The following is a 115,343-nucleotide window of genomic DNA, read 5'->3' on the forward strand; positions in this document are numbered from 1 at the left end:
CCGTCAACCGTTTATTTCGGTGTATTGGAATAATAACGGTTGTAGCCGGGCTGAGGCGGGCACCTGCACGCCGTCACCCACCCCTGCCCCGCCCCCGCACAACCCGAGGCAGAACCCTGGAAACCACAGGAACCCTCAATACCATCAGCAAGGCGCCCACACATGCATAGATCGCCCACTCCCTCAGGTCCGAACGCACGATCCACAAATAGTGCAGCAGCCCCAGGCCGAGTATCACATAGACCGAGCGGTGCAGCCTTTTCCAGCGGGCGCCCAGCCGGCGTTGGCTGTAACGGTTCGAGGTAACCGCTAGCGCCAGCAGCCCAATGAACCCGAGCGTACCCACAATAATGTAGGGCCGTTTGCGCAGCTCAACTGCCAGCTGCCCCCAGTCCAGCCCCAAGATGAAGAACAGGTAAGCCAGCATGTGCATCACGATGTAGGCAAATGCCCACAACCCCAACTGCCGCCGGATCACCACCCAGCCCGCCCAGCCGGTGATTTTCTGCAGGGGCGTCATGCTCAGCGTCACCAGCAGGAATGTCAGCGCACCAAGCCCAAGACGGTCCATCAAGATCTTGCCTGGGTCAGGGCCCAGCAGGTTCATCGCTGCCTCATACAGCCACCAACCCGGGAACAGGCAACCCACCGCGAAAATGGCCAGGCGTAACCAGGGGTAGCGCATCAGTAGTTCTTCCGCAGGTCGAGCCCGGCATACAACGACGCCACTTCATCGGCATAACCATTGAACATCTGTGTCTGCCGTACATTCGGGCTGAACAACCCGCTGGGCAGCCGCCGTTCACGCGCCTGGCTCCAGCGAGGATGATCCACGGTGGGGTTCACGTTGGCGTAGAAGCCATATTCATCGGGTGCGAGCCCTTCCCAGGTGGTGCCCGGCTGTTCGGCTACCAGGCTGATACGCACGATCGACTTGATGCTCTTGAAACCGTACTTCCACGGCACGACCAGGCGCAGAGGCGCACCGTTCTGGTTGGGCAGCTCACGGCCGTACATGCCGACCGCAAGAATCGCCAGCGGGTGCATTGCCTCATCCAGGCGCAGCCCTTCCCTGTAAGGCCAGTCGATCAGGGCGAAGCCGGACCGCTGCCCAGGCATGTGCTCCGGGTCTTTGAGTGTTTCGAAGCGCACGAAACGCGCTTTGGACGTTGGCTGCACCTGCTTGAGTATCTGGGCCAGCGGAAAGCCCAGCCAGGGTATGACCATCGACCATGCCTCCACGCAGCGCAACCGATAGATACGTTCCTCGAGCTGGTAGGGTTTGACGAAGTCTTCCAGTGCATAGCGCCCAGGCTTGGCCACCTCGCCATCGACCACGATGCTCCAGGGCTCGGTTTGCAGGCTGTCGCCATTGGCCGCCGGGTCACCCTTGTCAGGGCCGAACTCATAGAAGTTGTTGTAATGGGTGGCGTCCTTGTAAGGCGTGATCGCCTCTGCGTCAGCCGTTACTGCCTGCCAGCGGGTATCGGGCAGTTTGTCGGTGAACCACCCTGGCGCGCTTCCGGCCTGGACATCGGCATAGCGCGAGGCTTCGGCCGCGCTCGCGCCGCGCGGCAAAGCGCCCAGGGCCAAGCCAGCCAGCGAACCGCCAACAAGCGCACGACGAGAAAGGTAGATGCCTTCGGGTGTGATCTCCGATGCCTTGCACTCGGAAGACCTGGGAAGCTTGATAAGCATGAGCGGCTCCACAGCACTGGATTACGGATATACCAGTAGGACTATGGAGCCGGAGGGTTATTCCATCATTAAATGTTTGTCACGCCTTTCGCCGGCGTGCCCGCAGCAGGAACTGGATCGGCCCCGAGGCGGCATAGGCGAGGAAGATCAGCAACAGAATGCGCGGCGGGTCACTGAATACCACGGCAAACACCAGCACCACGGCAAGGATGGCCACGAATGGCACACGACCTTTCAGGTCCAGTTCCTTGAAGCTGTTGTACTTGATGTTGCTCACCATCAGCATGCCAGCAGCAGCCACCAGCAGCGCCACCAGGAACGAGAGCTTGGAGCCCTGGATACCATAGTCGCTGAAAGCCCAGACGGTACCGGCAACCACACCTGCAGCCGCCGGGCTGGCCAGGCCGATGAAGTAACGCTTGTCGGCCGTGCCCACCTGTGTATTGAAGCGCGCCAGGCGCAGCGCAGCGCCGGCCACATAGATGAAGGCGACCATCCAGCCGACCTTGCCCATGTCACCCAGTGCCCAGCCGAAGGCGAGCAGTGCCGGGGCCACGCCGAAGGCGACCATGTCGGACAGCGAGTCATACTCGGCGCCAAAGGCGCTTTGTGTGTTGGTCATGCGGGCCACGCGGCCATCGAGGCCGTCAAGCACCATGGCGACGAAAATCGCGATGGCGGCGAATGCGAAATACTTGCTCGCTTCGCGCGGGTCACCGGCACTGAGCGCGCTCTGGGCGCTCATCGAGCTGATGATGGAGTAGAAACCGGCAAACAGGTTGGCGGTGGTGAACAGGTTGGGCAGCAGGTAGATGCCACGGTGGCGCACCTTGCGCCCTTCGGCGTCATGCCCTTCTTCAACGTGCTCATCGACAGGTAGCAGGCTTTCGGCGTCGGAGGGCTTGTTCGGCTCTTCGGGACGTTCGCTCATGGAGGGTACCTTGCAACAGGGTGGAAAAGGTTCGACACGGGCCTGCTAAACAGGTTCTGACGGCAGGCCACTGGTCTGCTTTATACCAGAAGCTGGCTGCCAGAACGAAAAAACGCGGCCGAGGCCGCGTTTTTTAATCATTCGACAAACCTTAGTTCTTGGTCTTGTCGACGATTTTGTTAGCCGAGATCCACGGCATCATCGAACGCAGTTGCTCGCCGATGATTTCGATGCCGTGAGCGGCGTTGTTGCGGCGCTTGGCGGTCATCGATGGGTAGTTGGTAGCACCTTCGGAGATGAACATCTTCGCGTATTCGCCGTCCTGGATGCGCTTGAGTGCATTGCGCATGGCCTTGCGGGATTCTTCGTTGATGACTTCCGGGCCGGTGACGTACTCACCGTATTCGGCGTTGTTGGAGATCGAGTAGTTCATGTTGGCGATGCCGCCTTCGTACATGAGGTCAACGATCAGCTTCAGTTCGTGCAGGCACTCGAAGTAGGCCATTTCAGGCGCGTAGCCTGCTTCGACCAGGGTTTCGAAACCGGCTTTGACCAGCTCGACGGTACCGCCGCACAAAACAGCCTGCTCGCCGAACAGGTCGGTTTCGGTCTCGTCCTTGAAGGTGGTTTCGATGATGCCGGTACGGCCACCACCTACGCCCGAAGCGTAGGACAGGGCAACGTTCTTGGCATTGCCGGAGGCGTCCTGGTAGATGGCGATCAGGTCAGGGATACCGCCGCCCTTGACGAACTCGGAACGCACGGTGTGGCCTGGTGCCTTCGGCGCGATCATGATCACGTCGAGGTCTGCACGCGGAACAACCTGGTTGTAGTGGATCGAGAAGCCGTGGGAGAAGGCCAGGGTAGCGCCCTTCTTGATGTTCGGCTCGATTTCGTTCTTGTACAGCGCGCCCTGGAACTCGTCCGGGGTCAGGATCATGACCAGGTCAGCCGCAGCGACAGCGGTGGCAACGTCGGCAACTTTCAGGCCGTGGGCTTCAGCCTTGGCAACGGTAGCCGAACCTTTACGCAGACCGACGGTAACGTCTACACCGGAGTCCTTCAGGTTGCACGCTTGTGCGTGGCCCTGGGAACCGTAGCCGATGATGGCGACTTTCTTGCCCTGGATGATGGAAAGGTCGCAGTCTTTATCGTAGAAAACTTTCATGAAATACCCCTGGTTATATCTCGGCCCCTGCGGAGCCATCGCTAATTTGTTGTTGAATTCAGATGCTGAGCACTTTGTCGCCACGGGCGATGCCGGTAACGCCGCTGCGCACGGTTTCGAGAATCGATGCGGTGCCGATGGCCTGGATGAAGCTGTCCAGTTTGTCGCTGGTCCCACTCAGTTGCACGGTGTACACACTGGCAGTGACATCGACGATCTGGCCACGGAAGATATCCGTGGTGCGCTTGATCTCGGCACGCTGGGCACCGGTGGCCTTGACCTTGACCAGCATCAGTTCGCGCTCGATATGGGCGCTTTCCGACAGGTCGACCAGCTTGACCACCTCGACCAGCTTGTTCAGGTTCTTGGTGATCTGTTCGATCACTTCATCATGGCCAACGGTGGTCAGCGTCAGACGCGACAATGTCGGGTCTTCGGTCGGCGCCACGGTCAGGCTTTCGATGTTGTAGTTGCGCTGGGAGAACAGGCCGACCACTCGGGACAAGGCACCGGGTTCGTTTTCCAGCAGCAGGGAAATGATATGCCGCATATCAGGTACGCTCCGTCTTGCTCAGCCACATGTCACGCATCGAGCCATCCTTGATCTGCATCGGATAGACGTGCTCGCTGCGGTCGATCGCGATGTCGATGAACACCAGGCGATCCTTCATCGCGAAGGCTTCCTCGAGCTTGGGCTTGAGGTCCTTCAGGCTGGTGATGCGGATACCCACGTGGCCATAGGCCTCGGCCAGCTTGATGAAGTCAGGCAGCGACTCGACATACGAGTGGGAGTGACGACCGTTGTAGGCCATGTCCTGCCACTGGCGCACCATGCCCAGCACGCCGTTGTTCATGTTCACGATCTTGACCGGCAGGCCATACTGCATGCAGGTGGACAGCTCCTGGATATTCATCTGGATGCTGCCTTCACCGGTAACGCAAGCCACGTCCTGGTCGGGGAAGTTGAGCTTGATCCCCATCGCCGCCGGGAAGCCAAAGCCCATGGTGCCCAGGCCACCGGAGTTGATCCAGCGGTTAGGCTTGTTGAAGCGATAGTACTGGGCAGCGAACATCTGGTGCTGGCCCACGTCAGACGTCACGAAAGCATCGCCGTTGGTCACTTCGCACAGGGTCTGGATGACCTTCTGCGGCTTGATGACGTTGCCATCGCCCTTGTCGTACGGGAACAGTTCGCCATCACCGCGCCATTCGTCGATCTGCTTCCACCAGGCATCCAGCGAGGCCTTGTCGGGCTGCTCGCCGATTTCCTTGAGGATACCGAGCATTTCGCCCAGCACGCTGTCGACCGGGCCTACGATAGGCACATCGGCCTTGATCATCTTGGAGATCGAGGCAGGGTCGATGTCGATGTGGATGATCTTGGCGTTCGGGCAGAACTTGGCCGGGCCGTTGACCACACGGTCGTCGAACCGCGCACCGACTGCAAAGATGACGTCGGCATTGTGCATGGCCATGTTGGCCGTGAAGCTGCCGTGCATACCGAGCATGCCGAGGAACTGGCGGTCGGTACCCGGGAAGCCGCCCAAGCCCATCAGGGTGTTGGTGACCGGCAGGTTCAACGACTTGGCGATTTCCGTCAGGGCCTCAGAGCCACCACCCAGAATCACACCGCCACCGGCATAGACGATCGGGCGCTTGGCCGCCAGCAGCATTTCTGCAGCCTTGCGGATCTGCCCGGAGTGCCCACGGACGGCCGGGCTGTAGGAGCGCAGCTTGACCTTCTTCGGGTAGACGTACTCGAACTTTTCAGCCGGGTTGGTCATGTCTTTTGGAATGTCGACCACGACCGGGCCTGGGCGACCGGATTGCGCCAGGTAGAACGCCTTTTTCAGAATCTCCGGGATCTCGGTGGGGTTCTTGATCATGAAGCTGTGCTTCACGATAGGCCGCGAGATACCGATCATGTCGGTTTCCTGGAAGGCATCGGTACCGACCATGGTGCTGGGCACCTGGCCAGACAGGATGACCATCGGGATCGAGTCCATGTAGGCCGTGGCGATGCCGGTGATGGCATTGGTCGCCCCCGGGCCGGACGTTACCAGCACCACGCCGGCCTTGCCGGTGGCGCGGGCGTAGCCGTCCGCCATATGGGTTGCCGCCTGCTCGTGACGAACCAGGATGTGCTCGACTTCCGGTTCTTTGAACAGCGCGTCATAGACATGCAGGAGAGCACCACCAGGGTACCCGTAGATGTGCTTAACGCCTTCGTCACGCAAGAAGCGGACGACCATCTCAGCGCCAGATAAAAGCTCCACGTTGTTCACCTCTAAAACGCCAGAATACCGCCCCAACCGGGCGGGTCTTAATAGGTTTACTGCCAAGCAGAGCATGAGCGAACGTCAGCACTGACTGAGCAAGTATTGGGAGCCCCCAGAGTGTTGCGGGGTTTTCCCACCCAGCGCGAGGTAACGCGTTGCGGGGTGTAACAGGTCGGCGCGGGTGTGCGCCTCATGATCTGCTTAGCGGGTCTGCTTCTGGCAGTCCCTCTAAAGCGGAGATTGGATTCTTGTGATTAAGCGCCTACAAGTCAAGAAAAATTATTGCCAATTTTTCCTCAAGATGAATTCCTGCCACCACTAAAAATCTCTTAAGCAGCAGAAACAATAAGATTTCCATAAAAAAGGGCCACAATCTGCGGCCCTTGAAGGAAAATTGGAAGAAATCAGGCTTTAGCAGCGATCAATTGGTCAAACACTGCCAGCAGCCGGCGCAGCTCCCGGCTTTGCTCGGGCCGGTCGGCAAACACGGTTTCGGCCATTACCAGAATGCCCGAGGCGTTGGGCAGCGGGTGGCCCAGCTCGATGATGATCTTCATGCGAGGCAGGAAAATCCATTGCATCCACTGCTCGAAGCTCAGGGTATCGACGGCGAACGGTACCGTGCTCTCCAGTGCCTCGTCACTCGGCGCTTCATCGCCCCACCAGCCCTGCACCTGCATTTCGCGCTCGATCAGCATCAGGTGATCAGCGATGTCGAGCACCCGCTGCTCGACTGTCACGAACTCACCCGCGCTTTCTGCCGCGCCAATGCAGCACCGGCACTGTCACCCTGCTTGTCGCGGGCCTGGGCAATGGTGTTCCACAACTCGGCCTGCAGGCTGGGGCGGCCATTGGCGTACGTCAGGGCGCGACGGGCCAGCTGCTCGGCTTGCGCCGCATCCCCCTGCGACAGACGCACCTGCGCCAGGCGGTAGAGCACCTGCGGCTCGCGCGGTGCAATGCGCTGCGCCCGCTCCAGGCTCGAGGCGGCGCCGTTGAAGTCGCCGCTGCCCTGCTGCGACTGGGCGGTGGTCAGCAAGGCCAGTACGGGGCCGTCCAACTGCTCGTCAGCCGAAAGCCCGCCACTGGTACTGCTGCGCGGGATGCCGGTCGGCGCGCTGCTGGCCCTGGGGGCGCTCATCGACGCGATGTCGAACGGCTCGTCGGCGATCGGGTTGGGGTCGGTGGCCACGGGCGCCGAGGCAGCCGGCTCCGAAGTGATCGGCCCTGCCGAAACAGGCCCGGTGCTGATGGGCGCTGCACCGTTGGAGGCCGGGAAGGTCTGGATGCCAGAGGCACCCGCGCCCTGCGGGATCATCACGGTGACCCCGGAGTCTTCAGGCAGGGTTTGCGCTTGCGCGGTGCCCGCGTTGTAGCCGCCGGTCGGGCGTTTGGCCGTGACGCGTTCGCTATTGGATACGCGGGTACTGGAATCGACCACCGGGATATTGCCACGCGGGACGCTGGCGCACCCCTGGAGCACTGCCAGCGCCGTCACGGCAGGAAACAGCCACTTGTTCACGTCACACCTCTTCAATGCAGCCTGTGCTTAATTCATCCAGCCCTTGACCCAGTCCATGACCGACTCAGCCGGATTCTGCTCGCCGCCACAGGCCGCGCCGGCGGGCGGTTCGCTCCCGCGAATATACGGCATCTGCACCGCTCCCGGACAGCTGCTATCCGACCCCTGGCCGCTGTTGGGGTCGATCCACGCCTGCACCACGTTGTCGGGTTGGGGCATGTCCAGAGGCAGCGGGTCCGCCTTCTTCATGAAGCTGGTCCACACCTGCAGCGCACCCGTGGCACCTGTGAACGGGGTCTTGCCATTGTCGTCACGGCCCATCCATACCACCGCCAGCAGGTCCTGGCTGAAACCGGAGAACCAGCTGTCACGGGAATCGTTACTGGTACCGGTCTTGCCGGCCAGGGTCAGCGTACGCGGCAGGGTGTTGTACACCGAGCGGCCAGTACCTTCGCGCATCACCCGCTGCATGGCGTTCTGCACCAGGTAGATGGCCGCCGGGTCGAAGGTTTGCTGGATCTGGAACGGGTAGCGCTTGAGCGGTTCGCCCTCAGCCGTGAGCACGCTGCGGATACCGCGCATTGGCGTGTTGAAGCCACCGTTGGCAATGGTCTGGTACATGGTCGCCACCTGCACCGGCGACATGCCGCCAGCGCCCAGCAGCATCGCGGGGAATGCCGGCCAGTCAACATCCACCCCGAGGCGACCGATGGTCTTGATCACGTTTGGCACGCCTACTTCCAGGCCAAGCTTGGCGGTGGACAGGTTGTAGGAGTTGGCCAGGCCCTGGTACAGGTAGATGGTGCCGTGCGGACGCCGGTCGTAGTTTTGTGGGCGCCATACCTGGCCGTTGGCGGCTTTGACCGAGAACGGCTCGTCCTGCACCCAGCTGGTGAGCGTGTACTTGCTGGGCTGCTCCAGCGCGGTGAGGTACACCGCCGGCTTGACCAGTGAGCCGATCGGGCGCACCGCATCGATCGCCCGGTTGAAGCCGGCGAAGCCCGCCTGGCGGCTGCCGATCATCGCCTGCACCTCACCGGTTTCCGGGTTGGTGACCACCATCGCCGACTCCACCTCATCGGCACCCTTGCGCCCGGCCAGGCGCTTGAAGGTCTCGTTCATCGAGGTTTCGGCCTTCATCTGCAGGATGGGGTCGAAGCTGGTGAAGATCCGCAGGCCTTCTTCGGTCAAGTCCTCATCGCGGTAATCCTGGCGCAGCTGGCGCTTGACCAGGTCCAGGAAGGCCGGGAACGAGCTGTCGGCCAGGCTGCCGCGTGCGGTCACACCCAATGGCATCTTTTTCGCGGCATCCACTTCGGCCTGGCTGGCTACACCCTGTTCGGCAACCAGGTCGAGTACCAGGTTACGCCGGGCCAGTGCGCGGTCCGGGTAACGGCGCGGGTTGTAGTAGGACGGCCCCTTGACCATGCCAACCAGCAGCGCGATCTGGTGCAGCTTGAGCTCCGACAGCGGCTGGCTGAAGAAGAACTGGCTGGCCAGGCCAAACCCATGCACCGCACGCTGGCCGTCCTGGCCGACGAACACCTCGTTGAGGTAGGCCTCGAGGATTTCACGCTTGTCATAGTGCAGCTCAAGCAGCATGGCCATCATGGCTTCGGTGAGCTTGCGGCTCAGGCTGCGCTCGCTGGTGAGGTAGAAGTTTTTCACCAACTGCTGGGTGAGGGTACTGCCGCCCTGGCGCATCGAGCCGGACGAAGTATTGACCCACATGGCCCGGGCGATGGACTTGGGCGACACACCGAAGTGGCTGTAGAAGTCGCGGTCCTCGGTGGCCACCAGGGTTTCGACCAGGTACTTGGGCACCTGGTCGATCTTGATCAGAATGCGGTCTTCGAGGTTTTTCGGGTAGATACCACCGATCATAAGCGGCTCCAGGCGCACCACGTCAACGGCCTTGCCGTTGGCGCCGGACAGCCCCGCCACATAGTCGCCGGAGAACCGCACCCGTACGAACTGTGCAGGCTCCATCCCCTCATAGAACTGGAAGCCACGGGTATTGAGGTCGACGGTGTTGCCGTTGACCGCTGCCGCGCCGGGGCCATTGGCGGCACTTTCACGACGGTAGCCCAGTGCATCGAGCTCGGTCAGGAAGTCGTCCTTGCTCAGCTTCTGCCCGGTGAACAGCTCCAGTGGCCGGGCATACACCTTGGCCGGGATCGTCCAGCGCTTGCCAGAAAACTTTTCCTGGACGACAGCATCGAGGTAAACCGCGAAGCCGGCGACGATCACCAGGGCCACCAGGCTGAGCTTCAAGGCCCAGCCCAGCCAGGCACGGGAGCGGCCGGTCGGGCGTTTTTGAGGGGTACGGGGATTTCGGGTTCGAGTCATGGCGGCGGATTATACGCACTTTACGGAGGCTGGGCAGACGGCCCGGCGGTAGGCAGGGACGGCACCATTGACCATAATGGCGCATTCGAATTCCCTGCCCCCGGAAGGATTGCCCGTGAGCCAAGCCCTGATCAATGCGCTGCAGAACCCCGCCCTGTACCCCCACCCCGTGGAGGGGTTCCAACTCATCGAGACGCATATCTCCTGGGTGCTGCTCACCGGCGAGTTCGCCTACAAGATCAAGAAGCCGATGAACTTCGGCTTTCTCGATTTCACCGGCCTGGACCAGCGCCAGCATTTTTGTAACGAAGAATTGCGCCTGAACCAGCGCCTGACCGAAGGCCTGTACCTGGACGTGCTGCCCATCACCGGCTCTGCCGAGGCGCCCCACCTGGGCGGGGAAGGCCAGGCTATCGAATATGCGCTGAAAATGCGCCAGTTCCCCCAAGGCCAGATGTTGTCCACCCTGCAAGCCAATGGCGAACTGACCGCCGAGCACATCGACCAGATGGCCCGTCAAATCGCTGAATTCCACCTGCAAGCCCCACGGGTACCGGTTGATCACCCACTGGGCACCCCAGACAGCGTCATGGCGCCCGTGGAACAGAACTTCGAGCAGATTCGCCCGTTCCTGAGTGAAGCGGCCGACCTGCAGCAGCTAGACGCCCTGCAAGCCTGGGCGCGCAGCAGCTTCGATCGCTTGCACGGCCTGCTGGAGAAGCGCAAGGCCAATGGCTTCATCCGTGAGTGCCACGGCGATATCCACCTGGGCAATGCCACCTTGATCGACGGCAAGGTGGTGATTTTCGACTGCATCGAGTTCAACGAGCCTTTCCGCCTGACCGACGTCTATGCCGACACCGGTTTCCTGGCCATGGACCTTGAGGACCGTGGGCTCAAGAGCCTGGCACGGCGCTTCATCAGCCAGTACCTGGAGCTGACTGGCGATTACGAAGGCCTGGAACTGCTCAATTTCTATAAAGCCTACCGTGCGCTGGTAAGGGCCAAGGTCGCCTTGTTCAGCATGCCTGCCGATGCCACCGGCGTGCAGCGCGCAACCACCCTGCGCACCTACCGCAATTACGCCAACCTGGCCGAAAGCTACAGCGCCATCCCTTCGCGCATGCTGGCCATCACCCACGGTGTATCGGCGGTGGGCAAAAGCCACGTCGCCATGCGCATGGTCGAAGCCCTCGGTGCCGTGCGTGTTCGTTCGGACGTAGAACGCAAGCGCCTGTTCGGTGAACAGCAGCAGGCGTCTACCGGCCAACTGAGCGCCGGCATCTATGATCAAGAGGCCAGTGCAGCCACCTATCAGCGCCTTCACCAGCTGGCCGCCACCATTCTGCGCGCAGGCTTCCCGGTGGTACTGGACGCCACCTACCTCAAGCGCGAACAACGCCAGGCTGCGGCGGAGGTGGCCAGCCAGACCGGCGTGCCGTTGCTGATCCTGGATTGCCAGGCGCCGGAGGCGGTGATCGCCAGTTGGTTGCAACAGCGCCAGGCCGATGCCAGCGACCCGTCGGACGCCACCCTGGAGGTGATCAAGGCCCAGCAGGCCAGCCGCGAGCCGCTGGACGCCCAGGAAGCCGGGCACAGCATGCCCGTCGATACACAGGTTGGCAGCAGCATGGACCAGGTGATCGAGCAGATCCGCCAGCGCCTGCCAGGGCTCTAACCGCCCAATGCCCCTCGCCGGTACCGATGCCGGCGAGGCATCCCACGCAGCCTTGGCAAAAGGCCGCGCATTTTTCATCCCCCGCTACACTGCTCATTGACCTGCTCGCGATTTATCCACAGGACCCGTTCAGCCATCGCAAGGAGGCTTGATGAACGATGAGTTGCAGCACCTGAAAAACCTTGGCAAAACCTCTGCCCAATGGCTGCATGCAGTCGGCATCCACAGCGTATCCGACCTGCGCAGGCTCGGTGCAGTTGGCGCATATCAAGCGGTAAAGACACGAGGTTTTCGTGCATCCAAGGTGCTGCTGTACGCCATCGAGGGGGCTTTGCTGGACATGCACTGGAACGACCTGCCCCCTGAACGCAAGGAAGCCCTCAACCGCCAACTGGATGCCAAGGCCCCCGCACAAAAAAAAGCAAAATAATCGCAGAAAGGGGATTGACGCTGTAATGAGAATCGTTATGATTATCACAACTGGTCGCGAGACTGGTTGGATAACCTCAGAGCCCCTGGTTCGGACTCTCAGATTATCTCCTCATCAGGCTAATCACGGTTATTGACCCGGCACTTTGCCGGGTCTTTTTTTGCCCAGGATTTTTCAAAGCTGCCTACCCGGCAACGGATCAATCACCTACCGGGCAATGATCAGGGGATGCCCCCGCTCAGGATGCGCCTGCACCAGCACGTCGATCCCATATACCGCCTTCAATGCGGCCGGTGTCAGTACGGCCTGCGGCGTGGAGAATGCATGGCAGCGCCCCTGCTCCAACAACAGGATGCGGTCGCAGTAGCGCGCCGCCAGGTTGAGGTCGTGCAGAATCACCAGCACCGCCGCCCCTTGGTCGGCGAAGCGGCGCACCGCATCCAGCGTGGTGTGCTGGTGCAAGGGATCGAGCATCGATGTGGGTTCATCGAGCAACAGGGTGGCGCCCTCCTGCCCCGGCCATAATTGCGCCAGCACGCGAGCAAGGTGCACCCGCTGGCGCTCGCCGCCCGACAGCGCCAGGTAGCTGCGATCGAGCAGGTGCAAGGCATCTGCAGCCTGCAGCGCTGCCTCGACGATCTGCGCGTCTTGGCGTTGCCCGGTAGCATGGGGCAGGCGCCCCATGGCCACCACTTCGTCCACCCTGAAGGCAAAGCCCAGGCTGGCGACCTGGGGCAACACGGCCAGCCGTTGTGCGCGAGCCTGCCCAGGCCAGTCGCGCAGCGCCCTTCCCTGCAAGGTCACGTGGCCACGGTCAGGCTGAAGCTCGCCGCACAGCACGCTCAGCAGGCTGCTCTTGCCCGCACCGTTGGGGCCGAGTACACCGACCACTTGCCCAGGCAGCAACTGCAGGTCAATGCCGTGCAACACCGGCTGGTCGCCCCGGCGCAGGTACAGGCCCTCGACTTGCAGCATCAGGTGCGCCCCCTAATCAGCAGAACCAGAAAAAACGGCGCACCAATAAAGGCGGTGACGATGCCGATGGGCAGTTCCGCTGGGGCGAGCAACAGTCGCGCAACAAGGTCGGCCAGCAACATCAGCACACCGCCTGCCAGCAGTGAAGCGGGCAACACCACGCGGTGATCCGGCCCTGCCAGCAGCCGCACCAGGTGCGGCACAACCAACCCAACGAACCCGATCAGCCCCGCCGCAGCCACGGCTGCCCCGACGCCCAGCGCCGTACAGAACACCAGCTCGCGCTTCAGCCGCTCCACATCGATACCCAAATGGCGAGCCTCCGACTCACCCAGCAGCAATGCGTTGAGCGCCCCGGCCCGGCGCGGCAACCACACCGCCACGGCGACAGCCACCAGCAGCAACGGCCATACCCGCTCGTAGCTGGCGCCATTGAGGCTACCGAGGTTCCAGAACGTCAGGGTGCGCAGGGTGGCGTCGTCTGCCAGGTAGCTGAACAGCCCCACGGCAGCCCCCCCGAGCGCCGTCATCGCGACGCCGGCCAGCAACATCGTGGCCACGCTGGTCTGACCGTCGCGTCGCCCCAGGCGATATACCAGTGCAGTGACGGCCAGCCCTCCCAGAAACGCACAGAGCGACAGCAGGTATGGGGCCAGCGCCTCTGGCATGCCCCCCAACCAACTGCCACCAACGATGGCCACCGCCGCACCTACCGCAGCCCCCGCCGCCACACCCACCAGCCCCGGGTCCGCCAACGGGTTGCGGAAAAGCCCCTGCATGGCGACCCCCGACAATGCCAGCACTGCACCCACTGCCAGGCCGAGCAGGGTACGCGGCACACGGATTTGCCCAAGGATCATCTGTGCTTGCTGCAGACCGTCCTCGGCGATGGGCAAACCCAGCAGGCGCAGGCCCGCGCGCAGGGTGTCCAGCAGGGGCAGGCTGACAGGCCCCAGCGCCAGGGACAGCCACACCGAGAGCAGGCACAGCACGCCCAGGCAGACGAACAGGGTGCGGGGCCGAACACGCGGCCTCATGGGTTGGAGGGGGTTGGAGTTGCCGGGTAGAACGCGGTAGCCAATGCCTGCAGCGTGCTTGGCAGCCGCGGCCCCAACCCTCCCACGAGCAAGGTCGGGTCCAATGACACCAGGCGTTTCTCACGCACAGCGCGTGAAGCGGCCAGTGCCGGGTTTTCTTTCAGCAGGGCTTGCAGAGCCTGCTCATCGGCAAGCGCGCGGTCGGAGAACACGATCACATCCGGGTCCAGGGCTGCCAACGTTTCGTTGGAAAAGTTCTTGTAACCCTGGTGTTCTGCCAGGTTGCGCCCGCCCGCCTGAGTCAGTACCCAGTCCCCCGCAGTGCCTTGCCCTGCAACAAGCGGCTTGGCCCCGGCATGCCCGACCAACAGCAACACACCCGGTGCCGGCCGCCCGGCCTGGGCGTCACGCACCCGCGCGTGAAGTGCCTCGAGCTGCTGACGGTAGTTTGCCGCCAAGGCCTGCGCCTGTGCCTGCGCACCCAGTAACTGGCCGAGCCGCGCGAGGTTCTGGTCCACCGCCTGTACCTCAGCCTTGCTTGAAAACAGCTCAACCTGCACACCCGCCTTGCGGATTTGCGTCAGCACCGGCGGCGGGCCCATTTCTTCGGTGCCTACCAGTACATCCGGGCGCAGGCTCAGGATGCCTTCAGCAGACAACTGCCGCTGATACCCTACACTCCGTAGCGCCTTCAACGACGCCGGGTGCTGGCTGGTGGTATCCACACCCACCAGGTGTGCCTCTGCGCCCAGTGCGCTGATCCACTCGCTCAAGGCCCCACCAGCGCTCACCCAGCGTTGGGGCAATTCAGCCGCCAGCCCATGGCCAGAAAACACAAGGCCAGCGCACAGGGCGAGCGGAGCAAATAGAAAGCGCATCATCGGTTTCCTTTCAAAGGCTGGCCACACGCCTTGTAGCGCGGGGCATTACTGCGCACCATAGGCGGCCGGACGCAGCGACAACTGGCCATTTGATAATGGTTCGCATTGAAGCGTCAAGCCACCTTCTGTATCACGAGCTTTTCGCCATGCATTACCTTTGCCCCTCCCAAGGACTGGCCGAAGGCCAAAGCCGCGCTTTCAGCGTAGACGACCTGCTGTTGCTGGGTGTGCGACGACAAGGCCAGGTCTACCTGTACCGCAACAACTGCCCGCACCGGGGCATACCGCTCAACAGCCTCAAGGAGACCTTCCTCGATGACAGTGCCAGCCTTATCTATTGCACGCACCATGGCGCACTGTTTCTGATCGAAACCGGCGAATGCGTGGCCGGGCCCTGCGAGGGCGAGCAATTGCAGGCCCTGGGCTGCGTGGAAAACAGCCAGGGCATCTGGCTCAAGGTGTGAGCAGCACCGGCAGGGGGCGGTCGATGACAATGCCTTCGGCGTCCAGGCGCGTGCCATAGGCCAGCACCTCCACCCCGCCGGCTACCGCCGCCTGCAGCGCTTCGGCGTAGGCTGCATCGATTTCCCGAGCCGGGCGCACCGCATCAATGCCGGTCAGGTTGACGCAATAAAGCTGCACCGCCCGAATGCCTTGCCGGGCAAGGGTGGCCAGCTCGCGCAGATGCTTGGCACCCCGCTGGGTCACCGCGTCCGGGAACGCCGCCGTTGTACTGTCGGGATAGCCCAGGGTGACGCTTTTCACTTCGACATAGGCCGGTGCGCCTTCAAACTCCAAGCGAAAGTCGATGCGGCTGCCCTCGTCGCCATAGGCCACTTCCCGGCGCAAGGCGGTGAACCCGGCCAGTTCCACGATGGTGCCTGCACGCAGGGCCTCTTCCACCAGCCCGTTGGCGCGCCCAGTGTTCACGCATGCCAGGCGGCCCTGGGGTGTTTCGCTGATTTCCCAGGTGCCTGGCAACTTGCGCTTGGGGTCGTTGGAGCGGCTGAACCACACCCGCCCACCTTCAACCATGCAATTGAGCATGGAGCCCGTGTTCGGGCAGTGGAGGGTCATCAGCTCGCCACTGGCTGTTTCGATATCCGCCAGAAACCGCTTGTAGCGGCGCAGCAGGCGGCCTTCTTCGAGTGCTGGAGAAAACCGCATCAGCCTTGCCAGCTCTGCAAGCCACGGGCGATGCGGTGCACGGCTTGTTCCAGACGCGCCAGGTTCTGGGTGTAGGCAAAGCGCACGTGATGGCCGGCCAGGTGGCGACCAAAGTCCAGCCCCGGCGTGAAAGCGACGTGCTCGGTTTCCAGAAAATGCCGACAGAAGGCGAATGCATCCCCACCGAACGCGCTGATGTCGGCGTACAGATAGAACGCGCCCTGAGGTTCAACGGCAATGCCGAAGCCCAGTTCACGCAATGCCGGCAGCAGGTAATCCCGCCGCCGGGCAAACTCGGCGCGGCGCGTTTCGAAAATGGCCAGGGCTTCGGGTTCGAAACATGCCAGTGCCGCATGCTGAGCCATGCTGGGCGCACTGATGTAGAGGTTCTGCGCCAGTTTCTCGAGGTCGGCAACGGCCGCCGGCGGCGCAACCAGCCAGCCAAGGCGCCAGCCGGTCATACCGAAATATTTGGAAAAACTGTTCAGCACGAACGCCGAGTCATCCACCTCCAGCACGCTTGCGGCATCCATACCGTAGGTCAGGCCATGGTAAATCTCGTCCACCACCAGGTGCCCATGGCGCTCGCGTGTGGCACTGGCCAGGCTGGCCAGTTCGGCACGGCTCAGTACCGTACCGGTTGGGTTGGCAGGCGACGCCACCAGGGCGCCCACCGTGTTCTCGTCCCAATGCTGGTGCACCAGCCCCGCCGTCAACTGGTAGTTCACCTCTGGCCCCACGGGCACCAGCTGCGCCGCGCCCTCGACCAGGCGCAGAAAGTGGCGATTGCAGGGGTAGCCCGGGTCTGCCAGTAACCAGTGTTTGCCGGGGTCTACCAGCAAGCTGCTGGCCAGCAACAAAGCACCCGAACCGCCTGGGGTGATCAGGATGCGCTCGGGGTCGATGCTCAGGCCGTAACGCTGGCCATAGAAGCCGGCGATGGCCTGTCGCAGTGCGGGCAGGCCACGGGCCGCCGTGTAGCGGGTATGCCCCGCTGCCAGGGCCGCCTGGCCGGCCGCGACGATGGGGGCGGCCGTGGTGAAGTCCGGCTCGCCGATCTCCAGGTGGATCACATCATGGCCCTCTGCCTGCAGCTCGTTGGCCCGAGCCAGCAGCGCCATGACATGGAAGGGTTCGATGGCGCGGCTGCGCGCACTGTAGGGGTGAGCCATGTCCTTCTCTCAATTGCAGACTAAACTGCAGATTCTACCCCTGTGAACGATCGAACGTCCTGCTCGCGCAGCTGTCAGTAAGCAGGATCGGGCGGGGTAGCGCACCCCCGATCTATCTGGTAAGTTCGGCGGCTCGCAGTCGCAGGGCCGGCGGTCGCCGGAGACGGAGCATCCTGCGCATTGGATCAGATGAGTGAGAGGCGGTCTATTCATGTCCACCGTAGAAAAGCAAAAAACCGGTCAAACCATGTACGGTGTCGAGCCCTATAAAGAGACCAAAGGCGAAGAGTACATGGGCGAGCCCATGCGCATGCACTTCACCAAGATTCTCACTGGCTGGAAGCAGGAGCTGATGATCGGCGTCGACAAGACCGTCGACCATATGAAGGAAGAGGCAGCCAACTTCGCGGACCCTGCAGACCGTGCATCCCAGGAAGAGGAATTTGCCCTGGAACTGCGCAACCGCGACCGCGAGCGCAAGCTGATCAAGAAAATCGACAAGACCCTGCAAAAGATTCAGGACGAAGAGTACGGCTGGTGTGAATCCTGCGGCATCGAAATCGGCCTGCGCCGTCTCGAGGCCCGCCCGACCGCCGATCTGTGCTTCGACTGCAAAGAAATTGCCGAGAAGAAGGAAAAGACTGTCGGCAAAGGCTGACCGTCTTTTCATCCGAACAGGGCGCATCATGCGCCCTGTTTCATTTATATGCCCAGCCAGACCATGACCGACTCCCGATACATTGGGCGCTTCGCCCCAACGCCCAGCGGTTTTCTCCATTTCGGCTCGCTGGTGGCTGCCCTCGCCTCCTGGCTCGACGCACGTGCAGTCAACGGCCGCTGGCTGCTGCGCATGGAAGACACCGACCCCCCAAGGGAAATGCCCGGCGCCCGCGATGCCATCCTGCAGACCCTGGAGCGTTACGGCCTGGAGTGGGACGGCGAAGTGGTATTCCAGAGCGAGCGGCATGAGGCTTATGCCAATGTGGTTGACCGCCTGTTCAACATGGGCCTGGCGTATGCATGCACCTGCTCGCGCAAGCAGCTGGAAGGCTACAACGGCATTTACCCGGGCTTTTGCCGTAACGCCGGGCACAGCCGCGAGGGCGCGGCCATCCGGCTGCGCGTACCCGAGCTGATCTACCGCTTCACCGACCGGGTACAAGGGCCGTTCCAGCAGCATCTGGGCCGTGAGGTGGGGGACTTCGTGATCCAGCGCCGTGATGGCTTGTACGCCTATCAACTGGCCGTGGTACTGGACGATGCCTGGCAGGGGGTGACCGACATCGTGCGCGGTGCCGACCTGCTCGACAACACCCCGCGCCAGCTTTACTTGCAAGAGTTGCTGGGCTTTTCGCAACCGCGCTACCTGCACATTCCGCTGATCGTGCAGCCGGATGGGCACAAGCTGGGCAAGTCGTACCGCTCGCCGCCATTGCAGGCCGAGCAGGCCACCCCGCTGTTGCTGCGGGCGCTGCGGGCACTGGGGCAAGAGGCGCCCCCTGAACTGCTGTTGGCCACACCGGCGCAGGTGTTGGCAGTGGCCCGCGAGCAATGGCGGCCGCGGGCAATCGCGCAGCGGACCACGGTGCCCGAAGCGGATTTACACTAGCCGGCCATGTGCTTCCGCGGGGGCGCGTTCGCCCGCGAACGGCCCGCCACACGCAAGCCACACAGAAATCAAAAGCCCAGCAAATTCAAACCCTTGGCTAACTCCATCGATTCCCGCTAGCATCCGCCCAGCCATTTGCGCCAATAATAGGTTCACGCCCTCAGCGCCCAACCCTCGAGGCCAGCATGTACATCTATCGTTTGGTCCTGCTTCTGGTCGTGGGGATCTACCTGTTCTCCCCGGCCATCATGGACTGGTGGATCGAACCGACCGGAGCCTGGTACCGCCCCTACCTGCTCTGGCTGATCCTGATCGTCGTCACCTTCATCCTGCAGAGCCAACGAGATGCCGATGAGCTTTAGCCTCACCCAGATGATCCTGATCAGCGCCGGCTACCTCATGGTGCTGTTCGGCGTGGCCTGGGTCAGCGAGCGGGGGCTGATCCCGCGCTCGATCATCCGCCATCCACTGACCTACACCCTGTCGCTGGGCGTCTACGCCAGCGCCTGGGCGTTCTACGGTTCGGTGGGGCTCGCCTACCAATACGGTTATGGTTTTCTGGCCTGTTACCTGGGGGTTTCGGGGGCATTCCTGCTGGCGCCGGTGCTGCTGTACCCGATTCTGAAGATCACCCGCACCTACCAGCTGTCTTCGCTGGCCGACCTGCTGGCGTTTCGTTTCCGCAGTACCTGGGCGGGCGCCCTCACCACCGTCATCATGCTGATCGGCGTACTGCCATTGCTGGCCCTGCAGATCCAGGCGGTGGCGGACTCCATCAGTATCCTCACGGGTGAACCGGTCAAGGCCAGGGTAGCCCTGGCATTCTGTGCACTGATCACCTTGTTCACCATTTTTTTCGGCTCACGGCACATTGCCACCCGCGAAAAGCACGAAGGCCTGGTGTTCGCCATCGCCTTCGAGTCGGTGATCAAGCTGCTGGCCCTGGGCGGTATCGGCCTGTACGCCCTGTATGGCGTGTTCGGTGGCCCGCACGGGCTGGAAGTGTGGCTGCTGCAGAACCAGACGGCCCTGGCCGCCCTGCATACACCGCTGCAGGAAGGCCCATGGCGCACCCTGCTGCTGGTGTTCTTCGCCTCGGCCATCGTCATGCCGCACATGTACCACATGGCGTTTACTGAAAACCTCAACCCGCGCTCGCTGGTCAGCGCCAGCTGGGGCCTGCCCCTGTTCCTGCTGCTGATGAGCCTGGCGGTGCCACTGGTGCTGTGGGCTGGTCTGCGCCTGGGGGCCAGTACCAACCCGGAATACTTCACCCTGGGGCTGGGCATTGCTGCCAATAACCAGGCCCTGGCGTTGCTGGCCTATGTGGGCGGATTGTCGGCGGCCAGTGGCCTGATCATCGTCACGACCCTGGCGCTGTCGGGTATGGCCCTCAACCACCTCGTATTGCCGCTGTACCAGCCGCCGGCCGAGGGCAACATCTACCGCTGGTTGAAGTGGACTCGCCGGGCGCTGATCGTTGCCATCATCACCGCCGGCTTCATGTTCTACCTCACCCAGAGCAACCACCAGAGCCTGGCCAACCTCGGCATCGTCGCCTTCGTCGCCACCTTGCAGTTCCTGCCAGGCGTGCTCTCGGTGCTGTACTGGCCTACGGCCAACCGTCGCGGGTTCATTGCCGGGCTGCTGGCCGGCACCCTGGTGTGGATGGGCACCATGCTGTTACCGCTGCTGGGTAACCTGCAAGGCTTCTACATCCCGCTGCTGGACATGATCTACGTACTGGATGACACCAGTTGGCACATGGCCGCCATCGCTTCGCTGGCCGCCAACGTGCTGCTGTTCACCTTGATCTCGCTGTTCACCAACGCCAGTAACGAAGAGATGGGCGCGGCCGAAGCCTGCGCCGTGGACAACGTACGCCGCCCTCAGCGCCGCGAGCTGCACGCCGCCTCCCCGCAGGAATTCGCCACCCAGCTGGCCAAACCCCTGGGTGCCAAGGCCGCGCAAAAAGAGGTGGAGCAGGCGTTGCGCGACCTGTACTTGCCGTTCGACGAGCGCCGTCCGTATGCCCTGCGCCGTTTGCGCGATCGCATCGAGGCCAACCTGTCAGGCCTGATGGGGCCGAGCGTGGCCCAGGACATGGTCGAGACGTTCCTGCCCTACAAGTCCGGTAACGATAACTACGTGACCGAGGACATCCACTTCATCGAAAGCCGGCTCGAGGACTACCACTCACGCCTCACCGGCCTTGCCGCCGAACTCGACGCCCTGCGCCGCTACCACCGCCAGACCTTGCAAGAGCTGCCCATGGGCGTCTGCTCGCTGGCCAAGGACCAGGAGATCCTGATGTGGAACAAGGCCATGGAGGAACTGACCGGCATCGCCGCCAAGCACGTGGTGGGCTCGCGGCTGATCACCATCGACGAACCCTGGCGCGGGTTGCTGCTGGGCTTTATCAACGTCCCCGACGAACACCTGCACAAGCAGCGCCTGGCCCTCGATGGCCAACCGCGCTGGCTGAACCTGCACAAAGCTGCCATCGACGAGCCGCTGGCCCCGGGTAACAGCGGCCTGGTGCTGCTGGTGGAAGACCTCACCGAAACCCAGGCGCTGGAGGACAAGCTGGTGCACTCCGAGCGCCTGGCCAGCATCGGCCGCCTGGCGGCGGGTGTGGCGCACGAAATCGGCAACCCGATCACTGGCATTGCCTGCCTCGCCCAGAACCTGCGCGAAGAGCGCGAAGGCGACAGCGAAATCATCGAGTTGTCCAGCCAGATCCTTGAACAGACCAAGCGTGTCTCGCGCATCGTGCAGTCGCTGATGAGCTTTGCCCATGCGGGCGGCAGCCACCAGAACAGCGAGGAGCCCGTGTGCCTGGCGGAGGTGGCGCAGGACGCGATTGGCCTGCTGGCCCTGAACCGGCGCAATTTCGAGGTGCAGTTCTTCAACCTGTGCGACCCGGACCACTGGGCCGAAGGCGACCCACAGCGCCTGGCGCAGGTACTGATCAACCTGCTGTCCAACGCCCGTGATGCTTCGCCGCCCGGCAGCGCCGTGCGGGTGCGCAGTACCGCGTGCGAGCACACCGTTGACCTGATCGTCGAAGACGAAGGCAGCGGTATCCCGAAGAACATCATGGACCGCCTCTTCGAACCGTTCTTCACCACCAAGGACCCGGGCGAGGGAACCGGACTGGGGCTCGCGCTGGTCTATTCCATCGTGGAAGAGCATTATGGACAAATTACCATCGACAGCCCGGCCGACACCGAACGGCAACGTGGCACACGGATCCGCGTGACCCTGCCCCGGCATGTCGTAGCGACGTCCCCTGACATTCGAGACCGTCGAGAGAATTGAATCAATGCCGCATATTCTGATCGTCGAAGACGAAACCATTATCCGCTCGGCCCTGCGTCGCCTGCTTGAGCGGAACCAGTACCAGGTCAGCGAAGCCGGCTCGGTGCAGGAAGCCCAGGAACGCTTCAGCATTGCCACCTTCGACCTGATCGTCAGCGACCTGCGCCTGCCCGGCGCCCCTGGCACCGAGCTGATCAAGCTTGGGCAGGGTACCCCGGTACTGATCATGACCAGCTACGCCAGCCTGCGCTCGGCCGTGGATTCGATGAAGATGGGTGCGGTCGACTATATCGCCAAGCCGTTCGATCACGACGAAATGCTCCAGGCCGTAGCACGCATCCTGCGCGACCGGCAGAACGCCCCGGCACCTGCACCGGTGGCTGAGCCACGGCCCGCGGCCGGCAAGGCGGCGGCCGCAGACAAGAGTGCAGCGGCCTCGGCCAATGGCGAGATCGGCATCATCGGCTCGTGCCCGCCGATGCAGGACATGTTCAGCAAGATCCGCAAGGTGGCACCCACCGATTCCAATGTACTGATCCAAGGTGAATCAGGTACCGGCAAAGAGCTCGTTGCCCGCGCCCTGCACAACCTGTCGCGCCGCGCCAAGGCACCGATGATTTCGGTGAACTGCGCCGCCATCCCCGAGACGTTGATCGAGTCCGAGCTGTTCGGCCACGAAAAAGGCGCGTTCACTGGCGCCAGCGCCGGCAGGGCTGGCCTGGTAGAAGCGGCGGACGGCGGCACACTGTTCCTTGATGAAATCGGCGAACTGCCCCTGGAAGCCCAAGCCCGCCTGCTGCGGGTGCTGCAAGAAGGTGAAATTCGCCGGGTGGGTTCTGTGCAATCGCAGAAGGTGGACGTTCGCCTTATCGCCGCCACGCACCGTGACCTGAAGAACCTGGCCAAGGCCGGCCAGTTCCGTGAAGACCTCTATTACCGCCTGCACGTTATCGCCCTGAAGCTGCCAGCCCTGCGCGAGCGCGGCAGCGATGTGAACGAAATCGCCAGTGCCTTCCTGGCACGGCAAAGTGCCCGTATTGGCCGTGACGACCTGCAGTTCTCGCCAGAGGCCGAGCAAGCCATCCGTCATTACAGCTGGCCGGGCAACGTGCGGGAGCTGGAAAACGCGGTCGAGCGGGCGGTGATCCTCAGCGAGAGCCCGGAGATCTCCGCAGAGCTGCTGGGCATCGACATCGAGTTGAGCGACCTTGAAGAAGATGAACTGCTGGACAACGCACTGGCCGTTGCCAGCGCCGGCAATGCCAGCCATGAGCCTACCGAGGACTTGTCACTGGAAGACTACTTCCAGCATTTCGTGCTGGAGCACCAGGACCACATGACCGAAACCGAGCTGGCACGCAAGCTTGGGGTCAGCCGCAAGTGCCTGTGGGAACGCCGCCAGCGCCTGGGCATTCCGCGGCGCAAGAGCAACGCAACCAGCGAGTGACCCCATCATCGCGGGTGCTTGCCGGGTATGCTCCCCGATAGGCACTCGCGACGTTCGCCCCCTGCGGGCCCTGTCCCCACACTACCCACCGTAAAAATCTGTTACCCACCCCCTGCCGACGTAACAGTAACGAGGCGTTCGGTAACGAAATTTCTACATTTCACCCGCCCCCGCTCCCCGCGAAAAACCCCAACCCCCCGTGTTTACTGGCGCTGCCAAAGTTGGCACGGCTCCTGCTATATGCTTAGTACAAAAACAATAACAAGCACTGCAACCCACAATAAGAACAAGACGAAACGGCTCACGCACAATAAGAACAAGACGGCGGAGGCGCAGCTAACTGATTCTTTTGGAGAGGATGGATGTTTGGGGCTTGCCCCACGATCAGGCAGAGAACAACAAAAACTGCACTAAAAAGCAGCGCCTGAACTGATTGGATCGACAGATCAACATGGCATCAGCGACCAAAGCAATCCGTTTGCTCTTTACCCCTGGTTTAGGGGTAGTCCACAAGCTTCGAGCTTGATGGCAGGGCACTCAACAAAAACAAGAAGCCCGTACAAAAACAATAAGAGCACGCAACGACTTCTTGGGGAGCTTAGGCTCCCCTTGTCGTTTCTACCCTTCTGGCAGGCATTCTGCGACCGCCTACACCATCCCGTCAGTAAATGCTAGAATCCCCGCCCATCATGCGGCCATTCTCTTATCCTTGGCCGAACATTCCTTCAAACAGTGCATCCCATGCTGAAGAAGCTGTTCCAGTCGTTCCGCCCGCCCGTGACGGGCCAGCATCACAGGCGCACCACGCCTGAGGTGATCAACAAGAGCCAGCATTCGCTGCAGCGCCACCAGTTCAGTCGCCACGCGGTCAATATCGTGGAGCGCCTGCAAAGCGCCGGCTACCAGGCTTATCTGGTGGGTGGTTGTGTCCGCGACCTGATGCTGGGCATCACACCCAAAGACTTCGACGTCGCCACCAGCGCCACGCCCGAGCAGGTACGGGCCGAGTTCCGCAATGCGCGCATCATCGGCCGGCGTTTCAAGCTGGTTCACGTGCACTTTGGCCGTGAAATCATCGAGGTCGCCACGTTCCGTGCGCCGCACTCCGAGGATGACCAGGGTGACAGCCACCGTTCGTCGCATAACGCCAACGGCCGCATTCTGCGCGACAACGTATACGGCACCCTGGAGGAAGACGCGCAGCGCCGCGACTTCACCATCAATGCCTTGTACTACGACCCGGTCAGCGAGCGTATCCTGGACTACGCCAACGGCGTGCACGATGTGCGCAATCGCCTGTTGCGCCTGATCGGCGACCCCACCCATCGCTACCAGGAAGACCCTGTACGCATGCTGCGTGCTGTGCGCTTCGCAGCCAAGCTCGACTTCGGCATCGAAAAACACACGGTGCAGCCTATCCGCGAACTGGCACCGCTGCTGCGGGAAATCCCGCCAGCGCGCCTGTTCGAAGAAAGCCTGAAGCTGTTCCTGTCCGGCCACGGCGCGCTCGCCTTTGAAATGCTGGTAGACCTGCAGCTTTTCGAGCCGCTGTTCCCCGCCAGCGCGCATGCCTTGGACGAACGCCCCACCTACACCCACACGCTGATCAGCCAGGCACTCAACAATACCGACCTGCGCGTCAAACAAGGCAAACCGGTCACCCCGGCGTTCCTGTTCGCCGCACTGTTGTGGCCTGCCCTGCCAGCCCGTGTACTGCACCTGCAAAGCCAGGGTGTGCCGCCTATTCCGGCCATGAACGGCGCGGCCCACGACCTGATCGCCGAGCAGTGCGCGCGCATTGCCATCCCCAAGCGCTTCACCCTGCCTATTCGCGAAATCTGGGACATGCAGGAGCGCCTGCCGCGACGCAGTGGCAAGCGTGCCGACATGCTGCTGGACAACCCACGCTTCCGCGCCGGTTACGACTTCCTGCTGCTGCGGGAAAGTGCCGGTGAAGAAACCGACGAGCTCGGCCAGTGGTGGACTGACTACCAGGACGCCAACGACAGCGAGCGCCGCGACATGATCCGCGACCTTGGCAGCCGGGACGAAGGCGGCAGTATGCGCAAGCGCAAACGTAGCGGCAGCAAACGCAAGCGTGGTGGCGAAGAGGCATTCGAGTGACAGTTCGCGCCTACATCGGTCTGGGCAGTAACCTGGACGCACCTGCACACCAGTTGCGAAGTGCGTTGCAGGCACTTGGCGAGATCGCGACAAGCCGCCTGGTCTCGGCCTCGGCGTTGTACACCAGCGACTCCTTGTTGCCCGGCCAGCCGCGTTACACCAACGCCGTTGCCGCGCTGGACACTGCCCTGGCGCCCCTGGCCCTGCTCGATGCGTTGCAGGCCATCGAGAACGACCAGGGCCGCGTACGCAAGGAACGCTGGGGCCCGCGTACGCTGGACCTGGATATCCTGCTGTTCGGCGACCAGGTGCTCGACCTGCCGCGCCTGCAAGTACCCCACTACCATATGCATGCACGGCCTTTCGTGCTGTACCCCTTGGCTGAGCTGGTACCCGCGGATTTTCAGCTGGCCGATGGCCGCCGCCTCGCACAACTGCTTGAGGCGTGCCCGTACGCGGGGCTGGAACGCCTGTAACCAGTGCCCTTCGCCGCCCATACGCGGCCCGGTAACGCCAGTAACACCCTGATCGTAACAATGCGGTAACAGGGTGATTGACTTCCCCCACCTCGCTCACGACTATAGGCGTCCCGTGTGGCACCCTGATGCCGCGCACCCGTATAAACCCGTATCTAGGCCCGGACGGACCTGTGCCCGAACATCACACGCGATGATGTGCCGCTCCGGAAAATGACTACACAGGTTGAACGCAGTCGTTTCCTACAGCGCCTGAACGAGGAATTTTCTACATGCCTGAAGTAACCCTTTCCACCCTCAATGGCCTGAAAGCCAAGGGTGAAAAAATCACCATGCTGACCTGCTACGACGCGACGTTCGCCAAGGCCGCCAGCCAGGCCGGTGTCGAAGTACTGCTGGTGGGCGACTCCCTTGGCATGGTCCTGCAAGGCCACGACAGCACCCTGCCGGTCAGCACCGCAGACATGGCCTACCACACAGCCTGCGTGAAACGGGGCAACCACGGCGCGCTGATCCTCGCCGACCTCCCGTTCATGGCACATGCCACCCCGGAAGCGGCCTTTACCAACAGCGCGGCCCTGATGCAGGCCGGTGCACATATGGTCAAGATCGAGGGCGCCGCATGGTTGGCCGAAACCATCACCCAGCTGGCCCAACGGGGCGTGCCGGTGTGCGCCCACCTGGGCCTGACGCCGCAGACCGTCAACGTTCTGGGCGGCTACAAGGTGCAAGGCCGTGAGGAAGCCCAGGCGGCCCAGCTGCGGGCCGATGCCAAAGCCCTGGAGCAGGCAGGCGCCGCCATGCTGTTGCTCGAGTGCGTGCCCAGCGAACTGGCTGCGCAGATCACCCAGGCCGCCGGCGTGCCGGTTATCGGCATTGGTGCGGGCAGCGCCACTGACGGGCAGGTGCTGGTGCTGCACGATATGCTGGGGTTGTCGCTCAGTGGCCGGGTGGCCAGGTTCGTTAAAAACTTCATGCACGGCCAGCCAGATATCGACAGCGCCCTTGCAGCCTATGTACAGGCAGTCAAAAAGGTCAGCTTCCCAGCCAGCGAACACGGGTTCAGCGCATGAATACAGTCAAGACCGTTCGCGAACTGCGCGCAGCCGTGGCCAGGGCCCGCAGCGAAGGCAAGCGTGTCGGGTTCGTGCCCACCATGGGCAACCTGCACAGTGGCCACGCCGCGCTGGTGGTAAAGGCCGCGCAGTGCGCCGACTTCGTGGTGGCGAGCATCTTCGTCAACCCGCTGCAATTCGGCGCCAATGAAGACCTGGACACGTACCCGCGCACCTTGGCTGCAGACCAGCAACTGCTGGTGGAATCGGGTTGCAACCTGCTGTTCGCCCCAGCCGTTCAGGAAATGTACCCCGACGGCGCCAGCGTGCAGACCCGGGTCAGCGTACCGCAGCTGTCCGAAGGCCTGTGCGGCGCCAGCCGGCCAGGCCACTTCGAAGGTGTGGCCACCGTGGTCAGCAAGCTGTTCAACATGGTGCAGCCGGACCTCGCTGTTTTCGGCGAAAAGGACTACCAGCAGTTGGCGGTGATACGCGCCATGGTCCGCGACCTGAACATGCCGATCCAGATCATCGGCCAGCCAACCGTACGCGCCGAGGATGGCCTGGCACTGTCCTCACGCAATGGCTACCTCACGCCGGAGCAGCGGGCGCAAGCCCCCGCCCTGTACCGTATTCTGCAGCACCTGGGCGCGGCCATCGCGCGTGGGCAGCGCGATTTCGCGACGCTGACAGCCGACGGGCAAGCGCAATTGAACGCGGCCGGCCTGCGGCCGGACTACCTGGAAGTGCGTCATGCCGTGAGCCTGCGCCCGGCGCTGCCCGATGACCGCGACCTGGTGCTGATCGCCGCCGCTTACCTGGGCACAACCCGGCTGATCGATAACCTCTACCTGCATGTTGAAGACAAAACCGCGTAGGTATCTTTTCGGATCGGCCTTACACCTGGGTAAGGCCTTTCCTACAGCCGCCCTGACGCGCTGCCGGCCCTGCAAAAGCTTCATCCAAATCCCCCGGTGATACCCATTCCCAGCGCGAGGCCTTTGCCTATAATGGTGCCAGTCTGAACGCGGCAATGACTGCCGTGTCCAAGGCAACACAATGCACAAGGGACCCCGCGCAATGGCGTATTACCGTAACCCACACGATGTCACGGCCCTGCCCGCCTGGCAGGCGCTTCAGCAACACCGCGATGCCATGCATGGTTTCAGCATGCGTGAGGCATTCGCCGCCGATCCCCAGCGTTTCGAGCAGTTTTCCCTGAGCTCCTGTGGCCTGTTCCTGGACTACTCGAAAAACCTGATCACCGAGCAAACCCGCGACCTGCTGGTGAACCTGGCCAAGGAAGTGGGCCTGCAGGACGCCATCACCTCGATGTTCAATGGCGAGATCATCAACGCATCCGAAGGCCGCCCGGTGTTGCACACCGCACTGCGCCGCCCGGTCGGCGACAAGCTGAGCGTCAACGGCGTGAACGTCATGCCGGAAGTGCACAAAGTGCTCAACCAGATCACCGAACTGGTCGGCCGCATCCACGACGGCCTGTGGCGCGGCTACAGCGAAAAACCGATCACCGATGTGGTCAACATCGGTATCGGTGGCTCCTTCCTCGGCCCGGAGCTGGTGTCCGAAGCGTTGCTGCCCTACGCCCAGCGGGGGGTACGCTGCCATTACCTGGCCAATATCGACGGCAGCGAATTCCACGAGCTGTCGGCCAGCCTGCGTGCCGAAACCACCCTGTTCATCGTCTCGTCCAAGTCGTTCAACACGCTGGAAACCTTGAAAAACGCCATGGCGGCGCGTACTTGGTACCTGGCCCAGGGCGGCTCGGAAGCCGAGCTCTACCGCCACTTCATCGCCGTATCCAGCAACAAGGCTGCGGCCGTGGCCTTCGGTATCCGGGAAGAAAACATCTTCCCGATGTGGGACTGGGTGGGTGGGCGTTATTCCCTGTGGTCGGCCATCGGCCTGCCCATTGCACTGGCCATCGGCACTGCCAACTTCAAGGAACTGCTGTCTGGCGCCTACACCATGGACCAGCATTTCCAGAGCGCGCCGTTCGAGAAGAACATGCCGGTGCTGCTGGCCTTGCTTGGCGTTTGGTACGGCAACTTCTGGGGCGCCAGCAGCCATGCGATCCTGCCCTACGACCACTACCTGCGTAATATCACCAAGCACCTGCAGCAGCTGGACATGGAGTCCAACGGCAAGAGCGTGCTGCAGGACGGCTCCCCGGTGAAGACTGAAACCGGCCCGGTGATCTGGGGTGGTGTGGGTTGCAACGGCCAGCATGCTTATCACCAGTTGCTGCACCAGGGCACCCACTTGATCCCCGCCGATTTCATTGTCCCGGTGGTGAGCTTCAACCCGGTCGCCGACCATCATCAATGGCTGTATGCCAACTGCCTGTCCCAGAGCCAGGCCCTGATGCTCGGCAAAACCCGTGAAGAAGCCGAAGCAGAACTGCGAGCCAAGGGCATGGACGAAGCAGACATCGCCAAACTGGCGCCGCACAAGGTCATCCCGGGCAACCGCCCAAGCAACACGTTGGTGGTCGAACGCATCAGCCCTCGCCGCCTGGGTGCGCTGGTAGCCATGTACGAGCACAAGGTGTTCGTGCAGAGCGTGGTCTGGGGTATCAACGCCTTCGACCAGTGGGGCGTGGAGCTGGGTAAAGAGTTGGGCAAGGGTGTTTACGAGCGCCTGGTCGGCAGCACTGAAACCACCGCTGACGATGGCTCCACCCAGGGCCTGATCAACTACTTCCGCGGCCGCCATCGGGGCTAGTCCCTACCTGTTCCCACCGGTATCCCACAGGCTTTTGTAGCTGTGTGTTGCAACCGGCGGGAGCAGGTTGAACACCCCCTTCCACTACACTGTCTTATCGAATAGCCGTTGCCGTCCATCGCCCCTTACAAGAGCAGGACCACCGCCATGTTCGATCTGCGCAAATACCCGCAAGCCCTGGCCGTCAGTCAGGCAGCCGCTTTATCCCCAGACGACTACCGCCGCCTCTACCGCCAGTCGGTCGACGACCCAGACACCTTCTGGGCCGAACAAGCCAAGCGCCTGCACTGGATCAAACCCTGGCAACAGGTGCAACAGTGCGACCTGAATACAGGCGATGCCTGCTGGTTTGCAGGCGGCCAGCTCAACGTCAGCTACAACTGCATTGATCGCCACCTGGCCCAGCGCGGGGATCAGACTGCCCTGCTGTGGGAGGGTGACGACCCGGCCGATGCCAAGGCCATCACCTACCGCGAACTGCACCTGCACGTGTGCCGCCTGGCCAATGCCTTGAAAGCGCGCGGCGTGAAAAAGGGCGACCGCATCTGCATCTATATGCCCATGATCCCCGAGGCGGCCTTTGCCATGCTGGCCTGTACGCGCATCGGCGCAGTGCATTCGGTGGTATTCGGCGGCTTTTCCCCGGATGCATTGCGTGACCGTATTCTGGATGCCGACTGCCGCACCGTCATCACCGCCGACGAAGGCGTGCGCGGTGGCAAACGCATCCCCCTCAAACAGAACGTCGACAAGGCCCTGGCCAGCTGCCCCGGCGTAAGCACAGTGGTTGTGATACAGCGCACGGGCGGCGAGGTTGACTGGAGCGAGGGCCGCGACCTCTGGTACCACCAGGCTACCGAGCACGCCGGTGACCACTGCCAGCCCGAAGCCATGGATGCCGAGGACCCACTGTTCATCCTCTACACCTCCGGCAGCACGGGTAAACCCAAGGGTGTACTGCATACCACCGCCGGTTATCTGCTGCAGGCGGCCCTGACCTTCAAGGTGGTGTTCGATTACCGCGACGGCGAGGTGTTCTGGTGCACGGCCGATGTGGGCTGGGTGACCGGTCACAGCTACATTGTCTATGGCCCACTGGCCAACGGTGCCATTTCGCTGATGTATGAAGGCGTGCCCAACTACCCGGACAGCTCACGGTTCTGGCAGGTGGTGGACAAGCACCAGGTGAATATCTTCTATACCGCGCCTACGGCCTTGCGCGCCCTGATGCGCGAAGGTTCAGCGCCGTTGCAAGGCACCTCACGCCATAGCCTGCGGCTGCTGGGTACCGTTGGCGAGCCGATCAACCCGGAGGCCTGGCAGTGGTACTTCGAGGAAGTCGGGCAGCAGCGCTGCCCCATCGTCGACACCTGGTGGCAAACCGAGACCGGCGGCATCATGCTTACCCCGCTGCCCGGCAACCCCACCCTCAAACCCGGTTGCGCCACCCAGCCCATGTTCGGCGTGCAACCTGTGCTGCTGGATGAGCAGGGCCAGGTCATCGAAGGGCCCGGGGCGGGGCTGCTGGTCATCAAGGCCAGCTGGCCGGCGCAAATCCGCAGCGTCTACGGCGACCACACACGCATGGTCGAGACCTACTTCAAACCGATGCCGGGTTACTACTTCACCGGCGACGGCGCCCGCCGCGACGCCGACGGTGACTACTGGATCACCGGGCGCATCGATGATGTGATCAACGTCTCGGGGCACCGCATCGGCACCGCCGAGGTGGAGAGCGCGCTGGTGCTGCATGACAGCGTTGCCGAAGCCGCCGTGGTCGGCTACCCCCATGACCTCAAGGGCCAGGGCGTTTATGCCTTCGTCACTACCATGAACGGGGTTACACCGGGTGATGCATTGAAGGCAGAACTGCTGGCATTGGTCAGCAAGGAGATCGGCAGCTTCGCACGGCCCGAATTGATCCAGTGGGCACCCGCACTGCCCAAGACCCGCTCGGGCAAGATCATGCGGCGTATACTGCGCAAGATCGCCTGCAACGAACTGGATAGCCTGGGGGATACCTCCACCCTGGCCGACCCAGGCGTGGTACAGGGCTTGATCGACACCCGTCTCAATCAGTAACCGGCGGCCACCTGGCCGCCCTGCACCCCAGGTCGCCATGGAAGCCCTACGCCGCCGCATTGAAAAACAGGTCATGAGCCTTACCGGGCTGGCTTTGGGCCAGCTCGACCTGGAGTCGCCCAAGGGCGACCCTGGCCTGTTCGGCCCCCACAGCCTCTGCTGGCGGGTGCATGGCGACTTCCCGAGCATGCTGGTGGGCGGCATCAGCGCCCTGATGCTGCAATTGCTGCACCCTCTGGCGCTGGCCGGCGTGTGGGACCATTCCAATTTCCGTCATGACTTGCTGGGCCGGCTGCGGCGCACCAGCCAGTTCATTTCTGGCACTACGTTCGGCGCCACCGCCGATGCCGAATGGCTGATAGAGAAGGTGCGCCAGATTCACCTGCAGGTCACCGGCCATGCGCCTGATGGCCGCCCTTACGCCGCCAGCGACCCACAACTGCTGACCTGGGTGCACGTGGCCGAAGTGAGCAGCTTTCTGGCGGCGCACCTGCGCTACCGCGACCCGCACCTGTCAGTTACTGACCAGGACGCGTACTACGGCGAAATCGCACTGGTCGCGGAACGCCTAGGGGCCCGCGACGTACCACGCACCTGCCGGCAGGTGGAGGATTATCTCCAGCATATGCGCCCTCAGCTCAGCTGCGATGCACGCAGCCATGACGTGGTCCGCATCCTGCTCGATGCCCCGGCCCCTAGCCGCCTGGCACAACCGGTGGGCAAGCTGATGCTGCACGCCGGCATCGACCTGATGCCTGCCTGGGCGCAGCAATTACTGGGCCTGGGGCACGGCCCCCTGCAACAGCGCATGATCCGGCTGGGCCTGCAACGCACCGCGCCAGTGCTGCGCTGGGCGATGCGCGATGGCTCGGCCCACCGCGCCCGCAGGCGCATGGGCATTGAGTAAGCGCTGCCGCCCGCTCAGCGGAACTGATTTAACGTGCCATACTCCAACCACCCCCTGCCCGCACAGACGAAGCGATACATGTACAAAGGATTGATGCGCGCCGCTGGCGCACTGCTGGCTTTGGTCGCCCTCTACAGCCTGCTCGGCTTCTTCATCCTCCCCGGTGTAGCCCTGCGTATCGCCAATCAACAACTGGCCCAGTACGCCACCGTACCAGCGCACCTGCAACGGCTCGAATTCAACCCGTTCAGCCTGGAACTGACCCTGTGGGGCCTGCAGATCGGTGAACCGGGCAAGGAACAGCTGGCCTTCGAGAAACTCTACGCCAACCTGTCACTGGACAGCCTGTGGACCGGCGCCCTGCACCTGGAGGCAGTGGAACTGGCCAAGCTGCGCAATGAGGTGTTGTTCGCCAAGGACGGTACGCTCAACCTGGCGCGCCTGTTCAAGCTCCCCCCCAGCAACGCCAAGGCAGATGAGCCACCGGGCAAGCCGTTCCCCCTGCGTATCGGCAGCATCAAGCTTGAACAAGGCTACCTGCGCTTCGAGGACCAGCGCCCAAGCGAGCCCATCGAGTTTCTCTACGACAACATGAACCTGGAGCTGAAGAACCTCAGCACCCTGCCCGACGACAATGCCGACATGACCTTGGTTGCGAACGGCCCCAACGGCGGACGCATCGATTGGCAAGGCACCCTCAGCCTGTCCCCCATCGCTTCCGAAGGCACATTGAAGGTCACCGATGGCAAGATGAAGTTGTTCTGGCCTTATGTGCGCGATGCTGTGCCACTTGTGCTCGAGGACGGCAAGCTGAGCCTGAATACGCACTACCGCCTGAACCTGGCAAAAAAGACCGAGTTGGTGCTGGAAAACGCCTCGCTGCGGATTGCACCGTTCGCCATCAAGGCCCCCGATGGGCGCCCCCTGGCGCGCCTTGCCAACCTGGAATTGAGTGAAACCACAGTCGACCTGGTCAAGCAGCGGGTGACCGTTGGCAAGGTCCGCAGCGACAAGCTGGAAACCTGGGCCGCCCTGGAAAAGGACGGCCAGCTTGATTGGCAGAAGCTGTTCGCCAGCCAGCCGGCCAAGGCCACGCCCAAGGAAAAAGCCGAACCGGCGGCTGCCGGGCCAGCCCCTGAACAGCCGGCCGCTACCCAGCCCAGCACGCCTTGGCAGGTGCTTCTGAAGGACGTGCAGTTACGTAATTACCTGGTGCACCTGGCCGACCGCACCCAGAAGGAACCGGTGGCTCTCGACCTAGGCCCGCTCAATGCCGACTTGCAAGGGTTCGACAGCCTCAACAAGACGCCCTTCAAGGCCAGGCTCGACACCGGGGTCGGCAAGCAAGGCAAGCTGCAGGCCAGCGGGCAGGTGAACCTGGCGCCGGTATGGGCAAAACTGGACGTAAACACCCACGATATCGACCTGCGCCTTGCGCAAGCCTACATCAGCCCTTACATCCTGCTGGAGCTGCGCAGCGGCATGCTAGCCAGCGACCTCAAGGTGGATCTGAAGAACACTGCCCCGCTGGCCTTGACGGTCACGGGCAAGGCGCAGGTGAGCCAGTTGCACACGCTGGATACCATCAAGAGCCGTGACTTCGTGAAATGGCAAGAAGTCGACGTTGATGGCCTCTCTTACGTGCACGGTGATGCGCTGTCGATCGACAAGGTCACCCTGCAACAGCCTTATGCGCGCTTCATCATCAACGAGGACCGCACCACCAATATCAACGACCTGCTGATTCCACAGCCAGCCAGCGCCCCGGCGACGGTACAGGCCAAGCCTGCTGCTGCCAGCAAAGGCGACAAGCCGCTGGGTGTGCATATTGGCCAGATCGTGATCAACGACGGTTCGGCGAATTTCGCCGACCTCTCCCTCACGCCCAACTTCGCCACGGCTGCGCAACAGCTGAACGGGCAAATTGGCACCATTGATAACCGTAAACCGCTGCCGGCCAAGGTGGAAGTCCAGGGCAAGGTCGACCGCTACGCACCGGTCACCATCAAAGGTGCCCTCAACCCGTTCGAACCACTCGCAAGCCTGGATATCGCCACCAGCTTCAAGCGCGTGGAGTTGACCACTCTCACCCCCTACTCAGGCAAGTTCGCAGGCTATCGCATTCGCAAGGGCCGGCTGAACCTGGACCTGCATTACCTGATCACCAAGGGCCAACTGAAGGCCGAGAACAAGGTGGTGGTGGAGCAATTGCAGCTTGGGGAGAAGGTCGACAGCCCGGATGCCGTCGACTTGCCAATCCGGCTGGCGGTAGCGCTATTGAAAGACACCCAGGGCAAGATTTCCATCGAGCTGCCGGTGTCGGGCGACCTGAACAACCCACAGTTCAGTGTAATGCCCATCGTCTGGCAGACCCTGCGTAACCTGGTGCTGCGCGCGGCCCAGGCGCCGTTCAAGTTCATCGGCGGGCTGATCGCCGGCGGCGGTTCGCAAGACCTCGGCACCGTGGCCTTCGCACCCGGCTCCAGCGAATTGGGCGGTGATGCCCAGGCGTCGCTGGACAAGCTGGCAGAAGCGTTGAAAAAGCGCCCCGAGCTGCGCCTTGAGATCGAGGGTACCAGCGCCCAGGCCAGTGACGGGCCGTTGATTGCCCAGCAGCGCCTGGAGCGTGAGTACCAGGCAACCTGGTACAAGATCCTGCAGCGGCGCGGCGACAAGGTACCGGCCAATGCCTCGATGCTGGCGGTAGACGATGGCGACAAGCCGGCAATGCTTGAGGGCATCTACCGCACCCGCCTGAAACAGCAGCCACCTGCCGAGTGGGAACAGCTTGGGCGTGACGAGCGGGCGGCCCGGCTGCGCGAGGCGGTGATCAAGTCGTGGTCGGAAAGCACCGCATTACTGCGCACGTTGGGCCAAGAGCGAGCCAGCAGTATCAAGGATTACCTGGTGGATAAGGGCAAGCTGCAGGATGACCGGGTGTATTTCATTGATACCAGCCTTGGCAAGCCGGAGCAGGATGGGCGGGTTGTGACACCGCTGCATCTGGATGCGGAGTGACGGGTTGGCCAACTAGACCGTAAACCAAGCAGGCAAAAAAAATCCGATACCAGCAGCTGGTATCGGATTTTTTTGTTTGGCCAAATCCATTTGGCCAGCGGGACAATCCTTATTCTGCTTTCAGGCCGTCAGCAGAAACTGCCTGAACGCCTTTGATTTTCTTGGTGATGGCAACGGCCATCTCTTTCTGGGAGTCGGTTACCTTTACGTCCGAAGACAGCGATACCACACCCTTGTTGGTTTCGACTTTGATGTCGCTACCTGGGATGCCTTTCTCGGTCAGCAGATCAGCTTTGACCTTGGTGGTGATCCAGGTGTCGGAAGTAGCTTCTTTGGCTTTGGTAGCCTCACCAGCTGCAAGCATCATTGGCGCTTGAGTGGCCTGGGCTGCGAAAGCGGCGTTAGCCATGGTCAGGGTCAGAGCGGTAGCAGTAGCGGCAGCGATGGCGAACTTCTTCATGTGAGTCACTCCTGTTTTTCGAAAGGTCTGCGCCCTGTGTCCTGGCGGCAGATACAAGACTATTTGCAGGGGCTGTGCCAGCTTTCAGAATTGTTATTTCTGCTTATATATCAATTACTTACATAAAGTAACAGATCGCCTGGATCGTGCATTCTGCAATCTGCACGATAAAACTGCATGCAAGATGCAAGTCCGCTAAAGGTTCCGCAGCGGTCATAAAAAAAGGGCCCCGATCGGGGCCCTTTTCTACCGCGTTGTCGCTATTCAGACGCCGGAAGCTTTCGCCGCAGCTACGTCTTTGATCGACAGCTTGATACGGCCGCGGTTGTCCACGTCCAGTACCAGTACTTCAACTTCCTGGCCTTCCTTGAGGATGTCGGTCACTTTCTCGACGCGGGCATCGCTCAGCATCGAGATGTGAACCAGACCGTCCTTACCAGGCAGGATGTTCACGAACGCGCCGAAGTCAACGATGCGCTCAACCTTGCCCACGTAGATCTTGCCGATCTCGGCCTCGGCAGTGATACCCAGGACGCGCTGCTTGGCAGCTTCTGCCGCTTCCTTGGTTTCGCCGAAGATCTTGATCGAGCCATCGTCTTCGATATCGATCGAAGCCTTGGTCTCTTCGCAGATGGCGCGGATGGTGGCGCCGCCTTTACCGATGACGTCACGGATCTTGTCGGTGTCGATCTTCATCGCGATCATGGTCGGGGCGTTGGCCGACAGTTCGGTGCGCGACTGGCCAATGATCTGGTTCATCTGGCCGAGGATATTCAGGCGCGCTTCCAGGGCCTGGCCCAGGGCGATTTCCATGATCTCTTCGGTGATGCCGTTGATCTTGATGTCCATCTGCAGCGCAGTAACGCCTTTGGCGGTACCGGCTACCTTGAAGTCCATGTCACCCAGGTGGTCTTCGTCGCCCAGGATGTCGGTCAGAATGGCGAATTTTTCGCCTTCCTTGACCAGGCCCATGGCGATACCGGCAACCGGCGCCTTCATCGGCACACCGGCGTCCATCAGGGCCAGGGAGGCACCGCAGACCGACGCCATGGAGCTGGAACCGTTGGACTCGGTGATTTCCGACACCACACGGATGGTGTACGGGAACACGTCAGCAGCAGGCAGCATGGCCTGAACCGAACGACGGGCCAGGCGGCCGTGGCCGATTTCACGACGGCCAGCACCCCCCATGCGGCCACACTCACCTACCGAGAACGGTGGGAAGTTGTAGTGCAGCATGAAGGGGTCTTTTTTCTCGCCTTCGAGGGTGTCCAGCAGTTGGGCGTCACGGGCAGTACCCAACGTGGCAACGACCAGGGCCTGGGTTTCGCCACGGGTGAACAGCGCCGAACCGTGAGTTTTTGGCAGCACGCCAACTTCGATGTTCAGCGGGCGCACGGTCTTGGTGTCGCGGCCGTCGATGCGTGGCTTGCCGTTTACGATGTTCTCGCGAACGGTGCGGTATTCGATTTCGCCGAAGATGTCTTTTACTTCAGACGCCGAAGGCTGGCCTTCTTCACCGGAGAACTTGGCCACAGCCTGGTCACGCAGCTCACCCAGGCGCGCATAGCGGTCGGCCTTGACGGTGATGGTGTAACCCTGCGAAACCGCTTCGCCGAATTCGGCGCGGATGGCATTGAGCAGTGCAGTGTTGGCAACCGCAGGTTTCCAGTCCCAGGTCGGCTTGCCGGCTTCTGCAGCCAGCTCCTTGACTGCCTGGATCACAGCCTGGAATTCGTCGTGGGCGAACAGTACGGCGCCCAGCATCTGGTCTTCGGTCAGCTCTTGGGCTTCCGACTCAACCATCAGTACGGCATCGGAGGTACCAGCAACGACCATGTCCAGGCTCGAGGCGGCCAGTTGCTCGTAGGTCGGGTTCAGCAGGTAGCCGGTGCTCTCATGGAAAGCAACGCGGGCAGCGCCGATCGGGCCTTCGAACGGAATGCCGGAAATGGCCAGGGCAGCCGAGGTACCGATCATCGCAGCGATGTCCGGGTCGGTCTTCTTGCTGGTGGAAACTACGGTGCAGACAACCTGCACTTCGTTCATGAAGCCTTCCGGGAACAGCGGACGGATCGGACGGTCGATCAGGCGCGAAGTCAGGGTTTCTTTCTCGGAAGGACGGCCTTCACGCTTGAAGAAACCGCCTGGGATCTTGCCAGCGGCGTAGGTCTTTTCCTGGTAGTGAACCGAGAGCGGAAAGAAGCCCTTGCCTGGGTCGGCTTGCTTGGCACCGACCACGGTCACCAGCACGGTGACGTCGTTGTCGACGGTAACCAGCACGGCGCCGGTTGCCTGACGGGCAATGCGGCCCGTTTCGAGAGTAACGGTCGATTGACCGAACTGGAATGTCTTGATTACCGGGTTCACGGTTTCCTACCTTCTTCAGTGGCTCTTGGGGGAACTGGTTTCTTGCGAATGCTTGGGCAGCAGGGGGAATCGGCCCCATCGACCGTCCAGATACAACACGAGGCTGGGAGCCTGGCGCCAAGCGGATAACCGCTCAGCATTGCCAGGCTGCCAACCTCGAATATACGCACGGCGTGCCCCTCGGCAAGGCTGGACAACAGCCTTGCCGAGGCCTGCGGCACGCCATGCACACCACCAACCAGGCCGTTATTAACGACGCAGGCCCAGGCGAGCGATCAGCGCGCTGTAACGGGTGGTGTCTTTGCCCTTCAGGTAGTCCAGCAGCTTACGACGCTGGTTAACCATACGAATCAGACCACGACGGGAGTGGTGGTCTTTGTCGTTGGCCTTGAAGTGGCCTTGCAGCTTGTTGATGTTGGCGGTCAGCAGAGCAACCTGCACTTCCGGGCTACCGGTATCGCCGGCGGCTTGCTGGTGTTCGGCAACGATCTTAGCTTTTTCTTCAACGCTGAGGGCCATGAGGCTTCTCCTGATTAAACGGACCCCGCGAACGGGTTCCAATAGGCCAGGGACTGCTCCCTGTATCAATAAAAGAGGTGTGACCGTGCCTACTGACAGCCAACCTCGGTTCCGCAGGTTCGGGCACATGCCCTGGCCTGTGGTTTCGGTCATTCCGACCGAATCAGCCGACGCGGCGCAATGCGCCCGTCTTCGCTCACCTCACCGATACCGATGAAGCGGGCATTGTGATCCTGTACCCGGACCATGCCGAATTGTGGCGCGTCCGGCGCGCGTACTGCCTGGCCGTGCAGCCAGTAGAACGCGCTGTGCTCGGACAAGCACACCAATGGCCAGTCCAGCAGGCCGCTGTCCGATGGCATCAGGAAGCGGTCGAGCGCTTCGTTACCGCCTTCGGCGTGGGCCTGTTCGAGCTGCTCGAGGGTTACCGTCTGGGCCAGGGCAAACGGCCCGGCCTGGGTCCTGCGCAGTTCGGCGACATAGGCACCGCAACCCAGGGCCTCACCGATATCCTCCACCAGGGTGCGGATATAAGTGCCCTTGCTGCAACCTACGCTCAGCCGTGCACGGGTGCCTTCGCACTCGAGCAACTCAAGCCGGCCAATAGTAACAGAACGCGCCTCGCGCTCCACTACCTCTCCTGCACGTGCCAGCTTGTAAAGGGGTTGCCCATCACGCTTGAGCGCCGAGTACATCGGCGGTATCTGGCTGATCGGCCCGCGAAAACGCGGCAGCACGCCTTCGATATCGGCACGACCAACGGTTACCTCGCGGGTCTGCAGTACCTCACCTTCGGCGTCGCCGGTGTTGGTAGTCTGGCCCATCTGCATGACGGTTTCGTAGCCCTTGTCGGAATCGAGCAAGTACTGCGAAAACTTGGTGGCTTCGCCAAAGCACAGCGGCAGCACACCGGTTGCCAGGGGATCGAGGCTGCCGGTGTGGCCGGCCTTCTCGGCATTGAGCAACCAGCGCACCTTCTGCAAGGCGGCGTTGGACGTAAAGCCCAAAGGCTTGTCCAGCAGAATGATGCCGCTGACATTGCGGCGGATACGTTTGACCTGGGCCACCGCTTACTCCTTGGTGTCCGGCTCGTCGGCATCCTTGTGCAGGCGGTCTTCGGCCACTGCACGTTCGATCAGCGCCGACAGGTGAACACCACGGCTGACGCTTTCATCGAAATGGAAATGCAGCTGCGGCACGCTGCGCAGTTGCATGGAGCGGCCCAGGTGCAGGCGCAGGAAGCTGGCTGCGCTGTTCAGCGCCTTCAGCGACTGCTGCACGGCGTCGGGGGTTTCCTCGCCCATCACGGTGATGAACACCTTGGCATGGCCCAGGTCGCGGCTGACGTCAACAGCGGTGATGGTGACCAGACCGACGCGCGGGTCCTTGACTTCACGGCGGATCAGCTCGGCCAGCTCGCGCTGCATCTGATCGCCAATGCGTTGGGTACGGCTATATTCTTTGGCCATTCTTGTTACCTGTAACTTAAAGCGGCAAACGCCCGGTCAGACCAATGCCTGACCGGGCGCTACCTGAAGAGGTGCTGCAAGCCGCCCCGTAGAGGGGCTGCCCGCAACGTGCCCGCCCTTAAAGGGTACGAGCCACCTGGACTTTCTCGAAGACTTCGATCTTGTCGCCGACCTTAACGTCGTTGTAGCTCTTCACGCCAATACCGCACTCCATGCCGTTACGCACTTCGGCAGCATCGTCCTTGAAGCGACGCAGCGATTCCAGCTCGCCTTCGAAGATCACAACGTCCTCGCGCAGTACGCGGATAGGGCGGTTGCGGTACACGGTACCCTCGATGACCATACAGCCAGCGATGGCGCCGAACTTCGGCGAGCGGAACACGTCACGCACTTCGGCAACGCCCAGGATATTCTCGCGAACATCGCTGCCGAGCATGCCGGTCAGGGCTTTCTTGACGTCTTCGATGATGTCGTAGATCACGTTGTAGTAACGCATATCCAGACCTTCCTGCTCGACGATCTTGCGCGCACCGGCATCGGCACGCACGTTGAAGCCGAACAGTACTGCATTCGAAGCCAGCGCCAGGTTGGCGTCGCTTTCGGTGATACCACCGACACCACCACCGATCACGCGAACCTGCACTTCGTCGTTGCCCAGGCCGCCAAGCGAGCCGTTCAACGCTTCGAGCGAACCACGCACATCGGTCTTGAGCACGATGTTGAGGGTTTTCTTCTCTTCTTGACCCATGGTCTCGAAGATGTTTTCCAGCTTGCCAGCGTGAGCGCGGGCCAGCTTGACCTCGCGGTACTTGCCTTGACGGAACATGGCAACTTCGCGGGCTTTCTTCTCGTCAGCCACCACCGACAGCTCGTCACCGGCTTCCGGGGTACCGTCCAGGCCGAGGATTTCGACCGGGATCGACGGGCCGGCTTCCTTAACAGGCTTGCCGTTCTCGTCGAGCATGGCACGCACGCGGCCATAGTTGGAGCCGCACAGCACCATGTCGCCCTGACGCAGGGTACCGTCCTGAACCAGGATGGTGGCCACTGGGCCGCGGCCTTTGTCCAGGCGCGATTCGACGACTACACCACGACCTGGCGCGGTCGGGGTTGCGGTCAGTTCGAGGATCTCGGCCTGCAGCAGGACGGCTTCGAGCAGTTCATCAACACCGGTACCCATCTTCGCCGAAACCTTGACGAACGGAGTGTCACCACCCCAGTCCTCGGAGGTCACGCCTTCGACGGCCAGTTCGTTACGGATGCGATCGAGGTCAGCACCTGGCTTGTCGATCTTGTTCACCGCAACCACCAGCGGTACGCCAGCAGCCTTGGCGTGCTGAACGGCTTCGCGGGTCTGAGGCATCACGCCGTCGTCCGCCGCCACCACCAGGATGACGATGTCGGTGGCCTTGGCACCACGTGCGCGCATCTGGGTGAACGCTGCGTGGCCCGGGGTATCGAGGAAGGTGACCATGCCGCGGTCGGTTTCCACATGGTAGGCACCGATGTGCTGGGTGATACCACCGGCTTCGCCAGCGGCAACCTTGGCACGACGGATGTAGTCGAGCAGCGAGGTCTTGCCATGGTCGACGTGACCCATGACGGTAACCACCGGCGCACGCGACTCGGACTGGCCTTCGAACTTCAGCGATTCGGCCAGGGAGTCTTCCAGGGCGGTATCGCTGACCAGGGTGACCTTGTGGCCCAGCTCTTCAGCGATCAGCTGTGCGGTTTCCTGGTCGAGCACCTGGTTGATGGTAACCGGGGTACCCATCTTGAACATGAACTTGACCACTTCAGCGCCCTTGACGGACATCTGGTTGGCCAGCTCGGAGACGGTGATGGTCTCGCCGATGGTCACGTCACGGATGACGGGGCCAGTCGGGTTCTGGAAGCCGTGCTGGTTACGCTTCTTCAGCTTGCCTTTGCCACCACGGCCACGACGAGCGCCATCGCTCTCTTCGTCGGTGGTGCGCGGCGCTGCACGCGGCGTAGGCGCCTTTTCCTTCTCTTTTACCTTGACCTTGATCGACACACGCGGCGCCTCGCCACGACGACGGTCGTCATCACGGGTACGGCTTTCGTTGCGACGGGTCTCGTCCTTCTTGCGCTCGGCAGCACGGGCTGCGGCGTCTTCGGACGCAGGGGCGTCGGCAACTGCCGGTGCAGCAGCGGCCGGTGCCGGTGCCGGTTTGGCGGCCGGTGCAGAAGTAGCGGCAGGCGCCTCAGCGGCCTGACGGCGTGCCTGCTCCTCGTTGCGCTGACGGACTTCGGCCTCGACCTTGTCACGTGCAGCGTTTTCAGCCGCACGGCGCTCTTCCAGCTCACGCTTCTGCTCAGCCTGGATTTCTTCCGGGCTGCGCTGCACGAATACTTTCTTCTTGCGTACTTCTACGCTGATGCTCTTGCTACCGGCGACACGCAGCGTGCTGGTGGTTTTGCGCTGCAAGGTAATCTTGCGCGGCTCTTCCGCCTTGCTCTTGTGGCTGCTCTTCAAATGAGTCAGCAGGGTCTGCTTCTCATTGTCGGTCACTACCTGACCGGCGTCGGTGTGCGGCAGACCTGCCTCACGCATCTGCTGCAGCAGGCGCTCTACCGGTGCCTCGACCTCTTGGGCCAGTTCTTTCACCGTGACTTGCGTCATGCACTTCTCTCCTCAGGCCGCGCCTAATTACTCGAACCAGTGGGCTCGGGCGGCCATGATCAACTTGCCGGCACGCTCTTCGTCGATGCCGTCGATGTCGAGCAGATCGTCGATCGACTGCTCGGCCAGGTCTTCGCGGTTAACCACGCCGCGCACCGCCAGTTCCGCTGCCAGGTCCTTGTCCATGCCCTCAAGGGAGAGCAGGTCTTCAGCTGGATGTGCGTCTGCCAGTTTTTCTTCGGTAGCGATGGCCTTGGTCAACAAACGGTCCTTGGCCCGAGCGCGGAGCTCATTGACGATATCTTCGTCAAAGCCATCGATGTTGAGCATTTCTTCCAACGGTACGTAGGCAATTTCTTCGAGGCTGGTGAAGCCTTCGTCGACCAGCACTTGGGCCAGCTCCTCGTCGACTTCCAGCTCGTCAATGAAATTGCGCAGGATGTCACCGGTTTCGGCCTGCTGCTTGGCCTGGATGTCCTTCTCGGTCATCACGTTCAGGGTCCAGCCGGTCAACTGACTGGCCAGGCGAACGTTTTGACCACCACGACCAATGGCTTGGGCCAGGTTGTCTTCGGCAACGGCGATGTCCATGGCATGGGCATCTTCATCAACGATGATCGCCGCGACTTCAGCCGGCGACATGGCGTTGATGACGAACTGCGCCGGGTTATCATCCCACAGGACGATATCCACACGCTCACCACCCAGCTCCCCGGATACAGCCTGGACGCGCGACCCACGCATGCCGATACAGGCGCCTTGCGGGTCGATACGCTTGTCCTTGGAGCGGACGGCGATCTTGGCTCGCGAACCCGGATCACGGGAAGCAGCCATGACTTCAATGAGGCCTTCAGCGATTTCCGGCACTTCAATGCGGAAAAGCTCGATCAGCATCTGTGGCGCAGTACGCGACAGGATCAGCTGAGGGCCACGGTTTTCGGTGCGAATTTCCTTCAGCAGTGCACGCAGGCGCACACCGACACGGAAGGTTTCGCGGGCAATGATGTCTTCGCGGGCCAGCAGCGCCTCGGCGTTGTTGCCAAGGTCGACGATGACGTTATCGCGCGTCACCTTCTTCACGGTGCCGGAGATGATTTCGCCAACGCGCTCGCGATAGGCATCCACCACCTGGGCGCGCTCGGCCTCACGGACCTTCTGCACGATGACCTGCTTGGCGGTCTGGGCGGCGATACGGCCGAATTCGATGGACTCGATCTTTTCCTCGATCACGTCACCGACCTTGGCAGCCGGGTGAGTGTCCTTGATCTTGTCGAGCCAGGTTTCGATGGCCGGGTCGTCCAGGTCGGCTTCGTCGACCACGGTCCAGCGGCGGAACGTCTCGTAGCTACCGGTGTGGCGGTTGATTTCCACACGCAGATCCACTTCGTCTTCAAAACGTTTTTTGGTTGCGGTAGCCAGGGCCACCTCCAGCGCTTCGAAAATGACGCCGGGGGGTACACCTTTTTCGTTGGATACCGATTCAACAACCAGCAGTACTTCTTTGCTCATCGTACGCCTCGCCTTGCGCAAGCCATTAGGCCCGGATAATCCGTCGGGCCCGGCACGTCTCAGTCAAAACTGGGAATAATATTGGCCTTGTCGATCGAATCGATCGGCAAAAGGAACTCCTGGTTGTCCACCTGGACCACCACATCCTGCTCCTCCACACCACGGAGAAGGCCCTGGAAGTTACGACGACCCTCGAAGGGTGAGCGCAGCTTGATCTTCACTTGTTCGCCGGCATGCGAGGCAAACTGTTCCAGAGTGAACAGTGGGCGATCCATGCCGGGAGAAGACACCTCGAGGGTGTACTCACTGCTGATTGGATCTTCCACATCGAGGATGGCACTGGCCTGACGGCTGACCGCTTCGCAGTCATCCACCAAAATGCCGTCTTCCTTGTCGATGTAGATGCGCAGTACCGAATGCTTGCCTTGGGAAACGTACTCGATCCCCCAGCACTGATAGCCCAGACCCTCGACAACCGGGGCCAACAAGGCCTGCAACTGTTCTAGCTTGCTCGACACCTGAACCCCCTCGTGCATGCTGTGCAAATAAAAAATGGGCGAAGCGCCCATCCCTGAAAGCGCCGTTGGACAACGACGCCTGAACTGTTCGGTTAGCAAAAAGCCCCTGAAAAGGGGCTCCGCTGAAGCTGGTTGCGGGGGCTGGATTTGAACCAACGACCTTCGGGTTATGAGCCCGACGAGCTACCAAGCTGCTCCACCCCGCGACAAAGCTGGGGCGAAAGTATAAGACCTAACCCGCTTGAGGGTCAATTCCAAACCTTCGCCTACAAGAAAGCCCGCTAAAGCGGGCTCTCAAGCTTTAATTGGTACCGAGAAGGGGACTCGAACCCCTACACCCTATGGGCACAACCACCTCAAGGTTGCGTGTCTACCAATTCCACCACCTCGGCAATACTACTTGAAACCCGTTACTTCTGCTCTTCTGCCGGAGGAGGTACATCACCCGAATTCGGAGTGGCTTCGCTCTTCTGTTGTTGGAGCACCGGTACATCATCATTGACTGCCGGTTTTGGCTGCTCTTTCACTTCTAGCACTGCCGGATCTGGAAGACCTGCTTGGCTAAGCTGGTGAGCTTGTTGCTTCGCGAAGTATCCTAACCCAAGTGCTGTCAAAAAGAAAGTGGCAGCGAGTATAGCAGTTAATTTACTTAGGAAGGTGGCAGAGCCCTGACTTCCGAAGACGGTATTGGAAGCGCCGGCACCAAACGATGCACCTGCTTCCGCCCCCTTGCCCTGTTGCAACAGTACCAGCACTACGAGCGACAGCGCTGCCAACAGATGAAAAACGACGATGACTGTTTCCAGCATTTTTTCAGTTTCCTGCGGCGCGACAAATTGCACCGAATTCGTCTGCGTTCAGGGAAGCGCCACCAATGAGGCCCCCATCGATATCCGGCATGCCGAACAGTTCGGCCGCATTGGCCGCCTTCACGCTGCCGCCGTAGAGCAACTGCACCTTCGCAGCTACTTCAGCATCTTCCGCCGCCAGCTGACCGCGGATGGCGGCGTGCACATCCTGAGCCTGCTGAGGCGTGGCCGTAAGGCCAGTACCAATGGCCCATACAGGCTCATAGGCAATTACTGCATTGGCAAAAGCGGCAACACCGAAAGCTTCGATGATACTGCTTAGTTGACGCCCGACAACTTCGAGCGTTTTGCCAGCTTCGCGCTCTTCCAGGGTTTCCCCTATGCACAGCACGGGCTTCAAACCTTTGGCCTGGGCCGCTGCAAACTTGCGGTTGAGTACTTCATCACCTTCGCCCATTACTTGGCGACGCTCTGAATGACCCACCAACACCAACTTGCAACCTGCTTCAACCAGCTGTTCCGGAGCAACTTCCCCGGTCAGCGCGCCCTGTTCGGGCAGTACTGCAGAATTCTGTGCGCCGACGATAATATGTGTACCCGCCAGGCCATCAACCACTTGGTGGATGAACAAGGCTGGCGGAAATACCGCGACTTCCACTTCGCTCGGCAGGGCGAGATTGCTCAAGCCCTCGGTCAGCTCAGCGACGCTGGCGCGGGTACCGTGCATCTTCCAGTTACCAGCTACCATAGGGCGACGCATGCTTTACCTCGTCGGTCAAAGTGGGCGCAGATCTTACCCAACCAGATCCGCGCTGGCAAGCGCCTTCAGGCACAAACTTCGCTGACCAATTTCGCCAGCGCCTCGGCATGCTGACGCACCTGCGCCTCGTCCTCGCCCTCGACCATCACCCGCACCAGCGGCTCGGTACCGGACTTGCGCAACAGCACCCGCCCGCGCCCCGCCAGGGCCTCGGTGACCTGCGCAGCGGCCTCTTTCACCGCCGGGTGCTCCAGCGGGTCGACCTTGCCTGCACCGAAGCGCACGTTGATCAATACCTGAGGGCATTTGCGCAGCGCCTGACGCGCCTGGGCCAGGGTTTCGCCGCGGCGCTTGAGCGCCATCAGCACCTGCAGCGCAGCAATGATCGCGTCGCCCGTGGTGGTGTAGTTGCAGCACACCACGTGGCCGGAGTTCTCGCCCCCCACCAGCCACTCGCGCTCAAGCAGTTCGGCCATGACATAGCGGTCGCCGACCTTGGCCCGCACGAACGGAATGTCCAGGTCTTTGAGCGCCAGCTCCAGGCCCAGGTTGCTCATCAGCGTGCCTACCACCCCGCCCTGCAGCTTGCCGCGGTCCTGCAGGTCACGGGCAATGATGAACAGCAGCTCGTCGCCATCGACGATGGCACCGGTGTGGTCAACCATCAGCACGCGATCGCCGTCGCCGTCGAACGCGATACCCAGGTCGGCATGCCCCACCAGCACCGCAGCCTGCAGCGACTCGATGTGGGTCGAACCACAGCCTTCGTTGATGTTCAGGCCATCGGGCTGGGCATGCAGCACGGTCACATCGGCACCCAGTTCGCGGAACACGCTGGGCGCCACCTTGTAGGTGGCCCCGTGGGCGCAATCCACCACCAGCTTGAGGCCGGCAAAGCTGGTGCTGCTGGGCACGCTGCTCTTGCAGAACTCGATGTAGCGCCCGGCGGCATCGTTGATGCGCGATACCTTGCCCAGCTTGCTCGACTCGACCACGGTCATGGGCTGGTCGAGCAGTTCCTCGATCATCAGCTCGACCTCATCGGGCAGCTTGGTGCCCTGGCCGGAGAAGAACTTGATGCCGTTGTCGTCATGCGGGTTGTGCGAAGCACTGATGACGATACCGGCCTCGGCGTGGAACGTGCGCGTGAGGTAGGCGATGGCAGGCGTTGGCATGGGGCCCAGCAGCATCACATCGGCGCCGGCGGCAGACAGCCCCGCCTCGAGCGCGGACTCGAACATGTAACCGGAAATGCGCGTGTCCTTGCCGACCAGCACACGGCAATTGCCCTGCTTGCGGAAGGCCATGCCAGCAGCCCAGCCAAGCTTCAACATGAAGTCAGGGGTGATCGGGTATTCCCCGACGCGGCCACGAATGCCGTCGGTACCAAAGTATTTTCTGCTCATAGAAACTCCAGAGTTCTTATTCGGCGCCTTGCACCGCAGCAATCATGCGCACCACATCGACGGTTTCGGCCACATCATGGACCCGGAGGATGCTTGCCCCCTTGGTCATGGCCAACGCCGCCAGCGCCAGGCTGCCGTACAAGCGCTCGCCGACCGGACGCTCCAGCGTCAGGCCGATCATGCTCTTTCTCGACACACCCACCAGCAGTGGGCGGCCCAGGCGATAGAGCGCTTCCATATGTTTGAACAGGCTGAGGTTGTGCGCCAGCGTCTTGGCGAAGCCAAAGCCCGGGTCAAGGATGATTCTGCTGGCATCGATGCCAGCGGCCGCGCAGGCTGCCATGCGCTGTTCAAGGTAGCGCGCGACGTCCTCGGTCACATTGTCGTAATGGGGGTCGTCCTGCATGTTACCGGGCTCGCCGCGCATGTGCATCAGGCAAACAGGCAAGCCGGTATCGGCAGCAGCATCCAGTGCGCCATCGCGCTCCAGGGCACGCACGTCATTGATCAGCCCGGCACCAAGGCGCGCGGCTTCGCGCATCACTGCCGGGGTGGAAGTATCCACTGACACCACCACGTCCAGCCGGCTGTTGATGGCCTCGACCATGGGTGCCACCCGCTCAAGCTCCTCGGTAACCGATACCGGGCGTGCACCGGGCCGGGTCGACTCACCGCCGATGTCGATCAGCGTGGCGCCGGCCGCGACCATGGCTTCAGCATGGCGCAGGGCTTCGTCACGCTGGCTGAACCGGCCGCCGTCGGAAAAGGAATCAGGGGTGATATTGAGAATACCCATGACATGGGTACGCGACAAATCAAGAACCCGGTTGCTGCAAGGCAACCGGGTCGGGTACTGCACTGAGCTCATAGCTGCCCTTAGTTTTGCGCCGCCGGACCACCGATTGGCGACTCGGGGCGGTCACCCTGAGGCGCTGCCGGGGTGCCTGAAGTGGAGTCGTCATCCCAGTCACGCGGCTCGCGGGGGGTACGGCCGGCCATGATGTCATCGATCTGCTCGGCGTCGATGGTCTCGTACTTCATCAGCGCTTCGGTCATCGCATCGAGCTTGTCGCGGTTTTCGGTCAGGATCTGCTTGGCGGTGGCGTAGCAATGATCGATGATGCTGCGCACTTCGGAGTCGATCAACTTGGCCGTTTCGCCGGAGACGCTGGCCTGCTGGCTACCTGCACTGCGGCCCAGGAACACCTCGCCCTCTTCCTCTGCATACATCAGCGGGCCCAGCTTCTCGGACAGGCCCCACTTGGTAACCATGTTCCGGGCGATCTGGCTGGCGCGCATGATGTCGTTGGACGCACCGGTGGTGACACCGTCGAAGCCCAGGGTCATCTCTTCAGCGATACGGCCACCGTACAGGGAGCAGATCTGGCTGATGAGCGCGCGCTTGGAGAGGCTGTAGCGGTCCTCTTCCGGCAGGAACATGGTCACACCCAAGGCGCGGCCACGGGGGATGATGGACACCTTGTAAACCGGGTCGTGCTCAGGCACCAGGCGACCGACGATGGCATGACCCGCTTCGTGGTAGGCCGTGTTCTGCTTTTCTTTCTCGGACATGACCATGGTCTTGCGCTCGGCGCCCATCATGATCTTGTCTTTGGCCAGTTCGAACTCTTTCATGTCCACCAGGCGCTTGTTGGCGCGCGCGGCGAACAGCGCAGCTTCGTTGACCAGGTTGGCAAGGTCTGCACCAGAGAACCCAGGTGTACCGCGGGCAATCACGGCCGGGTTGACGTTGTCGCCAATCGGCGCCTTGCGCATGTGCACTTTGAGAATCTGTTCACGGCCACGGATATCCGGCAGGCCAACCACCACCTGGCGGTCGAAGCGGCCAGGGCGCAGCAGTGCCGGGTCCAGCACATCGGGGCGGTTGGTGGCGGCAATGACGATGATGCCATCGTTCATTTCAAAGCCGTCCATCTCGACCAGCAACTGGTTAAGGGTTTGCTCACGCTCGTCGTGACCGCCGCCCATACCGGCGCCACGGTGGCGGCCGACAGCGTCGATCTCGTCGATGAAGATGATGCACGGGGCGTGCTTTTTGGCCTGCTCGAACATGTCGCGCACACGGCTGGCGCCCACGCCCACGAACATCTCCACGAAGTCCGAACCGGAAATGGTGAAGAACGGTACTTTGGCTTCACCGGCGATGGCCTTGGCCAACAGGGTTTTACCGGTACCGGGTGGGCCGACCATCAGCACGCCGCGAGGAATGCGGCCGCCAAGGCGCTGGAACTTGCCAGGGTCACGCAGGAACTCGACCAGCTCGCCGACCTCTTCCTTGGCCTCGTCGCAACCCGCGACGTCAGCCAGGGTGGTCTTGACCTGGTCTTCGGACAGCAGGCGTGCCTTGCTCTTGCCGAAGCTCATGGGGCCGCCCTTGCCGCCCGCACCGCCTTGCATCTGGCGCATGAAGAACATGAACACGGCAATGATGACCAGGATCGGGAAGCTGGCAACCAGCAATTGCGTCCAGATGCTCTGCTGCTCAGGCTGTTTGCCTTCGACAGTGACGTGGTTGTCTACCAGGTCGCCGATCAGGCCATTGTCGGTAATGGCCGGGCGCACGGTCTTGAAGCTGTCGCCGTCGGAGCGCTTGCCGGTGATGATATAGCCGTCGACGGTAACTCGCTCGACCTTGCCATCCTTGACCTGCTGGATGAAGTCGGAATAGTTGAGGGTCTGCGGCTCGTTAGGGCTTGAGAAGTTGTTCATCACCGTCACAAGGACAGCTGCGATGATCAACCAGAGGATCAGATTCTTTGCCATGTCGTTCAATTCGCTACCCTCTGAGGCCGGCGCACGACGCAGCCGTGCCTCGCATGATATTCATCGCCCTAACTTACTACATTACCTACGCAACCGCAGGCACCGTCTGTAACCCTTTGTGAAATCCAGACTACACGAAGTTCGGACGATCCTGACGCAGTGGCCGATTGGAATTAACTATCGGCCACCCCGCTTCAAACCTTGTCATGCTCCTTTGAAACCCTTGCCTAGCAAGTACTGTTCGCGCGAGCGGTCCCGCGACGACGACGGCTTGCGCATCTGTACCTTGTCGAACTTGCTGCGCACGTCCTTGAGGTAAACGTCGAAGCCCTCACCCTGGAAGATCTTGATCAGGAAGTCCCCACCGGGCTTGAGCACGCGGGTCGCCAGGTCCAGGGCCAGCTCGCAGAGGAACATGGCACGTGGCATGTCCACTTCGGGCGTACCACTCATATTGGGGGCCATATCGGAAATCACAAGGTCCACGTGCGAATCGCCGACGGCCTCGAGAATGCGCTGCAGGACTTCATCGTCGGTGAAATCGCCGTGAATGAAGGTGACATCGGGGATGGAGTCCATTTCCAGGATGTCAGAGGCGATCAACCGGCCCTGGCCACCAATCAGACGACTGGTCACCTGCGACCAGCCACCCGGGGCGGCCCCCAGGTCGATTACGCTCATGCCAGGGCGGATCAGCCGGTCCTTTTCCTGGATCTCGAGCAGTTTGTAACTGGCCCGCGAACGGTAGCCATCCTTTTGCGCCTGCTTGACGAAAGGGTCGTTGAAATGTTCGCGCAGCCAGTTGGCGCTGCTTTTGGAACGTTGTACCACGGGGCACCTCGATGATATGCGTCGTGATTGACTGGGCGGAGCCGGGGGCCCTCGGGTAAAATGCCTGTCAATTTTACAGAATCAGACGGAAAGGGTCAGATTATGCCGCTCAATAACGAGCAGAAGAAGCAATACAAGTCCATTGGTCATGACCTGAAGCCGGTCCTGATCGTTGCTGGCAACGGTTTGAATGAAGGCGTGGTAGCCGAACTTGAGCGCGCGCTGGTCGACCATGAGCTGATCAAGGTCGAGATTCGTTCGGAAGACCGCGAGGAACGCGCCGAAACCATCGCCGCGCTGTGCAAGGCCGGCCGTGCCGAACTGGTGCAGACCATCGGCAAGAAAGCCCTGATCTACCGCAAGAACCCACAGCCGAACAAGCAGCTGTCCAACATCCACCGTTACAAGTAACGGCACGGTCGCTTGTGGGAGCAAGCGTCTTACCTACCCGTTGGCGCTTCGCGCATCGCAGGGAAGCCGGCTCCCACAAAAGCCTGGCAGCGGGCTGCGCCTAGCGGCGCGGCCTGACCGGAACGGGCTGGGCTACCAGCACGATGCCGGAAAAACCCAATACCAGAAAACAGAACATCTGCCAGCGCTCGCCCACCGAGATGCCATAGCGCAGGGTGTAGTACCCCACGCACGCCCCCAGGCCGAGCAACAGCATCTGGCCCCGGAACTGCCGCCACCAGGCCGCCAGGCCGTCCACCCTTGCCAGCACCGCCAGCTGGGTCAACAAGCCTAGCAACGCCACCCCGATCAACCAACGGTCGATCTGGCCGGCGATATCCTGCACCAGCAGCGGCGCCAGGCCACTGACTTTCAGCGCAGGCACCAGCCCTACATGGAACACCCACAGGCCGCCAACCCAGAACACCTGGGCCAGCTGCCAGAGAATCCCCTCCAGGGATGGCGCCCGCAGGCGCCGGTCAGATGTGCTGGACTTCGACAATCTCGTACTCGACCGTGCCGCTTGGCGTCTTGATGACGACTACGTCGCCTTCTTCCTTGCCGATGATGGCCTTGGCGATCGGGGCGCCGCTCGAGAGCTTGCCCTGTTTCACGTCAGCTTCATCTTCACCGACGATCTGGTACTTCACTCGCTCGTCGGTTTCGGTGTTGGCCAGCTCGACGGTAGTGCCGAAGATGACCTTGCCGGTGTGCGGGATGGTCTTCACATCGATGATGACCGCGTTCTGCAGGCGGCCTTCGATATCGCGGATACGCGCTTCAACCATGCCCTGCTCTTCCCGCGCGGCATGGTATTCGGCGTTTTCCTTCAGGTCGCCCAGCTCGCGCGCTTCACCAATTGCCTGGCTCAGGCGCGGGCGCTCGGTCTTGCTCAGAAACAGATGTTCCTCTTCCAGGGCGCGTGCGCCCTGGACGGTCATCGGGTACTTGATAATGCTCATGCTTTCATTCCTGCATGGAGATCCTGCAAGCGGCGAACGGTCTTTTCCGGACCGAATTTCAGCGCTTCACAGATGGCTTCACCGGCCGCAATGGTCGTGGTGCAGTAAATTTTGTGCTGCAGCGCATTGCGACGAATCGAGTAGGAATCGGCGATCGACTGGCGGCCTTCGGTGGTGTTGATGATCAGCGACACCTCGTCGTTCTTGATCATGTCGACCACGTGCGGGCGGCCTTCGGTTACCTTGTTCACGCGGCGCACTTTAAGGCCCGCCGCTTCGATAACCTTGGCGGTACCCGCCGTTGCAACCACTTCGAAGCCCAGGGCGATCAGGTCGCGGGCAACGCCAGCCACCTGTGGCTTGTCGTCGTCACGCACGCTGATGAACGCGGTACCACCGGTCGGCAGCACTTCGCTGGCACCCATCTGGGCTTTGGCGAACGCTTCACCGAAGGTATCACCAACACCCATGACCTCACCGGTCGATTTCATCTCAGGGCCGAGGATCGGGTCAACCCCCGGGAACTTGGCGAACGGGAAGACGGCTTCCTTGACGCTGTAGAAGTTCGGGATGATTTCCTGAGTGAAGCCCAGCTCCTTCAAGGTTTTGCCGGCCATGACGCGGGCCGCGATCATGGCCAGGGAAGTGCCGATGCACTTGGACACGAACGGCACGGTACGCGAGGCGCGCGGGTTGACTTCGATCACGTAGATCTTGTCGCCCTGCAGGGCCAGCTGCACGTTCATCAGGCCGACGACACCCAGCTCAAGGGCCATCTTGGCAACCTGTACGCGAACTTCGTCCTGCACTTCCTTGCTCAGCGAGTAAGGTGGCAGCGAGCACGCCGAGTCACCGGAGTGAACGCCGGCCTGTTCGATGTGCTGCATGATGGCGCCGATGACCACGTCGGTGCCGTCGCACACGGCGTCCACGTCCATCTCGATGGCGCAGTTGAGGAAGTGGTCCAGCAGTACCGGGCTGTCGTTCGACACCTGCACCGCTTCACGCAGGTAGCGCTTGAGCTCGTCCAGTTCGTAGACGATCTCCATCGCGCGACCACCCAGTACGTAGGACGGGCGCACCACCAGTGGGTAACCGATGCTGCCAGCTGCGCTGATGGCCTCTTCTTCGCTGCGCACGGTCGCGTTTGGCGGCTGCAGCAGGTTCAGGCGCTGAACCATCTGCTGGAAGCGCTCACGGTCTTCGGCGCGGTCGATGGCGTCAGGGCTGGTACCGATGATCGGTACGCCGGCCTCTTCCAGGGCGCGGGCCAGCTTCAGCGGGGTCTGGCCACCGTAGTGGACGATCACGCCTTTCGGTTTCTCCACGCGGCACACTTCCAGCACGTCTTCCAGGGTGAGCGGCTCGAAGTACAGGCGGTCCGAGGTGTCGTAGTCGGTGGAGACGGTTTCCGGGTTGCAGTTGACCATGATGGTCTCGTACCCGTCTTCGCGCAGCGCCAGTGCCGCGTGCACACAGCAGTAGTCGAACTCGATACCCTGGCCGATACGGTTAGGGCCGCCACCCAGAATCATGATCTTGTCGCGGGTCGACGGGTTGGCCTCGCACTCTTCCTCATAGGTGGAGTACAGGTAGGCGGTGTCGGTGGCGAACTCGGCGGCGCAGGTGTCGACGCGCTTGTACACCGGGAACACTTCCAGCTTGTGGCGGTGACGGCGCAGGTTCTTGTCGGTGATGCCCAGCAGCTTGGCCAGGCGCTGGTCCGAGAAGCCCTTGCGCTTGAGGCGCAGCATGTAGTCCTTGTCAATTGCCGACAGGGCCAGGGTCTTGACCTTCTCTTCTTCCTTGATCAGGTCTTCCATCTGTACCAGGAACCACAGGTCGATGCCGGTCAGTTCGAAGATCTGCTCGATGGTCATGCCCGAACGCATGGCGTCAGCGACGTACCAGATACGCTCGGCGCCCGGCACGGTCAGCTCGCGCTTGAGAATGCCGGCAGCTTCAGGGCTGGCCAGGTCCACTTTCGGGTCCAGGCCGCAGGCGCCGACTTCCAGGCCGCGCAGGGCTTTCTGCAGGGACTCCTGGAAGGTACGGCCGATGGCCATGACTTCACCCACGGACTTCATCTGGGTGGTCAGGCGGGCGTCGGCTTTCGGGAATTTCTCGAAGGCGAAGCGTGGCAGCTTGGTGACCACGTAGTCGATCGACGGCTCGAAGGACGCCGGGGTGCGGCCGCCGGTGATGTCGTTCTGCAGCTCATCAAGGGTGTAGCCGATGGCCAGCTTGGCAGCGATCTTGGCGATCGGGAAGCCGGTAGCCTTGGAGGCCAGGGCCGACGAACGGGAAACCCGCGGGTTCATCTCGATGACGACCATGCGGCCGGTGTTCGGGCAGATACCGAACTGTACGTTGGAACCGCCGGTTTCCACACCGATTTCACGCAGCACCGCCAACGAGGCGTTGCGCATGATCTGGTATTCCTTGTCGGTGAGGGTCTGCGCCGGGGCTACGGTAATCGAGTCACCGGTGTGCACGCCCATCGGGTCGAAGTTCTCGATCGAGCAGACGATGATGCAGTTGTCCTTCTTGTCGCGGACCACCTCCATCTCGTATTCCTTCCAGCCGATCAGCGATTCGTCGATCAGCAGTTCCTTGGTTGGCGACAGGTCCAGACCACGGGTGCAGATTTCTTCGAACTCTTCACGGTTGTAGGCAATGCCGCCACCGGTGCCGCCCATGGTGAACGAGGGGCGAATGATGCAAGGGAAGCCCAGCTTCTCCAGCACCGCATTGGCCTCTTCCATGCTGTGGGCGATGCCCGAGCGCGGGCACTCCAGGCCGATGTCTTTCATGGCCTTGTCGAAGCGCGAGCGGTCTTCGGCCTTGTCGATGGTGTCAGCGTTGGCACCGATCATCTCCACGCCGAACTTTTCCAGCACGCCGTGGCGCTCCAGGTCCAGCGCGCAGTTCAGTGCGGTCTGGCCACCCATGGTCGGCAATACCGCGTCCGGGCGTTCCTTCTCGATGATCTTGGCCACCGACTGCCACTTGATCGGCTCGATGTAGGTGGCGTCGGCCATGGCCGGGTCGGTCATGATGGTGGCGGGGTTGGAGTTCACCAGGATGACGCGGAAACCCTCTTCGCGCAGGGCTTTACACGCCTGGGCGCCGGAGTAGTCGAATTCGCAGGCCTGGCCGATCACGATCGGGCCAGCGCCGAGAATCAGGATGCTTTTGATGTCTGTACGTTTTGGCATGGTGGTCACTCAAATCCGGGGTCAGTCGGCAAGCCGCTTTGAACAATCTGGGTCAGGCGCTGCCGGGCGCAGCAGAGCGGGCCCGGGGCCTTGAAGCAGGATGCTCAGCGGCGCTTGGCCATGGCATCGGTGAAACGATCGAACAGTGGCGCGACATCGGTCGGGCCCGGGCTTGCCTCAGGGTGGCCCTGGAAGCTGAACGCGCTCTTGTCGGTGCGCTCGATGCCCTGCAGGGTACCGTCGAACAGCGACTTGTGGATGGCGCGCACATTGCCGGGCAAGGTCGCTTCGTCAACGGCAAAGCCATGGTTCTGGCTGGTGATCATGACCACGCCGGTGTCCAGGTCCTGGACCGGGTGGTTGGCACCGTGGTGGCCATGGCCCATCTTCACGGTCTTGGCGCCGGAGGCCAAGGCCAGCAGCTGGTGGCCCAGGCAGATGCCGAAGACCGGGATGTCGGTTTCAAGGATTTCCTTGATGGCCTGGATGGCGTAGTCGCAAGGCTCGGGGTCGCCAGGGCCGTTGGACAGGAACACGCCATCGGGGTTGAGCGCCAGCACTTCGCTGGCCGGGGTCTGGGCCGGCACCACGGTGACGCGGCAGCCGCGGGCAACCAGCATGCGCAGGATGTTCAGCTTGACGCCGTAGTCGAAGGCCACCACGTGGTACGGCAGGTCGGCAGCGTCAAGGGTGGGGTGGCTGTCGGTTTTCAGTTCCCACACGCTGGACCGCCACTCGTAGCGTTCCTTGGTAGAAACGACCTTCGCCAGGTCCATGCCCTTGAGGCCTGGGAAACCACGCGCGGCGGCGATGGCGGCTTCTTCGCTGATATCGTCACCGGCCAGGATGCAGCCGTTCTGGGCGCCCTTCTCACGCAGGATACGGGTAAGGCGACGGGTGTCGATGCCGGCGATGGCTACCACATTGTTGGCCTTGAGGTACTCCGGCAGCGACTGGGTGTTACGCCAGTTGCTGGCCAGCAGCGGCAGGTCACGGATGACCAGGCCGGCGGACCATACACGGTTCGACTCGGCGTCTTCCGGGGTGGTACCGGTGTTGCCGATGTGCGGGTAGGTCAGGGTGACGATTTGCTGCGCATAGGAAGGGTCTGTAAGGATTTCCTGGTAGCCGGTCATAGCGGTGTTGAAAACCACTTCACCAACGGTCTGACCGTCGGCACCGATTGCCTCACCGCGAAAAATACTGCCGTCGGCAAGGGCGAGTATGGCTGGCTTTGTCAAGAAGACCTCCCGTAAATCAAGCATGAAGGGGCGATCGCAGGTTGCAAAAAAGCGGAGTGACGTATGGACACGTCACCCCGCTTTCATGTGCTGAATTCAATTCGCTGCGCGCTTTTAGTGGACACACTAAAGCTGTAGCTTACAGAAAAGTGCGTTTTCGGTCTACCGCAGATGTGCCTCTAAAACACAAGAATGCGACAGGCCAGTAGCCGCAATGTGGGAGCGGGCTCACCACAAGGTGAACCCGACACCGCCTGCAACTCAATGCAGCTCAAGCACATCCTGCATGTCATACAGCCCGGCTTCACGCCCATCGAGCCACAGGGCCGCACGCACGGCCCCCTTGGCAAAGGTCATGCGGCTTGAAGCCTTGTGGGTGATTTCAAGGCGCTCACCCTCGGCAGCGAACAGCACGGTGTGGTCACCCACCACATCACCGGCACGCACGGTGGCAAAACCGATGGTCTTGCGGTCGCGGGCGCCCGTCTGGCCCTCACGGCCGTACACCGCCACTTCCTGCAGATCACGGCCCAGCGCACTGGCAACCACTTCGCCCATGCGCAGCGCAGTGCCCGACGGCGCATCCACCTTGTGCCGGTGGTGCGCCTCGATGATCTCGATGTCCACGTCATCACCCAGCACGCGCGCGGCGATGTCCAACAGCTTGAGGCTGAGGTTTACGCCGACACTGAAGTTGGCCGCGAAGACGATAGGGATGTCCTTGCCCGCCTCGGCCAGCAGGTGTTTTTCTTCCACGGTGAAGCCGGTGGTGCCAATCACCATCGCCTTGCCGTGCTTGCGGCAGAACGCGAGGTTTTTCAGGGTCACCGAAGGGTGAGTGAAGTCGATCAGCACATCGAAGTCATCGGCAACCTTGGCCAGGTCGTCAGACAGCAGCACGCCAATGCGGCCCAGGGCCGCCAGCTCGCCTGCATCGGCCCCGACCAGGGAGCTGTCAGGGCGGTCGATGGCTGCCGTCAGCCCGGCACCCGCGGTTTGCTGCACCGCTTCGACCAGGGTCTTGCCCATACGCCCTGCCGCGCCCATCACTGCAATACGTCGCATAGCCTTTTCCTTGTCAGAGATCGCCGAAGAAGCGCTTCACGCCATCGAACCAACCGCTGGCCTTGGGCGAATGGGAGCTGTCACCTTCCAGCGAGTCACGCAATTCTTCGAGCAGTTCGCGCTGACGGCGGCTGAGGTTGACCGGCGTTTCCACCGCCACACGGCACAGCAGGTCACCGGCACCACCCCCGCGCACGGGCGCCACGCCCTTGCCGCGCAGGCGGAACTGCTTGCCGGTCTGGGTGCCCTCGGGAATGCGCAACTTGACCCGGCCATCGAGCGTTGGCACTTCCAGCTCACCACCCAGGGAGGCATCGGTGAAGCTGATAGGCACTTCGCAGTACAGGTGCTTGCCGTCGCGCTGGAAGATTTCGTGCTCGCGCACGTTGATGACCACGTACAGGTCACCGGTTGGCCCGCCGTGGCTACCGGCCTCGCCTTCACCCGACAGGCGAATGCGGTCACCGGTATCGACACCCGCCGGCACCTTGACCGACAGCGTCTTGTATTCTTCAACCCGGCCTTCGCCATGGCAGGCGTTGCACGGGTCGGTGATGATCTTGCCCTGGCCATGGCAGCGCGGGCACGTCTGCTGCACCGAGAAGAAGCCCTGCTGCATGCGCACCTGGCCAATACCGCCACAGGTCGGGCAGGTGGACGGCGTAGAGCCCTTCTTGGCACCCGTACCATCGCACGGCTGGCAGTTGACCAGGGTGGGTACGCGGATGCTCACCGTGGTGCCACGCACCGCTTCTTCCAGGTTCAGCTCGAGGGTATAGCGCAGGTCGCTGCCGCGCTGGGCACCACCGCGGCCGCCGCCGCGGCCACCGCCGAAGAAGTCGCTGAACACGTCACCGAAGATATCGGAGAAGTTGGCGCCGCCGAACCCTGCACCGCCGCCACCCATGCTTGGGTCGACACCGGCGTGGCCATACTGGTCGAACGCCGCACGCTTGCTGGCATCGGACAGTACTTCGTAGGCCTCGTTGGCTTCCTTGAATTTGTCTTCCGATTCCTTGTCACCGGGGTTGCGGTCCGGGTGGTACTTCATCGCCAGACGGCGGTAAGCCTTCTTGAGGTCGCCATCGGTGGCGCCGCGCTCGACACCCAGCACCTCATAATAATCACGCTTGGACATAGGTCATTTGCACCTTGTTGGGCGTTCGGCATCTGCGCCGCGCCGTCAGCACCTGCACGGCCCCAAGGGCTGACAGATGCTGTAAAAATTCTCGAATTCCAGATACGCCAACGCGGGAGCAAGCCCCCGCGCGGCAACATCCTACCAGCTCACCACCAAGCGGCGGTGGGCTGGCCGACAACATGCAGGGTTTACTGCTTGTTGTTGTCTTTCACTTCTTCGAACTCGGCATCCACCACGTCATCGTGCTTGGCTTCCGGCTCGGCCTGCTGCGCGCCACCCTGAGGCTGTTCAGCCGACTGCTCGGCATACATCTTCTGGGCAACCGGAGCAGAGACCTTGGACAGCTCTTCGACCTTGGCGTCGATCGCGGCCTTGTCGTCGCCTTTGACGGCGGCTTCCAGGGCAACGACAGCCGCTTCGATGGCCGTTTTCTCGTCGGCGGTAACCTTGTCACCGGCATCGGCGACCATCTTGCGGGTCGAGTGCACCAGCGCGTCACCCTGGTTACGGGCAGCAGCCAGCTCTTCGAACTTGCGGTCTTCCTCGGCGTTGGCCTCGGCGTCACGCACCATGCGCTCGATTTCTTCGTCCGACAGGCCCGAGTTGGCCTTGATGACGATGGACTGCGACTTGCCGGTGGCCTTGTCCTTCGCGCTGACATGCAGGATGCCGTTGGCGTCGATGTCGAAGGTCACTTCGATTTGCGGCACACCACGTGGCGCTGGCGGAATGTCAGCCAGGTCGAACTTGCCCAGCGACTTGTTCTGCGTGGCTTGCTTGCGCTCACCCTGCAGCACGTGAATGGTCACAGCGCCCTGGTTGTCGTCGGCGGTGGAGAACACCTGCGACTTCTTGGTCGGGATGGTGGTGTTCTTCTCGATCAGCGAGGTCATCACGCCGCCCATGGTTTCGATACCCAGGGTCAGCGGGCTGACGTCCAGCAGCAGCACGTCCTTCACGTCACCGGCCAGTACCGCACCCTGGATGGCAGCACCCATGGCCACGGCTTCGTCCGGGTTGACGTCCTTGCGCGCTTCCTTGCCGAAGAAGTCGGCAACGGCTTTTTGCACCATCGGCATACGGGTCTGGCCACCGACCAGGATCACGTCGTCGATCTTGCTGGCGTCGATGCCGGCGTCCTTCAGGGCGATACGGCACGGCTCGATGGTACGGTTGACCAGGTCTTCGACCAGCGACTCCAGCTTGGCGCGGGAGATCTTCACGTTCAGGTGCTTGGGACCGGTGGCATCTGCAGTGATGTACGGCAGGTTGACGTCGGTCGACTGGGCGGAAGACAGCTCGATCTTGGCTTTTTCAGCCGCCTCTTTCAGGCGCTGCAGGGCCAGCGGATCGTTCTTCAGGTCCATGCCGGACTCTTTCTTGAACTCGTCGACGAGGTAGTCGATCAGGCGCATGTCGAAGTCTTCGCCACCCAGGAAGGTGTCGCCGTTGGTGGCCAGCACTTCGAACTGGTGCTCGCCGTCGACTTCGGCAATTTCGATGACCGATACGTCGAAGGTACCACCACCCAGGTCGTAGACGATCACGGTGTGGTCGCCCTTGGCCTTGTCCATGCCGTAGGCCAGTGCAGCGGCAGTCGGTTCGTTGATGATGCGCTTCACATCCAGGCCGGCGATGCGGCCGGCGTCTTTGGTGGCCTGACGCTGGCTGTCGTTGAAGTAGGCCGGCACGGTGATGACCGCTTCGGTAACGGTCTCACCGAGGTAGTCTTCGGCGGTCTTCTTCATTTTTTTCAGCACTTCGGCGCTGATCTGCGGCGGCGCCATGTCCTTGCCGCTGGCCTGCACCCAGGCGTCACCGTTGCCGGCCTTGACGATCTTGTAAGGCACCAGCTTGATGTCTTTCTGCACGACGTCTTCTTCGAAGCGACGGCCGATCAGGCGCTTCACTGCGAACAGGGTGTTGTGCGGGTTGGTCACAGCCTGGCGCTTGGCCGACTGACCGACCAGGATTTCGCCGTCGTTGGCGTAGGCAACGATCGATGGGGTGGTACGTGCACCCTCGGCGTTCTCGATGACCTTGACGTTACCGTTTTCCAGTACGGAGACGCACGAGTTGGTGGTCCCCAGGTCGATACCGATGATTTTACCCATGTTGATTCTCCCGAAACTTGAATTTGGTAGCAGCGACTACTTTGGCCAACTGCGGTAATACTTGAAGGCTTGACACCTAGATGGGGATGCCCGGACGGATTTCAAGCCTTTTCGTCGATAGACGGTTGCGCCGCGCTCGGCGCCTTGCTGACCACCACCATGGCAGGGCGCAGCAGGCGGCCGTTCAGCAGGTAACCTTTCTGGAACACGTTCAGCACACTGTTGGGCTCGACATCGCCGCTTTCCTGCATGGCCATTGCCTGATGATGCTCAGGGTTGAATGGCTGGCCATGCGGGTCGACCGCTTCGAGGTTGTAGCGCTTGAGGGTGTCCTGGAACATCTTTAGCGTCAGCTCGACGCCCTCGCGGATCTGCTTGACGTGCTCGTCTTCGGCGCTGGAGTGAGCCAGGGCCAGCTCCAGGCTGTCGATGACCGGCAACAGGTCGCTGGAGAACTTTTCCAACGCGAACTTGTGGGCTTTTTCCACGTCCTGCTCGGCGCGGCGGCGAATATTCTGCAGTTCGGCAACCGAGCGCAGCGATTGGTCCTTGGCTGCAGCCAGCTGCTCCTCGAGCTCCAGAACACGGGCGTCGGCAGCGTTGCCTGCACCGGTTTCCTCGACGTTAAGGTCTTTCTCGTTCAGCTGCTCATCAGCCATGGGGTCTCTCCTGCGCAATTTTGGGGACTGCGAGCCAGGCTCGCCGGTGATGTCGCCTATATGGGGCCGGAAAAAACAGCTTCAAGGGCCAGGCGGCGTTTTTGCCTAACGGGCAAAATCTGCCGAAGGGCATTGGCAGACCCAAAAAAACTACTGTATAAATAACCAGACATGACTTTCGGGAGCTGCCCTCATGCTGGTGCACCTGTCCATTCACAACTACGCCATCGTCGAACACCTTGACCTGGAAATCGCCCGCGGCATGTCCGTGATCACGGGTGAAACCGGTGCAGGTAAGTCGATCATGCTCGATGCCCTGGGCCTGGCCCTGGGCGACCGCGCCGACAGTGGCGTGGTGCGCCCCGGCACCGACAAGGCAGACATCCTCGCCACCTTCGATTTGGTGGACATCCCCGAGGCCCACACCTGGCTGGCCGACCGCGACCTGGCCACCGACGGCCCCTGCATCCTGCGCCGGGTCATCACCGCAGAAGGCCGCAGCCGTGGCTACATCAACGGCACGCCCTGCCCGCTCGGCGACCTCAAGGCGCTGGGCGAACTGCTCATCGACATCCACAGCCAGCATGAGCACCAGTCACTTTTGAAGGCCGACACCCATCGCCGGCTGCTGGACGAGTATGCCGGCGCCGTCGACCTGGCCCGGCAGGTTCAGCTGGCCGCCAAACGCTGGAACCAGACGCGTCTGGAGCTGGAGCGGCTGTCCAACTCCGGCGACGAGCAGCGTGCCCGCCACCAGCTGCTCAGTTATCAGCTCGAAGAGCTGGACAACCTGGGCCTGGGCGAAAACGAGCTGGAGCACCTGGAGCAGGAGCACAAGAACCTGACCAGCGCCGAAGCCCTGTTCGGCATCTGCCGCCAGGTCATCGAGCAGTGCAGCGAGAGCGACTCGGGCAACGTACTCGGCGCCCTGACTTCCAGCCTCAACCGGCTGGGTGCTGCCAGCAATGCCCCCAAGGCGTTGACAGAGGCTGCCAACCTGATCGCCAGCGCGCAGATACAGGTAGAAGAAGCCGTAGGCGAGCTCGACCGCTTCCTCGACAACTTCGACGCCGACCCCATGCGCTTGCAAGCGCTGGAAGAGCGCCTGGACACCATCTACACCCTCGCGCGCAAGCACCGGGTTCACCCCACCGAATTGCCACACCTGCAACAGCAGTTGATGGAAGAGCTTGAGGGCCTGAATGCCAGCGATGAGTCGGTCGAGCGCCTGGGTGATGAGCTCGCTGCGTTTGCCCAGCACTATAAAGAGAAGGCGCGTGAGCTGAGCGGGCTACGCCAGCATGCCGCCAAGCAGTTGGCGGTGGCGGTCGAGCAGGAAATTCAGCGCCTGGGCATGCCGGGTGGGCGGTTCTGCATCGAGCTCACGCCCAATGAGGGCAGCGAGCTGTCGCCACACGGGCTGGAGCAGATTGAACTGCTGGTCAGCGCCAACCCCGGGCAACCGCTCAAGGGCTTGGCCAAGGTTGCCTCTGGCGGTGAACTGTCCCGAATCAGCCTGGCGATACAGGTGATCACCGCCCAGACCTCGCGTATCCCCACGTTGGTGTTCGACGAAGTTGACGTCGGCATCGGCGGGCCTACCGCAGAAATCGTCGGCCAGTTGCTGCGTCGGCTGGGCGAACGCGGCCAAGTCCTCACCGTCACGCACCTGCCCCAGGTTGCGGCGCAAGGCCATCATCACCTGTTCGTGCACAAGGTGCGCCACAGCGACACCACCCATACCGCCGTGGCCAGCCTCGGCAAGCGCGAACGGGTCGAGGAAGTGGCGCGCATGCTGGGCGGCATCGACCTGACCAAAGAGTCCCTGGCCCATGCGCGCAAGATGGTGGTGAGTGGTAAGGCCTGATCCGCCGCACCTCATCATGAGCGCAGCCAGAAAGCACAAAGGCGACCCTAAGGTCGCCTTTGTCGTCTGCACGCTAAGAACCGTTACTTTTTCTTACGTACATACAGGACCAGATTGTGGTCCACCAGCTCGTAACCATGCTCAGCCACGATTTCACGCTGGCGCTTCTCGATTTCGGCATCCATGAACTCGATGACCTCGCTGGTCTCCACGTTGACCATATGGTCGTGGTGACCGCCATCTGCCAGTTCAAACACCGCATGACCGCCGTCGAAGTTGTGGCGAACCACCAGACCTGCTGCTTCGAACTGGGTCAGAACACGGTAGACAGTGGCAAGGCCCACGTCTTCGCCCGCTTCCATCAGGGCCTTGTATACGTCCTCGGCACTCATGTGGCGCTGCTCGGCAGAGTCGAGCATCTGGAGGATCTTGACTCGAGGCAGGGTCACCTTGAGACCGGCTTTGCGCAATTCGCTATTTTCAACCATGGTCAGCTTTCTCGCCGATGCTGCTTCGCAGCTTCTCTTAATACGGGTATGATCGGGGTTTACGTTGTCCAGCCAAGATAGTGGAAGTCGCCCACCGATGCAAAACACCAAGCTCTTGCTAACCAGCCTCACCTTCGTGGGACTGCTCGCACTCGCCGGTTGCTCGTTTCCCGGGGTTTACAAAATCGACATCCAGCAGGGCAATGTCGTCACGCAGGACATGATAGACCAATTGCGTCCGGGAATGACCCGACGGCAAGTGCGGTTTATCATGGGCAACCCCCTGATCCAGGATACCTTCCACACCAACCGGTGGGATTACCTCTACAGCCTTCAGCCCGGTGGCGGTCAACGCCAGCAGGAACGCATGAGCGTGTTCTTCAACGAGAACGACCAATTGGTCAACCTGTCCGGCGACTTCATGCCAGGTGTCAGCCGCGACCAGGAAATTCTCGGGGGCAGCAGCAACACCACGGTCAGCCCTGGCGAACAAGGTCAGCAGCCGGCCACCCAGCCTGCAGAAACCCCGGCCAAGCCAGGCTCGGTCGAAGAGTCCATCCAGCGCGAAATCGATACCATCGAAACCACGCCAGTGCCGACCCCGGCCCCGCTCGAAACCCGCTAAGGGCTCGCAGCCACAAAAAAGCCCGGACACTGTCCGGGCTTTTTAATGCCTGACGAACCGTCAGCTGTACAACTGCTTGGCCCGCTGGCAAAACGCGTCCACCAAGGTGTTGGCGGCCTGATTGAACAACGGGCCCAACGTGGCGCGCACGATCGGCCCTGCGTAGTCGAACGACAGGTCCAGGCTGATCTTGCAGGCTTTTTCGCCCAAGGCCTTGAACACCCACACACCATGCAACTGGGTGAACGGCCCCTCCTCCAGGTTCATCTCGATGGACTGCCCAGGCACCAGCACATTGCGCGTAACAAAGTGCTGGCTGATACCACCCTTGGCCACTTCGAGCTTGGCACGCATGTGGGTTTCGCTGGCTTCGAGCACCGTCGAATCGGAACACCAAGGCAGGAATTCCGGGTAGCTGGCCACATCGTTTACCAGGTCGTACAGCGCCTGGGCGGGGTATGGCAGCAGGGCGGAGCGTTGAATATGGGTAGTCATCCAGGCGTCACTTCCAAGGCTGGGTGGCGGTGCTTGAGCAGCATGCCGAAAACAGGTTCTGTACCTATGACAGTGTTTGCATTGTCCGGTATTCATTCCAGTGGCTCAAGCACACTGAAATCCCATGGCGGATCACCCACGGACTTGCCTATAATGCGGCCCCTATGGCTAAGCAAAAAAAACATCCGACCGGGACCATCGCGCAAAACAAGAAAGCGCGACACGATTACTTCATCGAACACAAGTTCGAGGCCGGGCTGGTCCTGTCCGGCTGGGAAGTAAAAAGCCTGCGGGCCGGCAAGGCACACCTGACCGACAGCTACGTGCTGCTCAAGGACGGTGAAGCCTGGCTGTTCGGCAGCCACATCACCCCGCTGACCACCGCCAGCACCCACGTCATTGCCGACCCTATTCGCTCGCGCAAGCTGCTGCTCAACAAGCGAGAACTGGAGCGCGTCGAAGCCGCCGTGGCGCAAAAGGGTTACACCTGCGTGGCGCTGGCGCTGTACTGGAGCAAGCACCTGATCAAGTGCGAAATCGCACTGGGCAAGGGCAAGAAGGAATACGACAAGCGCGATACGGTGCGCGAACGTGATTCCAACCGCGAGCTGCAGCGCGCCGTGCGGAACAAGGGCAAGGAAGACTAGCCCTACCCGCCCGTTCGCGGGTAACCGCGAATGCCCGAGCCGCAGCGTGGCCTAGCGTCCGCTGCGCCGCTCGGCCCTGGCCACCCGCTGGGCTTCCTGATGCGCCTCTTCCAGCACTTCCTGCACATACAGAATGTGCCGGCTGGACACCTCACGCGCATCGTCCGCCCTGCCTTCGACAATCGCCCGGTACAACTCGCGGTGCTGACTGATCAGCATGTCGCGGGTTTCGCTGCGTTGCTGGTACATGCCGCCGATATTGGTGACCACATTGCGCTTGAGCAAATCGAACAGCCCACGGATGGTGTGCAGCAGCACCGCGTTATGGCTGGCCTCGGCAATGGCCAGGTGAAAGCGCGCATCGGCTGCGCCCTCCTCGGCGCGGGTGACTTCACCCACCCGCGTGTAGCAATCCTGCAGCACATCGAACGCCGCCTTCAGCCGCTCACGGTCAGGCTCGGTGGCGCGCTGGGCCGCATAGTAGGCGCATGACGCTTCCAGTGTATGCCGGAACTCCAGCAGGTCGCGCTGGGCTTCAGGGCTGTGTTCAAGCAACTGCAGCAGCGGGTCGCTGAAGGTAGACCCCAAGGTTTCGGCCACATAGTTACCACCGCCCTGCCGGCTGATCAGCAGCCCCTTGGCCACCAGCTTCTGGATCGCTTCGCGCAGTGACGGGCGCGATACACCGAACTGCTCGGCCAGGGCGCGCTCGGCTGGCAACCGCTGCCCCGAGGTCAGCGTGCCTTCCAGAATCATCCCTTCCAACCGATCGACGATGTCGTCGGACAGGCGCCGCTGGCGGACCTGATCAAAAACCATCACGTGCTCTCCACAAACCCCGGCAGAAATCCGGGGCCCCTATTCTCGCCGATCCACACCGGGCAAACACCCACCAACAGCGGTTTTCTGCGCCGGATCAACAGCCCGCTCATCGGCACTCGACCAAAGTTTTGCATCGGACAAATTGACACACCCCTGAGCACGCTTTTAACCTAGCGACCAGCCGTTGTAAATTGGTATTACCAATTAACCAAGGCCAGTGCAAAACCAACAACAATTAGGGGCCACCCCATATGCAAACCTGGCAACAAATCTACAGCCCGCTGGGCAGTCTTGGCTTGTCCGCACTGGCGGCGGTCATCCCGATCGTATTCTTCTTCCTTGCCCTGGCCGTGTTCCGCCTCAAAGGCCACGTGGCCGGCAGCATCACGCTCGCACTGTCGATCCTGGTGGCGATCTTCGCCTTCCACATGCCCGTCGACATGGCCCTGGCTGCTGCGGGCTATGGCTTCCTCTACGGCCTCTGGCCGATTGCCTGGATCATCGTTGCCGCGGTGTTCCTGTACAAACTCACGGTCAAGAGCGGCCAGTTCGAGGTGATCCGCAGCTCGGTGCTGTCGATCACCGACGACCAGCGCCTGCAGGTGCTGCTGATCGGCTTCTGCTTCGGGGCCTTTCTCGAGGGCGCGGCGGGCTTCGGCGCACCGGTGGCCATCACGGCCGCCCTGCTGGTGGGCCTGGGTTTCAACCCGCTGTACGCCGCCGGCCTGTGCCTGATCGCCAACACCGCACCCGTAGCGTTCGGCGCCCTGGGTATCCCGATTATCGTGGCCGGGCAGGTCACCGGCATCGACGCTTTCCATATCGGCGCGATGACCGGCCGCCAACTGCCACTGCTGTCGCTGTTCGTACCGTTCTGGCTGGTGTTCATGATGGATGGCCTGCGCGGCGTCAAGGAAACCTGGCCTGCCGCCCTGGTGGCCGGCCTGAGCTTCGCCGTTACCCAGTACTTCACCTCCAACTTCATTGGCCCCGAACTGCCGGACATCACCTCGGCCCTGGCCAGCCTGATCGCCCTGACCCTGTTCCTGAAGGTATGGCAACCCAAACGCGCAATGGTCCAGGCAGATGGCAGCGTTGGCGCTGCCGTGGTGCAGTCCGCCGGCAGCCAGCCAAGCCCTTACAGCCTGGGCGAGATCTTCAAGGCCTGGTCGCCGTTCCTGATTCTTACCGTGCTGGTCACGATCTGGACCCTGAAGCCGTTCAAGGCGGCATTCGCACCGGGCGGCGCGATGTACAACTTCGTATTCAACTTCGCCATCCCGCACCTTGACCAGCTGGTGATCAAGACCGCGCCCATCGTCGCAGCCGCCACGCCCATGCCGGCGGTGTTCAAGCTCGACCCGATTTCGGCCACCGGCACGGCGATCTTCCTGTCTGCGCTGATCTCCATGGCGGTATTGAAGATCAACCCGAAAACTGGTCTTACCACTTTCAAGGAAACCTTGTGGGAGCTGCGCTGGCCGATCCTGTCCATCGGCATGGTGCTGGCCTTCGCCTTCGTCACCAACTATTCGGGCATGTCGTCGACCATGGCCCTGGTACTGGCCGGCACTGGCGCAGCGTTCCCGTTCTTCTCGCCGTTCCTGGGCTGGCTGGGCGTATTCCTGACCGGCTCGGACACCTCGTCCAATGCCCTGTTCAGCTCGCTGCAGGCCACCACCGCGCACCAGATCGGGGTCAACGACACCCTGCTGGTGGCCGCCAACACCAGCGGCGGCGTGACCGGCAAGATGATCTCGCCACAGTCCATCGCCGTGGCCTGCGCCGCCACCGGCCTGGTAGGCAAGGAGTCCGACCTGTTCCGCTTCACCGTCAAGCACAGCCTGTTCTTCGCCACTATCGTCGGCCTGATCACCCTGGTGCAGGCCTACTGGCTGACCGGCATGCTGGTTCATCACTAAAGTGAAAGGGGCCGGGCGCCTGGTGCGCCCGGCAAACCTCACAAGCCACGCTGCGAGAGCCCATGATCATTTCTGCCTCTACCGACTACCGCGCCGCCGCGCAACGCAAGCTGCCGCCGTTTCTGTTCCACTATGCCGACGGCGGCGCCTACGCCGAGCACACCCTGCGCCACAACGTTTCGGACCTGGCCAGCATTGCTTTGCGTCAACGCGTGCTGAAGAACATGTCCGAACTCAGCCTGCAAACCGAGCTGTTCGGTGAAACCCTGAGCATGCCCGTGGCCTTGGCCCCGGTCGGGCTCACCGGCATGTACGCTCGCCGTGGCGAAGTGCAGGCTGCCCGCGCCGCAGCGGCCCACGGCATTCCGTTCACGATGTCCACGGTGTCTGTGTGCCCGATCGAAGAAGTGGCCCCGGCCATCGACCGGCCCATGTGGTTCCAGCTGTATGTACTCAAGGACCGTGGCTTCATGCGCAACGCCCTGGAGCGTGCCAAGGCCGCTGGCGTGCGCACCTTGGTGTTCACCGTCGACATGCCCACCCCCGGCGCCCGCTACCGCGATGCCCACTCGGGCATGAGCGGCAGAAACGGCCCGCTGCGCCGCGTGCTGCAAGCCATGACCCACCCCGAATGGGCATGGGACGTCGGCGTGATGGGCCGCCCGCACGACCTGGGCAACATCTCTGCCTACCGTGGCAACCCAACAGGTCTGGCCGACTACATCGGCTGGCTGGCCAACAACTTCGACCCGTCCATTTCCTGGCGTGACCTGGAATGGATCCGCGAATTCTGGGACGGCCCGATGATCATCAAGGGCATCCTGGACGCCGACGATGCGCGCGACGCAGTCAAGTTCGGTGCCGATGGCATCGTGGTCTCCAACCACGGCGGCCGCCAGCTTGATGGCGTGCTGTCCAGCGCCCGTGCGCTGCCGGCCATCGCCGACGCCGTGAAAGGGGACCTGAAGATCCTGGCCGATTCGGGCATCCGCAGTGGCCTGGACGTGGTGCGCATGATCGCCCTGGGCGCCGACACCGTGCTGATCGGCCGCGCCTTCCTTTATGCACTGGCCGTGCATGGCCAGGCCGGGGTGAAGAACCTGCTGGAGCTGTTCGAGAAGGAAATGCGCGTCGCCATGGTGCTGACCGGTACCAAGTCCATCAGCGAGATCACCCGCGACTCGCTGGTGCGCGAACTGGGCGCCTGAGCGCCTGCCGACACACCGCCTGAATACCGGGGCACGCGGCGCACCAGATGCCGCGGCCCCGCGAGGAGACTGCATGAGCTTGCCCGCTGCGTTTCTGCGAGATGCCGAGCGCCTGATACCGGCCGAGCGCCGTTTCGACGACCCCACCGCCACCCTGGCCTTCGGCACCGATGCCAGCTTCTACCGCCTGATCCCCAAACTGGTGGTACGGGTGGAGTCCGAGGACGAAGTGGTGGGCCTTATGCGGTTGGCCCAGCGCGACCGCGTGCCGGTCACCTTCCGCGCCGCCGGCACCAGCCTGTCGGGCCAGGCCATCAGCGACTCGGTGCTGATCGTGCTGGGCGACAACTGGAATGGCCGCGAAATCCGTGGCCACGGTGAGCAGATCCGCCTGCAGCCCGGTGTAATCGGTGCCCAGGCCAATGCCTGGCTGGCGCCGTTCGGCCGCAAGATCGGCCCCGACCCGGCTTCGATCAATGCCTGCAAGATCGGCGGCATCGTCGCCAACAATGCCAGTGGCATGTGCTGCGGCACGGCTCAGAACACCTACCACACCCTGGCCGGCCTGCGCCTGGTGCTGGCCGACGGCACGCGCCTGGACAGCGAAGACCCCGCCAGCATCGCCGCCTTCGAGCAAAGCCACGCACCGCTGCTGGAGGCACTCGCCCGCCTGGGCCGGGAAACCCGCGCCAACACAGCGCTGGCCGAGCGCATCCGCTACAAATACCGGCTGAAGAACACCACCGGCCTGTCACTCAATGCACTGGTGGATTACGACCAGCCGCTGGACATCCTGCAGCACCTGCTGGTGGGGTCTGAAGGCACCCTGGGCTTCATCAGTGCGGTCACCTACAACACCGTGCCCGACCACCCGCACAAAGCCAGCGCCCTGCTGGTGTTCCCCAGTGTCGAGAGCTGCTGCCGCGCTGTGCCTATTCTCAAGCGCCAGCCAGTATCGGCCGTGGAGTTGCTCGACCGCCGCAGCCTGCGCTCGGTGCAGGGCATGCCTGGCATGCCGCTGTGGGTAAAGGGCCTGTCAGCCAACGCCTGCGCCCTGCTGATCGAGTCCCGTGCCGCCAGCCAGAGCCTGCTGCATGAACAACTGCAGCAGGTGATGGCTTCGATCGCCGAGTTCCCCCTGGAGCAGCAGGTGAACTTCAGTGAAGACCCGGCGGTGTACAACCAGCTGTGGAAAATCCGCAAGGACACCTTCCCCGCCGTCGGCGCCGTGCGCCAGACCGGCACCACCGTGATCATCGAAGACGTGACGTTCCCCGTCGAGCAGCTCGCAGAAGGCGTTAACCGGCTGATCCAGCTGTTCGACAAGCACCGTTACGACGAAGCGATCATTTTTGGCCATGCCCTGGAAGGCAACCTGCACTTCGTCTTCACCCAGGGCTTCAACAGTGCCGAAGAAGTAGCCCGCTACCAGGCGTTCATGGAAGACGTGGCGCAACTGGTGGCGGTGGAGTTTGGCGGCTCGCTCAAGGCCGAGCACGGCACTGGCCGCAACATGGCGCCCTTCGTCGAGCTGGAGTGGGGCCAGGACGCCTACCTGCTGATGTGGCAGCTCAAGCGCCTGCTGGACCCAAACGGCATCCTCAACCCCGACGTGGTGCTGAGTGAAGACCCAAGCATCCACCTGAAAAACCTCAAGCCGCTACCTGCCGCCGACGCGATCGTCGACAAGTGCATCGAGTGTGGTTTCTGCGAGCCGGTGTGCCCCTCCAAAGGCCTGACCCTCAGCCCGCGCCAGCGCATCGTGATGTGGCGGGACATCCAGGCCAGGCAACGCGCAGGGCTGGATACCCGCCAGTTGCGCGAAACCTTCCAGTACCAGGGCATCGACACTTGCGCGGCCACCGGCCTGTGCGCCCAGCGCTGCCCGGTGGGCATCAACACTGGTGAGCTGGTGAAGAAGCTGCGCAGCCAGGCCGCAGACCACCGCAAGGCCGCCGACTGGCTGGCCGAGCATTTTCACACCGCCCTGAGCGGCGCCCGCCTTACCCTGCTGGCTGCCAACACTGCGCGCAAGCTGCTGGGCGCCCCCCGGCTGCGCCGCCTGAGCGCCTCGCTGAGCAAAGCCAGCCAGGGCCGTTTGCCGCAATGGACCCCGGCCATGCCGCAGCCCTTGCGCGCGTTCAGCCTGGGCCCGGCCAGCAACGACGCCCGCCCGCGGGTGGTGTACCTGGCCGCGTGTGTTTCACGGGTGATGGGCCCGGCCTTCGCCGACCAGGAGCAAACCCCGCTGCTGGACAAGACCCGCGCCCTGCTGGAAAAGGCCGGCTACCAGGTGGTGTTCCCCGACAATGCCGACAGCCTGTGCTGCGGCCAGCCATTCGCGTCCAAAGGCTACCCGGAACAGGCCGAACACAAGCGCCAGGAATTGATCAACGCCCTGCTGCACGCCAGCCGTGGCGGCCTGGACCCGATCTACTGCGACACCAGCCCCTGCACCTTGCGCCTGGTGCAGGACCTGGGTGAATCGCGCCTGGACCTGTACGACCCGGTGCGCTTCATCCGCACGCACCTGGTAGACCGCCTGGCGTTCACCCCCCAGGACGCCCCTGTGGCCGTGCATGTCACCTGCAGTACCCAGCACTTGGGCGAGAGCCAGGCACTGATCGACCTGGCCCGGCTTTGCAGCAAACAGGTGGTGATACCAGAAGGCATTCATTGCTGTGGTTTTGCCGGCGACAAGGGCTTCACCACACCTGAACTCAATGCCCACTCCCTGCGCAGCCTCAAGGACGCCGTGCAGTATTGCGGTGAAGGCATTTCCACCAGCCGCACTTGCGAGATCGGGCTATCGACCCACAGCGGCATCGATTACCACAGCCTGGTTTATCTGGTGGACCGGGTGACTCAGGCGCGGTAGGGCCTGTGCAGAGCAGGGATTGTGGGGCCGCCTGGCGGCCCCTCGACGGCAGCCGGTTCAGCCATACACCGGGTGACGACGGCACAAGGCAACCACCTGTTCACGCACATGGTGGCCCACCTCTTCACTGCGGCCGCTCTCCAAGGCATCCAGCACATCGCACAACCAGCCAGCCACCTGCTCACAAGCCTCGACATCGAAACCACGGGTAGTCACCGCTGGGGTGCCGATACGCAAGCCGGAGGTCACGAACGGCGAGCGCGGGTCGTTGGGTACCGAGTTCTTGTTGGCAGTGATATAGGCACTGCTCAGGGCCGCATCGGCTTCCTTGCCGGTGTAGGGCTTGGCAGACAGGTCGATCAGCATCATGTGGTTGTCGGTGCCGCCCGACACAATCTTGTACCCCCGCGCCTGCAGCACCTTGGCCATGGCGCGCGCATTGGTCACCACCTTGGCCTGGTAGGTGCTGAACTCAGGCGACAGTGCCTCTTTGAATGCCACCGCCTTGGCGGCGATCTGGTGCATCAGGGGGCCGCCCTGGACGCCCGGGAACACCGCAGAGTCGAGCTTTTTGTAGAAGGCTTCATCCTGGCCTTTGGACAGGATCAAGCCACCCCGTGGCCCGCGCAGGGTCTTGTGGGTGGTGCTGGTGACCACGTGGGCATGGGGCAGCGGGTCCGGGTATTCACCGGCAGCCACCAGGCCGGCAACGTGGGCCATGTCCACCCAGAAAATCGCCCCGACCTTGTCAGCGATGGTGCGCATGCGCGCCCAGTCCTTGTAACGCGAATAGGCCGAGAAACCGCCGATCAGCATCTTGGGGCGGGTGCGCAGTGCGATGCGCTCCATCTCGTCGTAGTCCAGCAGCCCGGTTTCAGGGTCCAGGCCGTAGGGCACGATGTTGTAGTGGCGGCCGGAAAAGTTGGCCGGGTTGCCGTGGGTAAGGTGGCCGCCCTGGGCCAGGTTCATGCCCATCACCGTGTCACCCGGGCTGATCAACGCCAGGAACACCGCCGCATTGGCCTGGGCGCCAGCGTGGGGTTGCACGTTGGCGTAATCACACTTGAACAGGGCCTTGACCCGGTCGATGGCCAGTTGCTCGGCCACATCGACGTATTCGCAACCGCTGTAGTAGCGCTTGCCGGGGTAGCCTTCGGCGTACTTGTTGGTCAGCACCGTGCTCTGGATCTGCATCACCAGGGGGCTGGCGTAGTTTTCCGAGGCGATCAGCTCGATATGGTCTTCCTGGCGATGCACTTCATTGTGAATGGCTTTGTTCAGTTCGGGATCGAAAGCGTTGAGGGTAAGCGAAGCGTCGTACATGTGCGTAGGTCCTTTACGGGTATTCAGGCTTGAGGGGACAACAAGCGCGCCATGCGCGCGGCGATATCGTCGATCTGTGCGTCGTCGCAGATCAGGGGCGGCAACAGGCGCACGGTGTTGCCCCGCGTCACGGTGATCAGCATGCGTTGCTCGTCACGGGCTTTGTTGACCAGGTCGGCACAGGGGTGGTCGAGTTCGATCCCGACCATCAGGCCCAACCCACGAATGGACACCACCTGGGGGTGGCTGCCCAGGGCCAGCTTCAACGCGGCCAGCAGGCGCCGGCCCGAAGCGGCGGCACGTTGCGGCAGGTGGTCGCGCTGCATGATGTCGAGCACGGTGCAGCCCACCCGGCATGCCAGCGGGTTGCCCCCGAAGGTGGAGGCGTGGTGGCCCGGCGAGAACAACTCCGCCGCCTTGCCACGTGCCAGGCAGGCGCCAATGGGGAAGCCGTTGCCCAAGGCCTTGGCCAGGGTGATGACGTCTGGCTCGATACCCGCGTGCTGGAAGCCAAACCAGGTGCCGGTGCGGCCCAGGCCGGTCTGCACTTCATCGATCATCATCAGCCAGTCGTGCTCGTCACACACCTGGCGCAGGGCCTGCAGGTAGCCCAAGGAGGCCGCGTGCACGCCCCCTTCACCCTGCACCGGCTCGACCAGTACCGCCACCACATTGGGCGATTGCGCCGCTACCTGGCGCACGGCGTCGATGTCGTCGTAAGGCACACGGATGAAGCCCGGCATCAAGGGCTCGAAGCCACGCTGCACAGCCGGGTTACCGGTGGCGGCCAGTGTGGCCAGGGTACGCCCGTGAAAACTGTTTTCCATCACCAGCACCTGGGGTTGCGCCACCTGGCGGGCGTTGCCGTGCAGGCGCGCCAGCTTCAGCGCCGCTTCGTTGGCTTCCGCGCCAGAGTTGCAGAAGAAGGCCCGCTGCATGCCCGAGAGCCGGCACAACCGCTCGCCCAGCTGTTCCTGCCACGGAATGCGGAACATGTTGGTGGTGTGCAGCAGCACGCCGGCCTGCTCGGCGATGGCCGCCGCGATTTCCGGGTTGGCATGCCCCAGGCTGGTCACCGCCACACCGGCGATGGCATCCAGGTATTCCACGCCCTCCGAGTCCCACAACAAGGCGCCCTGGCCACGGCTGAAGGCAACCGGCTGCCGGGCAGAGGTATTCATGAGGTAAGCAAGTGCAGCGGACATTGCGGGTTTTCCTTAACAGGGGGATCAATGGCTGGCGGTGGCCGCTACCGTGTCATCTACAAGCGGGCGTGCATCGGCGGTCGGCCAGTAATACGCATCGGGCATGGCGCGCGCGCCGAAGATCGCCTGGCCAACCCTAACCACCGTCGCGCCCTCCTCGATGGCGACTTCGAAGTCCCCTGACATGCCCATCGACAGCTCCTGCAGCGACACACCTGCCGGGGCGCCTGGCAGCAGCCGGTCGCGCAACTCCCGCAGGCGCACGAAGCAGGGCCGCACGCGGGTAACGTCGGCAGAAAACAGCGCCAGGGTCATCAGGCCGCGCACCCGCAAGGTGGGGAAGGCGGGCAGCGCCTGTAAAAACGCTGCCACGTCGCCCGGTACCAGGCCGTACTTGCTGGCCTCACCCGAGGTGTTCACCTGCACGAACACGTCCATTTCCCGGCCTTCGATACGCAGGCGACGGTCCAGCGCCTCGGCCACGCGCAGGCTGTCCAGAGCCTGGAACTCGCTGGCAAAACGCGCCACCTGCTTGGCCTTGTTGGTCTGCAGATGGCCAATCACCGACCATTGCAGGTCTTGCAGGTCGGCCATGGCTTCCCACTTGCGCTGCGCCTCCTGCACCTTGTTTTCGCCCAGCAGCCGGCAGCCAGCGGCGTATGCCAGGCGCAGGTGGGCTTCATCGAAGGTCTTGCTGACCGGCAACAAGCGCACGCTGGCCGGGTCGCGGCCAACCCGTTGGCACGCGTGGGCAATGCGTTGCTGCACCGCTGCCAGGTTGCGGCGGAAGTCTTCCACGCTGTTGGCCTGTGGGTAACGGCCGTGGCGCTCATGCAGGGTCGTGAGGTCTTCGGCGTACGGGGTCATCAATGGGTTGCTCCTTTGCTGGGGACTGCAACGTGCTCTGGCTGGGCGACAGGGGTTTTGCCCCGCCGTGGCAGCTTGCCGTTGAGCACGGCGTAGGCCACCAGGCCGATCACCAGGCCCCAGAAGGCGCCGCCAATCCCGAGCAGGGTGATGTTGGCCGCGCAGGCCAGAAAGGTGATCAGGGACGCTTCGCGGGCTTTCACATCGGCCATGGCATTGGCCAGGCTCCCCCCGATGGTGCCCAGCAGTGCCAGCCCCGCCAGGGTGGTGATGAAAGTGGCCGGGAACGCCATGAACACCGCTGCCAGCGTGACACCGAAAATACCCACCAGAATGTAGAAGATGCCGGCGGCTACCCCTGCGATCCAACGCTTGGACGGGTCTTCGGAGGCTTCCTTGCCCGTGCAGATGGCCGCCGTGATGGCAGCGATATTGAACGCGTGTGAGCCGAACGGCGCCATCAGCAGCGAGCCCAGCCCCGTCACGCCAAGGATTGGGTTGGCACTGGTATTGAACCCATCATTGCGCAACACCAGCATGCCCGGCATGTACTGCCCGGTGAGGGTGATCAGGAACAGCGGCAACGCCACGCTCAACAGCGCATTGAGCGAAAACTCGGGCCGGGTGAACACCGGCGTCGCAAACTCCAGTGCCAGGCCAGAAAAATCCACCCGCGCCTGCATCACCAGGAACACAAGCCCCAACACCAGGATGCCGACCACCGCATAGCGCGCACTGAAGCGTTTGAACACGATGTAGGCGCCGATCAGCACACCGACCAGTACCGGGTCGACGCTCATGCTGGCAAACGCACCGATACCGAACTGCAGCAGGATGCCACCCAGCAAGCCAGCCGCTACCCCCGGGGGGATCAACCGCACGGCCTTTTCGAAGTAACCCGATACGCCCAGCACCACGAACGCGGCTGCCGAAATCATGTACGCCCCCACCGCCTGCGCATAAGGCGTGGTTGCCAGGGCAACGATCAGAAAGGCTGCTGCGGGGGTCGACCAGGCGGTGATGATCGGCTCACGGCTCACCCAGCTGAGGAACAGGCCGGTTACCCCCACCCCGATCGACACCGACCACACCCACGATGCCGTCAGCTCGGGGCTTAGCCCGGCCACCTTGGCGGCCTGGAAGACCAGGATGAAGGTGCCCCCATAATTGACGATCACCGAGATGAGCCCGGCGACGACGGGGTGCAGCAGGTCCCGCAGGCGCAGGGACGAGAGAGGTTGAGTAGATGACATAGGTCTTGGCTCCTTGCTAGACGATGTATCCGGCCACGCTGGGCAGTTATTTATAGCCATTGATTGGCAGGCTTTACCCCTACACTTCAAAGCGGCAGACCAGACCACTTTTCACGTGCATCAACCCTGACGGCGCGCAAACGCCTGCATGAACGCGCACAAGGCAGCCACCGCGTCCACCGACACGGCGTTGTACAGGCTGGCGCGCAGGCCACCCACGCTGGCGTGGCCTTTGAGGCCATGCAGGCCGGCCTCCTCGGCCTGGCGCAGAAAGGCCGCCTCCAGCACCGGGTCGGCCAGGTGGAACGGCACGTTGTTGATGGAGCGATACGGCGCCTGCACCGGGTTGCGGTAGAACCCTTCACTGGCATCGATCACGCTGTACAGCAGGCTCGCCTTGGTCTGGTTGCGCTGATGCAAGGCGTGCAAGCCCCCGCTGCGCTTGATCCACTTGAGGGTCAGGCCGGTGAGGTACCACGGGTAGGTGGCCGGGGTATTGAGCATCGAGCGCGCATCGCTGATACGCGCATAGTTGAGAATGTCCGGGGTAAACGCATGGGCACGCTGCAGCAGCGCCGGGTCAACGATCACCACTGTCAGCCCGGCCACCCCCATGTTCTTCTGGGCGGCGGCATACACCAGCCCGTGCCTGGCGATGTCGATGGGCTTGGACAGCAGGCTGGAACAGGCATCGCACACCAGCGGCGCGGCGCTCGCCGGCGTGTCGCTGAACTGCACGCCATGGACGGTCTCGTTTTCGGTGTAGTGCAGGTAGGCGGCGTTGGCATTGAGCTGCCAGTGTGCAAGTTGCGGAATGTGGTCGAAGCCGCTGGCCTTGGCACTGGCAACCACGCGCACGTCGCAGTAGCGCCGCGCCGCCTCGATGGCCTTGCCCGACCACAGGCCGGTGTGCACGTAGTCTGCCGTGCCCCTTTCACCTGCCAGGTTCATCGGCACCTGCGCAAATTGCAGCGAGGCGCCGCCCTGCAGGAACAGCACGCGGTAGGCGGCCGGCACCTCGAGCAGTTCGCGCAGGTCCTGCTCGGCCTCTTCTGCCACGGCAGTGAACAGCGGCGAGCGGTGGCTGATTTCCATCACCGACATGCCGGTGCCGGCAAAGTCGAAAAACTCGTCGTGCGCCTGGGTGAGCACTTCCAGCGGCACGGCCGTGGGCCCTGCACTGAAGTTGTGTGATCGTGCCATGTCGAAGGGGCTCCTGTGCAAGCGGTGACCAGGCCGGGCCTGGAGTGGCGAGGGCCAGAGTCTACGGGTAGACTGGCCTGCCACTACCGGCCAGTTCAAGGATATAGAGCAGACCACATGGCAAAGACCTTCGAGCTGGAAACGTTGAAGATGCGGCTGAACGATGCCGAGCTTCAGCTGCTGGACCTGCATCAACGCATCCAGCGGGCCTTGCGTGCGCTGATTCTGGACGGGGCCCTCAGCCCAGGCTTGAAGCTGCCGTCTACCCGGGTGCTGTCCAAATCCCTGGGCTGTGCCCGCGACACCGTCGAAAACGCCTACGTACAGCTGCACCGGGACGGCTTCGTGGTACGCCGTGAAGGCGCTGGCAGCTACGTCTGCGACACCTTGGGCATGGAACTGCGCGGCGCCAACCCTCGCCGCCTGAAGGCGCAGGAGGTTCGACGCAGCGTCACCGACCACGGCGCAGGCCTCAGCCAGCGCGGGCGGATGATCCTCGACACCGGTGGCGTGCGTGACCAGCAAGTGATCAAGGCCTTTGCCACCGGCCTGCCAGAAACCCGCAGCTTCCCCACCGACGTGTGGGAGCGCTTGCAACGCCAGGTGGTCAAGGACTACCGCGCCAGCGTGCTGCTGCACGGCGACCCTCAAGGGGCCGAGCCCCTACGCAAGGCGATTGCCACCTACCTGAACCTTGAGCGCGGCGCCAAGTGCTCGCCCGACCAGGTGCTGGTGCTCAGCAGCACCCGCCAGGCGTTGTACCTGTGCGCACAGTTGCTGGTGGACGCTGGCAAGCCGATTCTGCTGGAAAACCCCGGCTACTATGGCGCACGCAAGGCGTTCCAGATTGCCGAAACCAAGGTGCTGCCCATCGACGTGGACGAACGGGGTATCCGCACCGACCTGCTGCACGACGACCGCAGCGGTGCCAGTTGCGTGTACGTCACACCGTCACACCAGTACCCCACCGGCGCGACGTTGCCGCTGGAGCGGCGCCTTGAGCTGATCAACTGGGCGGCGCAGAAAGGCAAGTGGATCATCGAAGATGACTACGACAGCGAGTTCCACTACGACGGGCAACCCACAGCCTGCGTGCAGGGCCTGGACAAGTACCAGCGCACGCTTTACATCGGCACCTTCAGCAAGACCCTCTACCCCGGCCTGCGCATGGGCTACATGGTGCTGCCCAACGAGCTGGTCAAACCCTTTGCCTACGCACGCAGCATGATGGACGGCCACACCCCGCAGACACTGCAGCTGACCTTGGCGCGCTTCATGGAGGACGGCCATTACAACGCTCACGTGCGGGCCATGCGCAAGCTGTATGCCGGGCGTCGGTCGATCATGTTCGACGCCATCGGCAAGTACCTCAGTGCAGTGGTCACCGCCGAGCTGCCGCCAGGCGGGCTGCAGATCCCCTGCCTGCTCAAGGCCGGTTGGTCCGAGGAGAAGACCATCCGCCAGGCCGCCACTGCCGGTGTTCAGCTGTCCGGCCTCAGCGGCCTGTACGTGAGCGAGCCGAAGCAGCAGGGCTGGCTGCTGGGCTATTCCTCACTGACCGCCTACGAGATCGAAGCCGCCATGTTGCGCCTGGCCAACGCCCTGAAAATCTGACTGGCGGGCTCAGTAGGGCAACCTGAAGCGCCGGGTCAGGTCGCCGATACCTTCACGAATGGCGTGTTCGGTGCGGATGTCCAGTGAGCCACTGCGCACGCCGCCCAACATGGCCAGGATCATGTCGCCGATTTCGCGAAACTCGTCAACGCCCATGCCGCGTGACGTGCACGCAGCGCTGCCCAGGCGAATGCCGGAGGTAACCCTGGGCGTGCCGGCATCGCCGGGCACCACGTTGCGGTTCACGGTAATGCCGATGGCCTCCAGCGCAGCCTCGGCCACGTTGCCCGCCAGGCCCCACGGCCGCAGGTCGACCACCCCCAGGTGGGTGTCCGTGCCCCCCGACACCACCAAAAGCCCGCCCTCGGCCAGGCGCCCGCACAGGGCCTGGGCATTGGCCACCACGGCATGGGCATAGGGGCCGAAGCCCGGCTGCAACGCCTCGCCCAGCGCCACCGCCTTGGCCGCCACCGTGTGCATCTGGGCAGCCCCCTGCAAACCCGGGAACACCGCCGCATCGATCTTGCGCGCCAGGGCCTGATCGCTGCACAGAATCATGCCGCCACGGGGCCCGCGCAAGGTGGCGTGGGTGCTCAGGGTGGTGACATGGGCATGGGGCACAGGCGACGGGTAGGCGCCACCGGCAACCAGCCCAGCCACGTGGGCGATGTCGGCCATCAGGTACGCCCCCACGTCGTCGGCAATGGCGCGAAACCGCGCAAAGTCCAGCGCCCGTGAATACGCCGCGGCGCCCGCGATGATCAGGCGCGGGCAATGCTCCTGGGCGATTTGCTCCACTTCGTCCATGTCGACCCTGTGGGTGACCGGGCTTACCCCGTAGCTGATGGCATTGAACCAGCGCCCGGAAACATTGAATGCGGCGCCGTGGGACAAATGGCCGCCGGCCTTCAGGTCCAGGCCCAGTATCTTGTCTTCCGGCGCCAGCAATGCCAGGAATACAGCCTGGTTGGCCTGGCTGCCTGAATGGGGTTGCAGGTTGGCGTGGGCGCAATCGAACAACAGTCTGGCCCGCTCGATGGCCAGGGTTTCAATGGCGTCGGCATTGCCGCAACTGGCGTAGTAGCGCCGCCCAGGGTAACCCTCGGCATACTTGTTGGTGAGCGCCGAACCCTGGGCCTCCAGCACCGCGCGGCTGACCACGTTCTCGGCGGCGATCAGCTCGATGGAATGCAACTGGCGCTGACGCTCGGCATCAATGGCCTGCCAGACTTCACCGTCCACCTGGGGCAGCGCAGCACCATTGACGCCGGGCAGTGCCAAGCCCTCCCGATAAGCGAAACGCGGCATGCTCACTCCTTGTGTAAACGCCCAAAACTCGCCGCCCTACCCTAGCGGCTTAGGGTGCCTGCGCCCCTACCAGTTCGGGCCGGTGTTGCAGACCACCGCCCAGGGTACGGCTGCCACACGTCTAGCCAGGGGCTGGCGCGGGCGCCATGCGGCCAGCTTAAGTGGTCTGGTTTGGGTCGCAGTAATGGACTACCGCGCAAGACCGTTGCCTCTTTAAGCTCTGCGCCGGTTTTGCCCTGCTTACCACACAGGTTTCGCCATGACGCTTCGTATCGGGTTATTACCTCAAGTCGCCGCTGCTCACTTCGTCAGCCACCTGCACATCATGGTGCTGGCAGCGCTGTTCCCGCTGCTGCCGGCGTTCTTCCAGGTGGACTATGTGGCACTGGGCCTGGCCTTGAGCCTGTTCAACATCGTGACGGCACTGGTACAGGCCCCCATGGGGTTTGCCGTGGACCGCTTCGGTGCCATGCGCCTGTTGCGGGTCGCGCTGGCGCTGGGCAGCAGCAGCCTGCTGCTGATCGCAGTGGCGCCCAGCTACATCTGCCTGTTGCTTGGCATGAGCCTGACCGGTGTCGCCAACGCCATCTACCACCCCGCCGACTATGCCTTGCTGTCGCGTCATATCGACCCGGCCCATATCGGCAAAGCGTTTTCGGTGCACACCTTCGCAGGTTTCCTGGGCGCTGCCGTGGCCCCGGTGTTCTTGTTGAGCGTTGCCGTGGCCAGCACCCCGGCCATGGCGTTCGCGGCAGCAGCACTGGTGGGGTTTGCAACCTTGGCGGTGCTGTGGGTGCAAGGCTCGGCGCTGCCGCAGGCCACCCCCGTGCAATCGGCCACGCCTGCAGGCCAGCCTACGGTAGGCCGCCTGGCACTGCTGTCACCGATGGTGGTGAGCCTCACCTTCTTATTCGTATTACTGAACCTGAGCACCGGCGCGATCGAAAAGTTTTCTGTCGCCGCCTTGATGCAAGGCCAAGGCGTCGCCCTGAACTGGGCCAACTCGGCACTCACCGCTTTCCTCTTCGCCAGCGCCTTCGGCGTGCTGGCCGGGGGCACGCTGGCCGACCGAACCCAACGCCACGGCGTGGTGGCTGCCAGTGCATTTGCCCTGGCGACCCTGCTGATGCTGCTGGTCGCCACCGCGCGCCTGAACGAGCCGGCACTGCTGGTGGTGCTGGGGGTGACGGGGTTCCTGACCGGGGTGATAGCCCCCTCGCGTGACATGCTGGTACGCGCAGCCGCCCCGAAAGGAGCCGAAGGTAAAACCTTCGGCATCGTTTCGACCGGTTTCAATATCGGCGGCACCCTCGGGCCGGTCGGGTTTGGATGGCTGCTGGACCAGGGCCACCCCACAGGGATTTTCTGGGGCAGCGCAGCCTTCATGGGCCTGACTGTTGCAGTGACGTTATTGCAGGAGCGGGCCCTGGCTAACAACAGAAAAACAAGAGCACTACAACTCACTTATAAATGATTCATATCAACAAGCGCACGCTGTTTATAACGCACACTTGAAGGGCGCCGCCCTACATATAGCGCGTTATTGCACGCTGCATTCGCGTGTCCGTAAATGTGTTGTACGGGCACGTTCCACAATAACACACACAACCGAAACGCCTGGAGCTTAAACATGGAAGTTAAGAGTTACACCACCGACGACGCCGTGGGCAATATGCTGTCCAAACTGGCCACGCTCTGGAAAACCCGCGCAGCTGTGAACCAGCCGCAGCCGGACTACTGGGGCCTGGCATTCGACCCCACAAAGAACGACTTCAGCCTGTCGTTGCTGCCATTCCGGCAGCACCAGGCGTGGCGTGAAGCGCCAGAAGCATTGAAATCCAAATGCCTGTCCTATGCGTGGGGCATCTACAACCTCAAAACCATTTATATCGAATGCAATGTGGTGGTGCCCGCCTGCGAAGACATTATCAAAACCCCGCCACACAGTAATAACCGCACCTTGCTGCAAGATGTCATGTCCCAGGCCATGCTCGACGAAGCATTGCACACGCGCATGTCCATCATGGCCTGCAATTACATTTATGACATGCGCAAACTGGCGCCGCTGGAGTTCAGCGCCTTCAACCTGGTGACCTGGCGCGAAGCCCTGCTGGCCAATTGCACGGCCGAGTGGGAACGCCGCCTGACCCGCTTCGGCATCGCTTGTGCCAGCGAAACGCTGATTACCGATTACCTCAAGACCATGGCAGAAGACGCCAGCATCCAGGCGGTCTGCCACGAAGTCACCCGCACCCACGCCATGGACGAGTGGAGCCATTCGAGCGTGTTCAGTTTTGTCGCGTCCGACATCGTCCACGGCCTGAGCCGCACAGAACGCCAGTACCTGCGCTCGGTCATCCTGCGCACGGTGCAGATGTTCGCCAACAACGAAATGGGCGCCTGGTCCAAGGTGTTCGCCATGCTCGATTTCCCGCATGCCAACGAGATTCTGCATGACGTGGGCGACAACAACGAAATCAGTGTGTACACCGATTCGCTGCAGGCGCTGGTCGATCGCATCGGCCTGGCCGGCAACGGCCTGGGCAGTGCAGAGCTGGCAGTGGAGCAGTTGAACGAAAGGGCCAGCGCATGAACCCGACCTTCAAGGCGCTGTGCGAGCAGGTGCACAGCGAAACAGCCCAGGTGAAGGTGTTCAGCCTGCGCGTACTCGATGCCCCCCGCGACTTCCTTGCACGCCTGGAGCCGGGCAGGCACGTGGCCCTGCAAGCTGCAGACATGGCTGGCACGCCCCAGCAGCGCCTGTACTCGATTACCCGCAAGTCGGCGGACGACCGGTTCGAAATTGCGGTAAGGCGCGAAGGGCATGGTGGGGTTTCGGACCATCTGCATGCAACGCTGCAGGCTGGGTCAAGCATTTCGCTGCAGTGCGTGGAGGGGGACATCACCGTGGCATCCCTGGTCGGGTGCCGGCAGGTCGGCATGCTTGCCGGCGGTATCGGTATCACCCTGCCGCTTGCCCTGCTGCGCGGGTTTGCGCAACGGGCACAAGAAGGTCTACCCGTACCGCAGGTCAGCCTGCTGCTGTGCGTGCCGTCCACCGCCGAGCTGCCTTTCCTGCACGAGCTGCTGGCACTGGAGCTGACCCAACCATGGTTCGCCCTGCAGGTGTTCGTCACCCGCGAAGCCATCACTGGCAAAGGCCACTTCAGCGCAGGCCGCCCACAAGTTAACGACCTGAAGCGGCTGGGTAACCCAGACAGCGTGGTGATTTGTGGCAGCCATGGCTTTGCCCTGGGCATGCGTGAGCACCTGCAAGCCGAGCTGCCTGCCAGCCGGCTGCTGATCGAATCGTTCAGCGCACCGGCAGCACCCGTGGCGGCTACACCGGGTAGCGAGGCCAGCGACACCCTGCGCCTTCACCTGAAGCACAACGGCCAGGTGCTGGAGCCGCCGGCCGGCAAAAGCCTGCTGGAGATGCTGGAGACCAGCGGCATCGAGGTGCGCAGTGTCTGCCGGGCGGGCATCTGCGGCCATTGCCGGCTGAAGGTGTCGGAAGGGGAATACACCCTGGAGCCCGATTTCTGCCTGACCGACAAGGACAAGGATGAAGGCTGGGCGCTGGCCTGCTGCACCTTCCCCACGTCCGGCACCCTCAAGGTCGACCTCAACGCCTCGGCCTAGACTGCAACCGCCGCTCCCTCAACCACAGGATTTTCCATGAAGACTGCAATTGCACTACGCCACATCCATTTCGAAGACGTTGGCACCCTGGATACGGTGCTGGCCGACGCAGGCTACGCCCTCACCTATCTGGACCCAACCGTCGATACCCTCGACGGCGAGCAGGTGGTGAAAGCCGACCTGCTGATCGTGCTCGGCGGCCCTATCGGGGCCTACGACGAACAGCTCTACCCCTTTCTGCATGACGAGCTGAGACTGGTACGCCAGCGCATCGAGTGCGGCAAGCCCATGCTCGGCATCTGCCTGGGTGCGCAGTTGATCGCCCGCGCCATGCACGCCAAGGTGTACCCCATGGGCGTCAAGGAAATCGGTTTCTCGCCGTTGACCCTGACCGCAGCCGGCCAGGATTCTCCCCTCGCCGCCCTGCAGGGCACCCCCGTGCTGCACTGGCATGGCGACCAGTTCGACGTGCCTGAAGGCGCGCAGTTGCTGGCCAGCACCCCGGTTGGCGCACACCAGGCGTTTGCCGTGGGCCATACCATTCTGGGCCTGCAGTTCCACCTGGAGGCCGATACCGCCCGCATCGACCAGTGGCTGGTGGGGCACGCCAGTGAGCTGGGCCAGGCCGGCATCGACCCGGTTGCCCTGCGCGCGGCCGCCAAGGGCCTGGAAGGCCGCCTGAGCCTTGCTGCAGGCCGCGTGATGCAGGCGTGGCTGAGCAACCTGCCTACCCGCTGAGACCCATTACAAAAAACCGTCAAGGATGAGGCGCTGAAGATGATCGTCGTACTGTTCGAATTGCAGGCATTGCCAGGCCAGGGTGAAACCTACGTAGACCTGGTCAACAAGCTCACCCCGTTGCTGCAGCCGATGGAGGGCTTTATTTCGGTGGAGTGCTTCCAGAGCACATTGAACCCCAAGAAGGTGATGTCGGTGACCACCTGGCGCGATGAAGACGCCGTGGTGCAATGGCGCAACGTCACCGCCCACCTGTCGGCCCAACGCGCCGGCCGCGACAAGATCTTCGACGACTACCGCGTGCGCGTCACCTCGGTGATCCGCGACTACGGCCTGCGCGATCGCGAGCAGGCACCCTACAACGTCGTCGTCGACGGCGAACGTGCCTCGGCCTGCCCGGTGGCTTGAATGGCTGGTGGGTAAGGAGCGTGCAGGTGGGACGGTCGCTTCCTTTGGTCACTCGAGCACCCCGCCAACAGGATTGAACTGTTGGCGAATGGCCACAGTCCACCTTTACAGGCCCACCTACCAGAGGCCACAGAGGAGACTCCCATGAAAGGTACCGCGCTTTCGGCCCTGTTCGCGGCCGCTACCCTGCTGGCCTCGCCAGTCTTCGCAGATGACCTGTGTACCATCAACCTGCAAAAAATCAATGACATGCAGGCTACCGCCGGTAATACCTCCGAAGGCCTGGATAAATCTGTGACGGAGCACGTTGACGAGGCCAAGCAGGCCCAGGCGAGTGGCGACACCGCGAAGTGCATCGAGATCACCAGTAAAGTAGTTAACCGTCTCGAAAAAACCGACAAAGGCAGCGGCTCGAGCAGCGGCGGCGCCTGATGCAGCGTGCGGGTGACCGGTCTGGTGGTCGACGGCGCCCGCGCAATGCCGTATACTCGATTCCACGTGCCGTAAGGTACGTTAGCTAGAGCTAGTGTGGGGCCGATTAGGATTCGACGCCGGTAGCGAAACTCTAGGTGCATGCCGAGTTGGTAACAGAACTCGTAAATCCACTGTTGCAACTTTCTATAGTTGCCAATGACGACCAATACGAGGGCTACGCTCTCGCTGCGTAAGCAGCTGAGCCCGCTCTCCTGGTAGCTTCGGCTCCAGCAATCACCAGGGGATGCCTGTAAACCCGAAGTGATTGTCATACAGAACAGGATCGTCGTGTAGCACGTTGGGGGCAAAGCGACTAAAACTTACCCAACTCGTCCAAAGCACCCTGCCCGTCGGGCGGCTGCGGATTAACTCAATAGACACGGCTAAGCATGTAGTACCGACAGCGGAGTACTGGCGGACGGGGGTTCAAATCCCCCCGGCTCCACCAAATTCCAAAAAGAAGACGCCCTCGGGCGTCTTTTTTTGTGCCTGGCAATTGGGCTTGCCGAAGCAGAAAAATCAGACTTTGGCCCTTTCGTGTAGGCCGTTTCCCAAAGATACTCCGTGGGCCTGTTTTCCATTGCGGTCGGTTTTTCGGGGTTTTAGTCTCGGTGGGTCGTTGCATATCAACGACCGGCTTTGACAGGCCGATGACGACCAAACATGCGGTTTTGCCTATGGCGGCTGTGTGTGGGGCACCTCGTGTGCGCCGGTTTGGTCTTCACCGGTCTGTCAACCTACACACAGCTGCCACCACTTGTTTGACAGCAAGTGCTGGTCGCTCCATCGAGGACCACATCATGCTCAAAATCGTACCTGATCCACCTCAGTTCCCCCACTCCCTGGAAGAGGCCGTCATGCTGGCCGCCGACCATGCCCTCTGTGCAGAGGCCGTAGCCCAACAAGCCCTGATGATGCAGCCGCGTTCACCGGCAACGTTGCTGGTGATGGCGGCGATGCACGAGCTTGAAACGCTACGCAAATTGCTTGAAGCAACGCTGGCTCAGATACAGAGGCCATCGAACCTGCAGCTGATGCACTGACCCATGGATGAATACGAGCCAGCACAGGTTTCAACAATCCAAGGGAACGACCTAATGAACAACCAAAACGCCCACTGCACGGTGGGTAAGACGGTCTTTTATCAGGGTGAAAACCACACCCACGCCCTGTTCCGCATAGAGCCCGGCATTCCCTGCCAGAGCGCACGTGAACAGGCCTCCGAACTGATGGGCTACGCCCGTGACCTGACCATCGATGGGCTGATGGAGGACAAACCCAAGCTGATCTGGGCAGCGCATTATCTCTGCGCGCTGGGCAAGGCGCTGCTGGATGATGCTGAATTGGGCATGATGCAGCGCGCTCCCGGTAATCCGTGATCAAGCGCTGATAGTTGGGGCTGCGTTGCAGCCCATCGCGACCTGCGGTCGCTCCTACGGGGGCGGTTGCAGGGCTGCCACCGTAGGAGCTAGCGCAGCTCGCGATGGGGTGCGGAGCGCCCCCGGCGATCTATGACCAATCGCCGACGGTGCTATCGGTCGCTCCTACCCATCAACCCATCGAACGCCTTATCAAGCACCTGCCCGGCATCCGCCAGCTTCTGCCGCCGCTGCTGCATCCACCCCTGGTCATCCTGCAAGCGCTGCCTGGCCTCAGCCAGCATACGCCGCACTTCCTCCGGCTGCGGGCCGCCGGTGCCTTTACGGCTTTGCACCATCGCGCGGGGCGACAGGCTGGCGCGGAAATCCGCTTCGCTCAGGGGCAGTGTGTTGTCCTTCCACTGGTGTTTGTCCGCCGCCTGGGTATACAGCGCCTGCGCGTCCGCGTAGGCAAAGTTCTTGGGCAGCGTGCCGTCGGCACGGGCCTTCTCGACGATCAGAGACGCAAAGCTGTGGCCGATGCGGAAAGGCACATGTTGCTTGCGCTCCAGGGTGTCGGCCAACTCCATCGAGGTGGTCCAGTCAGCATCCAGCTCCTCTTCAGCCCGGGCTGCATTGATTTTCAGCGCATCCAGCACCTGGTCCAGGCGCTTGAACATTTCGCCGCTGGAGGTGAACAGACCCAGGTCGTCAAACGCGGCCTTGTAATCGGTCATGCCGGTGGTGACGTTGTGCGCGCGCACGGTGGTGGCATTGGCCAGCCCGACCACATCGGACGCCGCCTCCCGGGTGCGCATCAGGAGGCCGGGGTTGCGCTTTTGCGGCATGGCACTGCTGGTATAGGTCGAGGCCTCATCCAGCAAGATCCACGGCCGGGTCTGGTGATACTGGGTGTGGATATCGCCAATGAACGCGCCGATACGAATCGCCGAGGATGACACCAGACCAGAAGCTTCCAGCGGGATGTCATAGGTGGACACCTGGCTGGCGTCCAGCGAGTTCTCCCGTACACCGTCAAAGCCCAGCAGCGCTGCCAGGCGCTCACGGTTGATCGGGTAACCAGAGTTGGCCAGCACCGCGGTGCCCAAGGGGCTCAGGTTCAGCCGTGCGTACAACTCATGCAGGCGCTGCGCATCGCGTTCGAACGACGCCTCGTAGGCCAGCAGGTAGTGGGCGTAGCTGATCGGCATGGCTTGCACGCCATTGGTATAAGCCGGCACCAGGGTATCGATGTGCTCAGCAGCGAGCTTGAGCAAACGCTGGCGCGTGGCGTTCAGGGCATCGCCGTAGGCAAGCATGTGGGTGCGCAGTGAGGCCAGGCGGTAGGTGGCATACATGTCCTGGCGGCTGCGGCCGGAATGAATCAGCGAAGCCTCAGGGCCCACCTTGTCGGTGAGGATCTGCTCCAGTTGCAGGACGTCGCTAGGGCGCTTGCCATCGGGCTGCTCGCCTTGCTCGATGGCATAACGCACGCCACCGGCTATGGAGGCGGCTTGCTCGGCGGTGACGATGCCGGCCTCCTTGAGCATCACCAACGAGGCCTTGTTGATGCGGTTGAGGTAATCGAACTGGCTTTCGCCCTTGCGCCCCTTCGGGGGAGCCTTTTCTACAAAAGCCCCGATCTTGCGCGCCTGCTCGGCGCATTCGGCAGTGGTCTTGCACGGCGTGTCTGCCGTGTTGGCGGCGTACGTACCCAGGCTGGTGAACCAGGCACACGTGATTGCCAGGCAAAGCAGGGATCTTGTTGTTGTCATGGTGCAGTCCGCTGAGTAATGGTCAGGCACATGCTAGCGGGCAGCTAACACCGTTGAAAACCTTCGGGCTGGCCAAGCTGCTGGCCAGCCCTGGCTGTCAAGGCATGCCGAGGAACTCTGGCAGCGCCAGTGAGATGTAAGGCACGTAAGTCACCAACACCAGGAACAGTAGCAGGATCGACAGCCACGGCAGCGCCGCGCGGATGGTCTGGCCCAGGGTCAAGCCTGTTACCGCACTGGTGACGAACAGGTTCAACCCCACCGGTGGATGCACCAACCCGATCTCCATGTTCACCACCATCACGATACCCAGGTGAATCGGGTCGATACCCAATTCCATGGCGATCGGAAAGAAAATCGGCGCAAGGATCAGAATGATGGCCGACGGCTCCATGAAGCTGCCGGCAATGAGCAGCACCACGTTGACCATGATCAGGAAGCCGATAGGGGTCAGGCCTTCAGAGAGCACCCACTGCGTGATCTGCTGCGGGATCTGCTCGGTGGTGAGCACATGCGCGAACAGCATGGCGTTGGCGATGATGAACAGCAGCATGATGGTCAGCCGCCCAGACTCCAGCAGTACCTTCGGGCACTCGCGCCAGGTCATGTCCCTGTACACGAACAGGGCGATGAACGCGGAGTACACCGCCGCTACTGCTGCGGCTTCGGTGGGGGTAAACATGCCGCTGTAGATACCACCGAGAATGATCACCAGCAGCAACAAGCCCCAGAACGCCCGCCGCGCTGCAGTCAGCCACTCGCGGAAACTGGCACGCGGCTGGGCGGGCAGCTTCTTGACCCGTGCCACGATGTAAATCGCGATCATCAGGAATACGCCCAGCAGGATCCCGGGGATCACACCGGCCATGAACAGCTTGCCCACCGAGGTTTCGGTAGCGGCTGAATAGACCACCATCACGATCGATGGCGGGATCAGAATACCCAGCGTACCAGCGTTACAGATGATGCCGGCACCAAACGCCTTGGGGTACCCCGAGCGCACCATGCCGGCCACGGCAATCGACCCGACCGCAGCCACCGTGGCCGGCGACGAACCGGACAAGGCGGCGAACAGCATGCACGCCAGCACGGCGGCGATGGCCAGCCCGCCACGGATATGGCCCACGCAAGCGTTGGCGAAGTCGATCAGCCGTTGCGCCACGCCGCCGGTGGTCATGAAGGCACCGGACAGCAGGAAGAACGGAATGGCCAGGAAGGTGTAGCTGTCGGTGGTTTCAAACAGTTTGATTGCCAGCGAGCTGAGGGAGTCCTGACTAAACAGCAAAATCGACACAGCACCAGACAAACCCAGGGAAATGGCGATCGGCACACCCAGGAACATGAAGACGAACAGCAACAGGAACAGGCAGATAACGGTCATCGCTCAGACTCCTCACCGGGGTTGGCCAGCTTGCTCGCCTCGGCCGCCTCGTCGGCCAGGCCCAGGTTGGTCTGGCGATGGGTATAGATGCGGTACAGGATTTCCAGATAGCGCAGGATGATCAGCGCGAACCCGCACGGCACGATCAGCGCGATATGGCCGACCTTGATGCCGTAGCGGTCGAGGTCCTCAGCCCCGATACCCGCTACCAGTACGGCGCTGACCCATTTGATGCTGGCGATCAGAAACAGCCCGGCGTAAGCCAGGCAGCAGGCGCAGGCGATCATCGCCAGCACACGCTGTACGGGCTTGCGGGTGCGCCTGACCAGCACATCGACCCCGAGATGGCCGGCCGTGCGTACGCCGTAGGCGATGCCAAAGAAGATCAACCAGCCGAACAGTGCCTTGGTCAGGGCGATACTCCAGGTCATTTCCTGGGCATAGCCCATCAGGTGATCACCGATGCTCAACAGCGGCTCGCTGGCAAAGGTCCAGTGATCGCTCAGGCTGTAGAACATCGTGTAGAGGTTGTTCAGCGCCACGTAGATGAAGGTTATTAGGGTCATGGCTGCCAGGAGAAAGGCAATCATGCCTTCCTCGAAGCGTTCCCAGACACGCCTTAACGTTTGCATGGGCATTCTCCGCGCAGAATGAGGCGTCACCGCCCGGGACGGGCGGCGGCGAACACGTCAGGTCAGGAGGCTGTGTTGGCGTCCTGGGCAGCCTGGATCAGGTCGGCGCCGATCTGATCGGAGAACTTGTCCCAGACCGGGCGCATGGCCTTGCGCCACGCATCACGTTGCTCCGGGGTAAGCGCATCGACCTCGCTGGTCTTGGCATCGATGATCTTCTGCCGTGACGTCTGGTTCAGCGCCTCGGCCTGCTTGTTCACCTCAACCGTGACCTTGTCCATGATGCCCTGTAGCTCGTTACGTACGTCTTCTGGCAGGCCGTTCCAGAACTTGGCATTGGTGATCACCATGTAGTCGATCAGGCCATGGTCGGTCTCGGTGAAGAACGGCTGCACTTCATTGACCTTCTGGCTCTCGTAGTTCGACCAGGTATTCTCGGTGCCGTTGACCGTGCCTGTCTGCAACCCTTGATAAACCTCGGCGAAGCTCATTTTACGCGGGTTGGCGCGTACGGCCTTGAACTGCTCCTCCAGCACGCTGGAGGCCTGGACACGGAACTTCAGGCCGCGGGCATCCTTGGGCAGCAGTACTTTTTTGTTCGCCGACAACTGCTTCAGGCCGTTGTGCCAGTAGGCCAGGCCCCGGATGCCTTTGTCTTCCATCGAGGTGAGCAGCGCCTTGCCCTTGGGCCCCTGCTGGAAGCGATCGACAGCGGCCAGGTCGTCGAACAGGAATGGCAGGTCGAAGATCTGGACCTGCTTGTTGTAGTGCTCGAACTTGGCGAGTGAAGGAGCAAGCATCTGCACGTCACCCAGCAGCAGCGCTTCCATTTCCTTGCCATCGCCGAACAGCGAAGAGTTGGGGTAGACCTCGACCTTGACCTTGCCCTTGAGCTTGTCGTCCGCCTCCACGAGTTTCTGGAACATCAGCGCGCCCTGGCCTTTGGGCGTGCTGTCGGCCACAACGTGAGCGAACTTGATGATGACCGGGTCGGCGGCGTAGGCGAATGAGGTCAGTGAGACGGCGGCGGCGCATAGAAACGCCTGGGTCAGCTTCAGCATGGGTTTTACCTTTTATTGTTGTTGGAAGGTCGGCAGGGAAGCGGGGCCAAGGGTAAGGTGGCGCAGTATAGGTGTTTGGGGAATCTGCTTTTGTGTAAGGCTGCGTTCGTCAAACATGAACGCGTCTGCGTTAGCCCTCACAAGGCTGGTTGCGCACTAACCGGAGCGGGACAACGCCAGCAAACGCTGCGCACGTAGCAACACAGGGGCATCGACCATCTGCCCGTCCAGTTGGAAGGCACCTGCCCCGCCTGCGGCTGCGCTGCCATCGACTACCGTTCGCGCCCAGGCCAGTTCCTGCTCTGCCGGTTGCAATGCATCGTGAATGACCGGCACCTGGCTTGGGTGAATACAGAGCGCCCCGCCATACCCCATGTCGTACGCATGCCGCATGGCTGCGCGCTGCCCTTCCAGGTCACGAATCGCTGGAAAAACGCCGTCCAGCGGCGGCGCCAGGTCGGCCCCTCGGGAATGCAGTTGCACGGCCATGCGCGCCTGGTCGATAAAGCGCTGGCCCGCCGGGCTGTCAGTGTTGAGACAAAGGTCCAACGCCAGGTCAAGGCTGCCAAACGACAAGCACTGTACGCCCTGGGCACTGGCGATGCGCTCCAGGGCCAACAGCCCTTTCGCGGTTTCGATGATTGGCACTACGGTTTTGCCCGTGCGAGCCGCTACAGCCACCTGTGCGGCGCTCTCGACCTTGGGTAACAGCACTGTGGTCACGCCAACGTGCTGCGCGCAAAAGTGCAGGTCTTCGCCGTGGCCTGCGTGGCTGGGCGCATTGACCCTGACCCACACACGGGCGTCGGGGTTTTCAGCGAGGAAACTCGCCAAATGCCCAAGTGCCTGGGCTTTTAGCGGTTCCTCCACGGCGTCTTCGAAGTCCACGATAACGGTGTCGGCACCGGCCGCCAGGGCTTTTGCAAACCGGTCCGGGCGGCTCCCGGGAACGAACAGTGCGGAACGCACGATAGGGTAAGGCATTGTTCTGCTCCTGTACTAAACCACGCCTACGCTGCTCAGTTGCGCCTGCTGCTCATCGCCATAACCCAGCTCGGCAAGAATTGCGGCGGTATGTTGACCGAGCGCGGGCACCGGGCCCATACGTGGTGTGAAAGCAGCATTGCGCCCCGGTGGCAATAACGACGGCAACTTGCCCACCGGGCTGTCCACTTCGCGCCAGCGGTCGCGGGCCTGTAACTGAGGGTGCTGCCACACCCCCTGCATGTCGTTGACCCGGGCATTGGCGATCTGAGCGCTTTCAAGACGCGCCACCACCTCGTCCAGGCTCAGTGCGGCAAAGCCGTCGACGATGATCTGCCGCAACAGTTCGCGGTTCTCCGAGCGTCGGTAGTTGGCGCAGAAGCGCTCGTCAGTGGCCAGCGCCGGGTCGAGCACTACCTGCTCGCAGAATGCCTGCCATTCGCGCTCGTTCTGCAAGCCCAGCATCACCGTGCCGCCATCGCCCGTAGGGAAAGGGCCATACGGGTAGATAGTCGAGTGGGCAGCACCGGCTCGCGGCGGTGGCGGAGCACCGTCATAGGCGTAGTACATGGGGTAGCCCATCCATTCCACCAGGCTTTCGAGCATGGACACGTCGATACGGCTGCCCACCCCCGTGCGTTCACGCAGCATCAGCGCCGAGAGCACACCTGTGTAGGCATACATGCCAGCGGCGATATCAGCCACCGAACACCCGGCCTTGGCCATTCCCTCTGCGCCCGGGTTGCCAGTAACGGACAGGAAGCCGCCTTCACTTTGAATCAGCAAGTCATAGGCTTTCTTCTTTTCATAAGGGCCACCCTCGCCGTAGCCGGAGATGTCGCACACGACCAACCGTGGAAACCGCGCATGCAGTGCCTCGAATCCCAGGCCCATGCGCGCTGCGGCGCCCGGTGCGAGGTTTTGCACAAGCACGTCAGCCTTGACCAGAAGCCCTTCGAGAATGGCATCAGCCTCGGGATGCTTGAGGTCCAGCGTCAGGCTTTCCTTGGAACGATTGGTCCACACGAAGTGAGACGCCAGGCCATCGACGCGCTGGTCGTAGCCACGGGCGAAATCACCGCTTCCGGGGCGTTCAACCTTGATCACGCGAGCGCCCAGGTCGGCCAGTTGACGGGTGCAGAACGGCGCGGCGATGGCGTGTTCCAGGCTGACGACAGTAATGCCGTCCAGGGGGCGGGGGGCGGATGCACTCATGGCAAGGTCCTGTGTGGGAGTCATGGCAGGTCGGCCAGCGAGCGCGCATCGCGCAACTGCCAGACACGTTCGATCAAGGCTTGCCCGTCGGCCGCGCTGCGCTGCCCGGCGTAGGCCAACAAGCGTAGGAACTTGTCTTCCAGTTCTGCGCGCGACAAGGTATTGCCGGGGTCGCCCTTGGGTTCGTCGATGGCCGCGGTCAAACGGCGCCCATCCTGGCAGCGCACCTCGACCCTGCCCAGCCAGCGGGCCGGGTAGGCCGCGTCCACCTCGGGGTCCAGCTGCATGCGCACCTTGTCGCGGAACGCCGCCACGTTCGGGTCGCTCAGCGCCAGGTCGCGGAACGTCAGCAACTGCGCGCTGCCATGCACGGCAATCAAGCCAAGCACCGTGCCCATGGAGAACTTGGCCTGGTGCACGCTGGTGGGCACGTTCACCCGGCCAAGCACGTCGACAGCGCCCTGATGCACGTGGGCGATGACTTCGACAATGTCGTCATGGCGCAGCGCTTCACGCTGCATCAGGTCCAGCAATGCATCGGCAGCAGGATGGGTATGACGACACGAGGCGTGGAACTTGAACGAGGTCTCGGCCAGGGCCCAGCGGCTGCCCAGGCGGTCTGACAGGCGTGCCGGGTCGGCATCGCTGGACATACCGGCGGCCATGCCCTGATCGCCCTCCAGAATATTGCGTGCCCCGCTCAGGCCATCGGCAGTCAGGTAGGCTGCCAACAGCCCGTCGGCAGCGGCCTTGGCAGTGTGCAACTGTTTCGAATCGGCCGCATCGCGCAAGAACTCCCACAGCCCGGCGGCCTGAGTACCTGCACTGCCCAGCACATCAATGAACTGGGCCTGGTTGAAATTCATCAGCTTGCCCACGGCGACGGCGGCCGCCAGGGTGCCGACGGTCGCAGTGGTGTGGAAGATGCGGTAGTGGGACCGCCCGAGGAATTCACCGATGCGGATACCGGCCTCGTAGCCGGCCACAGCAGCCAGCAGCAGGTCCGGTCCCGACTTGTCCAGGTCCTGCCCGGCTGCCAGGGCGGCCGAAAACACCACCGTGCCGGGGTGCAGCACGGAGCTATTGTGCAGGTCGTCCTGCTCGACCAGATGCGACGCTGCGCCATTGACCAGCGCGGCGAAGTACGGCGAGGTGCCACGCCCGGTACCCATCAACCGGGCTTTCCCGGCCGGCGGCCCCATGCGCTCGGCGTAACGCTCGAACAGCGGCACCGGGTGCGCGCCCTGGCTGGCCAGTGCCGAGCCCAACCAATCCAGGAACAGGTCTTCGGTACGCGCCAGGACAGCCGGTGGAATGTCTTGGTAGCGCAGGTCGGCCAGGAAGGTGGCCAGCGCTTGGGTATCACGCATGGGCATGGCCTCCTTCAAAAGCTGCGCGGCAGCTCGAGCAGGTGCTCGGCCACATACGACAGGATCAGGTTGGTGGAAATTGGCGCCACCTGGTACAGCCGTGTCTCACGGAATTTGCGCTCCACGTCGTACTCGTTGGCGAAGCCGAACCCGCCGTGGGTCTGCAGGCAGGCGTTGGCCGCTTCCCACGATGCTTTGGCGGCCAGGTACTTGGCCATGTTGGCAGCGGCCCCTGCATTGGCGCCGCGATCGTATTCGGCGCAGGCCCGCCAGCGCATCAGGTCGGCAGCCTCCAGCTCAATGTGGGCTTCGGCAATGGGGAATTGCACCCCCTGGTTCTGGCCGATCGGGCGGCCGAACACCACCCGGTCGCGGGCGTACTGGCTGGCCTTTTCGACGAACCAGCGTCCGTCACCGATGCATTCGGCTGCGATCAGCGTACGCTCGGCATTCAGGCCGTCGAGGATGTAACGGAACCCCTTGCCCTCCTCTCCGATCAGGCTGCTGGCAGGAATACGCAAGTTATCGAAGAACAGCTCGTTGGTTTCGTGATTGACCATGTTGGCGATCGGCTGCACGGTCAGGCCATTGCCGATAGCCGTGCGCAGATCCACCAGGAAGATGGACATGCCCTCTGACTTGCGCTTGACCTCGGCCAGCGGGGTGGTACGCGCTAGCAGGATCATCAGGTCCGAATGCTGGATGCGCGAGATCCACACTTTCTGCCCGTTGATCACGTAGTCATCGCCCTGGCGCACGGCTGTGGTCTTGAGCTGCGTGGTGTCGGTGCCCGTGGTGGGCTCGGTAACCCCCATTGATTGCAGGCGCAACTCACCACTGGCCAGCTTGGGCAGGTAATGACGTTTCTGTTCTTCGCTGCCATGGCGAAGCAGGGTAAACATGTTGTACATCTGCCCGTGAATGGTTCCGGAATTGCCACCACAGCGGTTCACTTCTTCCAGTATCACCGATGCCTCGGCCAGCCCCAGCCCTGAACCTCCGTAGGCCTCGGGGATCATCGCCGACAACCAGCCGGCGTCTGTCATGGCCTTGACGAAGGCCTCGGGGAATGCTTTGTGCTCGTCCAGTGTGCGCCAGTATTCGCCAGGAAATTCGGCGCACAAGGCGCGCACGCCTTCGCGGATGGCGTTGAGGTCATCGCTGTCGTAGCTGTGCATGGCAGGCTTCTCTACGGTGCTTGAAAATGGTCAGTCGAAAGTGACATCGGCGCTTTGCGCCACGCCTGCGGCGTTGCCGGCCCACAGGCGCGCCTTGCCCGGGCCATCCAGGGAACCGCTGAGCTGGAAAGGTGCAGGTAGGGTCAGCGGGCGCAAGCTGCGATAGCGGTAGTGGCGCAAGCGGGTACCGGGGTTGGCACGCAGAAACGCCCGCAAGTTGAGCGTGGCAACCAGCGGGCCATGTACCACCAGGTCCGGGTAACCCTCGGTTGCAGTGACGTAGGGGTAGTCGTAATGAATGCGATGCCCATTGAAGGTGACCGCCGAGTAGCGGAACAGCAAGGTCGGGGTGGGCGTGACGGTCTCGGCCCAGGTGCCCGTTTCGCAGGGCGCGTCGGTGCTCGCCTTGGGCGGCGCCGGCTCGCGGTAGACGATGTCCTGTTCCTCACGAATGCACAGCTGGCCGTGCTGGGTGTAGTCATGGCGCACCGTCACGAACAACAGTGCCCCGCTGCGCCCCTGCTTCTCCTGGATATGCAGGATGGTCGAGGTGCGTTGCGCTTCGCCGCCGACGATCAATGGCGCTATGAACTCGACACGGCCGCCGGCCCACATGCGGTTGCGCCCGTCGGCCGGCGGCAGGAAACCACCGCGTGCGGGGTGCCCGTCCATGCCCAGTTGCGCTTCGGGTACAGGGTCCTGGAAGAAACACCAGGTCCACAGGGGCGGCAGTGCCTCGCCATGGGCAGGTGCCGGTTCGCTGAACGTTGCCGCGATACGTTGCACAAGGTTGCGGCTAAGCACATCCCAGGCTTCTTCGGTGCGACCGAGCCAGGGGCTGTAGTCAAAGGGCGTAGTGGGCATGGGGGCCTCTGGAATTATTGTTATGGCGGGCCGCTTGCGAAGCGTCATCGACGCTGCGCTTGCGACTGACACGATCATGCGACCCGAGCACGCATTCTGTGAATTTGCATTTCCATAACCCGGCGTTCATAAATACCGAACGCCTCCTCAACCCGGGACTTGCCCATGCACTTCGATCTGGCCGACCTGCGCCTGTTCATTCACATCGGCGAATCGCCTAGCCTGACCCAGGGTGCGCGCCGCGCCCATCTCTCCCCGGCTGCCGCCAGTGCACGCATCAAGGCGCTGGAAGCGCAGCTCGACACGCGCCTGCTGTACCGGGACAGCCGCGGCGTCGAGCTGACACCGGCTGGCCTTACGCTGCTCACGCATGCGCGCCTGGTAATGCGACAGGTCGATTACCTGAAGGCGGAGTTCACCCAATTCGGTGGCGATTCGGCTGGGCATATCCGCATCTTCGCCAACACCACCGCGGTGACCGAATTTCTTCCCGAAGTGTTGGCAGGCTTTCTGGCGCAACGGCCTGGGGTCACGGTCGACCTGCAGGAGCGCCTGTCCCGCGATATCGTGCGAGGTGTGCTGGATGGCAGCACCGACATGGGCATCATCGCCGGCCCGGTAGAGGCCAGCGGCCTGCAAGTGATGCACTTCAGCACTGACCGGCTTGTGCTGATCGTGCCTGCCGGGCATGAGTTGGCCGGTCGCCGCCAGATAACCTTGAAACAGACACTGGCCTACCAGCACATTGGTCTGCATGACGGCAGCACCTTGCTGACCTTTTTGCGCGATCAGGTCGAGCGCATGGGTGAAACCCTGGGCCTGCGCATCCAGCTATCGGGCTTCGAAGCCATCTGCCGCATGGTCGAAGCTGGCGTTGGCATCGGCATCATTCCCGAGTCCTCGGCATCGCGCCACAGCCACACCATGAACCTGGTGACCATCGCGCTCGACGAGCCCTGGGCCGAACGGGAACGCAGCATTCTGGTGAGGGAGCTGGAGGCGCTGCCGGGTACGGTGCGGGCGTTGATCAAGACCTTGATGCCTGCAACCGGTGGCGGCGCCAACACTGACGGGCAGCGGCTGGATGCTGCAGATACTTACCAGCTATAACTCACCCGCGCCGTAACCTCACGCGCCGGGTTGTAATAGTCCGCCGTGCCCGCCCCCACGACATGCTGCTCATCGAACAGGTTGCTCACGTTCAATGCCAGGTCAGTGCCCTTGGCGATGCGGTACTTCAGCGCCGCATCGAACAACGTAGTGCCATCGGTCTTCTTGGTATTGGCCGCGTCCATGTAGTAAGCCCCCACATACCGCGCACCCAGCCCGACACTCACGTCGGTGTCCGGGATGTCGTAGTAGGTCCAGAGCGAGGCAGAATGCTTCGGCGCCGTGGCGAAAGCGTTGCCCTTCAGTGATGTGCCGTCGTACAGCGAGCCGCGCTTCACGTCGGTGTCCATGTACGAATAGGCGCCAATCACGCTGATATCAGCCGTCACCTGGGCCTTGGCTTCAAGGTCCAGGCCACGTGCGTGGGACTCGCCAACGGTTTGCTGCTCGATGATGCCGCTGGGCAGTACCACGGCGATGGTGACGTTTTCCTGAGTCAGGTCGTATACCGCAGCGGAGAACATCGCGTCCATGCCAATCGGCGAATACTTCACGCCCACTTCGTACTGCTTGCCGGTTTGTGGGGTCACGCCAACCTGGGGCGGTGAGACCGACTCCACCATGCTGACGTAGGTGGACACCTCGTCGTTGACGATATAGGTCAGCGCGGCGCGATACGAGGTTTCCGACAGGTTGTCACTTTGCTTGACGGCACCGCCCACGTATTCGGTGCTGGACACGTCCATGGCATCGTTGCGCACACCCGCTGTGGCGATCACACGGTCGTAGAACGACAGGTTCTGCTGCATGAACACGGCCTTGGTGGTCACGTCCTGCTTCTTGCGGCTGTAAGGGGCGATGTTGCGAGGCACGCCAGTGAACACCGGGTTGGCGATATCGATGGGGGTGGCCAGGCTGTAGATCGAACTTTGCTTCGTGGAAGAATCGAGATACTCGACCCCAACCAGGCTGCTGCTGTCGATGTGCTCGAACTGCGCATCGTACTGCAGCATCAGGTTGCCGTTGAGCTGGTCGGCGTCACTGTCGGTGCCGAATACATAGCGTGGAATGGTGGTACCCACCCGCGACGCGCTGTCGCTGAGATAGGCATAGCCAAAATCGTCGCTCAGCTCGCTGTAGCGCAGGTTGCCGCGCAAGGTGAAGCCGTTGTCGAAGTCATGGGTGATGTTGCCGCTGAGGCTGGTGCGCTCGACGTCATGGAAGTTGTAGCTGGGCTCGCCAAAGAACTTGCTGCGGTCGTATTGCTTGTCCAGCGGGTAACCACCGCTGTTGGGGGAGCTGTTGGTTTTCAGGTAATCCAGCACCACGGTGGCCGACGTGAAGTCCGTGGGCGCCCAGGTCAGCCCACCCATGACGAAGCGGCTGTCGTCCTGCGAATGGTCGTATTCGCGGTCACTGTTCTGCAGCTTGGCCGTGAAGCGGCCGGCGACGGTGCCGCCTTCATTGAGCACATCACCCACATCGATGCCGGTTTCGGCATGGTCATAGGAACCGTAGGTGGCATAACCCTGGCCAAACTGCTCGAAACGGGGCTGCTTGGTGACGAAGTTCACCGAGCCCCCGGGGTCTGCCGGGCCGAACAAAGTGGAGTTGGCACCGCGCAAGATCTCGATGCGCTCGTAGGCGTAAGGGTCTTCACGCACACCGCGCATGGAGCTCAGCGTCAGGCCATCGCGATATGTGGTGGCCTGGAAGCCGCGGATCTGGAAGTAGTCGTTGCGGTCGTCGGAGCCGTAGAAATCGCTGATGACACCCGGTGTGTACAGCAGCGCTTCTTCCGTGGTGCTGACGCTGCGCTGCTCCATCTCCTTGCGGGTCACCACCGAAACGGACGCCGGCGTGTTGAGGATGCTGGTTGCAACCTTGCCACCCACCCACAGCTCCTTGGCCACCACCGAGTTGGTATCGTCATCGGCGCTGGCTTTGACCTTGGCGTTGATGATGACGGGCGCCAGGCGATAATCCTCGGTCGCGCCGATCTCCAGTGGGCCGGCAGGCCGGGCCTGCGGGATGATTCGATAAGCAGTGGGGCCCTGCTGCTCCGGCTGCAGGTCGGTGCCCTGCAACAGCGAAGACAACGCTGCCGCTGTACCCAGCGCCCCCTGCACGCCCTGGGTGTTGCGGTCGGCAAGGGCCTGGGCATCGAACGAGACGCTCACGCCGGCCTCGCGGGCGAAACGGTCCAGGGCGGGGGCCAGTGGGCCGGCAGGGATGCTCCATTGTTTGAGGGGGCTGTTCTGGTCAGCAGCAGCGGGTTGAGCCCACGATGGTAATGCGTAGCTGCTGACCACCATGCCAAGCAGGGCAGCCTTCAAGGCGCGGTTCAAGGGATGGCGCAGTGAAACCGGGGTAGAACTCATTTTCTCGCTCCGTTACGAGGTCGGCGGGCTGGCCTGTATTCCGGCCTTCCCTACCTGCCGAACGAGAATGAGAAAACACCTCATTTATTTTCAAAAAAAATTAAACCGCCTGCTGTCACGCCTTGCTAACCGCCTGCCGCACCTTGCCCAGCAACTCGCTCATCTTGAAGGGCTTGAGCAACATGTCCATGCCATCCCCCAAAAACGCCTGACGGTCCAGCGCGGCGTCGGCGTAACCGGTCATGAACAGCACGGGCAACTCGGGCCGGTAGCCTCGGGCAAGGTCTGCCAGTTCACGCCCGTTCAGGGTGGGCAGGCCGACATCCGTCAGCATCAGGTCCAGGTGGGCATCGGACTGCAAATGGGCCAAGGCCTCCTCGATACTGGCGGCCAGCGTGCAACGGTAGCCCGCATCCCCCAGCGCCTCGGCCACCGACAGGCGCACGGCCGTCATGTCTTCGACAATCAGCACATGCTCACCACTGCCCGGCTGGTCCTGGGCAGCCTCACGCTGCACATGCACGGCCGCCTGTGCACTGGCGGGCAACATCAAGGTGACCTCGGTGCCCTGCCCCACCACGCTGCTCAGCACCACGTGGCCACCGGATTGCCTGGCGAAGCCGTAAATGGTCGACAGCCCCAGGCCGGTGCCCTGGCCCAGCGGCTTGGTGGTGAAGAACGGGTCGAAGACCTTTTCCAGCAGTTCGGCGTCGATACCGGTGCCGTTGTCCCGTACGCTAACCGCCACATAGGGCCCGTCCACCAGGTTGGGGTTGCCCTGGGACCAGCGGGCACAGGTGTCGACCCAGATATGCCCGCCCTTGGGCAGCGCGTCACGGGCGTTGATGACCAGATTGAGCACGGCGCTTTCCAGCTGCACCGGGTCAACCAGGGCAATTGCAGGCTGGTTGGAAAGGTTGAGCGTGAGGGTGATGCGCTCGCCGACCGTGCGGGTAATCAATTCTTCCAGCGAACGTACGTGGCGGTTGACGTCTATTGGCCGGGTGTCGAGCGGCTGCTGGCGGGCGAAAGCCAGCAGGCGATGGGTGAGCGACGCAGCACTGGTGGCGGAACTCAGCGCTGCCTCGGCGTAGCGGATGACCTTTTCAGGCCGGTTCTCGGCCACGCGTTTGCAGATCAGTTCAAGGCTGGTGATGATGCCGGTCAGCAGGTTGTTGAAGTCGTGGGCGATACCGCCGGTAAGGCTGCCCAAGGCGTCCATCTTTTGCAGCTGCAGCAATTGCGCCTCGGTACGCTCGCGCACCGCCACCTCCCGTGCGAGCTGGCTGGTGGCATCGTCCAGCTGGGCCAGGTGCGAACGCTCACGGTGGCGGTGTTCGGTGATGTCCTCGACGAACACCAGGCACAGCCCCGGCGCCTGGTAGGGCGACAGCTGCCATTCGGTCTCGCGCACATGGCCGTGCAACTGCATGCTCAAGGTGCCTTTCCAGCGTTCGCCGGCCAGCAGGTGTTCACGCAGGCTGGCCAGGGCCGCCTCCTGCCCGTCGGCAAAGCACTCGCGCAGTTGCACCGGGTCGTGGTTGTCCTGGGTGAGGTGAATGAACGCCTGGTTGCACTCGTGCACTTTCAGGTCGGCGTCCATTACCGCGATAGGCGCCGACACGCCGGTGAATATCTCGCGAAAGCGTGCCTCGCTCTGGCGCAGGGCACGTTCGGCATCGCGTACCCGCAGCAGGGTACGCAAGGTGGCCAGCAGCACGTCCGGGTCTACCGGGTGGGTGAGGTAGGCATCGGCACCCGCATTCAGCCCGGTAATGATGTCGCCGCTCTGGATGGACGCCGCAGACACATGAATCACAGGCAACAAAGCGGTGCGCACGTCCTGGCGCAGCAGCCGGACAATGTCGAAGCCGCTCATGTCCGGCAGGTTCACATCCAGAATCAGCGCATCGACGTGGCCTTCGCGAATCAACGCCAGCCCTTGTGCACCTGTGCCCGCCTCGAGTACCTCATAGCCGTGCACCGCCAGGCGCCTGCGCAGTGCGTAGCGGGTGGCAACGTTGTCATCGACGATCAGCAGGCGCACATCAGCACTCATCCAGGTTCTCCTGGGCCAAAGCCAGCGGGATAACCACAGAGAAGCACGAGCCTTTGCCCGGCTCACTGTGCACACTCACCTGACCGCCCAGCAGCATTGCAAAGCGTTTGCACAACGACAGGCCCAGGCCGGTGCCGCGCAGGCGTTTCTGCAGCGGCGAATCGAGCTGGGCGAAGTCTTCGAACAGCGTGTCCAGCAACTCCGGCGCGATACCAATGCCGGTATCGGTCACGGAAAAGCACACACTGCCTTCGCCGTGCAGGCTCGCTGAAACCCGTACCTCACCACGGGAGGTAAATTTCAATGCGTTGGAAATGAAATTGCGCAAAATCTGGGCAAGTTTCTTGTCGTCGGTATACAGCTGCGGCAGGCCCGCCGGCTCTTCGAATATAAGGTCCACCGCCGACCCATCGACAATGGGCCGGAACATCCCACGCAGAGCGGCAAACAGGTCGAACATGTCGAACCACGCGGGCGAGATGGTGATGCGACCCGCCTCGATCTTGGCCAGGTCCAGCAAGTCGTCGACCATGTCGGACAGCTCACGCGTGGCGTTGCTGATGAAGGCCACCTGACGGTGCTGCTCTGCCGACAGCGGCCCGTCCAGTTCGTCGGTCAGCAGGCCGGTGATGCTCAGGATGGAACCCAGCGGCGTGCGAAACTCATGGCTCATGTAGGCCAGAAAGCGGCTTTTCAGGTCAGAGGCCTGGCGCAGTTGCTCGGCTTGGGTGTCCAGCTCGGCATACAGCGCCAGCACGCCCTGGTTGGTTTCATCCAGCTCGCTACGCAGCGCGTCGTTTTCGGCCTGCAGCCGGGTGACCAGAGTTGGGTCAGACATGCACAGCCTCCAGGTCGATCACCAGCACGGTCACATCATCCCGGCCACGGCAGAAGTCGCGGTGCAGCACAGCCGCGATCACCGCCGGGTGGCGATGCACCAGGCCAGGGTAATCCTGAAGGTTCCAACGGGACTGCAGGCCGTCGCTGTACATGATCAACACATTTCCGTTCAGATCAGCGTAGTCGAATACTTGGGTTTTTCTGAATTGCCCGCCCACGATCCCGGGCAGCGACGCCAGGCCGCGTTGCTGCGTACCGGCGACCAGGCATGCACCGATATTGCCGATACCCGTGAAGGCAAGGCGGTTGGACGCGCCGTTGTATTGAGCCACCGCCACGGCGCCACCCCGAGTACCGGACATGGCATGGTGCAGCGCCTGCAGCTGTTGCAACGGCTCGGCAAAAGGCGCGCTGGCAAACACCGTAGCGCCGGTCAGGGCCGCCGCCTCGGCTTCACGGCCGTGGCCCAGGCCGTCGATCACCAGCGCACTGACCTGCTGGCCATCGACGGTCAGGTACCAGGTGTCGCCACAGGCCGGGTCGCCATGCAGCGCATGCTGGGTTGCCCCCCAGCGCTGGTCGGCAGCCACGTCGTGCTTGCTATACAGACGGGCAAGCACCACCGCCCCGCGTGTATCGGCATGCACATCGAACACTTGAGCCAGGCGCGCAACAGCGCCCATGCCGATACCTTGGGTGCCTGCAGACGAGTAGCCGTCGGCCAGGCACGCCTGGGCGTCGAAGCCCTGGGCGCGGTCCACGGTGAGCACTTCAATACCGTAGCGGCCACCTTCACGCGGCAACACCCGCAGGTGCAGCTCGCCGTGGCCTGCATGTTTGAGCACATTGCTGCACAGCTCGGTGGTTACCAGTGCAACGCGCCCGGCGTCCTGTTCATCGAAGCCGTGGTCTTCGCCCAGCTTCTGCGCAATGCGCCGGGCATGGCCGACATCACTCGGGTCGGCCAATGGCACCACCCGCGTCACAGTGGCAGCGATGCTCAAGCCCATCGAGTGATCGTCACGCGCGTGCCCTGGCCAGGGGCTGTGTCCAGCTCGAACTCGTCGACCAAACGCCTGGCGCCGGTCAGGCCAAGGCCCAGGCCGCCCCCGGATGTCCAGCCATCGGTCAACGCCAGGTTGATGTCGGGGATCCCCGGGCCTTCATCGCGGAACAGCAGACGCAGGCCGGTGCGCCCATAGTTGTCCAGAATCTGCCAGTCCATGTCGCCGCCGCCGCCATACACCACGGTGTTGCGCGCCAGTTCGCTGACAGCAGTCACCAGCTTGGTCAGGTCGACCAGGCGCATGCCGCACTCCCCGGCCAGCTTGCGCGCCAGCTGGCGTGCGAGCACCACATCCTGTTCGATACGCACCGGCAGGCTGCCGCTGTCGCGCACGTTCATGTGCGCTCCAGACGTTGACGCAGCACCTGCATGCCGCGCTCCACGTTCAACGCCGTGCTCACGCCCGGTAGGGTCAGCCCCAGTTCCACCAGCGTGATGGCAACCGCCGGCTGCATGCCCACCACCATGGTTTCGGCATCCAGAATGCGCGAGAGCCCGGAGATGCTGGCGATCATGCGCCCGATGAAGGAGTCGACCATGTCCAGCGCCGAGATGTCGATCAATACACCCCGCGCCGAAATGCGGCTGATACGCTCGGTAAGGTCTTCTTGCAGCGTCAGTGCCAGCTGGTCGTGCATGTCTACCTGGATGGTGACCAGCAGAAACTCGCCCATCTGCAGGATCGGTATACGCTCCATGAGCCTATACCCGCTGGCCGAGATCGCCGCCCACGCGGGTCAAGGCCAGTTTCAGGGCGTCGGACAGGTTGGCTTTGGTGGTCAGGGTGCCAAGGTCCAGGCCCAGGTGCACGATGGTCTGGGCGATTTGTGGGCGGATGCCACTGATGATGCAGTCAGCGCCCATCAGGCGGATAGCGGTAACGGTCTTGAGCAGGTGTTGCGCCACCAGCGTGTCGACGGTCGGCACACCGGTGATGTCGATGATGGCAATTTCTGAACCGGTGTCGACGATGCGCTGCAGCAGCGACTCCATCACCGTCTGGCTGCGTTGTGAATCGAGTGTGCCGATCAGGGGCAGCGCCAGTACGCCATCCCACAGCTTTACCACCGGGGTAGACAGCTCAAGCAGTTCTTCCTGCTGGCGACGGATCACGGTTTCACGGGAAGCCTGATAGGTACGGATGGTGTGCATGCCCATGCTGTCGAGCAGCTCGGAGATCAGCCACAGTTGCTCGGCCAGGGTCGCCGGGTCGTCCCGGTAATGGGCCTGCAACAGGGCGAACAACGGCCCCTTCAGCGCAAAGATGAAATACACCGTCTGGTGTGAGTCATGGCCCAGTTGCGCGCGGGTGGACGAAAGCTTTTCCAGGAAGCGGCGTACGGCATCCCACCCTGCACCAGCCAGGTTGTTGCCGCTACCACTCTGCAGGCCTTCGCTGAGCAGTTGCAGGAACTCGCGGGTCTCCTGTTTCAGCACCTGCTCCTTGAGGTTGCGCGTGGCACCGTTGGCTTCCAGGCTCGCAATCCATTGCTCAAGCAACTGTTCCTGGTTGCTGTTGATCGCGTCCAACGTACTGCCTTGCAGTGCTGCCATGTACCTGAGCTCCTGTAGCGAAAGCCGTCGCCTTCACGTGATGACCGGTGTTTTGTGAATGACATTTACCGGCCGAAATAGTTGTATTTGCGGCGCATTTAATTGCATTACGCGAGCCGTGGATAGCCCCTAGGGCAGCGATGGAAAAAAAAGCCTGCAAGGCTTGAAGGCTCAGCTGCGGGGGGCGTGCAAAAGCCAGTGATGGGATGTACATTCCATGCCACGCGTATTAAAAATGTTTTTTTAATAACCGCTGTTCGATATGAATACGGCTCAGAAGGAACTGATACATGAAAACCGCACGTGTACTCCTGCCACTGCTCATAAGCCTGGCAAGCCATACCGTAGTCGCCGAGAACCTTGATCAGGATGCAGCCAATGCCCGAATAGGCCAGGTGCTGACCTGCAAGCGCGCCATCTCACCCGGCCAGTTCGCCGAGCTGGTCACGGCAGCCAAGGGTAAGGCTGTGGTGCAGGCCTCCGAATTGTCGGACGCCGAATACACCGTCCCCAAGCCTGTCGAGGTTTTTGGCCGCCCGATCACACGGCTGTCAGTGCACGACGCAGGTGACGGCGAGGGTGACTTCAATGAGTACACGGGCCAGTTCAATGGCGAAAGCCTGCAGACCGTCGCCAAGCTGGGGAATATCGCTCAGGACGATCTAGGCCATTACACGAAAGAAGTCGGTAAGCACGACCTGAGCTTACGTGCGGAGGGTGGCAGCGCTGTTATCAGTTGCGCTAATAACAAACGCTAAGCACTGGGGGCGACTCAGTCCCTGCGCAGTCCGAGAACATGTTCACGCAGGGCATCGCCCACCTCACCAATAAAACGTCCATAGAATGATTTGCCCAGCCTCAAGATGGGTGAGCCACTGAGTGAATCTGCCGCTGCATCGACGCCAATAGCACCGGTTTCTTCAGCCAGATTCAGCATGTTACTGGCATGCAGGGACTCATCACAGGGCTGCTGGTGGCACGTGGAGATCAGGTACTCCATCGCTGCCTCTTCCAGTGCTTGATACAGGTGAGTGGCCAGCGCGATCAAGGTTTCACGAATCAGCCCTGGGTCTACTTCCTGCGCTTCCAGCAACGCAAGCGCACGGGTGTCGGCCAGCGCCAGGAAATCGGCGTGCGTGTAGCCTGGCATCGGCGCAAACACGCCCTTTGGCAACTCCTCGGCACTGGCGGGCGATTCAGCAGGGCTAAAGCTGTCTTGCATGGGGGCCTCCTTGGACGGGTATGGACTACGGGCAGGACAACTGCCTGCAGCGCGCATCTTGCACTTAAATGGGTTGCTCTGCACGCTCACGCTGTATGGCAGGCGACGTTGCATAGCTTCCAACCAATAGCCCTGCCGACAAACTCAACCCTTATAAAAAAGCGGGGCCGCAGAGCGGCCCCAGTCAATCCCGATTATCCCGCCAAGTAGAGGCGCTCACCCCACGGTACGCGCGCCAACTGGTTGCGCCTGACCCCGTGTGGTCACAATACCCAGGAAGGAAATCACGATCGCCAACCCCAAGGTCGAACTCACTTCAACCCGGTGCTCAGGCGTGTACATCATCACCGCCAGCGCTGCAGCGATGAAGATGATCACCGCCCAGGTCAGCCACGGGAACAGCCACATGCGGAATTTCAGCTCGGTGTTCTCGCGCTCCAGCCGACGGCGCATCCGCAGTTGGGAGATGGCGATCACCATGTACACCAGCAGCGCAATGGCGCCGGAACTGGCCAGCAAAAACTCGAACACGCCCTTGGGTGCGAAGTAGTTGAGCACCGCAATGGCGGCACCGATCAGCGTGCTGCCGAACACCGCAGCCCGTGGTACACCGACCTTGGAGGTATTTTTCAGCATGGCCGGTGCATCACCGCGCTTGGCCAGCGAGTACATCATGCGCGAGGCGATGTAGATGGAGGAGTTCATGCAACTGGTGACTGCCACCAGCACCACCAGGTCGACCATGAATGCAGCGTTGGGGATATTCATGATTTCCAGCGCACGCTGGTACGAACCCACTACCGCCAGTTGCGGGTCATTCCACGGCACTACCGAGATGATCACGAAGATCGACAGGATGTAGAAGGTGCTGATACGCCAGATCACCGAGCGGGTGGCCTTGGCGATGTTGCGCGAAGGGTCGCTGGACTCGGACGCCGCGATGGTCACCGCCTCGGTACCGATGAAGCTGAACATCACGGTGATGAAGGCACCGACCACAGCCGCCCAGCCTTTGGGGGCAAAGCCGCCGTGCTCATTGATCAGCCCGCTGAGGCCACTGACTTCACGGTTGGGCAACCAGCCCATCAGCGCTGCGAAACCGAGGCCGATAAAGCCCAGGATGGCCGTGACCTTGAGGATGGCGAACCAGAATTCGAACTCGCCGTACTTGGCCACGCTGAACAGGTTGGTGCCGGCCAGCAACAGCACCGAGGCCAGGGCGAAGATCCAGCTGTCTACCTGAGGGAACCAGGCATTGAGCACGTGCCCCGCAGCCAGGGCTTCGATGGGAATCACCAGTACCCAGAACCACCAGTACAGCCAACCGATGGTATAGCCGGCCCAACGGCCAATGGCCTGTTCGGCATAGGTGGAGAAAGAGCCGGTGTCGGGGTGCGCTACGGCCATTTCGCCGAGCATGCGCATGACCAGTACCACCAGGGTTCCGGCCACAAAATAGGAAACTATGGTTGCTGGCCCGGCCGCCGCGATGGCGTGACCCGAGCCGACGAAGAGTCCGGCGCCGATAATGCCCGCGATGGACAGCATCGTTACATGACGTGGCTTGAAACCTTGTGCAAGGTTGCCATCAGATCCCACGGTGTTCATTGATGTTGTTCTCTTTTTGCTGACACAAGGATGGACGGGCAGGCGTAGGCGAAAAAGGCTCCTTGGGATTCGGGGTGAAGGCAGGTTGCTAGCGCTCTGTTGTTGATGTGTGCAGCGCATCAAATGCAACGTGCCGGTGCGGTTCGGGCTTCATTTAAGCCCCGCAAGCATGTGGGAAATTACACGAGAACGCCTCGGAACTGTTCGATCACGACAGCGCTTTTCCAGCAACGCCAAATGTCGCGATTGGCATATCCGATCGCGCCACCGGGCCAAGCGAAGCTTTTGTTTTTCATTTGAATGTGCAGCAGGGCGCCTCAGGCCAGCGCCCGGTCCACCAATACCTGCAACCGCCCCTGGGAGCAGCGTTCCACGCGTGCCTGCACGCCATAGACGTCTGCCAGCAGGTCCGGCTTGAGTACGTCAGCCGGGGCGCCGCAGGCGATTACCCTGCCCTCGCGCAGCACCACCAGCCAGTCGGCGTGGCTCGCCGCCAGGTTGATGTCATGCAGTACTGCCACGGCCAGCAACCGGTGCGCCTGCACGCGCTCACGCACGGCGTCCATCACCCGCAACTGGTAATGCAGGTCCAGTGCACTGGTGGGCTCGTCCAGCAGCAGCACCTGGGGGTTGCGCGCCAGCAACTGGGCCAGGGCCACCAGCTGGCGCTGGCCGCCCGACAGGCTGTCCAGCGAGCGCTCGGCCAGCCCTTCGATACCCAACTGGCGCAAGGCTTCGAAAGCATGGCCCAACAGGTTGTCGCTACTGCCCACGCGCAGGGCGGCAACGATGCTTTCGAGCACGCCCAGGGCAATGCCGGGGGGCAGTTGCTGGGGCATGTAGGCCAGGCGCCGCGAGCGCTCGGCAAAGCCCAGCCGAGTGACGTCCTGGCCGTCCAGGTTAAGGCCCCCGCGCATGCGCTCCAACCCCGCCAACGCACGCAGCAGGGTGGACTTGCCTGCGCCGTTGGGCCCCACGAGTGCCACCAGGCTGCCGGCCGGGAACGCCGGCATGCTCACCTCGTGCAGAATCTGCCGTGCCCCGTAGGCTACCGATACCCCTTCGATCAACAGGCTCACAGTTTTCTCCCCCGGCGGAACACCAGCACCACGAAGATCGGCACCCCGACCAAAGCAGTGACGATACCCACCGGCACAATCACGCCGGGCATGATCGCCTTGCTGGCAATGGAGGACAGCGACAGCATCAACGCCCCCACCAGCGCACTGGCGGGCAACAGGAAACGCTGGTCCTCGCCCACCAGCAAACGGGCGATATGCGGGCCCACCAGGCCGACGAAGCCGATGGTGCCAACGAAAGCCACCGCAGTTGCCGACAGCAGGCTGATGCGCAACAGGGAGGCAAAACGCAGGCGGCGGGTGTCCACACCAAAGCTACGGGCGCGGTCCTCGCCCATGCGCAGCAGGGTCATGGCCGGCGCGGCGCGCAACGAGAACGGCAGCAGTACCGCCAGCACCAGTGCCAGAATGGCGAGCTTGTCCCAGTTGGCCCGGGCCAGGCTGCCCAAGGTCCAGAACACCAGTTGCTGCAGTACATCCTCGGTAGCCAGCAGTTGCAGCAGTGAGACCAATGCGTTGCAGCTGAACACCAGGGCAATGCCAAACAGCACCAGGCTTTCTACACCAGCGCCACGCAAGCGCGACATGGCCTGCAGCAGCACCACCGACAGGCAGGCGAACACGAACGCCATCACCGTGACCTGTACCCCCGGCGCCATCCAGGCGATGCCCAGCGGGTAGGCGATGGCCAGCGACGCGCCCAGCGCGGCAGACGATGACACCCCCAAGGTAAAGGGGCTGGCCAGCGGGTTGTCGAGGATCGCCTGCATTTCCGCGCCCGCCAGCGACAACGCTGCCCCGACCAGCACCGCCATCAGCGCGTACGGCAGCCGCACGTTCCAGATGATCACCCGCTCGGTGGCACTGAGGGTGGCCGGGTCGAACACCCCCTGCACCAGGCGCCCCAGGCTCATGCCCGACGCACCGCTGGCCAGGTCGCACAGCACCGAAACCAACAGCAGCAATGCCAGGGCGCCCACCAGCCAGGTGCGCCGCCACAGCACCCGGCGGTAGTGCCAGGCAGCCTGCTGGGCGCCGGGCAGAGCCTGCGCGGTCACTTGGCGTCGACCCAGTACTGGCCGTCCAGGCCTACCTTGAGCATGCGGTTGATTTCAGCCATGGTCGCCTGCGGGTCGAGGTCCTTGAAGCGTTCAGGGTGCACCCAGCGTGCCATGGCTTCGATAGCCAGAATATTGAACGGCGAATTGTAGAAGTCATGCCACAGGCCATGGGCCTCGCCCGCCTTGATCGGCCGCAGCGGCGCGAATTCGGGGCGAGCGGTGATCTTGGCCAGGCTCTGGCGCGCCGTCTCGGTAGATACGCCAGCGCCCAGCAGCACGCCGGGGGCGCGGTTACCGGTGGCGATGTACACATCCGGGTCGGCCTGCAGCACGTACTCCACGCTCACATCACCCAGCGCGCCGGGTACCACGTCAGCGCCAATGTTATGACCGCCCACGGCCTGGACCACGCTGCCCAGGCCGCTTTTGCCGGTGGTGTGGCCAGGCGCCTGCCATACCCCTGCCAGCAGTTCCAGAAACACCTTGGGCCGTTCACTGTCCTTGAGCCCGGCCACCGCATCGGTCACCCGTTTCAGGTGGCGATCGTACAGGCTCAGGTACTCGGCAGCTTCCTGCTCGCGGCCCAGCACCGTGCCGAGCGCCTCCATGCTGACCCGCGTGTTCTTGATAGGGTGCACGCGGAAATCGATGAACAGCACTGGCACGCCAGCCTGCTCCAGCAGGTCGGCCACGGGGCTGTGCTGGGTGGGCCCTTCACCGGCGATGCTGAAGATGGCCAGGTCCGGCTTCAGGCCCAATATCTGCTCGGCGCTCACGCTTTGCTCGGAGGCCTGGCCAATCAGCGGCAGCTTGGCGATTTGCGGGTACTTTTGCGCATACACCTGGTAGGTGTGCGGGTCCAGCAGGCGCATGTCGTTCTGCCAGCCGACCACCCGCTGGAACGGGTCGTCACGGTCCAGCAACGCCAGGGCGAAGAACAACCTGCCCTCGCCCAACACGATGCGTTGCGGTGTGTGGTCCAGCTTTACACTGCGCCCAAGCACGTCGGTGACTTGCAGGGCACTGGCCGGTTGAGTGAAGCCGAGGCAGGCTGCCATCAGCAGCAAGGCAGGCAGCACGCGCTGCCAAAAACGGGGGAATACGCACATCGGGGTATCCTCTGGAAGAGAATCAGTCGCAACGGAGCCGGCCATTCTAGCCAGCCACCTGCGCTGCCGATGTGCGCGAATGTATTCGCGCGCAGCCGCGCCATTACATTCCATTACCCTAATCGCCTGCTACCAGGTCAGGCAGATCTTGCCGAAATGGCGATTGCTCTCCTGATAGCGGAACGCCTCGACGATCTGCTCCAGCTCAAAATGCTTGTCCACCACTGGGCGCAAGCCGTTGGCGTCAATCGCCCGCACCATCGCCTGTTGCTGCGCGCGGCTGCCTACCAGCACCCCCTGCAGGCGAATCTGCCTCACCAGTGCCTGCACCAGCGGCAGTTGCCCGGCCACGCCGGTCAGAATCCCGATCAGCGATACGTGTCCGCCGATGCGCGCGGCAATCATGGACTGTTCCAAGGTGGCCGGCCCGCCCACCTCTATTACATGGT

At 62.4% G+C, this 115,343-nt stretch carries 101 protein-coding genes, 2 tRNA genes and 1 other RNA gene (1 of these 104 running past the window's edge); 35 read left to right on the top strand and 69 right to left on the bottom strand.

Annotated features, from left to right (window positions below; all coding sequences use genetic code 11):
• Positions 1-73 precede the first annotated feature (73 nt).
• The 9 genes from msrQ to mrcB all read right to left on the bottom strand — a co-directional run bounded on the left by msrQ (position 74) and on the right by mrcB (position 9,947).
• Positions 74-685, bottom strand: coding sequence for a protein-methionine-sulfoxide reductase heme-binding subunit MsrQ (gene msrQ / locus APH25_RS08410; RefSeq protein WP_060481606.1), 612 nt, complete (start codon positions 683-685; stop codon positions 74-76).
• Positions 685-1,698 (bottom strand): protein-methionine-sulfoxide reductase catalytic subunit MsrP, encoded by a 1,014-nt coding sequence (gene msrP, locus APH25_RS08415; RefSeq protein ID WP_060481607.1) that lies wholly within the window; start codon positions 1,696-1,698, stop codon positions 685-687. The genes msrQ and msrP overlap by 1 nt, the downstream gene beginning before the upstream one ends.
• A gap of 79 nt (positions 1,699-1,777) precedes the next feature.
• Positions 1,778-2,629 carry a CDP-diacylglycerol--serine O-phosphatidyltransferase gene (pssA, locus tag APH25_RS08420; protein ID WP_028632592.1) on the bottom strand — a complete coding sequence of 284 codons (852 nt, stop codon included), beginning with the start codon at positions 2,627-2,629 and terminating at the stop codon, positions 1,778-1,780.
• Positions 2,630-2,780: 151 nt separating this feature from the next.
• The gene (gene ilvC, locus APH25_RS08425) at positions 2,781-3,797 is read right to left on the bottom strand and encodes a ketol-acid reductoisomerase (RefSeq protein ID WP_003250043.1); all 1,017 of its coding nucleotides are present in this window, start codon (positions 3,795-3,797) and stop codon (positions 2,781-2,783) included.
• 58 nt (positions 3,798-3,855) lie between these two features.
• The gene (gene ilvN / locus APH25_RS08430) at positions 3,856-4,347 is read right to left on the bottom strand and encodes an acetolactate synthase small subunit (protein WP_003250040.1); all 492 of its coding nucleotides are present in this window, start codon (positions 4,345-4,347) and stop codon (positions 3,856-3,858) included.
• A gap of 1 nt (position 4,348) precedes the next feature.
• Complete coding sequence (locus tag APH25_RS08435; RefSeq protein ID WP_028632593.1) at positions 4,349-6,073, bottom strand: acetolactate synthase 3 large subunit; 1,725 nt, start codon at positions 6,071-6,073, stop codon at positions 4,349-4,351.
• A 407-nt stretch (positions 6,074-6,480) separates the two neighbouring features.
• Positions 6,481-6,816 (bottom strand): YqcC family protein, encoded by a 336-nt coding sequence (locus tag APH25_RS08440; RefSeq protein WP_028632594.1) that lies wholly within the window; start codon positions 6,814-6,816, stop codon positions 6,481-6,483.
• A complete protein-coding gene (locus APH25_RS08445) occupies positions 6,813-7,598 on the bottom strand; it encodes a M48 family metallopeptidase (RefSeq protein ID WP_060481608.1) in 786 nt (261 codons plus the stop codon). The genes APH25_RS08440 and APH25_RS08445 overlap by 4 nt, the downstream gene beginning before the upstream one ends.
• A gap of 27 nt (positions 7,599-7,625) precedes the next feature.
• The gene (gene mrcB, locus APH25_RS08450; protein WP_028632596.1) at positions 7,626-9,947 is read right to left on the bottom strand and encodes a penicillin-binding protein 1B; all 2,322 of its coding nucleotides are present in this window, start codon (positions 9,945-9,947) and stop codon (positions 7,626-7,628) included.
• A gap of 115 nt (positions 9,948-10,062) precedes the next feature.
• Between mrcB and APH25_RS08455 the strand changes: the two genes are divergently transcribed.
• Both APH25_RS08455 and APH25_RS08460 read left to right on the top strand, forming a co-directional pair.
• On the top strand, positions 10,063-11,625 hold the full coding sequence (locus APH25_RS08455; protein WP_060481609.1) for a bifunctional aminoglycoside phosphotransferase/ATP-binding protein: 1,563 nt from the start codon (positions 10,063-10,065) through the stop codon (positions 11,623-11,625).
• Between the two features lie 151 nt (positions 11,626-11,776).
• Positions 11,777-12,055 (top strand): TfoX/Sxy family protein, encoded by a 279-nt coding sequence (locus APH25_RS08460; RefSeq protein WP_060481610.1) that lies wholly within the window; start codon positions 11,777-11,779, stop codon positions 12,053-12,055.
• 207 nt (positions 12,056-12,262) lie between these two features.
• On the opposite strand, the gene APH25_RS08465 is transcribed toward APH25_RS08460, so the two are convergent.
• The 3 genes from APH25_RS08465 to APH25_RS08475 are packed head-to-tail and all read right to left on the bottom strand — an operon-like array spanning position 12,263 to position 14,948.
• Positions 12,263-13,030, bottom strand: a complete 768-nt coding sequence (locus APH25_RS08465; RefSeq protein ID WP_060481611.1) for a heme ABC transporter ATP-binding protein — start codon at positions 13,028-13,030, stop codon at positions 12,263-12,265.
• Positions 13,030-14,013, bottom strand: coding sequence for an iron ABC transporter permease (locus APH25_RS08470; RefSeq protein WP_177331163.1), 984 nt, complete (start codon positions 14,011-14,013; stop codon positions 13,030-13,032). Before APH25_RS08470 ends, APH25_RS08465 begins: the two co-directional genes overlap by 1 nt.
• A 50-nt stretch (positions 14,014-14,063) precedes the next feature.
• The gene (locus APH25_RS08475) at positions 14,064-14,948 is read right to left on the bottom strand and encodes a hemin ABC transporter substrate-binding protein (protein WP_060481613.1); all 885 of its coding nucleotides are present in this window, start codon (positions 14,946-14,948) and stop codon (positions 14,064-14,066) included.
• 146 nt (positions 14,949-15,094) lie between these two features.
• Here APH25_RS08475 and APH25_RS08480 point away from each other — a divergent pair, with 146 nt between their 5' ends.
• Positions 15,095-15,412, top strand: coding sequence for a Rieske (2Fe-2S) protein (locus APH25_RS08480; RefSeq protein ID WP_028632602.1), 318 nt, complete (start codon positions 15,095-15,097; stop codon positions 15,410-15,412).
• Here the strand turns inward: APH25_RS08480 and sfsA are convergent.
• Positions 15,402-16,115 carry a DNA/RNA nuclease SfsA gene (gene sfsA / locus APH25_RS08485; RefSeq protein WP_060481614.1) on the bottom strand — a complete coding sequence of 238 codons (714 nt, stop codon included), beginning with the start codon at positions 16,113-16,115 and terminating at the stop codon, positions 15,402-15,404. The genes APH25_RS08480 and sfsA overlap by 11 nt on opposite strands.
• Positions 16,115-17,287, bottom strand: coding sequence for a pyridoxal phosphate-dependent aminotransferase (locus tag APH25_RS08490; RefSeq protein WP_060481615.1), 1,173 nt, complete (start codon positions 17,285-17,287; stop codon positions 16,115-16,117). Before APH25_RS08490 ends, sfsA begins: the two co-directional genes overlap by 1 nt.
• Before the next feature lie 211 nt (positions 17,288-17,498).
• On the opposite strand from APH25_RS08490, the gene dksA reads away from it, so the two are divergent.
• The 13 genes from dksA (at position 17,499) to APH25_RS08555 (ending at position 36,071) form a co-directional block, all read left to right on the top strand.
• Positions 17,499-17,945, top strand: coding sequence for an RNA polymerase-binding protein DksA (dksA, locus tag APH25_RS08495; protein ID WP_028632605.1), 447 nt, complete (start codon positions 17,499-17,501; stop codon positions 17,943-17,945).
• A gap of 63 nt (positions 17,946-18,008) precedes the next feature.
• A complete protein-coding gene (gluQRS, locus tag APH25_RS08500) occupies positions 18,009-18,896 on the top strand; it encodes a tRNA glutamyl-Q(34) synthetase GluQRS (protein ID WP_060481711.1) in 888 nt (295 codons plus the stop codon).
• Between the two features lie 185 nt (positions 18,897-19,081).
• Entirely contained in the window at positions 19,082-19,258 is a 177-nt protein-coding gene (locus APH25_RS25460; RefSeq protein ID WP_003250005.1) for a hypothetical protein, read from the top strand.
• On the top strand, positions 19,242-22,217 hold the full coding sequence (locus tag APH25_RS08510) for a sensor histidine kinase (RefSeq protein WP_177331160.1): 2,976 nt from the start codon (positions 19,242-19,244) through the stop codon (positions 22,215-22,217). The genes APH25_RS25460 and APH25_RS08510 overlap by 17 nt, the downstream gene beginning before the upstream one ends.
• A gap of 4 nt (positions 22,218-22,221) precedes the next feature.
• Positions 22,222-23,664: a sigma-54 dependent transcriptional regulator gene (locus APH25_RS08515; RefSeq protein WP_060481617.1), complete on the top strand. Its 1,443-nt coding sequence runs from the start codon at positions 22,222-22,224 to the stop codon at positions 23,662-23,664.
• A gap of 741 nt (positions 23,665-24,405) precedes the next feature.
• Positions 24,406-25,788, top strand: a complete 1,383-nt coding sequence (locus APH25_RS08520; RefSeq protein ID WP_060481618.1) for a polynucleotide adenylyltransferase PcnB — start codon at positions 24,406-24,408, stop codon at positions 25,786-25,788.
• Entirely contained in the window at positions 25,785-26,264 is a 480-nt protein-coding gene (gene folK, locus APH25_RS08525) for a 2-amino-4-hydroxy-6-hydroxymethyldihydropteridine diphosphokinase (protein ID WP_028632610.1), read from the top strand. The genes APH25_RS08520 and folK overlap by 4 nt, the downstream gene beginning before the upstream one ends.
• Positions 26,265-26,536: 272 nt before the next feature.
• A complete protein-coding gene (panB, locus tag APH25_RS08530; RefSeq protein ID WP_060481619.1) occupies positions 26,537-27,337 on the top strand; it encodes a 3-methyl-2-oxobutanoate hydroxymethyltransferase in 801 nt (266 codons plus the stop codon).
• Entirely contained in the window at positions 27,334-28,197 is an 864-nt protein-coding gene (gene panC, locus APH25_RS08535) for a pantoate--beta-alanine ligase (RefSeq protein ID WP_028632612.1), read from the top strand. The genes panB and panC overlap by 4 nt, the downstream gene beginning before the upstream one ends.
• Positions 28,198-28,399: 202 nt before the next feature.
• Positions 28,400-30,064 (top strand): glucose-6-phosphate isomerase, encoded by a 1,665-nt coding sequence (pgi, locus tag APH25_RS08540; RefSeq protein WP_060481620.1) that lies wholly within the window; start codon positions 28,400-28,402, stop codon positions 30,062-30,064.
• A gap of 147 nt (positions 30,065-30,211) precedes the next feature.
• Entirely contained in the window at positions 30,212-32,146 is a 1,935-nt protein-coding gene (gene acs, locus APH25_RS08545; protein ID WP_060481621.1) for an acetate--CoA ligase, read from the top strand.
• A 37-nt stretch (positions 32,147-32,183) separates the two neighbouring features.
• Entirely contained in the window at positions 32,184-33,053 is an 870-nt protein-coding gene (locus tag APH25_RS08550) for an oxygenase MpaB family protein (RefSeq protein ID WP_060481622.1), read from the top strand.
• A gap of 78 nt (positions 33,054-33,131) precedes the next feature.
• On the top strand, positions 33,132-36,071 hold the full coding sequence (locus APH25_RS08555) for a DUF748 domain-containing protein (protein WP_060481623.1): 2,940 nt from the start codon (positions 33,132-33,134) through the stop codon (positions 36,069-36,071).
• 109 nt (positions 36,072-36,180) lie between these two features.
• On the opposite strand, the gene APH25_RS08560 is transcribed toward APH25_RS08555, so the two are convergent.
• The 16 genes from APH25_RS08560 to rlmE form a co-directional block, all read right to left on the bottom strand.
• Positions 36,181-36,531 carry a BON domain-containing protein gene (locus APH25_RS08560; protein ID WP_060481624.1) on the bottom strand — a complete coding sequence of 117 codons (351 nt, stop codon included), beginning with the start codon at positions 36,529-36,531 and terminating at the stop codon, positions 36,181-36,183.
• Positions 36,532-36,795: 264 nt separating this feature from the next.
• The gene (pnp, locus tag APH25_RS08565; RefSeq protein ID WP_028632618.1) at positions 36,796-38,901 is read right to left on the bottom strand and encodes a polyribonucleotide nucleotidyltransferase; all 2,106 of its coding nucleotides are present in this window, start codon (positions 38,899-38,901) and stop codon (positions 36,796-36,798) included.
• Between the two features lie 249 nt (positions 38,902-39,150).
• Positions 39,151-39,420 (bottom strand): 30S ribosomal protein S15, encoded by a 270-nt coding sequence (rpsO, locus tag APH25_RS08570; protein ID WP_023533188.1) that lies wholly within the window; start codon positions 39,418-39,420, stop codon positions 39,151-39,153.
• A gap of 149 nt (positions 39,421-39,569) precedes the next feature.
• Positions 39,570-40,487: a tRNA pseudouridine(55) synthase TruB gene (gene truB, locus APH25_RS08575; RefSeq protein ID WP_028632619.1), complete on the bottom strand. Its 918-nt coding sequence runs from the start codon at positions 40,485-40,487 to the stop codon at positions 39,570-39,572.
• Between the two features lie 3 nt (positions 40,488-40,490).
• Positions 40,491-40,889, bottom strand: a complete 399-nt coding sequence (rbfA, locus tag APH25_RS08580) for a 30S ribosome-binding factor RbfA (RefSeq protein ID WP_028632620.1) — start codon at positions 40,887-40,889, stop codon at positions 40,491-40,493.
• Between the two features lie 118 nt (positions 40,890-41,007).
• Positions 41,008-43,533, bottom strand: a complete 2,526-nt coding sequence (gene infB / locus APH25_RS08585) for a translation initiation factor IF-2 (protein ID WP_060481625.1) — start codon at positions 43,531-43,533, stop codon at positions 41,008-41,010.
• A 27-nt stretch (positions 43,534-43,560) separates the two neighbouring features.
• Positions 43,561-45,042 carry a transcription termination factor NusA gene (gene nusA / locus APH25_RS08590; RefSeq protein ID WP_060481626.1) on the bottom strand — a complete coding sequence of 494 codons (1,482 nt, stop codon included), beginning with the start codon at positions 45,040-45,042 and terminating at the stop codon, positions 43,561-43,563.
• Between the two features lie 59 nt (positions 45,043-45,101).
• Positions 45,102-45,560 (bottom strand): ribosome maturation factor RimP, encoded by a 459-nt coding sequence (gene rimP / locus APH25_RS08595; protein WP_033694237.1) that lies wholly within the window; start codon positions 45,558-45,560, stop codon positions 45,102-45,104.
• Between the two features lie 129 nt (positions 45,561-45,689).
• Positions 45,690-45,766, bottom strand: a tRNA-Met gene (locus APH25_RS08600).
• A 100-nt stretch (positions 45,767-45,866) separates the two neighbouring features.
• Positions 45,867-45,952, bottom strand: a tRNA-Leu gene (locus APH25_RS08605).
• Between the two features lie 18 nt (positions 45,953-45,970).
• Entirely contained in the window at positions 45,971-46,369 is a 399-nt protein-coding gene (gene secG / locus APH25_RS08610) for a preprotein translocase subunit SecG (RefSeq protein ID WP_028632623.1), read from the bottom strand.
• A 4-nt stretch (positions 46,370-46,373) separates the two neighbouring features.
• Positions 46,374-47,129 (bottom strand): triose-phosphate isomerase, encoded by a 756-nt coding sequence (tpiA, locus tag APH25_RS08615; RefSeq protein WP_028632624.1) that lies wholly within the window; start codon positions 47,127-47,129, stop codon positions 46,374-46,376.
• A gap of 65 nt (positions 47,130-47,194) precedes the next feature.
• Positions 47,195-48,535 (bottom strand): phosphoglucosamine mutase, encoded by a 1,341-nt coding sequence (glmM, locus tag APH25_RS08620; RefSeq protein WP_028632625.1) that lies wholly within the window; start codon positions 48,533-48,535, stop codon positions 47,195-47,197.
• Positions 48,536-48,551: 16 nt separating this feature from the next.
• Positions 48,552-49,403, bottom strand: coding sequence for a dihydropteroate synthase (gene folP, locus APH25_RS08625; RefSeq protein WP_060481627.1), 852 nt, complete (start codon positions 49,401-49,403; stop codon positions 48,552-48,554).
• A gap of 8 nt (positions 49,404-49,411) precedes the next feature.
• The gene (ftsH, locus tag APH25_RS08630) at positions 49,412-51,319 is read right to left on the bottom strand and encodes an ATP-dependent zinc metalloprotease FtsH (RefSeq protein ID WP_028632627.1); all 1,908 of its coding nucleotides are present in this window, start codon (positions 51,317-51,319) and stop codon (positions 49,412-49,414) included.
• A gap of 204 nt (positions 51,320-51,523) precedes the next feature.
• A complete protein-coding gene (rlmE, locus tag APH25_RS08635) occupies positions 51,524-52,150 on the bottom strand; it encodes a 23S rRNA (uridine(2552)-2'-O)-methyltransferase RlmE (protein ID WP_028632628.1) in 627 nt (208 codons plus the stop codon).
• Between the two features lie 102 nt (positions 52,151-52,252).
• Here rlmE and yhbY point away from each other — a divergent pair, with 102 nt between their 5' ends.
• Positions 52,253-52,561, top strand: a complete 309-nt coding sequence (gene yhbY / locus APH25_RS08640) for a ribosome assembly RNA-binding protein YhbY (RefSeq protein WP_028632629.1) — start codon at positions 52,253-52,255, stop codon at positions 52,559-52,561.
• A gap of 100 nt (positions 52,562-52,661) precedes the next feature.
• Here yhbY and APH25_RS08645 read toward each other — a convergent pair whose 3' ends face one another.
• From APH25_RS08645 to grpE, 8 genes are all read right to left on the bottom strand, one after another.
• The gene (locus tag APH25_RS08645) at positions 52,662-53,102 is read right to left on the bottom strand and encodes an MFS transporter (RefSeq protein ID WP_080667825.1); all 441 of its coding nucleotides are present in this window, start codon (positions 53,100-53,102) and stop codon (positions 52,662-52,664) included.
• On the bottom strand, positions 53,080-53,562 hold the full coding sequence (gene greA / locus APH25_RS08650) for a transcription elongation factor GreA (protein ID WP_174435883.1): 483 nt from the start codon (positions 53,560-53,562) through the stop codon (positions 53,080-53,082). Before greA ends, APH25_RS08645 begins: the two co-directional genes overlap by 23 nt.
• Positions 53,559-56,780 (bottom strand): carbamoyl-phosphate synthase large subunit, encoded by a 3,222-nt coding sequence (carB, locus tag APH25_RS08655; protein ID WP_028632632.1) that lies wholly within the window; start codon positions 56,778-56,780, stop codon positions 53,559-53,561. Before carB ends, greA begins: the two co-directional genes overlap by 4 nt.
• A 104-nt stretch (positions 56,781-56,884) precedes the next feature.
• The gene (gene carA / locus APH25_RS08660; RefSeq protein ID WP_028632633.1) at positions 56,885-58,021 is read right to left on the bottom strand and encodes a glutamine-hydrolyzing carbamoyl-phosphate synthase small subunit; all 1,137 of its coding nucleotides are present in this window, start codon (positions 58,019-58,021) and stop codon (positions 56,885-56,887) included.
• A 261-nt stretch (positions 58,022-58,282) separates the two neighbouring features.
• Positions 58,283-59,086: a 4-hydroxy-tetrahydrodipicolinate reductase gene (dapB, locus tag APH25_RS08665; RefSeq protein ID WP_028632634.1), complete on the bottom strand. Its 804-nt coding sequence runs from the start codon at positions 59,084-59,086 to the stop codon at positions 58,283-58,285.
• Between the two features lie 13 nt (positions 59,087-59,099).
• Positions 59,100-60,224 carry a molecular chaperone DnaJ gene (gene dnaJ / locus APH25_RS08670; RefSeq protein ID WP_028632635.1) on the bottom strand — a complete coding sequence of 375 codons (1,125 nt, stop codon included), beginning with the start codon at positions 60,222-60,224 and terminating at the stop codon, positions 59,100-59,102.
• Between the two features lie 191 nt (positions 60,225-60,415).
• Positions 60,416-62,341, bottom strand: coding sequence for a molecular chaperone DnaK (gene dnaK, locus APH25_RS08675; protein WP_028632636.1), 1,926 nt, complete (start codon positions 62,339-62,341; stop codon positions 60,416-60,418).
• A gap of 101 nt (positions 62,342-62,442) precedes the next feature.
• Positions 62,443-63,000, bottom strand: coding sequence for a nucleotide exchange factor GrpE (gene grpE, locus APH25_RS08680; protein ID WP_028632637.1), 558 nt, complete (start codon positions 62,998-63,000; stop codon positions 62,443-62,445).
• 193 nt (positions 63,001-63,193) lie between these two features.
• Here grpE and recN point away from each other — a divergent pair, with 193 nt between their 5' ends.
• Positions 63,194-64,867 (top strand): DNA repair protein RecN, encoded by a 1,674-nt coding sequence (gene recN, locus APH25_RS08685; protein ID WP_060481628.1) that lies wholly within the window; start codon positions 63,194-63,196, stop codon positions 64,865-64,867.
• An 83-nt stretch (positions 64,868-64,950) separates the two neighbouring features.
• Here recN and fur read toward each other — a convergent pair whose 3' ends face one another.
• Positions 64,951-65,355: a ferric iron uptake transcriptional regulator gene (gene fur, locus APH25_RS08690; protein WP_028632639.1), complete on the bottom strand. Its 405-nt coding sequence runs from the start codon at positions 65,353-65,355 to the stop codon at positions 64,951-64,953.
• A 97-nt stretch (positions 65,356-65,452) separates the two neighbouring features.
• Here fur and APH25_RS08695 point away from each other — a divergent pair, with 97 nt between their 5' ends.
• Positions 65,453-65,980 carry an outer membrane protein assembly factor BamE gene (locus APH25_RS08695; RefSeq protein WP_028632640.1) on the top strand — a complete coding sequence of 176 codons (528 nt, stop codon included), beginning with the start codon at positions 65,453-65,455 and terminating at the stop codon, positions 65,978-65,980.
• A gap of 60 nt (positions 65,981-66,040) precedes the next feature.
• Here the strand turns inward: APH25_RS08695 and APH25_RS08700 are convergent, their stop codons facing one another.
• The gene (locus tag APH25_RS08700; protein ID WP_060481629.1) at positions 66,041-66,475 is read right to left on the bottom strand and encodes a type II toxin-antitoxin system RatA family toxin; all 435 of its coding nucleotides are present in this window, start codon (positions 66,473-66,475) and stop codon (positions 66,041-66,043) included.
• Between the two features lie 164 nt (positions 66,476-66,639).
• On the opposite strand from APH25_RS08700, the gene smpB reads away from it, so the two are divergent.
• A complete protein-coding gene (smpB, locus tag APH25_RS08705; protein WP_028632642.1) occupies positions 66,640-67,122 on the top strand; it encodes an SsrA-binding protein SmpB in 483 nt (160 codons plus the stop codon).
• Positions 67,123-67,173: 51 nt separating this feature from the next.
• Here the strand turns inward: smpB and APH25_RS08710 are convergent, their stop codons facing one another.
• Positions 67,174-67,941 carry an FCD domain-containing protein gene (locus APH25_RS08710; protein WP_028632643.1) on the bottom strand — a complete coding sequence of 256 codons (768 nt, stop codon included), beginning with the start codon at positions 67,939-67,941 and terminating at the stop codon, positions 67,174-67,176.
• 254 nt (positions 67,942-68,195) lie between these two features.
• On the opposite strand from APH25_RS08710, the gene APH25_RS08715 reads away from it, so the two are divergent.
• The 3 genes from APH25_RS08715 to APH25_RS08725 all read left to right on the top strand — a co-directional run bounded on the left by APH25_RS08715 (position 68,196) and on the right by APH25_RS08725 (position 73,952).
• Positions 68,196-69,866, top strand: coding sequence for a lactate permease LctP family transporter (locus tag APH25_RS08715; RefSeq protein WP_060481630.1), 1,671 nt, complete (start codon positions 68,196-68,198; stop codon positions 69,864-69,866).
• A gap of 62 nt (positions 69,867-69,928) precedes the next feature.
• The gene (lldD, locus tag APH25_RS08720) at positions 69,929-71,074 is read left to right on the top strand and encodes an FMN-dependent L-lactate dehydrogenase LldD (RefSeq protein WP_028632645.1); all 1,146 of its coding nucleotides are present in this window, start codon (positions 69,929-69,931) and stop codon (positions 71,072-71,074) included.
• Positions 71,075-71,147: 73 nt separating this feature from the next.
• Positions 71,148-73,952: an FAD-binding and (Fe-S)-binding domain-containing protein gene (locus APH25_RS08725; protein WP_060481631.1), complete on the top strand. Its 2,805-nt coding sequence runs from the start codon at positions 71,148-71,150 to the stop codon at positions 73,950-73,952.
• 57 nt (positions 73,953-74,009) lie between these two features.
• On the opposite strand, the gene glyA is transcribed toward APH25_RS08725, so the two are convergent.
• From glyA to serC, 5 genes are all read right to left on the bottom strand, one after another.
• Positions 74,010-75,275 carry a serine hydroxymethyltransferase gene (gene glyA / locus APH25_RS08730; RefSeq protein ID WP_060481632.1) on the bottom strand — a complete coding sequence of 422 codons (1,266 nt, stop codon included), beginning with the start codon at positions 75,273-75,275 and terminating at the stop codon, positions 74,010-74,012.
• A 23-nt stretch (positions 75,276-75,298) separates the two neighbouring features.
• Positions 75,299-76,480 (bottom strand): aspartate aminotransferase family protein, encoded by a 1,182-nt coding sequence (locus APH25_RS08735; RefSeq protein ID WP_028632648.1) that lies wholly within the window; start codon positions 76,478-76,480, stop codon positions 75,299-75,301.
• Positions 76,481-76,504: 24 nt separating this feature from the next.
• Positions 76,505-77,347, bottom strand: coding sequence for a YggS family pyridoxal phosphate-dependent enzyme (locus APH25_RS08740; RefSeq protein WP_060481633.1), 843 nt, complete (start codon positions 77,345-77,347; stop codon positions 76,505-76,507).
• Complete coding sequence (locus APH25_RS08745; protein WP_028632650.1) at positions 77,347-78,600, bottom strand: benzoate/H(+) symporter BenE family transporter; 1,254 nt, start codon at positions 78,598-78,600, stop codon at positions 77,347-77,349. The genes APH25_RS08740 and APH25_RS08745 overlap by 1 nt, the downstream gene beginning before the upstream one ends.
• 120 nt (positions 78,601-78,720) lie before the next feature.
• Complete coding sequence (serC, locus tag APH25_RS08750) at positions 78,721-79,803, bottom strand: 3-phosphoserine/phosphohydroxythreonine transaminase (RefSeq protein ID WP_060481634.1); 1,083 nt, start codon at positions 79,801-79,803, stop codon at positions 78,721-78,723.
• A gap of 117 nt (positions 79,804-79,920) precedes the next feature.
• On the opposite strand from serC, the gene APH25_RS08755 reads away from it, so the two are divergent.
• A complete protein-coding gene (locus APH25_RS08755; protein WP_060481635.1) occupies positions 79,921-81,417 on the top strand; it encodes a PLP-dependent aminotransferase family protein in 1,497 nt (498 codons plus the stop codon).
• A 9-nt stretch (positions 81,418-81,426) separates the two neighbouring features.
• On the opposite strand, the gene APH25_RS08760 is transcribed toward APH25_RS08755, so the two are convergent.
• Positions 81,427-82,725 carry a serine hydroxymethyltransferase gene (locus APH25_RS08760; protein ID WP_060481636.1) on the bottom strand — a complete coding sequence of 433 codons (1,299 nt, stop codon included), beginning with the start codon at positions 82,723-82,725 and terminating at the stop codon, positions 81,427-81,429.
• A gap of 259 nt (positions 82,726-82,984) precedes the next feature.
• Here APH25_RS08760 and APH25_RS08765 point away from each other — a divergent pair, with 259 nt between their 5' ends.
• The 9 genes from APH25_RS08765 to APH25_RS08805 all read left to right on the top strand — a co-directional run bounded on the left by APH25_RS08765 (position 82,985) and on the right by APH25_RS08805 (position 89,366).
• Complete coding sequence (locus APH25_RS08765; protein WP_060481637.1) at positions 82,985-84,199, top strand: MFS transporter; 1,215 nt, start codon at positions 82,985-82,987, stop codon at positions 84,197-84,199.
• 156 nt (positions 84,200-84,355) lie between these two features.
• Complete coding sequence (locus APH25_RS08770) at positions 84,356-85,318, top strand: diiron oxygenase (protein WP_060481638.1); 963 nt, start codon at positions 84,356-84,358, stop codon at positions 85,316-85,318.
• Positions 85,315-86,367, top strand: a complete 1,053-nt coding sequence (locus APH25_RS08775; RefSeq protein WP_060481639.1) for an iron-sulfur cluster-binding domain-containing protein — start codon at positions 85,315-85,317, stop codon at positions 86,365-86,367. Before APH25_RS08770 ends, APH25_RS08775 begins: the two co-directional genes overlap by 4 nt.
• A 36-nt stretch (positions 86,368-86,403) precedes the next feature.
• The gene (locus APH25_RS08780; protein WP_060481640.1) at positions 86,404-87,105 is read left to right on the top strand and encodes a glutamine amidotransferase; all 702 of its coding nucleotides are present in this window, start codon (positions 86,404-86,406) and stop codon (positions 87,103-87,105) included.
• Positions 87,106-87,144: 39 nt separating this feature from the next.
• Positions 87,145-87,513 carry an antibiotic biosynthesis monooxygenase gene (locus APH25_RS08785; protein WP_060481641.1) on the top strand — a complete coding sequence of 123 codons (369 nt, stop codon included), beginning with the start codon at positions 87,145-87,147 and terminating at the stop codon, positions 87,511-87,513.
• Between the two features lie 144 nt (positions 87,514-87,657).
• Entirely contained in the window at positions 87,658-87,945 is a 288-nt protein-coding gene (locus APH25_RS08790; RefSeq protein WP_060481642.1) for a hypothetical protein, read from the top strand.
• 98 nt (positions 87,946-88,043) lie between these two features.
• Positions 88,044-88,435, top strand: a transfer-messenger RNA (tmRNA) gene (ssrA, locus tag APH25_RS08795).
• Positions 88,436-88,787: 352 nt separating this feature from the next.
• Positions 88,788-89,030, top strand: coding sequence for a hypothetical protein (locus APH25_RS08800; protein WP_060481643.1), 243 nt, complete (start codon positions 88,788-88,790; stop codon positions 89,028-89,030).
• A gap of 54 nt (positions 89,031-89,084) precedes the next feature.
• Positions 89,085-89,366, top strand: a complete 282-nt coding sequence (locus APH25_RS08805) for a DUF3077 domain-containing protein (RefSeq protein ID WP_060481644.1) — start codon at positions 89,085-89,087, stop codon at positions 89,364-89,366.
• Positions 89,367-89,518: 152 nt separating this feature from the next.
• On the opposite strand, the gene APH25_RS08810 is transcribed toward APH25_RS08805, so the two are convergent.
• The 9 genes from APH25_RS08810 to APH25_RS08850 all read right to left on the bottom strand — a co-directional run bounded on the left by APH25_RS08810 (position 89,519) and on the right by APH25_RS08850 (position 99,805).
• Positions 89,519-91,120, bottom strand: coding sequence for an argininosuccinate lyase (locus APH25_RS08810; RefSeq protein ID WP_060481645.1), 1,602 nt, complete (start codon positions 91,118-91,120; stop codon positions 89,519-89,521).
• A 97-nt stretch (positions 91,121-91,217) separates the two neighbouring features.
• On the bottom strand, positions 91,218-92,501 hold the full coding sequence (gene dctM / locus APH25_RS08815) for a C4-dicarboxylate TRAP transporter large permease protein DctM (RefSeq protein WP_060481646.1): 1,284 nt from the start codon (positions 92,499-92,501) through the stop codon (positions 91,218-91,220).
• Positions 92,498-93,133 (bottom strand): TRAP transporter small permease, encoded by a 636-nt coding sequence (locus APH25_RS08820; RefSeq protein WP_060481647.1) that lies wholly within the window; start codon positions 93,131-93,133, stop codon positions 92,498-92,500. The genes dctM and APH25_RS08820 overlap by 4 nt, the downstream gene beginning before the upstream one ends.
• A 62-nt stretch (positions 93,134-93,195) precedes the next feature.
• Entirely contained in the window at positions 93,196-94,194 is a 999-nt protein-coding gene (locus APH25_RS08825) for a TRAP transporter substrate-binding protein (RefSeq protein WP_060481648.1), read from the bottom strand.
• 156 nt (positions 94,195-94,350) lie between these two features.
• Entirely contained in the window at positions 94,351-95,178 is an 828-nt protein-coding gene (locus APH25_RS08830) for a CoA ester lyase (protein WP_060481649.1), read from the bottom strand.
• A gap of 15 nt (positions 95,179-95,193) precedes the next feature.
• Positions 95,194-96,393, bottom strand: coding sequence for a CaiB/BaiF CoA-transferase family protein (locus APH25_RS08835; RefSeq protein WP_060481650.1), 1,200 nt, complete (start codon positions 96,391-96,393; stop codon positions 95,194-95,196).
• A gap of 20 nt (positions 96,394-96,413) precedes the next feature.
• Positions 96,414-97,763 carry an MmgE/PrpD family protein gene (locus APH25_RS08840; RefSeq protein WP_060481651.1) on the bottom strand — a complete coding sequence of 450 codons (1,350 nt, stop codon included), beginning with the start codon at positions 97,761-97,763 and terminating at the stop codon, positions 96,414-96,416.
• A gap of 14 nt (positions 97,764-97,777) precedes the next feature.
• Complete coding sequence (locus tag APH25_RS08845; RefSeq protein WP_060481652.1) at positions 97,778-98,941, bottom strand: acyl-CoA dehydrogenase family protein; 1,164 nt, start codon at positions 98,939-98,941, stop codon at positions 97,778-97,780.
• Positions 98,942-98,971: 30 nt separating this feature from the next.
• Positions 98,972-99,805, bottom strand: a complete 834-nt coding sequence (locus APH25_RS08850) for a MaoC family dehydratase N-terminal domain-containing protein (RefSeq protein ID WP_060481653.1) — start codon at positions 99,803-99,805, stop codon at positions 98,972-98,974.
• A gap of 165 nt (positions 99,806-99,970) precedes the next feature.
• Between APH25_RS08850 and APH25_RS08855 the strand changes: the two genes are divergently transcribed.
• Entirely contained in the window at positions 99,971-100,915 is a 945-nt protein-coding gene (locus APH25_RS08855; RefSeq protein ID WP_060481654.1) for a LysR family transcriptional regulator, read from the top strand.
• On the opposite strand, the gene APH25_RS08860 is transcribed toward APH25_RS08855, so the two are convergent.
• From APH25_RS08860 to APH25_RS08890, 7 genes are all read right to left on the bottom strand, one after another.
• Positions 100,903-103,296, bottom strand: coding sequence for a TonB-dependent siderophore receptor (locus tag APH25_RS08860; RefSeq protein ID WP_060481655.1), 2,394 nt, complete (start codon positions 103,294-103,296; stop codon positions 100,903-100,905). The genes APH25_RS08855 and APH25_RS08860 overlap by 13 nt on opposite strands.
• A gap of 115 nt (positions 103,297-103,411) precedes the next feature.
• Positions 103,412-105,355, bottom strand: a complete 1,944-nt coding sequence (locus tag APH25_RS08865; protein WP_060481656.1) for a response regulator — start codon at positions 105,353-105,355, stop codon at positions 103,412-103,414.
• Positions 105,345-106,193, bottom strand: coding sequence for a sensor histidine kinase KdpD (locus APH25_RS08870; RefSeq protein WP_060481657.1), 849 nt, complete (start codon positions 106,191-106,193; stop codon positions 105,345-105,347). The genes APH25_RS08865 and APH25_RS08870 overlap by 11 nt, the downstream gene beginning before the upstream one ends.
• The gene (locus tag APH25_RS08875) at positions 106,186-107,205 is read right to left on the bottom strand and encodes an ATP-binding protein (protein ID WP_177331161.1); all 1,020 of its coding nucleotides are present in this window, start codon (positions 107,203-107,205) and stop codon (positions 106,186-106,188) included. The genes APH25_RS08870 and APH25_RS08875 overlap by 8 nt, the downstream gene beginning before the upstream one ends.
• Complete coding sequence (locus APH25_RS08880; protein WP_028632662.1) at positions 107,196-107,600, bottom strand: anti-sigma regulatory factor; 405 nt, start codon at positions 107,598-107,600, stop codon at positions 107,196-107,198. Before APH25_RS08880 ends, APH25_RS08875 begins: the two co-directional genes overlap by 10 nt.
• On the bottom strand, positions 107,597-107,959 hold the full coding sequence (locus tag APH25_RS08885) for an STAS domain-containing protein (RefSeq protein ID WP_028632663.1): 363 nt from the start codon (positions 107,957-107,959) through the stop codon (positions 107,597-107,599). The genes APH25_RS08880 and APH25_RS08885 overlap by 4 nt, the downstream gene beginning before the upstream one ends.
• A 4-nt stretch (positions 107,960-107,963) precedes the next feature.
• Positions 107,964-108,815, bottom strand: coding sequence for an STAS domain-containing protein (locus APH25_RS08890; RefSeq protein WP_060481658.1), 852 nt, complete (start codon positions 108,813-108,815; stop codon positions 107,964-107,966).
• A 290-nt stretch (positions 108,816-109,105) separates the two neighbouring features.
• On the opposite strand from APH25_RS08890, the gene APH25_RS08895 reads away from it, so the two are divergent.
• Positions 109,106-109,573: a hypothetical protein gene (locus tag APH25_RS08895; protein ID WP_060481659.1), complete on the top strand. Its 468-nt coding sequence runs from the start codon at positions 109,106-109,108 to the stop codon at positions 109,571-109,573.
• Positions 109,574-109,587: 14 nt separating this feature from the next.
• On the opposite strand, the gene APH25_RS08900 is transcribed toward APH25_RS08895, so the two are convergent.
• The 6 genes from APH25_RS08900 to APH25_RS08925 form a co-directional block, all read right to left on the bottom strand.
• Entirely contained in the window at positions 109,588-110,037 is a 450-nt protein-coding gene (locus APH25_RS08900) for a hypothetical protein (protein ID WP_060481660.1), read from the bottom strand.
• A 216-nt stretch (positions 110,038-110,253) separates the two neighbouring features.
• On the bottom strand, positions 110,254-111,645 hold the full coding sequence (locus APH25_RS08905; RefSeq protein WP_060481661.1) for an amino acid permease: 1,392 nt from the start codon (positions 111,643-111,645) through the stop codon (positions 110,254-110,256).
• A 317-nt stretch (positions 111,646-111,962) separates the two neighbouring features.
• The gene (locus APH25_RS08910) at positions 111,963-112,724 is read right to left on the bottom strand and encodes an ABC transporter ATP-binding protein (RefSeq protein ID WP_060481662.1); all 762 of its coding nucleotides are present in this window, start codon (positions 112,722-112,724) and stop codon (positions 111,963-111,965) included.
• Positions 112,721-113,782 (bottom strand): iron ABC transporter permease, encoded by a 1,062-nt coding sequence (locus APH25_RS08915; RefSeq protein ID WP_060481663.1) that lies wholly within the window; start codon positions 113,780-113,782, stop codon positions 112,721-112,723. The genes APH25_RS08910 and APH25_RS08915 overlap by 4 nt, the downstream gene beginning before the upstream one ends.
• Positions 113,779-114,894 (bottom strand): ABC transporter substrate-binding protein, encoded by a 1,116-nt coding sequence (locus APH25_RS08920; RefSeq protein WP_060481664.1) that lies wholly within the window; start codon positions 114,892-114,894, stop codon positions 113,779-113,781. The genes APH25_RS08915 and APH25_RS08920 overlap by 4 nt, the downstream gene beginning before the upstream one ends.
• A 129-nt stretch (positions 114,895-115,023) precedes the next feature.
• Positions 115,024-115,343: the end of an NAD(P)-dependent alcohol dehydrogenase gene (locus tag APH25_RS08925; RefSeq protein ID WP_060481665.1), read on the bottom strand. 691 nt of this gene lie beyond the right edge of the window; 320 of the gene's 1,011 nt are visible here — the last part of the coding sequence; its start codon lies off the right edge, out of view; its stop codon occupies positions 115,024-115,026.

Origin of the sequence: Pseudomonas sp. NBRC 111119 (assembly GCF_001320125.1) — a bacterium.
In the GTDB taxonomy this organism is placed as follows: domain Bacteria; phylum Pseudomonadota; class Gammaproteobacteria; order Pseudomonadales; family Pseudomonadaceae; genus Aquipseudomonas; species Aquipseudomonas parafulva.

Bases quoted from the DNA above. Each gene is read 5' to 3' on its own strand.
- msrQ (WP_060481606.1), bottom strand. From the start codon at position 685: ATGCGCTACCCCTGGTTACGCCTGGCCATTTTCGCGGTGGGTTGCCTG.
- msrP (WP_060481607.1), bottom strand. From the start codon at position 1,698: ATGCTTATCAAGCTTCCCAGGTCTTCCGAGTGCAAGGCATCGGAGATC.
- pssA (WP_028632592.1), bottom strand. From the start codon at position 2,629: ATGAGCGAACGTCCCGAAGAGCCGAACAAGCCCTCCGACGCCGAAAGC.
- ilvC (WP_003250043.1), bottom strand. From the start codon at position 3,797: ATGAAAGTTTTCTACGATAAAGACTGCGACCTTTCCATCATCCAGGGC.
- ilvN (WP_003250040.1), bottom strand. From the start codon at position 4,347: ATGCGGCATATCATTTCCCTGCTGCTGGAAAACGAACCCGGTGCCTTG.
- mrcB (WP_028632596.1), bottom strand. From the start codon at position 9,947: ATGACTCGAACCCGAAATCCCCGTACCCCTCAAAAACGCCCGACCGGC.
- APH25_RS08460 (WP_060481610.1), top strand. From the start codon at position 11,777: ATGAACGATGAGTTGCAGCACCTGAAAAACCTTGGCAAAACCTCTGCC.
- APH25_RS08465 (WP_060481611.1), bottom strand. From the start codon at position 13,030: ATGCTGCAAGTCGAGGGCCTGTACCTGCGCCGGGGCGACCAGCCGGTG.
- APH25_RS08475 (WP_060481613.1), bottom strand. From the start codon at position 14,948: ATGATGCGCTTTCTATTTGCTCCGCTCGCCCTGTGCGCTGGCCTTGTG.
- APH25_RS08480 (WP_028632602.1), top strand. From the start codon at position 15,095: ATGCATTACCTTTGCCCCTCCCAAGGACTGGCCGAAGGCCAAAGCCGC.
- sfsA (WP_060481614.1), bottom strand. From the start codon at position 16,115: ATGCGGTTTTCTCCAGCACTCGAAGAAGGCCGCCTGCTGCGCCGCTAC.
- APH25_RS08490 (WP_060481615.1), bottom strand. From the start codon at position 17,287: ATGGCTCACCCCTACAGTGCGCGCAGCCGCGCCATCGAACCCTTCCAT.
- dksA (WP_028632605.1), top strand. From the start codon at position 17,499: ATGTCCACCGTAGAAAAGCAAAAAACCGGTCAAACCATGTACGGTGTC.
- gluQRS (WP_060481711.1), top strand. From the start codon at position 18,009: ATGACCGACTCCCGATACATTGGGCGCTTCGCCCCAACGCCCAGCGGT.
- APH25_RS25460 (WP_003250005.1), top strand. From the start codon at position 19,082: ATGTACATCTATCGTTTGGTCCTGCTTCTGGTCGTGGGGATCTACCTG.
- APH25_RS08510 (WP_177331160.1), top strand. From the start codon at position 19,242: ATGCCGATGAGCTTTAGCCTCACCCAGATGATCCTGATCAGCGCCGGC.
- APH25_RS08515 (WP_060481617.1), top strand. From the start codon at position 22,222: ATGCCGCATATTCTGATCGTCGAAGACGAAACCATTATCCGCTCGGCC.
- APH25_RS08520 (WP_060481618.1), top strand. From the start codon at position 24,406: ATGCTGAAGAAGCTGTTCCAGTCGTTCCGCCCGCCCGTGACGGGCCAG.
- panB (WP_060481619.1), top strand. From the start codon at position 26,537: ATGCCTGAAGTAACCCTTTCCACCCTCAATGGCCTGAAAGCCAAGGGT.
- panC (WP_028632612.1), top strand. From the start codon at position 27,334: ATGAATACAGTCAAGACCGTTCGCGAACTGCGCGCAGCCGTGGCCAGG.
- pgi (WP_060481620.1), top strand. From the start codon at position 28,400: ATGGCGTATTACCGTAACCCACACGATGTCACGGCCCTGCCCGCCTGG.
- acs (WP_060481621.1), top strand. From the start codon at position 30,212: ATGTTCGATCTGCGCAAATACCCGCAAGCCCTGGCCGTCAGTCAGGCA.
- APH25_RS08550 (WP_060481622.1), top strand. From the start codon at position 32,184: ATGGAAGCCCTACGCCGCCGCATTGAAAAACAGGTCATGAGCCTTACC.
- APH25_RS08555 (WP_060481623.1), top strand. From the start codon at position 33,132: ATGTACAAAGGATTGATGCGCGCCGCTGGCGCACTGCTGGCTTTGGTC.
- APH25_RS08560 (WP_060481624.1), bottom strand. From the start codon at position 36,531: ATGAAGAAGTTCGCCATCGCTGCCGCTACTGCTACCGCTCTGACCCTG.
- rpsO (WP_023533188.1), bottom strand. From the start codon at position 39,420: ATGGCCCTCAGCGTTGAAGAAAAAGCTAAGATCGTTGCCGAACACCAG.
- rbfA (WP_028632620.1), bottom strand. From the start codon at position 40,889: ATGGCCAAAGAATATAGCCGTACCCAACGCATTGGCGATCAGATGCAG.
- infB (WP_060481625.1), bottom strand. From the start codon at position 43,533: ATGACGCAAGTCACGGTGAAAGAACTGGCCCAAGAGGTCGAGGCACCG.
- nusA (WP_060481626.1), bottom strand. From the start codon at position 45,042: ATGAGCAAAGAAGTACTGCTGGTTGTTGAATCGGTATCCAACGAAAAA.
- secG (WP_028632623.1), bottom strand. From the start codon at position 46,369: ATGCTGGAAACAGTCATCGTCGTTTTTCATCTGTTGGCAGCGCTGTCG.
- tpiA (WP_028632624.1), bottom strand. From the start codon at position 47,129: ATGCGTCGCCCTATGGTAGCTGGTAACTGGAAGATGCACGGTACCCGC.
- glmM (WP_028632625.1), bottom strand. From the start codon at position 48,535: ATGAGCAGAAAATACTTTGGTACCGACGGCATTCGTGGCCGCGTCGGG.
- folP (WP_060481627.1), bottom strand. From the start codon at position 49,403: ATGAGCTCAGTGCAGTACCCGACCCGGTTGCCTTGCAGCAACCGGGTT.
- ftsH (WP_028632627.1), bottom strand. From the start codon at position 51,319: ATGGCAAAGAATCTGATCCTCTGGTTGATCATCGCAGCTGTCCTTGTG.
- yhbY (WP_028632629.1), top strand. From the start codon at position 52,253: ATGCCGCTCAATAACGAGCAGAAGAAGCAATACAAGTCCATTGGTCAT.
- greA (WP_174435883.1), bottom strand. From the start codon at position 53,562: ATGAGCATTATCAAGTACCCGATGACCGTCCAGGGCGCACGCGCCCTG.
- carB (WP_028632632.1), bottom strand. From the start codon at position 56,780: ATGCCAAAACGTACAGACATCAAAAGCATCCTGATTCTCGGCGCTGGC.
- dapB (WP_028632634.1), bottom strand. From the start codon at position 59,086: ATGCGACGTATTGCAGTGATGGGCGCGGCAGGGCGTATGGGCAAGACC.
- dnaJ (WP_028632635.1), bottom strand. From the start codon at position 60,224: ATGTCCAAGCGTGATTATTATGAGGTGCTGGGTGTCGAGCGCGGCGCC.
- dnaK (WP_028632636.1), bottom strand. From the start codon at position 62,341: ATGGGTAAAATCATCGGTATCGACCTGGGGACCACCAACTCGTGCGTC.
- grpE (WP_028632637.1), bottom strand. From the start codon at position 63,000: ATGGCTGATGAGCAGCTGAACGAGAAAGACCTTAACGTCGAGGAAACC.
- recN (WP_060481628.1), top strand. From the start codon at position 63,194: ATGCTGGTGCACCTGTCCATTCACAACTACGCCATCGTCGAACACCTT.
- fur (WP_028632639.1), bottom strand. From the start codon at position 65,355: ATGGTTGAAAATAGCGAATTGCGCAAAGCCGGTCTCAAGGTGACCCTG.
- APH25_RS08695 (WP_028632640.1), top strand. From the start codon at position 65,453: ATGCAAAACACCAAGCTCTTGCTAACCAGCCTCACCTTCGTGGGACTG.
- APH25_RS08700 (WP_060481629.1), bottom strand. From the start codon at position 66,475: ATGACTACCCATATTCAACGCTCCGCCCTGCTGCCATACCCCGCCCAG.
- smpB (WP_028632642.1), top strand. From the start codon at position 66,640: ATGGCTAAGCAAAAAAAACATCCGACCGGGACCATCGCGCAAAACAAG.
- APH25_RS08710 (WP_028632643.1), bottom strand. From the start codon at position 67,941: ATGGTTTTTGATCAGGTCCGCCAGCGGCGCCTGTCCGACGACATCGTC.
- APH25_RS08715 (WP_060481630.1), top strand. From the start codon at position 68,196: ATGCAAACCTGGCAACAAATCTACAGCCCGCTGGGCAGTCTTGGCTTG.
- lldD (WP_028632645.1), top strand. From the start codon at position 69,929: ATGATCATTTCTGCCTCTACCGACTACCGCGCCGCCGCGCAACGCAAG.
- APH25_RS08725 (WP_060481631.1), top strand. From the start codon at position 71,148: ATGAGCTTGCCCGCTGCGTTTCTGCGAGATGCCGAGCGCCTGATACCG.
- glyA (WP_060481632.1), bottom strand. From the start codon at position 75,275: ATGTACGACGCTTCGCTTACCCTCAACGCTTTCGATCCCGAACTGAAC.
- APH25_RS08735 (WP_028632648.1), bottom strand. From the start codon at position 76,480: ATGTCCGCTGCACTTGCTTACCTCATGAATACCTCTGCCCGGCAGCCG.
- APH25_RS08740 (WP_060481633.1), bottom strand. From the start codon at position 77,347: ATGACCCCGTACGCCGAAGACCTCACGACCCTGCATGAGCGCCACGGC.
- APH25_RS08745 (WP_028632650.1), bottom strand. From the start codon at position 78,600: ATGTCATCTACTCAACCTCTCTCGTCCCTGCGCCTGCGGGACCTGCTG.
- serC (WP_060481634.1), bottom strand. From the start codon at position 79,803: ATGGCACGATCACACAACTTCAGTGCAGGGCCCACGGCCGTGCCGCTG.
- APH25_RS08755 (WP_060481635.1), top strand. From the start codon at position 79,921: ATGGCAAAGACCTTCGAGCTGGAAACGTTGAAGATGCGGCTGAACGAT.
- APH25_RS08760 (WP_060481636.1), bottom strand. From the start codon at position 82,725: ATGCCGCGTTTCGCTTATCGGGAGGGCTTGGCACTGCCCGGCGTCAAT.
- APH25_RS08765 (WP_060481637.1), top strand. From the start codon at position 82,985: ATGACGCTTCGTATCGGGTTATTACCTCAAGTCGCCGCTGCTCACTTC.
- APH25_RS08770 (WP_060481638.1), top strand. From the start codon at position 84,356: ATGGAAGTTAAGAGTTACACCACCGACGACGCCGTGGGCAATATGCTG.
- APH25_RS08775 (WP_060481639.1), top strand. From the start codon at position 85,315: ATGAACCCGACCTTCAAGGCGCTGTGCGAGCAGGTGCACAGCGAAACA.
- APH25_RS08780 (WP_060481640.1), top strand. From the start codon at position 86,404: ATGAAGACTGCAATTGCACTACGCCACATCCATTTCGAAGACGTTGGC.
- APH25_RS08785 (WP_060481641.1), top strand. From the start codon at position 87,145: ATGATCGTCGTACTGTTCGAATTGCAGGCATTGCCAGGCCAGGGTGAA.
- APH25_RS08790 (WP_060481642.1), top strand. From the start codon at position 87,658: ATGAAAGGTACCGCGCTTTCGGCCCTGTTCGCGGCCGCTACCCTGCTG.
- APH25_RS08800 (WP_060481643.1), top strand. From the start codon at position 88,788: ATGCTCAAAATCGTACCTGATCCACCTCAGTTCCCCCACTCCCTGGAA.
- APH25_RS08805 (WP_060481644.1), top strand. From the start codon at position 89,085: ATGAACAACCAAAACGCCCACTGCACGGTGGGTAAGACGGTCTTTTAT.
- APH25_RS08810 (WP_060481645.1), bottom strand. From the start codon at position 91,120: ATGACAACAACAAGATCCCTGCTTTGCCTGGCAATCACGTGTGCCTGG.
- dctM (WP_060481646.1), bottom strand. From the start codon at position 92,501: ATGACCGTTATCTGCCTGTTCCTGTTGCTGTTCGTCTTCATGTTCCTG.
- APH25_RS08820 (WP_060481647.1), bottom strand. From the start codon at position 93,133: ATGCAAACGTTAAGGCGTGTCTGGGAACGCTTCGAGGAAGGCATGATT.
- APH25_RS08825 (WP_060481648.1), bottom strand. From the start codon at position 94,194: ATGCTGAAGCTGACCCAGGCGTTTCTATGCGCCGCCGCCGTCTCACTG.
- APH25_RS08830 (WP_060481649.1), bottom strand. From the start codon at position 95,178: ATGCCTTACCCTATCGTGCGTTCCGCACTGTTCGTTCCCGGGAGCCGC.
- APH25_RS08835 (WP_060481650.1), bottom strand. From the start codon at position 96,393: ATGAGTGCATCCGCCCCCCGCCCCCTGGACGGCATTACTGTCGTCAGC.
- APH25_RS08840 (WP_060481651.1), bottom strand. From the start codon at position 97,763: ATGCGTGATACCCAAGCGCTGGCCACCTTCCTGGCCGACCTGCGCTAC.
- APH25_RS08845 (WP_060481652.1), bottom strand. From the start codon at position 98,941: ATGCACAGCTACGACAGCGATGACCTCAACGCCATCCGCGAAGGCGTG.
- APH25_RS08850 (WP_060481653.1), bottom strand. From the start codon at position 99,805: ATGCCCACTACGCCCTTTGACTACAGCCCCTGGCTCGGTCGCACCGAA.
- APH25_RS08855 (WP_060481654.1), top strand. From the start codon at position 99,971: ATGCACTTCGATCTGGCCGACCTGCGCCTGTTCATTCACATCGGCGAA.
- APH25_RS08860 (WP_060481655.1), bottom strand. From the start codon at position 103,296: ATGAGTTCTACCCCGGTTTCACTGCGCCATCCCTTGAACCGCGCCTTG.
- APH25_RS08865 (WP_060481656.1), bottom strand. From the start codon at position 105,355: ATGAGTGCTGATGTGCGCCTGCTGATCGTCGATGACAACGTTGCCACC.
- APH25_RS08870 (WP_060481657.1), bottom strand. From the start codon at position 106,193: ATGTCTGACCCAACTCTGGTCACCCGGCTGCAGGCCGAAAACGACGCG.
- APH25_RS08875 (WP_177331161.1), bottom strand. From the start codon at position 107,205: ATGGGCTTGAGCATCGCTGCCACTGTGACGCGGGTGGTGCCATTGGCC.
- APH25_RS08880 (WP_028632662.1), bottom strand. From the start codon at position 107,600: ATGAACGTGCGCGACAGCGGCAGCCTGCCGGTGCGTATCGAACAGGAT.
- APH25_RS08885 (WP_028632663.1), bottom strand. From the start codon at position 107,959: ATGGAGCGTATACCGATCCTGCAGATGGGCGAGTTTCTGCTGGTCACC.
- APH25_RS08890 (WP_060481658.1), bottom strand. From the start codon at position 108,815: ATGGCAGCACTGCAAGGCAGTACGTTGGACGCGATCAACAGCAACCAG.
- APH25_RS08895 (WP_060481659.1), top strand. From the start codon at position 109,106: ATGAAAACCGCACGTGTACTCCTGCCACTGCTCATAAGCCTGGCAAGC.
- APH25_RS08900 (WP_060481660.1), bottom strand. From the start codon at position 110,037: ATGCAAGACAGCTTTAGCCCTGCTGAATCGCCCGCCAGTGCCGAGGAG.
- APH25_RS08905 (WP_060481661.1), bottom strand. From the start codon at position 111,645: ATGAACACCGTGGGATCTGATGGCAACCTTGCACAAGGTTTCAAGCCA.
- APH25_RS08920 (WP_060481664.1), bottom strand. From the start codon at position 114,894: ATGTGCGTATTCCCCCGTTTTTGGCAGCGCGTGCTGCCTGCCTTGCTG.